Origin of the sequence: Arthrobacter sp. ISL-85 (assembly GCF_018613675.1) — a bacterium.
GTDB lineage: Bacteria > Actinomycetota > Actinomycetes > Actinomycetales > Micrococcaceae > Arthrobacter.
Genome location: NZ_JAGGPQ010000007.1, coordinates 1 through 114161, shown reverse-complemented (window position 1 = coordinate 114161; position 114161 = coordinate 1). Strand labels below are relative to the sequence as shown.

The window sequence follows — 114161 nt, the reverse complement described above, 5'->3', positions numbered from 1 at the left end:
CCCTGATGGTGCGCCGCTCCTCCGACCCCGCCGCTTAGCGGCTAACCAACTCCTCCGCCGTTCCCTGCATCTGGGCCTTTTCGTGCTGTTTGCTCCGCCTGGCGCCTGCCGCGGCGAATGCCATGACGGCAAGGCCGGCAAGGGTGATGGCGGCCCCGGCCCAGATGGGCGAGGTATAGCCGAACCCGGCGGTGATGGTGACGCCGCCCAGCCATGCACCCAGCGCGTTGCCTACGTTGAAGGCACCGATATTGGCACCGGATGCGAGGGTGGGAGCGCCGAAGGCGTACTTCATGACGCGCATCTGAAGGCCCGGTACGGTGGCAAAACCGAAGCCTCCCATCAGGACCAGGGAGATGACCGTCAGCACAGGATTGGCGGCCGTCATTGCGAACGCCACCAGGACCACCGTCAGCGCGGCGAGCACCACCAGGAGCGTCCGATCCACGTTGCGGTCAGCGGCCTTTCCGCCCAGGGCATTACCCGCGAAAAGGCCCACGCCGAAGACGATGAGCAGCCACGGCACGGTGGAGGCCGCGAAGCCGGACACCTCCGTGAGGGTGTAGGCGATGTAGGTGAACGCTCCGAACATGCCGCCGAACCCAAGGATGGTCACCACGATGGACAGCCACACCTGCCCGGAGCGGAAGGCGCGGAGCTCGGAGCGGAGGCTGGCCGATTCTTCAGTTGCCCCAGCCGATTTGGGGACGAGCGCCAGGATACCAACGAGCGCGGCCACGCCAATCACGGTGATGGCCCAGAACGTGGCGCGCCAACCGGCGGCCTGGCCCAGGAGGGTTCCGAACGGTACGCCAAGGACGTTGGCTGCCGTCAGCCCGGTGAACATGAGCGCGATGGCTCCCGCCTTCTTGCTGGCCGGGACCATGCCGGCGGCCACCACGGCCCCGATCCCGAAGAAGGCGCCATGCGAGAGGGCTGCAATGACGCGGCCCAACATCATCGCCCAGTACCCGTCCGCCGTGGCGGAGAGCAGGTTCCCGGCAATGAACAGGACCAGCAAGGCGGCCAGCACCGGTTTGCGCTGAAAGCGGGTGACGGCCGCCGTCAGTCCCAGCGCTCCCACCACCACGGAGAGTGCGTAGCCGGAGATGAACCACCCCGCCGATGCTTCACTCACCGCAAAGTCCGCCGCCACCTGCGGGAGGAGGCCGGCGATCACGAATTCGGTGAGTCCGATGCCAAACCCGCCGAGGGCGAGTGCTATCAGGCCTACAGGCATGCCAATGCTCCTTTGAGCTGTACGTAGTTGTCCCCGGAAGGGGAAGGCGCCTAAGATAGTTGCAGACGCGGTATTTATTGTTGCACATGCAAATATGCCGCGCAAGCAACTACTTTTAGAAGGAGCAGCCATGGGCATCAAGGACGACGCCGTCGAGGTCCGCGCGCAGGGCTGGCGCACCTTGGCGGCCCTGCACGGGTTGATCGAAAACGAACTGGAACGCAGCCTCCAGGCAGAATCACAGCTGTCCGTAGTGGAGTACACGGTGCTGGATGCCCTGAGCCGGCAGGACGGGTGGCACATGCGGATGCAGCAACTGGCGCGCGCCACGGCGCTGAGCCCGAGCGCCACTACCCGCCTGGTAAACCGGCTGGAGGACCGCGGCCTGCTGACCAGGATCTTGTGCGACGACGACCGCCGGGGCATTTACACCGAGTTGACGGCCAGCGGGAGCAGTTTGCTCGCGGAAGCTCGGCCAGTCCACGACGCCACCTTGGAACGTGCCCTCAATGAGGCCATGGTCATCCCGGAGCTGGCACCGCTGGTGGATGCCCTGCCGCGGCTGCAAGCGACCGCGTAGCAGAACACCGCACGCACAAGCAGCAACGCCGCCAGGAGGAATACTCATGGGGGCGTTGCTGCGTTGAAGGGGTGGTTCTGGTACGTCAGGAAACCTTGGCCGCGGCCACCTCGGCTTTGCCGCCGGCCACGTTCTTGAAGTAATGCTCCAGGTCCTCAAGGCTCTTGTCCTTGGTCTCGGGCACATACTTCGCGGCGAAGGCGATGGCACCCACGCCAAGGACGGCGAACACAAAAAACGTGTTGGAGATGCCGATGGCCGCCAGCAGTTGCGGAAATCCGAACCCGATCAGGAAGTTCACGATCCACAGCAGGAACGCCGAAGCGCCCATGCCCAGGCCGCGGATCTTCAACGGGAAGATTTCCGAGAGCATCAGCCAGGTTACCGGCGAGATGGCACCCTGCTGGAACGCCAGGAACGTCACGGTGAGCGCCAGGATGACGAAGCCCCGGGCTGTGCCCTCCGGCAGGATCAGCGAGAAGAGGCCAATCAGCAGCAGCGCCGTCGTCGTGCCTGCCTGGCCGGTGATCAGCATTCGGCGCCGGCCCACCTTGCCCAGCAGCCAGATGCCCACGAACGTGGCCAGGACTGAGATCACGCCGTTGGCGATGTTGGCTGTCAGTGCCGCTTCCCGGCCAAAACCGGACTGCGACAGGATTTGGGTGCCGTAGTACATGATCGAGTTCACGCCGGTGATCTGCTGGATCACCGCCAGGCCCAGGCCCACCACGAAGATCCGGCGGAGCCACGGAATGCCCAGGTCCTTCCATGAACCCATCTTGGATTTGTAGTCCTCCACGGCCATGGCCTTGACTTCTTCAAACTCCCTGCGGGCCTCCTCCTGCGACCGGATCCGCTGCAGCACGCTGAGCGTCTCGCCGAAGCTGCCGATGGAGGCCAGCCAGCGGGGGCTCTCGGGCATGAAGTTCATCCCGATCCATAGTGCAATGGCCGGTAGGGTGGCGATGACCAGCATCCAGCGCCAGATGCCGTGGGATTCCCCGAAGGAGTTGCCCAGGTAGGCGTTGAAGATGAAGGCCAGCAGCTGCCCGGTGACGATCATGAGCTCGTTCTGCGTGACGATCCGGCCGCGCCGGTTGCTGGGTGACACCTCGGCCAGGTACACCGGTACAGTCACTGATGCCCCGCCCACGGCGAGTCCCAGGATGAACCGCGCGGCAATCATCACGCCGGTGGTGGGCGAGAATGTGCAGCCGAGGGTGCCGACCAGGAAGATGACGGCCAGCACCATGATCATCTTGCGCCGGCCGTTGCGGTCTGCCAGGCGACCGCCGAACAGGGCGCCGAAGGCCGCGCCGAACAGCAGGGACGATGTGACCAGGCCTTCTGTCAGCGGGGTAAGGCCCAGATCCTCCTGCATGTAGGGCAGGGCGCCGTTGATCACGCCGGTGTCATAGCCGAACAGGAGGCCACCGAACGTGGAGATGATGGTGACGGTCCGCAGGGCCCGCTTGTGGTTGCGGGGCTGCTTGGCAGTTGCGTTCCCGGAATCCTGTGAACTCATACGCTGACCTTTTGGACGTACTGCTTCATGGTCTCCAGCTGGTAGCGGGAGACGTCCTCAGCATTCTCGTCCTCGGCGAAGACGCTGGACACCATGACAGTGTCGTCGCGGTCCAGAAAGCCGATCTCCTTCAGGCCGCCGAAGAATTCGTCCCAGTTGACGTCGCCGTCGCCGATCTTCAAGTGCTGGTGCACGCGGACCGGGTTGCCCGGCGGGTTGGTGATGTAGCGCAGCCCGTGCGAGGCGTGGTGGTCCATCGTATCGGCCACGTGGACCAGGCGCAGCTTGTCCCCTGCCGCGCGCATGATGTCCAGCGGCGAGTTCTTCATATGGAAGCTGTGCGAGGCCACGTAGACCATGCCCACGTTCTTCGAGTTCACGCCGCGGATAACGCGGATGGCGGCCAGGCCCTCCTCCACGAAATCGTCGGGGTGGGGGTCAATGAGCAGGTCGATGCCTTCCCGCTCAATGATCGGCAGCAGTTCCTCCATGGAACGGTAGAACGCCCGCTCGGACTCCTCCGCCTTCTCCGGCCTGCCGCTGAACTCGGTGTTCATGGTGCTGACGCCCAGGTCCACGGCGATTTGGATGGCGCGCTTCCAGTAGCGTACGGCTGCCTCGCGGGCGTCCTCGTCCGGACCGGACCAACGGAGCACGGGGAGGATGGAGGCGATCTCAATCCCGGCGTCACGGCAGGACTTCTTGAGCAGGCCCACCAGTTCATCATCCGCTTTGGGGTGGTTGAAGAACGGGATGAAGTCCGCGTGCGGGGTCATCTGCATGTACTTGTAGCCAAGGTCCGCCACCACCCGGGGGAACTCCAGCAGGCTGCGCGAGTGGTGGAACGGGGTGGGGTCAAGTGCGATTTTCACGTAAACACTCCATTGTGGATCAGTCCTGGATGGGGAGGCTGGTGGCTACTTGAAGAGGTCGGGCTTCGGAGCCAGCTTCACGGCGACCTTTTCGCCGTTCTTCTGCGCCTCGACGCCTGCCTCGCAGCACGCAGCGGTGGCATACCCATCCCAGGCGGAGGGGCCGCCGATGCCGCCCTTAAGTGCCGCGTCCACCCATGACTGGATTTCGACGTCGTACGCCGCACCAAAACGCTCCTCGAAGCCGGGGGTGACGTTGCCGCCCCAGCGGCCGGAACTGCGGGTGTAGGGTCCCTTGTCGCCGCCGATGCTGACGATGCCGTCCTCGAAGGAGGCCTGGGTGGCCACCTCATAGCCGAACTTGGCGTTGACGTAGATTTCGACGTCGGCCAGGACGCCGGACTCGGTCTCGAGCAGGACGTGCTGGGGGTCGTGCTGGCCGGAGGGCGCGTTACGGGTGGCCTTGCCCAGGCGGACCTGGACGCTGGTGATTTCCTCGCCGGTGAAGTATCGGATGGCATCGAACTCGTGGACCACGGAGTCGTTGATGAGCATCTCGTTGGTGAAGCCCTCGGGGGTGCTCGGGTTGCGGTGCTGGTGGTGCAGCATCAGCAGTTCGCCCAGTTCGTGGTTGCGGATAATCGAGCCCAGCGTGGCGTATTCGGCATCGAAGCGGCGCATGAAGCCCACCTGGATGCGCTTGTGGCCCAGCGCCACCTCAGCTTCGACGATTTTCCAGGAGGATGCAGCGTCCGGCGTGAGGGGCTTTTCGCAGAGGATCGGGATGTCCTTGGCCAGCGCCTTGAGCAGGATGTCCTCGTGCAGAAAGCCGGGGGTGGCAATCAGGACGGCGTTGACGTCGCCGTTGTTGAGGGCCTCCTCTGCGTCGGCCAAGGCCACGGCGCCGGGGATGCCTTCAATGGCAGCCTGGGCGCGGGCGAGGTCGACGTCCACGACGGCGGCCACTTCGGCTCCGTGGATGCGCTTGCTGAGGCGCTGGATGTGGTCGGCACCCATGCGGCCGGCGCCGATGACGGCGACGCGGAGGTTTTCAGTCATTGTTCTGTCCTTTTGGTCTGTGTGCGGGGTTAGCTGACGGCGGTGCGGGAGCCGCAGGACAGCAGGTAGTTGCGGGTGCGCTTGGCAATGGGCATGGGAACGTCGAAGGCCACGGGGTACATGTCCTGTTCCACGATGCCGAAGATGGGACGGTTGAGGCCTTCCACAGCTTCGATGACCGCGCGCAGGTCCGGCAGGCCGTTGGGCGGTTCGGTCATGACGCCAGCCAGGTTGGCGGCTGCCCACGTCATGTTTTCCTCGTTGACCTTCTTGAGGATCTCCGGGTTGATCTGCTTCAGGTGCAGGTAGCCGATCCGGTCCGGGTAGTTCTTGATCAGCTCCAGGCTGGAGGCGCCGCAGTACTCGGCGTGTCCGGTGTCCAGGCAGAGGTTCAGGTACTGGGGGTCCGTGGCGCCCAGCAGCGTCTCGATGTCCGCCTGCGCGCCGACGTGGGAATCGGCGTGGGAGTGGAACTGCTGCTTCAGGCCGAAGTCCTCCAGCAGGGTCTTGCCCAGCCGGTTGTGGCCGGCGAACAGATCGTCCCAGGCCTTCCCGCTCAGGGTGCCGCTCTCCACTGCCTCGCCCGTGACGTCATCGCGCCACATGGCCGGGATGACCACGATGTGCTCGCCGCCCATGGCCGCGGTCAGTTCCGCGACCTTGCGGGCCGGCTCCCAGGCGGTTTCCCACTGGTCCAGGCCGCGGTGGAACGCGGTGAACACGGTGCCGGCGGAGATCTGCAGATCGCGCTGCTTCAGTTCTTCCGCCAGGCGGACCGGGTCGTTGGGCAGGTAGCCATATGGTCCCAGCTCGATCCACTTGTAGCCGGATTCAGCTACCTCGTCGAGGAAGCGTTCCCACGGAGTCTGCTTGGGGTCATCCGCGAACCAGACGCCCCAAGAGTCCGGCGCCGTGCCGATGATCAGCTTGTTCTCAGTCATTTGTCTTTTCCTTTGCATCGATTGCTCCGTAGGTGTCGTTTTGGACGCTCAAAACGGCGTTTACGGAGCAATCGATGGTGGTTGGCCGCTAGTTGGAGGGGAAGTTGTAGGAGGCGCCGGAGGCGTGGTGGGTCTCGGGCCAGCGGGAGGTGACTACCTTGCCGCGGGTGTAGAAGCTTACGCCTTCGGGTCCGTAGATGTGCTTGTCGCCGAAGAGGGAGGCTTTCCAGCCGCCGAAGGAGTGGTAGGCCACCGGGACGGGCAGGGGCACGTTGATGCCGATCATGCCCACGGTGACGGAGCGCTGGAACTTGCGGGCGGCGGCGCCGGAGGAGGTGAAGATGGCGGTGCCGTTGCCGTAGGGGTTGGCGTTGATGAGCTTGATGCCGTCTTCGAGGGTGTCGACGCGGACCACCACGAGGACGGGTCCGAAGATTTCCTCGGTGTAGGCGGTCATTTCGGTTTTGACGTGGTCCAGGACGGTGGGGCCTACCCAGAAGCCGTCTTCGTGGCCGGGGACGACGAGGTCGCGGCCGTCCACCACCATCGCTGCGCCGGCAGCTTCGGCTTCGGTGACGATCCGTACGATGCGTTCCTTGGAGGCGGGGGTGATGACCGGGCCCATTTCGGCGTCGGGTTCGGTGCCGTTGTTGACCTTCACGGCCAGGGCGCGTTCTTCGACCTTCTTGACCAGCAGGTCCGCGGCGTCGCCGACGGCGACGGCAACGGAGATGGCCATGCAGCGTTCACCGGCGGAGCCGAACGCGGCGGCGGCGAGGTGGTCGGCGGCGTTGTCCAGGTCGGCGTCGGGCAGGATGATGGCGTGGTTCTTCGCCCCGCCCAGGGCCTGGACGCGCTTGCCGTGCTTGGTGGCGGTCTCGTGGACATACTGGGCGATCGGGGTGGAACCGACAAAGGAGATCCCGTCCACGTCCGGGTGGGTCAGCAGCCCGTCGACGGTTTCCTTGTCGCCGTGCAGGACCTGGAACACACCGTCCGGCAGGCCGGCTTCCTTCCACAGCTTGGCGAGCAGCAGGGAGGCGGAGGGGTCGCGCTCGGAGGGCTTGAGGATGAAGGCGTTGCCGGTGGCGATGGCCATGGGCGCCATCCACAGCGGCACCATGACGGGGAAGTTGAACGGCGTGATGCCGGCCACCACGCCGAGGGGTTCGCGGAAGTTGAACACGTCGATGCCGGTGGACACCTGGTCCGAGTAGTCGCCCTTGAGCAGGGTGGGGATACCGCAGGCGTATTCGATGACTTCCAGGCCGCGGCCGATCTCTCCCTTGGCGTCGGAAATGACCTTGCCGTGCTCAGCGGTTACCAGCTGCGCGAGTTCCTCGATGTGGGAAGCGACGAGTTCGCGGAACTTGAACAGCACGGCGGTGCGCTTGGCCAGGGAGATATCACCCCAGGTGTCGGCAGCCCTGCGGGCGGCGGCGACGGCGGTGTCCAGGTCGGCGCGGTTGGCCAGGCGCAGTTCGCCGGTCACAGCGCCCGTAGCCGGGTTGTACACGTTCGTGGTGCGGTCGCCCTCACCGGCGGTCTCGGCGCCGTCGATGAAGTGGTTGATGGTGACGGTCTCAGTGGTGGTGGCAGTCATGGGACTCTTCCTTGAGTAGTTTGAAGGGGATGGAAGTACGGGCTCAGCCGAGCAGTTTGCGCTGGCGTGACTTGTGGTCGACGTAGGTCTGGAAGGCCTGCTTCGTGGAGTCCAGTTCGGAGACCTGCGAGACGGGAACGTCCCACCAGGACTCGGAGGACGGCGCGTCCAGGAGTGGATCTGACTCGACGTGGATCAGGATCGGTCCACTGTTTTCCGGGGCGGCCTTCGCGTCGCGGATGGCCTGTTCGAGTTCGGCGATGACCTTCTCCCCCGGTTCGATCCGGATGACCTTCACGCCCAGGGACTCGGCGTTCAGGGCCAGGTCCACGGGCAGCGTCTCGCCCTCATCGAAGCTGTGCGCTTCCTCGTCCAGCGCCCGGTACTTCGTGCCGAACCGCTGCGAGCCCAGGGATTCGGACAGGGAGCCGATGGAGGCGTAGCCGTGGTTCTGGACCAGGACCACGATCAGCTTGATTCGTTCGGCCACGGCGGTGACCAGTTCGGTGTGCATCATCAGGTAGGAGCCGTCCCCCACCATCACGACGACGTCCCGCACCTGATCGCCCGAGGCGCCTGCCGCCGTCGTACTTGCCGCCTCGGCGATCGCTGCACGCTTGACGCCCAGGCCGCCGGGGATCTCGTAACCCATGCAGGAGTAGGCGTATTCGACGTGGTAGCCGAACGGGTCGCGGACCCGCCACATCTTGTGCAGGTCACCGGGCAGTGAGCCGGCGGCGCAGATGACCACGTCGCGGGCGTCCATGGCCCGGTTGGTGGCGCCGATGATCTCGTTCTGGGCCGGCAGCGGGGTGTAGCGGGTATCGAAGGCCTCGTCCACGGTGGCGTCCCAGCGCTTCTTCTCCGCCTCGACCTTCTGCTCCAGGTCCGCGCCGGCCCGGTAGCCGCCCAGGGCTGCGTTGAGCTTGACCAGGGCCTTGCGGGCGTCGGCGACGATCGGCAGCGAGGTGCCGTGCTTGTACGCGTCGATGGGGGCGACGTTGATGTTCACGAACTTTACGTCGGGGTTCTGGAACGCGGTCCGGGACGCGGTGGTGAAGTCCTCGTAGCGGGTGCCGATGCCGATGACCAGGTCCGCCTCGGCGGCGATGGCGTTGGCCGCCGTCGTGCCGGTGGAGCCGATGGCACCCAGCGAGAACTTGTGGTCCCAGGGCAGGACGCCGACGCCCGCCTGCGTGTTGCCCACCGGGATGCCGGTCAGCTCGGCGAACTTCGCCAGTTCATCGTTCGCGTAGGCGTAGAGCACTCCCCCGCCGGCGATGATCAGCGGACGCTTCGCGGCGCGGATGGCTGCGGCGGCGCGGGCAATGTCGTCGTCGTCGGCCTCGGGGCGGCGGATCCGCCATTCCCGCTCGGCCAGGAACTCGTCGGGGACGTCGAAGGCCTCAGCCTGGACGTCCTGCGGCAGCGAGATCGTCACCGCGCCGGTCTCCGCGGGGTCAGTCAGGACGCGCAGGCCGTGGTGGAACGCGGAGAACAGCTGCTCGGGACGGTTCACCCGGTCAAAGAATTTGGACAGCGGCCGGAACGCGTCGTTGACGGTGATGTCGTAGGCGTACGGCTGCTCGAGCTGCTGCAGCACCGGGTCCGCCGCGCGGGTGGCAAACGTGTCCGACGGGAGCAGCAGCACCGGAAGCCGGTTGGTGGTGGCCAGCGCGGCACCGGTCAACAGGTTGGAGGAGCCCGGGCCGATCGACGTGCTGACCGCGAAGGTCTGGCGGCGGCGCGTGTGCCGGGCGAACCCCACGGCCTGGTGGACCTGGGCCTGTTCGTTCCGGCCCTGGTAATACGGCATCAGCGTGGGGTCCTGCTGCTGGTACTGCTTCAACGCCTGGCCCACACCGGCCACGTTGCCGTGCCCGAAGATACCGAACGTGCCCGGAATGAGCCGCTCACGGTAATCCACGCCGCCCACCAAGTCCACGGTGTACTGCTTGGAAAGGTATTCGACGACGGCCTGCGCCACCGTCATTCTGCACGTTCCTGTTGTTGTGCCCATTGCTAGTTCTCCGGAATGTCAGTGGTGTGGTGGAGGAGCGAGGCAGCCGTGGCGACCGCGCCCGCGACGTCCCCGTCGGCAGGGTAGAGCAGGGTGCGGCCAACTGTAAGGCCCCGGACGCCGGGAAGGGCCAGCGCAGCCTGCCAGGTGGCGAAGACCTCGTCCTGGGACCCCGACGGGTCACCGCCCAGCAGGACGGTGGGCATGGTGGTGGCTGCCATAACGCGTTCCATCTCCGCCACCACGGGAAGCTTCATCCACGTGTAGGCGCTGGTGGACCCCAGGCCCTCCGCGATCGCCACGGACTTGATCACGGCGTTGGTGGACAAGTCGTTGCGGACCCTACCGTTTTCGCGGACGGACAGGAACGGCTCCACCATGGCGATCAGCTTCCGCTCCGCCAGGGAATCGATGGCCCGTGCGGTGGCTTCGAGGGTCACCACGGTATCGGGGTCGCCCAGGCAGATCCGGGTCAGCATCTTCCCGCCGTCCGCTCCCAGTGCCTCCAGGGCAGCTGCGGTGTGGCCGGTGAACCGGTCGTCGAGTTCGTTGACCAGCCCTGCCAGGCCGCCACGGTTCATGGAGCCGAACAGCAGTTTGCCCTCCAGTGCGCCGAGCAGGAGCAGGTCGTCCATGATGTCCGGGGAGGCCAGGACACCGTCAACGGCCGGGTTGGCCAGGGCGATCTGCAGCCGGTCCAGCAACTGGCGCCGGTCCGCCATGGCCACCGGATCGCTGCCGACAGCCAGGGCGCCGCGGGCGGGGTGGTCGGCGGCGACGATGAAGTTCTGCCGCCCGGCCTTCACGCCAGGGTGGCGGCGTCGGGACTTCGCCGCGCGGGCCACGGCTTCCGGGTCTTCGAGGCGGATGGTGCTCAGGTGCTCATAGCGGCGCGGATCGTCGTCCACGGCAGTGTCAGGGGTCACAGGAGTGAGGGTCACAGTGCTGCTCCTTCGGTGGCGAGCTGTGCGGCGGCAGCGGTGCCGGGAACCGGACGGCCGCGTTCGGCCAGGAGTGAGGTGACCTCATCCGGCGTCGGCATCGCATCCGCGCAGGACAGGCGGGAGGCGACAATGGCGCCGGCGGCGTTGGCGTAATCCAGGACCTCGGCCAGCGGCCAGCCGGACAGCAGTCCATGGCAGAAGGCGCCACCGAACGAATCGCCGGCGCCCAATCCGTTCAGGGTTTCCACCGGGACGGGGGCGGAAACCACGCGTTCGGTGCGGGTCTTGGCCATCACGCCTTCGGCGCCGAGCTTGACGACGGCGATCTCGACGCCGGCGTCCAGCAGCCGGTCCGCCTGCTCATCAGGCGTTCCTTCACCCACGGCGACGGCGCATTCCTTGTCATTGCCGATCGCCACGGTGACGTGCGGGAGGATCTTGGCCACTTCTGCTCGGGCCTCGTCCTCGGACGCCCAGAACATGGGCCGGTAGTCCAGGTCCAGGACGGTGAACTGTCCCTCGGCCAGGTCGGTACGGGGACGGGCTTCATGGGCGGCGATGTGCGCGGAGCGGGAGGGTTCCTGGCACAGGCCGGTCACCGTAGACCAGAAGATCCCGGCCTCACGGATGGCGTCCAGGTCCAGCTCTTCCGCCTTGATCTGCAGGTCCGGCGCCGTGGGGAAACGGCCGTAGAAGTACAGCGGGAACTCGTCCGTGGCCGGCTTGATCGCGCAGAAGGTCACCGCCGTGGGCCAGTCCTTCACCGGCGTGACGAACGTGTCGTCGACGTTGAACTTGCGCAGCTCGCGGTGCAGGTAAGTGCCGAATGCGTCGTCCCCGGTGCGGGTGATGACACCCGTCCTGCGGCCATGGCGGGCAGCGGCAACAGCGACATTCGACGGTGAACCGCCAAGGTATTTGCCGAAGGAATTAACGTCCTCCAGGCCAACCCCGATGTCGTTCGGGTAGATATCAACGCTGATGCGCCCGATCGTAAGAAGCTCGTGGGTCACGGTGATCGTGGACCTTTCTGGTGTCGAACTCGGGTCCTTTGAGGAGCAGGAGTTCCGGGACTGGCAGGCCGTGGCGTGGGCCACATGCACTACTTTGCCCTAGATCGAATGTCCTGTCAAAGGTTTGTACTGACATGCTTACAACCGAAGTTGGCGGCACCCGTCCCCAATCAACGGGTGCGTTTGCGCTACTTCTTTGGGACCGCCAACTCGCCTGTGACGTACTGCGCCCTGCCGAACCCGAAGGACCAGTCGCCGGCAGTATTTTCGACATAGCCAATGAAGACGTCCTGGCCGGCCACCCCCACCGCGGCGAGCTTTTCGGCCACGGCGGCAAAGAGCCGTTGTTTGGCCTCCTGGGACCGACCGCCCTGGGTAAAGATCTGGATCATCACCACTCCCCCGGTGCGTTCAAAGCCCAGCCCGGCATCTTGGGCGAAGATCTGGCCCTGCGGGTGCTCGGTAAGGATGTGGAAGTAGTCCCGCTCCGGGATGCCATACTCCGCGAGGATGGCGTCGTGGATGCCGCGGCTCAACTGCTGCAGATCCTCGGCGGTGCGTCCTTCATTGACGTCAATGCGAACAAGCGGCATGAATCTTCTCCCTCAAATAGTTTGTACTGACATACTAACAAATTGCATTTCAGGAATACAAGACCTCTTGCGCGACGCGCAGCAGCAGGGCTATCATTAATCAATCGCAAGGTTGATAAATGAAAACGTTGATTACAAGAGAGACGCGAAGGGTGTCTGATGATGACGCGGCCCTGGACGTAGCTTTCCTGGCCCTGGCCGACCCCGTCCGCCGCAACATCATCGCCCGCCTGAGCAGGGGTCCCGCCACGGTCAATGAATTGGCGGAACCCTTCGAGATTTCCAAGCAGGCAGTCTCGAAGCACATCCAGGTACTCGAGCAGGCGCAGCTGGTGACCCGCAGCAGGGATGCCCAGCGCCGTCCCGTGCACCTGAACCCCGCGCGGCTTGAGTCGCTGACTGCGTGGATCGACCAGTACCGGTTGGTCCGCGAAGGGCAGTTCCGCAGCCTTGATGCCGTGCTTGAATCCAGCGCCGGGCAAGCGGCGCCAAAGGCAAAGGACAAGAGATGACCAATTCACTGAAGATCACGGCCCCCGAAGGACTCCCCTATATCGACTTCGAGCGGGAGTTCGACTTTCCGGTGGCAGAGGTGTTCCGGGCGCACAAAGACCCTCAGCTGGTGGCCCAATGGCTGGGCCCGCGGGGCATGAAGATGGAAATGGACCACTACGATTTCCGCACCGGCGGAAGCTACCGGTACATTCACACGGGCCCTGAGGGGGTGCCGTATGAGTTCCGCGGGATCTTCCACACGGTGCGCGAGAACGAGCTAGCCCTGCAGACCTTCGAGTTCGGCGGCTATCCGGACTCGGTCAGCCTGGAGTCCATGACCTTTGAAGAGCTCGACGGCGGCCGCTGCCGGCTGCGGGGCCACGCCATGTACCAGAGCATGGAGGCGCGGGACGGCATGCTGCACTCAGGAATGGAGGGCGGCATGTCCGAGGGCTACGAGCGGCTGGATGAGCTGCTGGCGGGCGCGTCGGTCTGACGCAGGAGGAGGGCTTCGTCCAATACACGGCCCAGGTTCGCTGCGTCGTGGGCGAAGCGGCCAAGGAAGAGTCCGTCCGCGGCGGGCAGCCGGGGAAGCAGTCCGGGCCCCGCGCTGCCACCGTAGATGAGGGGGCAGCCGGGACCCAGCTCGGCCAGGATTTGCGCCAGCACGGCGTTGATGTGCTCAGGCGGGGCGGGTTCCTGCGCGCCGATGGCCCACACCGGCTCGTAGGCAAGAACCAGGCGGCTGAGCAGGGCGGGGTCGCCGTCCGTGGCGGCCTGGACCTGCGCCACGCAGAAGGCGGCGGCAGCCACGGCGTCGAGCCTGTCAGGCTCGCCGATGCAGAGTAGCGGGGTGAGGGAATGGCCGACGGCGGCACGCACCTTGCGTGCCACCACGGAGTCGTCCTCGCCAAAGAGTTTGCGTCGTTCGGCGTGTCCGATCTCGACGAGTGAGACGCCAAGCTCGGCCAGCATGCCGGGGCTGACTTCCCCGGTTAATGCCCCGTCCCCCCAGGCGCAGTTCTGCGCTCCGAGCAGTACGGGTGAGCCGGCCAGGATCCGCGCGGCGGGTTCCAGGACGGGGAAGGATGGGATGACGAAGACCCGGACCGGGGCGTCCTTGACGGAACCCGTACCCAGTCCGGGCCTGTCGTCCACAATGGAGCGCACCTCCGACAGCCAGCGCAGGCTTGCCTGGTAGCCCAGGTACATTTTGGTGCTGACACCGATGTAGAGGACGCCGTTTCCTGCGCTGCTGCCGGAGGTGCTCATGGGTTTCCTTGCGTGGATGGTGACGTGCTCAGTCGAGCAGGTCGTCGGCCTTGTTCTTGAACCGCTTGGTGGCGAACATCATCGCCGCAGCCACGAATGGCAGGACACCCAGGGCGTAAACGCCCATGGAACCGGTTGGCGACTGCGTGGCCTCATTGACCGCGGTCCGGAGGATGGGCGCGACGAAGCCGCCCAGGTTGCCCAAGGAGTTGATCAGTCCGATGCCGGCGGCGGCAGCTGAACCGGCCAGGAACGCGGTGGGATAAGCCCACACCACGGGGCCGACGGCCAGGAAGCTGCAGACTGCCAGGGTTATGAAGATCATGCCCAGGAACGGCTGGTGGTTGGTTCCGGCCCAGGCGGAACCAAAGATGCACAGGCCGGTGGAGATGAACAGGATGGTGCCGAACTTGCGGCGCTTGTTCACGGTATTTGCGGCCTTGCCGATGAAGTAGCAGGAGAAGATGCCGAAGAACCAGGGGACGGCGATCAGCAGGCCGACGGCGAGTCCCACCTTCTGCCCGGTCAGGGAGGACACCTGCTGCGGCAGGAAGAACGTCACACCGTAAACAGCGATCTGCAGGCAGAAGTAGATCAGGGTGAAGTACCAGACGCGGCCGTTGCGCAGGGCGGCAAGGATGCCGCGCGGGCCGGTCTCGTCCTTGATGGTGTCCTCCAGCGCCATGACTTCCTTGAGCGCGTACTTTTCCTCGTTGTTGAGGAACTTGGCCTTCTCCGGGCCGTTGATCAGGAAGAAGAATGCCGCGATGCCCGCCAAGGTGGCCAGGAGGCCTTCGACGAAGAACATGACCTGCCAGCCGTGCAGGCCGGGAACCTGGTCACCGATGTTGATCAGCCAGCCGGAAAGCGGGTTACCGATCATCTGGGAGAACGGCTGGGCCAGGTAGAAGATTGCGAACATCTGCACGCGCACCTTGTTGGGGAACCATTCGGCGAGGTACATGATCACGCCGGGGAACAGGCCGGCTTCGGTCACGCCGAGGAGGAAACGCAGGATCACGAACGACGTCTCGCCCTGCACGAACGCGAAGCACGCGGAGACGATGCCCCAAGTGATGGCGATGCGTGCCAGCCAGATCTTGGCTCCGACCTTCTTGAGCAGCAGGTTGCTGGGGATCTCGAAGATCGCGTAGCCGATGAAGAAGATGCCGGCACCGAGGGCAAAGGCCCCGGCGGACACCCCCTTGTCGGCCCCCAGGGCCGCCTCGGCGAAGCCGACGTTGGTGCGGTCCAGGAATGATACGACGTAGAGGATGACCAGCATCGGCATGAGCCGGCGGGCCGCCTTGGAAATCGCGGACTTCAGGACCGGACGGGCCAGAAGTTCCTTGGATGTTGCGGTTGTTTCTGACACAGCACTCTCCTTCGAGTGGTGACGTTGGTGGTTCCCGCGGGCCGGCGGCCTGCGGGGCTTGTGGCGGCGCCCGGAACTGGAGCCGTCAGTGCATGTACAGGCCGCCGTCGACGTTCAGCGTCTGGCCTGAGATGTAGCCGGCATCCTCGCCAATCAGGAAGGAAATGGCTGCCGCGATGTCGCGTGTGGTGCCCACCCGGTTCACCACCAGGTCCTTCACCAGCTCATCCTTGCGTTCCTCGCTGAGGGTACCGCCCATAATGTCCGTGTCGATCGGACCCGGCGAGATGGCGTTGACGGTGATGTCATACTCGCCCAGTTCGCGGGCGGTGGCCCGGGTCAGGCCGATGACGCCGGCCTTGGCCACCGAATACGGTGTCTTGCTGAACGTGCCGCCGCCGCGCTGTGCGGAGACCGAGGAAATGTTGACGATCCGTCCCAGCCGGTTCTTCACCATCGATTCGGCCGCCCGGCGGGTGGCGTAGTGGACACCGTTCATGTTGATGTTCAGCACGCGGTCCCACTCGGCGCCGTCGAGCTCGAGGTAGGGAACGGGTGAGCTGACGCCGGCGATGTTCGCCAGGGCCACCAGCTGGGGAAGTTCGGCCTCGATCTCGTCGATGGCGGCCCGGACCGAGGCTTCGTCACCAATGTTGGCCCCGGCGCCGTGGGCCCTGACGCCGTGCTTTTCGGCCAGTTCCTTGGCCAGGTTCTTGCTGGCCGCGTCGTCAAGGTCGATTACGCCGATGTTCCAGCCGCGCTCGGCGAGGTAGTCCGCGGTGGCCCGGCCGATGCCGCGTTCAGAGACGGCGCCGGTCACGATCACGGTGCGGTCTGCGGGAAATGGTGTCATGGAATGTTCCTTCCGGTGAGGTAGGTTTCGGTCACGGCAACGGCGCCGCTGGGCGGCGCCGTTGCGGGAGTGGCGCGGCTAGGACAGGGGTGCCGGGCCCAGGTCCTCGATGAGCTTCTGCATGGCGACGTAGGCCTTGTTCCGGTAGGCAACCAGGGCTGCAGTGCGGTCGGCGGGGACGTCGAGGAATCCGGAGCCGGTCTTGGTACCGAGCTGGCCGGCGTCGACCTTTTCCTGCAGGATTTTGGGCGTGGCGAACCGTTCCGGGAAGCCGTTCTGCAGCGACTTGTAGCAGAATGCGTAAACGTCCAGCCCGGCCATGTCCGCGATGGCGAAGGGGCCGAAGAACGGCAGCCGGAAACCGAAGGTGGTCCGCACCAGGGTGTCCACGTCCTCTGCGGTGGCGATGCCTTCCTCCACCACCTGGGCGGCTTCATGGAAGAGGGCGTACTGGAGCCGGTTCAGCACGAAGCCGGTGACGTCCTTGACGGTGGCCGTTTCCTTGCCGGTCTCCCCCACAATGGTGCGGGCCGCCTGGACGGTGGCCTCGGAGGTACCCTCGTGCGGGATGACCTCCACGCCGGGGATGAAGGGGGCCGGGTTGGAGAAGTGGACTCCCAGGAACCGCTCCGGGTTGTCCACCACTTCGGCCAGCTTCGCGATGGAGATGGTGGACGTGTTCGAACCGATGATGGCGTCGGGGCGGGCAGCGGCGCTGATCCGGCCCAGGGTGGCGTGCTTGATCTCGAGGATTTCCGGCACGGCCTCCTCGATGTACTCGGCGTCGGCCACCGCTTCTTCGATGTCCTTGGCTGCCCACAGGTTTTCCTTGAGCAGGTCTGTGGCGTTGGCCGGGAAGAGCCCGGCTGCCACGAACTCATCGGATTCCTTCAAGAGCCGCTCGTAGTTGCTGCGGGCGATTTCGGCGGAGACGTCGGCCAGTGCCACGCGGGCTCCGGCAAGTGCCAGGACCTGGGCGATTCCGCCGCCCATGTAGCCTGAGCCGACGACGGCGATGTTGCGAGTGGTCATTTGTCCTCAAGTCCTTCCGACGCGTCCTCGTAGGAGGAGATGGCGTCTACTTTTGCCGCGGATGCGGAGTTTTCATCGAAGCGGTAGTTCAGCCACTCGCCCACGAGTTTCTTGGCCAGTTCCAGGCCGATGACGCGCTGGCCCATGGTGAGCACCTGGGCGTTGTTGGACAGCACGGAGCGTTCCACAGAGTAGCTGTCGTGGGCGGTGACGGCACGGATGCCGGGGACCTTGTTGGCTGAAATGGCGACGCCAAGGCCGGTTCCGCAGATGAGCAGGGCGCGGTCCGCTTCGCCGGCTGCCACCTTGCGGGCGGCGGCGACGGCCAGGTGCGGGTAGGCGGTGGTGTCGTCAGCGCCTACTCCCACGTCCTCCACAGAGGCAACGCGGGGGTCGGCCTCCAGCAGTTCGCGCAGGGCGTTCTTGTATTCAACGCCGGCTTCGTCATTGCCGACGACGATGCGCCAGCCTGGCTGGGTGTTCTCAGTCATGCGGTTCTCCTTAGGAGCTTTCGATGGAGGCGGCGTACTCGGCCACCCTGCGGGCGATGAGGCCGAAGGACACGGCGCCGGGATCCGGGTGGCCCAGGCTCTTTTCGGCCAACGGCCGGGCCCGGCCCTTCTTCGGGCTCAGTTCGGCAGTCGCGTCAGCTGCCTTGGCTGCAGCCTCGGCTGCTGTCCGGAGGCTGTCGGCGAGGCTGCCGCCGTCGTCAATTGCACGGCTGAAGGTATCAGCGAACGGAAGCAGCGCATCCACCATGGTCTTGTCCCCTGCTTCCGCCTTGCCCAGGGTGACGATTGCGTCGCGAAGGGCGTTGACGGCGGCCGCTGCATCTTTGGCGGTGTAGGTGTCCTTACTGCCCAGGGTCCTGCCGACAGCTGTGACCGCAGCGCCCCAAAGGGCCCCGGAGGTACCGCCGGCGCGCTCCGCCCACTGCTCGCCCGCTGCGGCGAGCAGTTCCTCGAGGCCGGCGCCGGCGTCGTGGGACTTTTCCGCGGCTGCCACGGCAGCGTCAACGCCGCGGCGCATGCCGATGCCGTGGTCGCCGTCTCCGGCGATGGCGTCCAGTTTTCCGAGCGCGTCCTCATGTTCGACGACGACGGCACGGGCTTCCTTCAGCACGCCCAGCGCCGTGGCGGCCAAGGCCGTCGAGGCTGGAGTGGCGGCCAGGGCCGGGGTGGTTGCTGCCTCGGCGAGGGACGTGACGGACCGCGCGCGGCGGGCCGCGAGGTTGCCTTTGCGGAAGGCGGGAGTGTCAGCCGGCGCGGCCCAGAACTTCTCCAGCTCCTCGTCCAGCCAGAATAGCGTCAGTGACAGCCCGGACATGTCCAGGCTGGTGACCAGTTCACCGCACTCAGGCTCGACGATTTCAAGTCCGGCATCGGCCAGCAGGGCCTCGACCTTCCCGAACAGCAGGAAGAGTTCGTCGTACTTTACCGTTCCCAGGCCGTTGAGGATGGGGACCACCCGGCTGCCTGCGGCTTCGGGCTTGTCCTTCAGCAATCCGTCCACCAGCAACTGTGCGAGCTCGCTGGCAGTGGGAAGGGGCTGCTCGGAGATGCCCGGTTCGCCGTGGATGCCAAGCCCCACTGACATCATGCCTTCAGGCACCGTGAACAACGGTTTGTCTGCTCCGGGCAGGGTGCAGCCGGCGAAGGCCACGCCGAGGGAGCGGGTGTGGTGGTTGGCCTTGATCGCAAGCCGCTCAACTTCGTCCAGGTCCAGCCCGGCTTCTGCTGCTGCCCCGGCCACCTTGAACACCGTGAGGTCTCCGGCGATGCCGCGGCGCTTACCGATTTCTTCGAGCGGCGCGCTGGCGATGTCATCGGTGACCAGGACGGTTCGGGTGTCGATACCCTCGGCATTCAGCTTGTCCTGCGCCTGGCCGAAGTGAAGGACGTCGCCGGCGTAGTTGCCGTAGCTGAGGAGGACTCCGCCGCCCGCCTGGGACGCTTTGGCTACGCGGTATACCTGCCCCGCGGAGGGGGATGCGAACATGTTGCCGCAGGCGCTGCCGGCCGCCAGCCCTGCGCCCACCAAGCCGGCAAAGGCCGGGTAGTGGCCGGATCCGCCGCCGATGACCAGTGCAACCTGGCCCGCCGGCGATTCGGTGGAGCGGACAACGCCACCGTCCACGCGGGCCACGTACTGGCGGTTGGCAGCGACGAAACCGTCGAGGGCGTCGTCTGCGAACTGCGCTGGATCGTCAAATATCTTTGTCATGATTCCTCGTTGAACCGGTTGGGTCGGTTGGGATGCCTGCCGGCTTAGCGGGCAGGGACTGCTGCCGGGGTCTGCCGGCCCTGGGCCACCAGGCTGGTGCCCAGGGCGTAGCTGTCGCGCTTGGGCAGGACCTGGCGGCGCAGGTAGTCCTGGTTCGCGGCGGTGACGCTCAGGCCGTCGCCACCGTAGTGTTCGGTGCAGATGATGCCCTGGAAGCCAACCGAGATGGCGAACTGGAAAGCCTCGCGGTAGCTGATGAGGCCGGATTCCATGGGGGCGGGCATGGCGACGTAGTGGTCCCGGGCCTGGTCCTCGTCACGGATGTAGTTCTTGACGTGCCAGTAGTTGGAGTACGGCAGGGTCTTGTGGATCACTTCACGCCAGTCCTCGATGGGCCTGTGCAGCCGGATCAGGTTGCCGAGGTCCGGGTTCAGGCCGACGTTGGGCAGGTCGATGTCCTGGACAAGCTGGACGGAAGAATCCGCGCTGCCCAGGTAGGTGTCCTCGTACATCTCCAGCGAGACCAGCAGCCCGAGTTCGGCTGCATGCTTGCCTACTTCACGAATCCGGCTGACTGCATTGTTCCAGGTTTCCTTGTCCCCCACCGGGTCCTTGTGACCTTCCACGGTCCAGAACCACAGCTGCTTCTGCTGCTCGGGAGTGATGGCTTGGTGCAGGCCAATCGAGACGACCTCGCAACCGAGCTGGGCTGCGGCCTCAAGGGTGCGGTGGGTGTAGGCCAGGTTGGCTTCCCAGTTGCCCTCTTCGATCACGCTGCGGCGGATGGCTGAAATGGAGGGAAGGCCAAGACCGGCGGCGGTGGCGGCGGCCTTCAATTCGTCCAGGCGGGCGCTGGAAAGGTCACCGGGACGAACCCAGCTGTCGGTGAGGTCGGCATTGGTGAAACCGGCGTCGGCAACTTCCTCGAAAACCCTCTGCCAGTCGCTGGCGGGGGCGTCCTGGATGGCTGTCCCGTCCGGCTTGGTTCCCGGGAACTGCAGCAGGGCGGCGGCGATGGGCCAGTTTTCAGCGGTGTACGGCATTGTCACTCCAAGTCTAAAATCGCATTTCCTATAGGATCTACGCTGCTTGTGCTCCCTGTCAAGGGCTTGGATATCTCGCCTGCTCAAAGGGCAGACAGACACGGGTAAGCCGGCATGCGGCAGTCAACGCCCGACGCTGGAACCGCTAGCTGCGCACTTCGCTGTCGTGCTGCGAGCGCTGCTTAACGCCCTCAATGTGTTCAACCATTTTCTCCCGCGCCAGTTCGGGGTCCCCCGACTCAAAGGCCTTGAGGATCTCCGTGTGCTCGGCAATGGCGTAATCGGCATCAGTCACGCCCAAACCGCCGAAAAAGCGGAAGCGCTGCACCTGGCCGCCCAGCGCGTTGTAGGCGGACAACAAAAACTGATTGTGCGCTGACTCGGCAATGAGGCGGTGGAACCGTTCGTCCGCTTCCCAATAGGCCCGGAACTCCGCAAAGGACGGGCCCCGCGGCGCTGCCTTCAAGTCCTCGATGGCCTGCTCCAGCTGCGCGGTCAGTTGCGGGTCCGCGTGCTTGCAGGCCATGAAGGCATTGGCCGGTTCGATCACCAGGCGCGCATCCATCAGGTCTGCCAGCTCCTCCGGAGAGAACAGCGGGGCCACGCGGTACCCCCGCAGGGCCATCCTCCGGACCATCCCGGTGGCTTCCAGCCGGGCAAGGGCCTCGCGCACGGGCGTTGGGGAGACGTCCAGTTCCCTTGCCATCCCGTCGATACTGACCGGGGTGCCCGCTTCGAGCCTGCCGTCCATGAGGGCAACAAGAAGCGCTTCGTAGACGTGGTCGGCGAGCACCTGCCTGCTCACTCCGCCGGAGGCCTGGTTCTTTGTTGCCATGTAGAAATCCTATAGCCGGAAAAGGTGCCAAAGCGCAGGCGTAAAGGGCACGGCCGTCCCCGGTGCCGTGCGGCCGGCCAGCCGCACGGCACCTTTGGCCACTGCTTGTTGGGCGGCGCTGGTCAGGAGACCTGCAGGCCGCCGTTGATGTCATAAGTGGCGGCCGTAATGTAGCCGGCGTCCTCGCTCAGCAGGAACGCGATCAGGGCGCCGACTTCCTCGCGGGTTCCCACGCGTCCCATCATGATCCCCTCGGACATCTGCGCCTTGCGCTCATCGCTTAGCGTCCCACCCATGATGTCGGTGTCGATCGGGCCGGGCGCGATGGCGTTGACCGTGATGTTGTGTTCGCCTACCTCCCGGGCCAGCGCACGGGTAAACCCGAGGATGCCGGCCTTGGAGGCGCTGTAGGCCACCTTGGAGTAGGTGCCGCCGCCGCGCTGGGCGGAGATGGAGGAGATGCTGACGATCCGTCCCAGTTCCCGCTGGATCATCCCCTTCAGGACGCGCTGGGAAACAACGAAGGTACCGCGCATATTGATGGCGAAGACTTTGTCCCACTCCGCCACGGTGGTCTCCATGAAGGGGGTGGGCGAACTGATTCCCGCGAGGTTGACCAGGCCAACGATCGGCGGAAGTGCCTGCTCGATCTCGGTGATGGCGCGGTCCACGGATGCCTCGTCGGAGACGTCGGCGCCCACTCCGATGGCCTTGACGCCACGGCTGGAGCCGATGTCAGCCGCTGCTGCCTTGGCGTCTTCGGCGTTGATGTCGAGGATGGCGATGGACCAGCCCTGGCTGGCCAGCCGGTCGGCGGTTGCGCGGCCGATGCCGCGGGCCGACGCCGCCCCGGTCAGGACTGCGGTGCGTTCTGCGGGGAATGCTTGTTCTGTAGTCATTGCTGCTTCCTAGTGGGTTTTGGCGGCAGGAAGGGTGGCTCCGGGGGCGGAGACACCTTCAGGTCGGTTGCGTGCGTAAAGGTAGGTGGCGACGGCGGTTACGGCGAGGCAGGCGGCCAGGAAGACCAGGCCGGTCTGGCTGTTTCCGGTGGCGTCCTTGAGAATCCCCACGATGTAGGGGGCTACAAAGCCGCCCAGGTTGCCCAGCGAGTTGACCATGGCCAGCCCTGCTGCGGCCGCAGCGCCGGTGAGGGCTGCGGAGGGCATGGCCAGGAAGGGTGCAATCGCAGAGTAGATGCCCATGGCCGCAAGGGTCAGGAAGACCATGGCGAGCACCGCGTTGACGGGGAGCAGGAATCCCGCGCCCAGCAGGCCGACAGCGGCGATGACCATACTGACGCTGGCGTGCCAGACGCGGTTGCCTGTACGGTCCGAGCGCTTGCTCCAGAAGTATACGAACACTGCAGCGATGGCGTATGGGATGAAGACGATGAATCCCACCTGCGTTGAGTCGAAGTTGCCGAGCGCCTTGACGATGGTGGGCAGCCAGAGCCCCAGGCCGTAAATGCCGCAGACCAGTCCGAAGTACAGTGCCGAGTAGGCAATGGTGCGGGGATCCTTTAGACCTGCAAGGAAGTTGTGGTTACCCGTTTTCTGCTTGTCTGCCAGTTCAGCGCTCATGGTGGTGGAGAGCCATTCCCGCTCTTCCGGCTTGAGCCACTTGGCGTGTTCGGGCCGGTCCGTCATGACGAACGGCGTGATGATGCCCAGAATGATTGCCGGGATGCCCTCAAGGATGTAGAGCCACTGCCAGCCGTGCAGGCCGGCCACGCCTTCCAGGTTCAGGAGCATGCCGGACACAGGCGCACCGAGGGCGTTGGAGATGGGCTGGGCGAGGATGAAGATGCCCAACACGGTGACGCGCTGCGCAGCCGGGAACCAGAGAGTCAGGTAGAAGAGGACGGCGGGGAAAAAGCCGGCTTCTGCCGCACCCAGCAGGAAGCGGACCACGTAGAAGGTGGCTTCACCGTTCACCAGGAACATGGCGGTGGCGAAGATGCCCCAGCTGATCAGGATGCGCGCGATCCACTTCCGGGCACCAAAGCGGTACATGCCGCCGTTGCTCGGGATCTCCAGCAGCGCATAGCCCAGGAAGAAGATGCCGGCGCCCAGGCCGTAGGCGGCCTCGGTGAGCCCGATGTCCCCCTGCATGCCGAGCTTGGCGAAACCGACATTGTTCCGGTCCAGGTAGGCAACGAAGTAGAGAACGACGATCAGGGGCATGAGCCTCCGGCGTACTTTGCGGAGGGTGGCCTCGCCCAGCGCACCAAGGGCGGGGGCAGCAGAGCGGGAGGTCATTGCAGGCCTCCGGTTTCAGGGTGGGGACCCTTGAAGAGGGAATGCGCGCGCATGAAGACTCCTTTGGCTGGCGGCATTTCTTGGGGATGCTGATATCAGATGTCTGACGTCTGTAGGAGATTCTAGTCACAGTCCCGAGAGGCCGTCAAACACAGCCTGGGAGATCCGGAAGAAGGCGGCAGCCCATTCCGGGCAACGCCAGGCAGGCCCTAGTTGGCTGCGGTTGCAGAACGGCTGGCCAAGGCCAAGAACTGCTCGTAGTCCTCGAAGGTCTGGGTGATGTGGGCATCCATGGTGGAACGCGCGGTGGCCGGATCACCGGAGGCGATCGCTGCCAGGACCATCTTGTGGTGGTGGATCGCGTGGCGCTGTACGTCGGGGAACGCCGAGGTCTCCCGCCGCATGGCGTACAGCAAGGTGGACAGCTGGCCCAGCAGTGCCGGTACAAACGGATTGCCGGAAGCGCGCAGGACCGTGTCATGGAAGGCGATGTCTGCCACGGTCAGCGCGTCCACGTCACCGGCGTGATGCGCCGCTTCCATCTTGTCCACACTGTCCTGCAGGGCGGCGAGATCGGCCGGCCTGTGGCGGGAGGCTGCGAGTTCCGCCGCCCCGGTCTCCACCATCCGGCGGACCTCCAGCAGCCTCAGCGCCACCTGGTCCGAGGCCACTCCCCTGGACGCTGCCCGCATAATGGCATCCAGCCCCGTCCAGCGCTCGGGTGGATTGACGAACGTGCCCAGGCCACGTTTCACATAGACCACGTCCTGGGCCTTGAGTGCCTTCATCGCTTCCCGTGCAGTGAGGCGGCTGACCCCTGATTCCTTGGCAATATCCGCTTCCGGCGGCAGGGCGTCGTCGGCCTTGATCTGGCCGCTCAGGATGTATTCGAGGACCTTGTCCACGACGGCGTCGACCAGGGTGGGCCGCTTCTCTGCCATCGTCTTTTCCCCTGCCTGCGCGCTCGCGCGCCGCGATTTCCTTCCCTCAACATTACTGGATGCACCTGCGTTACTGGACGCGTCTGTGCACCTGCCGCCGGACCGCCGTCGATCGTTAAACACCAAACGCGGGACCACTCCTGCCGTCCCGCGTGCATGGGACGGGCCGGGAGTGGCCCCGCGTTCTGAAGGACTGCCTAGAGGGCTGCGTAGACCTCGCGCAGGAGCTTGGCGGTCTCGGACGGCGTCTTGCCGACCTTCACGCCTGCGGCTTCGAGGGCTTCCTTCTTGGCCTGGGCGGTCCCTGCGGAACCGGAGACGATGGCACCGGCGTGGCCCATGGTCTTGCCTTCGGGAGCGGTGAAGCCGGCAACGTAGCCGACAACCGGCTTGGTGACGTTGGCCTTGATGAACTCGGCGGCACGCTCTTCAGCGTCGCCACCGATTTCACCGATCATCACGATCGCCTTGGTTTCGGGGTCAGCCTCGAACGCGGCCAGGGCGTCGATGTGCGTGGTGCCGATGACGGGGTCGCCGCCGATGCCGATCGCGGTGGAGAAGCCCAGGTCGCGCAGTTCGTACATCATCTGGTAGGTCAGGGTACCGGACTTGGAAACCAGGCCGATGGGGCCCTTGCCCGTAATGTTGTTCGGCGTAATGCCAACCAGCGCCTCACCGGGGGTGATGATGCCGGGGCAGTTCGGGCCGATGATGCGGGTGATCTGGTTGCCGTCGGCGTCAACCGTGGCCTGGGCAAGGGCCCAGAACTCGGCGGAATCCTGGACCGGCACACCTTCGGTGATGACGACGACCAGGCCGATGCCGGCTTCGATGGCTTCAACAACGGCGTTCTTGGTGAATGCCGGCGGCACGAAGACGATGGAGACGTCGGCGCCGGTTTCAGCCATGGCTTCCTTGACGGTGCCATAAACGTTGATTTCGGAGTCGCCGTGCAGGACGGTGGTACCGGCCTTGCGGGCGTTGACGCCGCCAACAATGTTGGTGCCGGCCTTGAGCATCAGGGCGGTGTGCTTGGTGCCTTCGCCGCCGGTGATGCCCTGGACGATGACCTTGGAGTCCTTGTTCAGATAGATAGACATGGTGCGTCCCTTTACTTCGCTGCGTTGGCGAGCTCGGCGGCCTTGTCGGCGCCCTCGTCCATGGTGGCGGCCAGGGTAACCAGCGGGTGGTTGGCCTCGGCCAGGATGCGGCGGCCTTCCTCAACGTTGTTGCCGTCGAGGCGGACTACCAGCGGCTTGTTCGCGTTGTGGCCCAGCTCGGCCAGCGCACCAACGATGCCCTTGGCGACGGCGTCACACGCGGTGATGCCACCGAAGACGTTCACGAACACGGACTTGACCTGCTCGTCACCCAGGATGACGTCGAGGCCGGCAGCCATGACCTCAGCGGAAGCTCCACCGCCGATGTCCAGGAAGTTGGCGGGCTTGACGTTGCCGTGGTTCTCACCGGCGTAGGCAACCACGTCCAGGGTGGACATGACCAGGCCGGCACCGTTGCCGATGATGCCCACTTCGCCGTCCAGCTTGACGTAGTTCAGGTCCTGCGCCTTGGCCTTGGCCTCGAGCGGATCTGCAGCGTCCTTGTCCTCAAGCTGCGCGTGCTTGGCGTGACGGAACTCGGCGTTCTCGTCCAGGGAGACCTTGCCGTCCAGCGCCACGATGTCGCCTGCGCCGGTCCGGACCAGCGGGTTGACCTCCACCAGGGTGGCGTCTTCCTTCTTGAAGACGTCCCAGAGCTTGAGGATCACGGCGGCCACCTTGCCGCGCAGTTCCTCAGCGAAGCCTGCTTCAGCGACGATCTCGTCAGCCTTGGCCTGGTCGATGCCTACAGCGGGATCGATGGAGACCTTGGCCAGGGCATCGGGACGTTCGACGGCGAGCTGCTCGATTTCCATGCCGCCTTCAACCGAGCACATGGCCAGGTAGTTGCGGTTGGCACGGTCCAGCAGGACGGAGAAGTAGAACTCCTCGGCGATGTCGGCACCCTGGGCAATCATCACCTTTTTGACGGTGTGGCCCTTGATGTCCATGCCCAGGATGTTGGTGGCGTGCTCAAACGCCTCATCAGCGGACTTTGCGACCTTGACGCCGCCGGCCTTGCCGCGGCCGCCTACCTTGACCTGTGCCTTGACAACGGTTACGCCGCCGATCTTCTCGGCAGCTGCCTTTGCTTCTTCTGGGGTGTACGCCACGATGCCGGCAAGCACGGGTACACCGTGCGCCTCGAACATATCGCGCGCCTGGTATTCAAACAGGTCCACGGTTTAGTGTCCTTCTACGTCGAAGTAGTTTCTGTACAGTCGGACACCATCGGCAAAGACGATGACCGGGCTGCGGAATGCACGCACCGGCGGCCTGTCTGGAAACGAGCCACGCGGCGTAATGCTCCATGGGGAACTCTAGTCCTTTGGAGGGACCGGGCCGTCCCAGACTACCTCTTATGTGAGTAAGCACACTATTCTATGTAGCGTAGAAAAACCGCGGAATTACGGGCTTTTTTGGACCTCTGGCGGCTGTGGCTGGTTGCTTTTGGCCGGCCCCGGAATCAGCTCGTAACGTTCCGGGGAAACGAAGAACCCGACGCCGGCCGAGACGTTTCCGCACGCCACTCCACCGTTATAGGCGGAACAGCGCAGCCCGTTGCGTTCGAGGTTCTGCCCGTCCGCAAGCACAGGCAGTTGAGTCAGGGGCCCCGCCTTGTTTCCCTTGGGCCCGTACGCGCCCTCAACGGACGTGACGCCGGAGCGGCACTCCCCGTAGCGGGACGCGTCCGGCGCCAGGAGTGCCACGCCGCCCAGGTAGCCAAGATGGGTTCCCGCGCAGTCGTCCTTGATATCGGCGGGCTGGGGCCCCGGGTACGTGGCGAGTTCGCAGTGGGCTACCGGGACGATGGGCAGCTTGTTGTTGGCGGCGTCGCTGTAGCGGTTCTGCTCATAGGGGAGGTTCAGGTGTTCCCCGCGGGCGGACGTGAGCGAGCAGGCAATGGTTCGGTCAGCAGTGATGAAAGAGAGGACATCCGCGCCGCTGGAGAACGCCTTCGCGTCGGCCAGCGGTGCTTTTTCCAGTTGCTCCATGGGTGGGAGCGGAGCCGGCGGAACGTACGACGGGTCCTTGGTGGTCACCGTGCAGCCCGTAGCGGTTACAAGGAAAAGGGCGGCGAGCATCCCCCATACAGTCCGTCGCATGGCCTCCATTATGCCCGGCGGGCAGAGCTGGGGGCGCTTTAGCTTCCGACGGCGGCGGGCACCGCCGAAAGCAGGTCCCGGTATCGGCGGGCATGTGCCGCCAGCTCCGACGGCGTGGCGCGGGACGCACCATGCAGGACCAGGGGCTCTGCCAGGTCCAGACCGCACAGGCGTGCGGTGGCTTCCAGGGGGCGCAGCAGCTCAGCCATGGTGAAGCGGTTGTACCCGGCAGGCGTGTAGGAGGATGCCGGACCCCAGGTGGAGATGACCAGCTGCAGGCGTTTGCCCTGGAGCGCGTCCCCGCCTGCACCGTAGGCGAACCCATGCGTGAGCACCTGGTCCATCCATTCCTTCAGCACTCCGGGAACGGAGTACCAGTGCCAGGGGAACTGCAGCACCAGGGTGTCGTGCCTGCGGAGGAGTTCCTGCTCCCGGGCGGCGTCCACGCGACGGTCCGGATATGCGGACGCAGGGTCATGGACAGTGACTCCGTCGAGGTCCCCGATGGCGTTGGCGAGGTACGCGGTGACGCGGGATGCCGCCAGGTCGGGGTGCGCGACGACGACGAGGGTGCGGTGTGCGGTCATGGGAGGGCAGCGCTTCTCTCAGTATGTAGTCAGCGGACGATCTTGAAGTTGAATGCGGGAGTTCCGAGTGCGCCCCAGAGGCGGAGCCAGACCGGCAGGAGCATTTCGGTTCCACGGGCTGTGGTGATGTCGCCGAGGTCGACAACATCCTGGTGGCCAAAGTCCTTCAGCAGCCCTGCCACCACGGCTTTCGCCTCGGCATCGTTGCCGGAAACGAAGACCGTACCCGGATCGGACAGCTGTCCCGGGCGCGCCATGAGGTCGGCGTTCATGGTGTTGAGCGACTTCACCACGCGGGCACCGGGGAAGGCGCGCTGGATCTGCTCACCCAGCGAGTCCGTGTCCTTCACGAACAGGGTTGGGGGCATGCCCTTGCTGAAGTCGAGCGGGTTGGCAATGTCAAGGACCACCCTGCCATCCAGATTTCCTGCTCCGACCTGTTCCAGCACCTCAAGCGACGCCCCACCGTTGGTCGCGTTAACGATGAGCTCGGCGCCTGCCGCGGCGTCGGAGAACCGTGCCACCTTGATGGCGGGGTGTTCGGCAGCCCAAGCGGCCAAGGCTGGGGTGCCCATGGCGTCGGCCGTGGTTCGGGACATGGCGGCCTGGGGGTCGCGGGTGCCAATGTCGACCGAATGGCCGAGCTCCGCGAGGCGTGCTGCGATGGTGCGGCCAACCATGCCGGTTCCAAGTACTGCTGTCTTCATGCTGTTCTCCCTGCGGTGACGGGTCTGCAACCCTAATGTGACGGATCGTTCCCAAGTTTGTGACGGATCGTTCCGTCTGTCAAACTGGGTTAGCCGCTATCGGAGCAAACTTGAGGAGTGTCGTGGTGCGCAGGACGGCCGAGGAAAACCGGCGAAATGTTCTTGAGGTGGCAACGCGCCTGTTCTACACGCGGGGAATCAGGGCCGTGGGAATGGATACCGTCATCAAGGAGTGCGCGGTTGGCAACGCCACGGTCTACCGCCAGTTCCCCACCAAGGACGCCCTCGCCACCGCCTATGTGGAGGGACGTGCAGACGCCTGGTTCGAGCGCATGCGTGAGGCTGCCGGCGAACACGTGGATCCGCGGGACATGCTCATCGCCGTCTTCGAAGTGCTGGCCATGGACTGTGCCGGAAGCGGCTACCGGGGATGCCCCATGCTGAATACGAACACGGAGTTTCCCGAAGGGCAGCACCCGGCGCATTTGGCAGCCGTCACCCACAAACAACAGGTCCGCGACTGGTTCTGCTCCCTGGCGGTTGATGCCGGCGCCGAGGATCCCGGCCGGATCGCCGAAGAACTCCTCATCGTCCTGAACGGGGCCTACGCCACGGCAGCCGTCCTCGACGGCGGGACGTATGGAAAACGCGCCGTCGATATGGCCCGTCGGCTCATCGCCGAAGCCTGCCCGGGCACGTAGCCCCTGCGGCCCTCACCGGCTTCGGTGCGGCGCCGGGAGCGGACGTGCCCTACGCGTCGAGCTTGGTGAGCGGGGCGTACCGCAGCAGCAGGCGCTTTTCGCCGATGTCGAACTTCACCTTGGCCACGGTCTTGTCTCCGGCCCCTTCCAGGGCCAGGACTGTTCCGTTGCCAAAACTGGTGTGGTTGACCTTGTCCCCCACGCTGACGGCGATAATTTCCTTCTGCGGCTGCACCCGGTTCTTGGCGATGAACGCCGGGACGTCGGCATTGAAGCCGGCAGAGGAGTCTGCCCCAGCGCCGCGCGCGGTTCCGGCACCCCAGAACGATCCGCTGTAGCGTCCTGAGCCGATCGAGCCGCCGCCTCCCCAGGACTGGCGGCTGGTTCCTTCCCGTTTCCATTCCAGGAGCTCTGCGGGAATTTCCTCCAGGAACTGGCTGGCGGGGTTGTACTGGCTCTGGCCCCACATGCTGCGCACCTCGGACCGGGTCACGTACAGCCGTTTACGCGCGCGGGTGAGGCCCACATAGGCCAGGCGGCGTTCCTCCGCCAGTTCCTTGGGGTCGGTGGCCGAACGCTGGTGCGGGAAGAGCCCGTGCTCCATGCCGGTGAGGAAGACCACCGGGAATTCCAGGCCCTTGGCCGTGTGCAGGGTCATCAGGGTCACCACGCCCAGCCGTTTGGCCTCGGCCACTGCGGCATCAATGTCCGCGCCGGGGGCATCCGGGATCTGGTCGGCGTCTGCCACCAGGGACACCTGTTCCAGGAACGCGCCGAGGCTGCCCTCCGGATTCTCCTGCTCGTATTCGCGCACCACGGCCACCAGTTCGGCCAGGTTCTCCACGCGGGACTCATCCTGCGGATCGGTGCTGGAGCGCAGGGCGGCAAGGTAGCCGGTCTGTTCCAGGACGGCTTCGAGTGCTGCGGCAGCGCCGGATCCGGCGGCCACCTCTGCCAGGTCGTCGAGCATTTTCACGAAGCCCAGGACAGCGTTCACCGAGCGGGTGGCCATGCCGGGTGCCTGGTCCGCGCGGCGTGCGGCTGCCATGAAGGAAGTCCGTTCGCGGCTGGCGAGGGCAGCCACGGCGCCCTCCGCGCGGTCACCGATACCGCGCTTTGGTTCGTTGAGCACCCGGCGGAGGTTGACGTCGTCGTCCGGGTTCACCAGGACGCGCAGGTAGGCCAAGGCGTCCTTGATTTCCTTGCGCTCGTAGAAGCGGGTGCCGCCCACCACCTTGTACGGCAGGCCCACGCGCACCAGCACGTCCTCGATGGAGCGGGACTGGGCATTGGTCCGGTAGAAGATCGCGACGTCGCCCGGCCGAAGGTTCTCCTCGTCCTGGAGCCGGTCGATCTCCTTGGCGATGAACTGGGCTTCGTCATGTTCGTTTTCGCCAACGTAGCCGATGATCTTGTGGCCTTCGCCCTCGGCGGTCCACAGCCGCTTTTCCGGGCGGTTGGGGTTGCGGGAGATGACGGAGTTGGCGGCGCTCAGGATGTTCTGGGTGGACCGGTAGTTCTGCTCCAGCTTGATGGTGCGGGCTTCCGGGTAGTCCTTTTCGAACTCCACTATGTTCCGGATGTCCGCGCCACGGAAGGCGTAGATGGACTGGTCCGAGTCACCCACCACGGTCAGCTCAGACGCGCCCGGGCCCTCGCCCACGATCTCACGGACCAGGGCGTACTGGGCGTGGTTGGTGTCCTGGTACTCGTCCACCAATACGTGGCGGAACCGGCGGCGGTAGGACTCAGCCAGGGCGGGAAAGGCTCGGAACATGTAGACGGTCTCGGCGATGAGGTCGTCGAAGTCCATGGCGTTGGCCTGGCGAAGGCGCTGCGTGTAGCCCTTGTAGACGTCCGCTACCGCATGTTCGAAGGGGTCGTTGTAGTTGGCTGCCGAAGCAAAGGAGTCGGCGTCGATCAACTCGTTCTTCAAGGCGGAAATCTTGTGCTGGATGGCCTTGGGCGCAAATTTCTTGGGGTCCAGGTCAAGTGTTTTGGAAACCTGGGTGACCAGCCGGAGGGAGTCCGCAGAGTCGTAAATGGAGAAGTTGGACTTCAACCCGACGTTCGCCGCTTCCTGCCGCAGGATCCGGACGCAGGACGAGTGGAACGTGGAGATCCACATGATCTTGGCGCGGCCGCCCACCAGGGCCTCAATGCGCTCCCGCATTTCGGCCGCTGCCTTGTTGGTGAAGGTGATGGCCAGGATTTCGCCGTGGTGGGCGCGGCCGGTGGCGATGAGGTACGCGATCCTGTTGCTGAGCACGCGCGTCTTGCCCGATCCGGCGCCGGCGACGATCAGCAGAGCCGATCCGCCGTGCTTGACCGCTTCCTCTTGCTGCGGGTTCAGTCCCTCCAGCAACTGGGCAGCATTGGGGCGTCGGCTCCCATGGTGGCTGCCGTTGTCATTCCGGTTCCCGCCGTCCTGGTTGCCGTGCTGCCAGCCCCCGGACTGGTGCTGCCCGCTGACGTGCGGGTCCGGCATTCCGCCCGGCCCTGCCGTGGCGGCAACGCCTTCCGGCCCCGTCCTGGTGCGGGCGGTGGCGGCAGGAGCGGCCTTGAACGGTCCGTCAGAGTACGGGTCAAACAACATATCCATGGTGCCTACAAGTCTAGGCGTTGGGACCGACAACGCCTTCCAGCCTGTGGATCACCGGCCTTTATCCACATAGGGCAGGCGGGTAAGGGCGCATGTCACAGCACCGTGTCGCTTAGGCCACCGAGCCTGACTGAAGGGCTTCACGCAACTGCCGCACCGCCGTCGTTCCTCCTGCGATAAACCACTCCAGCCCGTTGACCCGGACTGTGTCCACGGCACCGCCGGCCGCGCGGACAATCGCCTTGCCCGGCAGCCAGTCCCATTCCGGGCAGCTGTGCTGGAACCAGCACCCCAGCTGTCCGTCCGCTACGCGGCTCAGGTCGCAGGAGCCGGAGCCCAGCATGCGGAGGGAGGCCGCGGAGGTGGCGGCCGCGTGCCACGGCATGGCGCACATGGGGTCCATCAGCCAGCTGGGGTGAATGTAGGTGGCCGCACCAAGTTCGGCAACATCGGTGGCGTTGCGCTTGCCGTCGCCGCCGGTAAAAGACGTCAGCGTATCGCCGTTGAGCGTGGCCGGCTGGTCATGCCCGCCGAGCCACAGTTTGTCCTCTTCGGGCTGGAAGACGGCCCCCAGGAGTACATCGTTGCGGTCCTTCAACGCGATGGCCGAGCACCAGTAGGTGGAGCCGTGCAGGAAATTGTAGGTCCCGTCCACTGGGTCGATCACCCAGGTGCGGCCGCTGTTTCCCTGGACGGAGGCACCTTCCTCGCCCGCGATGCCGTCGTCCGGGCGGCAGCGCCGCAGTTGCTCCAGCACGTAGGCCTCAGCGGCGTGGTCCGCCGCGGTCACCACGTCGGAGACGGAGGTCTTTTGTTCCGACTCCAGGCCGGCCATGCGCATGAGGAGCGCCAGCTGCCCGGCTTCGCGGACCAGTGCCGCCGCCAGTTCGTAGTCGTCCAACGAGGGGTCAAGAACAGCTGCGCTGTGTCTGCCGGTGGTCATGGGTTCAGTCTATGGGGCGGGATAATGGGGCCATGGCCAAAACTCCTGCCCAGCGGATCAAGAAGCACGGCGCCAACGCGGTTGTGCCGCAGCATCACTTGCCACCGGTGGTCAACCCCACCACGGCGCGCACACCGGAGAAGGCACAGGGCAACAGCAACCTGATTGTGATTGCCGGCGTGGTGGCCAGCCTGTTCCTGTTTTGGTACCTGCACCTGCTGACCCTGACCCAGCTGACTCAGCTTTCGCAGGGCATGGCCATGCCGGATTCGCTGGTGGGCGGTTTCGATGCCGGCTACATCGGCAGGCTGCAGGGGGTCATGAACAGTGAGGCCCTGGGCCAGCTGAACTACGTCCACAAGACCGCCGGCACACTCTTTCCATTGATTTTCGGGTTCACGTGGCTGCTGCTCATTGGGACCAGCGTGGCCCGAAAGGCGGTGCGCTGGGGTCTTTGGGCTTTGCCCATCCTGTTCGTAGTGGTTCGGCTGTGGGGCAACGTAGCCGTTGACGCAATGATGGGCACGCCAGGTCCCAACGCCGGCCAGGTCGCCCTGGCGTCCGGCCTCACCATTGCAGGCTGGGTTCTTCTGGTGCTGAGCCTCCTCGCCGGCGCGGCGGCAGTGTTCCTGAACAGCCGGAAACGGAAAGAGCGCTAAACCGCAGTTGCCCTTGCAGCCGCTGCTGCTGCCCGCCGTTCCTTCCGGTGCCGGTGCACGCGCTGCGCTATCACCAGCCCTGCAGCAGCCATCCCCACGGTCACCGGGTAACCCATGAGCCGCTCCAGCGTGCCGGGCTCGGGAACCATCATGCGGGTAAGCCCACCTGTGGCTGTGGCCGCGAGCGAGACGCCGCCGCATACCAGGAGGAACCAGGCCATTCCCGTCTTCCGGAGCCAGAGGACGCCCAGCACCAGCAGGGCCGTCCCGCCCGAGGCGAAGTACGTGATGGCCCCGAAGTAGTGCCAGGGTGAACCCGCGTCCTCCGGGACCAGCCCCACAACCACGGTTCCCGCCCCGGCGGCTCCGGTGAGGAGCCGGAAGGCGGAGGCCGCGAACCAGGGTTCCCTTCTGGCCCAGTCCACCCGCGTACCGGGCCGGGCCGCCACGCGCAGCAGCCCCGAGGTCAGCAGTACCGCCCCTACCAGCAGCCCCAGGCCCTGGACCACGAACGACGCATTCATCAGCCAGTTCAACGGTGAGCAGACATCCCGCCCGGAATAGATTCCACAGTGCAGCGCACCCAGGTCACTGATGTACCCGGTCCGCAGGTCATAGGGACGTGGTCCCGCCCACGCCATGGCCACGGCTGCCTCAGCGGCAAAGTACTGCAGCACGCTGAGGACGGCCCATGCCCCGATGTATTGCCGGGTGGACGCTGCGTTCGGGGTGAAGGCAGTGGCAGGAGCGGCAGTTGGGGCTGGACTCATGCCTTGAGCGTAGTACGGCCCGGCACCTTGTATGCTTGTAACCGTGTCCGGACGGACGGCCCCGCCGAACCCCCGGACGCCCGCCCTCGTAGCTCAGTGGATAGAGCACGGCTCTCCTAAAGCCGGTGTCGTTGGTTCGATTCCAATCGAGGGCACTTGAACTCCAGCTCCCCGGAGCCCAGCCTCCGCGATTACCTCCTGGGCAGCCGTCCAACCGGCTACGCTGGGCCGCCGGGCCATTGGCAGGTGGAACGGGACATGCTGGACAGGTCGGACGGCACCCGCGGCACCTTTTCCGGCGTCGTGGTTTTCACTCCAACGGACGACGGCGGCCTGGCCCTTCGCGAGGAAGGCACTATGCACTGGCCTGCTTTTACCGGGCCCGCCTCCCGGGATTACGTCCTGAAACCCGCGCCGCGGCCCGACGCGCTGGACGTGTTCTTTCCCGATGGCAGGCCGTTCCACAGGATGAGCTTCACACCGGACACCAGCCAGGACACCCACTGGTGCGACCCGGATACCTACAGCGTGTCCTACACCCGCCAGGGCCCGGATGCGTTCCGCTACAGCTGGGACGTGACCGGTCCCCGCAAGGACCTCCTGCTGGTCTCGCGCCTTGCCAGGGTGGCGGCATGAAGGACCTGATTGTGGTCTCCGCCGTCTGCGTCTTCGATGGTGCCGGTCGGCTCCTGACCGTGCGGAAGCGCGGAACCACCATGTTCATGCATCCCGGAGGCAAACCGGAACCTGGCGAATCGGCGGTGCAGGCCGCGGCGAGGGAGCTCGCGGAAGAGGTAGGGATCGAGGTCCGCCCCCAGGAGCTCGAACTGATGGGGGTGTGGATCGCCGACGCTGCAAATGAGGCCGCCACCGATATCGAAGCCACCGTCTTCCTCGCCCCGGGCACCTGGCAAGCCACTCCCGCAGCCGAAATCGCCGAGATACGGTGGCTGGACATCAGCGGATCCGGGGGCGCGGCCCTCCCGCAGGATCTTGCACCGCTGCTGACGGACCACATTCTGCCCCTGCTGGCGGCACGGGCAGGCCGGGAAGCCGCCCAAGCGTCCAGGCCTGCCCCCTAGAGCTCCGGAACGGCCTCCTGCGCCACAGCGGTGGCTTCGGCGAACTGCGTCCGGTACAGCTCGGCGTAGCGGCCGTCGGCTGCCAGGAGCTCGGTGTGGGTTCCGCGTTCCACGATTTGGCCGCCCTCCACCACCACGATGGCGTCCGCGGCGCGGACGGTGGACAGGCGGTGGGCAATCACGACGGCGGTGCGTCCCTCGAGTGCGGCGCCGAGGGCAGCCTGCACGGCGGCTTCGTTCGTGGAGTCGAGCGCGGCGGTGGCTTCATCGAGGATGACCACCCGGGGCTGGGCGATGAGGAGGCGGGCGATGGTCAACCGCTGGCGTTCACCGCCGGAGAGCCGGTAGCCCCGCTCCCCCACCACGGTTTCCAGTCCGTCCGGGAGCGACCTGATCATCGTCTCCAGGCGCGCCTGGCGCAGGACGTCCCACATGTCCTCATCCGTGGCGTCGGGCCGGGCCAGCCGAAGGTTGGATGCGATGGTTTCGTGGAACAGGTGGCCGTCCTGGGTCACCATTCCCAGGGTGTCCCGCAGGGAATCGAAGGTGGCGTCCCGAACGTCGAGTCCGGTCCCGGGCCTGGTGCCGCCGAGCCGGACGGCACCCGCGTCAACGTCGTACAGCCGCGACAGCAGCTGGGCGATGGTTGACTTGCCGGCGCCGGAGGAACCCACCAGCGCCACCGTCTGGCCCGGCTCCACCCGGAAGCTGACGCCGTGCAGCACTTCCTCGCCACCCCGGGTGTCCAGGGTGGATACCTCCTCGAGCGAGGCCAGCGAGACCTTATCGGCCGAGGGGTAGGCGAAGCGAACGTCGTCGAACTCAACGGACACCGGGCCGGCGGGGACCGCCACAGCGTCCGGCTTCTGCTGGATCAGCGGCTCCAAGTCCAGGATTTCAAACACCCGTTCAAAGCTGACCAGCGCGCTCATGACCTCCACCCGGGCGTTGGACAGCGCCGTGAGCGGGGCGTAGAGCCGGGTCAGGAGCAGCGCCAGGACCACCACGTCGCCTGGCGCGAGCTGGCCGCCCAGGGCGAGCCAGCCGCCAAGTCCGTACACCAGCGCCAGTGCGAGCGCGGATACCAGTGTCAGGGCGGTAACGAACGTGAACTGGAGCATCGCCATGCGGACGCCAATGTCACGGACCCGTCCTGCGCGGGCAGCGAACTCGCGGGATTCCTCATCGGGGCGGCCGAACAGCTTGACCAGCGTGGCCCCCGGCGCGGAGAACCGCTCCGTCATCTGAGTCCCCATGGCGGCGTTGTGCGCAGCGGCTTCGCGGCGCAGGTCCGCCAGCTTGGAGCCCATGCGCCGGGCCGGGATCAGGAAGATGGGCAGCAGCACCATAGCCAGCACCGTCACCAGCCAGGACTTGTTGAGCATCACGGCCAGGGTCAGAATCAACGCCACGGAGTTGCTCACGACGCCGGACAGGGTACCGGCAAAAGCGGACTGCGCCCCGATGACGTCGTTGTTGAGGCGGCTGACCAGCGCTCCCGTCCGGGTGCGGGTGAAGAAGGCGATGGGCATGCGCTGCACGTGGTCGAACACCCTGGTGCGCAGGTCAACGATGACGCCTTCGCCGATGGTCGAGGACAGCCAGCGGGTCAGCAGCCCCACTCCCGCTTCGCCCACGGCCACGATGGCGATCAGCACGGCCAGCCAGATCACCGTGCTGGCGGCGGCCTTGTCGATGATGGCGTCAACCACCTGGCCGGCGAGCACCGGGGTGGCGACGGCCAGGAAGGCTGCTGCGATGGAGGAGATCACGAAAGCGATGAGCTTGCCCTTGTGCGGCGCAGCGAAGGCGAGAACCCGCTTCAGGGTTTCCTTGGAGAACGGCTTGGAGCCGCTCTTTGCGGTGCTGATGTTGTACAGCGAGCTCCAGGCCACGCGGTCCATGCTCATCTTTATTTCTCCTGGCTTGCAGTGTGGTGGAGCTCCTGGACTTTGCCGTCTTCCAGGTGCCACCGGTAGTCGAGTCGGACGTTTTCCAGCAGCCGGCGGTCGTGGGTGACCAGCAGCAGCGCTCCGTCGTAGCTTTCAAGGGCCTCTTCCAGCTGCTCAATGGCCGGCAGGTCGAGGTGGTTGGTGGGTTCGTCCAGCACCAGCAGGTTCACCCCGCGCGCCTGGAGCAGCGCCAGGGCTGCCCGCGTCCGCTCCCCCGGCGACAGCGAATCCACGGCCCGCGACGTGTGGTCCGCCTTGAGGCCGAACTTTGCCAAAAGGGTGCGCACATCGGCACTGTTCCAGTCGGCCAGCAAGGCTTCGACGGCGTCACCCAGAGGCAGGGCGCCGTCGAGCAGCCCGCGGGCCTGGTCGATTTCGCCGACGGCGACGGTGGCACCCATCGAAGCGTCGCCGTCCTCCGGTGCCTGGGTTCCCAGCAGAAGGCGCAGCAGGGTGGACTTTCCGGCACCGTTCGGTCCCGTGATACCAATGCGCTCACCTCCGTTGAGCTGGAGGTTCACCGGTCCCAGCGTAAAGGTGCCCTGGCGTGCCACGGCGTTGCGCAGGGTGGCCACCACTGCACTGGAGCGCGGCGCCTGGCCGATGCTGAACTGGAGCTGCCATTCCTTCCGGGGCTCCTCCACGGCGTCCAGCCTGGCGATGCGCGATTCCATCTGGCGGACCTTCTGCGCCTGCTTCTCTGAGGACTCCGTGCTCGCGGCGCGACGGATCTTGTCGTTGTCAGGGCTCTTCTTCATGGCGTTCCGGACACCCTGCGAACTCCACTCCCGCTGGGTCCGGGCCCGTGACACCAGGTCCGCCTTGGTGGCAGCGAACTCGTCATACTTCTCACGGGCGTGCCGCCGCGCCACCGCGCGTTCCTCCAGGAAGGCGTCGTAGCCGCCGTCGTACACGTCCACGCTGTTCTGGGCCAGGTCCAGCTCAACCACTCTGGTCACGCAGCGGGCCAGGAATTCACGGTCGTGGCTGACCAGGACCACTCCGCCGCGCAGCCCCGTCACAAAGTTTTCAAGGGTGGCCAGGCCGGCGAGATCGAGGTCATTGGTGGGCTCGTCCAGCAGCACCACATCGAAGCGGCTCAGCAGCAGGGCAGCCAGCGCCACCCGGGCCGCCTGGCCGCCGGACAGCCCGGTCATCAGCGATTCGGGGCCGGCGTCCAGCCCCAGCCCGGCAAGCACAGCGGGGATCCTGTCATCCAGATCGGCGGCACCGGAGGCCATCCACCGGTCAAAGGCGCGGGCGTAGGCATCATCAGCCCCGGGGGCACCTGAGCCCAACCCCTCCGCGGTGGATTCCATCTCAAGGGTGGCGGCCGCGCAGCCGGTGCGGCGGGCAATGTAGCTTGCCACTGTTTCACCCTGGACGCGCTCATGTTCCTGCGGCAGCCAGCCAACGAAGGCGTCGGCCGGGGCAAGGCTGACGGAGCCTCCCTGTGGCTGGTCGACACCGGCAAGGAGACGCAGCAGGGTGGATTTTCCGGCGCCGTTTGCGCCCACGACTCCGACCACGTCGCCGGGGGCCACAGTCAGCGAGAGCCCGGAAAAAAGCATGCGGTGCCCATGGCCGCCGGAGACGTCCTTGGCAACAAGGGTTGCAGTCATCGATTCGTCCTTTCGCCGCTGCCCGGACAGCCGTTGACGGCCGGCAGAGGCGGCGAAAAGCGGCCGCGGCGCCGCTGGGGCTGCAGGACATAGAAGAGCCCGCTGGTCCGGACTTGGGGGGTGTACGGACCAGCGGGCTCGACCATCAACTATAGACGAATGTGGGCCATGGGCAAAATCCGTGGCGCCGAGTCCCCGGGCAGGCCCGGCAGGCGGGCACGGTAAAATCGTCATCACCCACCCGTTTCCGCAGAGAGCCCCCCCATGACCCTTTCCGCCAAGGCGTTCCAGCGCTGGCTGCAAAGCATCGCACCGGATGCCAGCACCGCAGACGTCTGCAGGGTTTCGGGGATCAAGCGGACCACCCTGGCCCAGCAGCTGGTTCGGGGAAAGGTCTCCGTGAGCACGGTGGTCAGCATCAGCCGCGCCTACAGCATCAACCCGGTGGCAGCACTTGCCGGGTTCGACGCCTACACCGCACTGGCAGGTCCGCCCCGCCCGCCCAGCAGGAACGAGCTGGTAAGCCAGATTTCGAGCGCAGACCTCCTCCGGGCGCTCCTGGCCCGGCCAGCCATGGACGCCTCCCGCGGCGCGGCCGCACCCGCCCTCAGCCCTGCCCCGCACGCCACCTCTGTGAAGAACTGGGTTGACGCGATCGACGACGGCGAGGTCCGGCACCGCGTATCGGCCTCCACCGGCGTGGCCCCGCAGAACTATTCCGCCCAGTTGACCGCCAACCGGTTGTCCCCCGAACTTGCCATGGCCACGGCGTTGGCCGCCGGGGTGGGACCCGCCGGAGGGCTGGTGGCGACCGGTATCATCACGGAGGAAGAGGCCGGCTGGCCGCCCGGAGCCCGGCAGGAGGCACTTGACAGCCTCTCCGATGGAGAACTCACAGCGCTTGCAGGAGACAGGCTTCAAGCACTGGGCAAAGTATTGCGCAGGCAGGAGCAGGACCAGGCGCAGACAGAAAAGATTTGGGAGAACCTGGGATGATCGAAACCCTTCAATGGACCACGCTGGCGATTTGCGCAGTCATTGCAGCGGCCCGGATTCCCAGCACCCTCCGCGGCGAGAACCGCTCCCTGTTTGGCATCTTCGCCATGATGACCCTGGCGATCCTGTTGAGCATTCAGGAGCCTTACCTCATCATTGACAGCGCCTTGGGCGGAACAAATATCGCCAACCTGCTGCTGCGGTTCGTGATCTTCGGGGCCATCTATTTCCTCGGGGTCCGGGTGTCGCGCGGCTTCGGCGCGGACAAGGCTTACCGGCTGATCACCGGGAAGGCCGGCATCACAGTGTTGCTGGCCATCTCCGCCGTGCTGGTCACCATATTCCTCCTTATGGACACCGCCGGCTCCTCTGCTGGACTCCTGGACATCTCAGCCAAGGACCCGCGGCATTTCGCGCTGGTGGAATACTACGGCGCCGCCGGCCGCGCCTATCCCGCCTTCGTCGCGCTGGCCCTCCTGCCCGCCATGGTTCGGGCCATACGCGACCGGCTGCCGGTCCTGGTGCGCATCGCCGCCGCGCTCCTCGCACTGGGCGGCGTGGCGGTGGCGCTCACAATGTTCTTCCCTGTCCTGCCACCCGGCCTCAAGGCACTCCAGTTCATTATCAACTACACGGCAGTGCTCTGCTACGTCCTCGGACTGGCCCTGATCTGGGCAGCCAAGGTGCTCAGTGGACGTCCTGCGCGCAGCCGGAAGACATCTACCGAAACGTAACCTTCACGGGCTTTCACAAAATCATTAGACTGTGACACAATCATGAATGTGTGAAGGCGGGGCCGGTATGCGTTTTTGAACGGGGATAAATTCTGAAACGCCGCTGCCCCGGGGGCCTTTGCACACATTGGGGGGATGAGTGGTGGCGGATCGTTGGGGACCGCCCCCACTCAGCCTGTTTAAGGGCCCCTTTCAGCGGGACGGAGCCGCCCCACAGCCCGCACACCTACTTCCGGGCAAACCTCAACGTCACCAGCTGGAACGGCCGGAGCGTGAGCACGGCACCGGCGCCGGTGGGCTCAACTCCGGGGGTCTCGATAGTTCGCTCCAGGAGGTCCGTGGGCGCAATGTCCCGGACGCCGAAGTTCGCCGTGATGCTCCCCGTGGAACGCTGCCCCAGAGACTCATAGAGCCGGACCACCACGTCGCCCGAGCCGTCCTGCGCCAGCTTGACCGCTTCAATGACCAGGGCAGGGTTGTTGAGGGAGAAGAGCGGCTCCACCGGGGCAGCCCCACTGACCAGCCGGGGTGCAAGGTTGGTCCGGTACCCTTCCTGGACGGCATCGGCAATATCAGCACCCGGGCGAATGGCCACTGTCAACTCGTGGCGTCCCCGGTCTGCGTCCGGGTCCGGGAACTTGGGGGCCCGCAGCAGGGACAGGCGCACCGTGGTGGTGGTCCCGCCGTCGGCCGCCCTGATGCTCCTGCCAACGTCGTGGCCGTAGGTGGCTGAGTTGGACACGGCCACCCCATAACCGGGTTCACCCACGTGGATCCAGCGGTGGGCGCAGATTTCGAACTTCGCAGCCTCCCACGACGTGTTGGTGTGCGTGGGCCGGAAAACGTGGCCGAACTGCGTTTCGGCAGCGGACCGATCGGCCCGCACGTCGAGGGCAAAGCCAAGCTTCAGCAGTTTTTCGCGCTCCTGCCAGTCCACGGAGGTGGTGATTTCCAGTGACGGGCTGCCGGGGGCGAGCGTGAGGCGCTGGGTCAGCGGCGAGGCCCCTGCCAGCCGTTCCACCACCACGACGGCGCTGCCGCCTTCGTTGGCAAGCCGGACCGATTCCGCGTGGACCAGCTGTGTGACGTTTCGCCGGTAGAACTCATCGATGTCCCAGGCATCCCACTCGTTGGGGGTATCCCGGTGCAGTTCCAGCAGGTTTCCGTGCTGGCCGGGGGCGATCGCTTCCCGGCCGCTTGCGTAGTCCCGCAGGGAGCAGAGAAGTCCATCGGCATCCACCACGGCCCGGATGATGCCATTGTCCAGGATGTAGCCGCCATCATGCGGGGTGGCATGGACCGGTTCCGCGTACAACGCCGGTTCTCCCGCCGCCAGTGCGGGTACCCCGTCCCTGGCATGCGGTGCGGCGTTGAGCAGGAACCGGCGGTCTCCGGAGCCCAGCATGGCCGCGGCGGCGCGGCTGATCAGCGACTCCAGGGCGGCTTCAATGGCCTGGTAGTTCCGTTCGGCGTCCTGATGGACCCAGGCTATGGAGCTGCCGGGAAGGATGTCATGGAACTGCTGCAGCAGCACCAGCTGCCATAGGCGCTTAAGCTCGGCACCAGGGTAGTCGTAGTCACCGCCCGCGCGGACAGCAGCCGTGGCACACCACAATTCCGCCTCGCGCAGCAGGTGCTCGCTGCGCCGGTTTCCTTTCTTGGTGCGCGCCTGGCTGGTGTACGTGCCGCGGTGCAGCTCCAGGTACATCTCACCCACCCAGACCGGCAGGACAGGGTAGTCTTCTTCGGCCTGCCGGAAGAAGCTTTCCGCGGAACCGATGCGGACCTTGGGTGATCCTTCCAGGTCCGCCGTACGGGCGGCGGCGGCGAGCATTTCGCGCGTGGGGCCGCCGCCGCCGTCGCCATAGCCGAAGGGCACCAGCGACACCGTGCCGCGGCCGTGGTCCCGGTAGTTGCGCTCGGCGTGGGCCAGGTCCCTGCCGCTGAGGTCCGAGTTGTAGGTGTCCACCGGCGGGAAGTGGGTGAACAGCCGGGTGCCGTCGATTCCCTCCCAGTTGAAGGTGTGGTGGGGCATCCGGTTGGTCTGGTTCCACGAGATTTTCTGCGTGAGGAACCAGCGGCTGCCCGCGGCCTTCACGATCTGTGGCAGGGCCGCACTGTAGCCGAACGAATCCGGGAGCCATGCCTCCCTGCACTCAATGCCAAACTCCGCGAGGAAGAATCCCTTGCCCTCGACGAACTGCCTGGCCATGGCTTCGCCGCCGGGCATGTTGGTATCCGATTCCACCCACATGCCGCCAACCGGGACGAACTGACCTGCGCGTACCTTTTCCCGGATCCGGCTGAACAAGTCCGGGTACAGCTCCTTGATCCAGGCCAGCTGCTGTGCGGACGAACAGGAGAAGACAAAGCCGGGGTCTTCGTCCATCAGGGCCACCACATTGGAGAACGTCCTGGCGCATTTGCGGATGGTTTCCCTGACCGGCCAGAGCCAGGCGGAGTCTATGTGCGCATGCCCGGTGGCAACCAGCTGGTGCGCGGAAGCATATGCGGGCCTTGCCAGGACGTCGGCGAGCGCCCGCCGCCCGGCCGCCGCAGTCCCGGGGACGTCGTCGGGGTCCATCACGTCCATCATGCGTTCGAGGGCACGGAGGATCTCATGGCGGCGCGGGAGCTCCAGCGGAAGCTGCTCCATGAGGCCGGCAAGGGTCCAGACATCCTGCTGGAGTTCCCACACGCACTGGTTTAGTTCAGCGATGGCAATGGTGCCCAGCCGGTACTGCGGGGCTCCCCCGGCGGTCGCCTTGTCACCCAGCGGCGTGGCAGCGAAGGTCCAGCCCTGCGCCATGTCCGGATTCGCGGCCGCCTCCACGTAGAAGTCCACCGCCATGCCGCTTCCCAACAGCTTGAGCGGGACGTACTGGTTGCGGGGCGAGATTGCCTTGACGATGCTGCCATCGGGTCGCCAGGCGATGCCCTCGCACTGGAACCCGGGAGCCTCGGTGGTAAACCCCAGGTCCACCACCACCTCCACAGTGGTGTCCGGGCCGCCGCCCCAGGATTCGGGCACCTCCCCCTGCAGCCGCAGCCACGTGGTGCCCCACGGCCGTCCCCAGGGAGCACCGTGCTCTTGCGGCCGGAACTCCTGCCTCATCGCCTCGAGGGCGGGGACCGGTTCCCCGGGTACTTCCCAACTGCTCAGGGTCAGCGGGACTGTCCTGGTGTAAACGGCAGGGGCAATGCGCTCGCGCACAAACCGCGCCAGGCGGACTTCCGTGATCCTGCGGTCGTCATGCAATATAGGTCCTCTTTAGGCTGGAGACTGGATCATCGGGTCCATTCGATGGACAAATCTACCCGCTGACGGCACGGCAACCAACCCCCCTGAGCTTATCCAGCGGGTCAGCCCAGGCGTCGGCGGCACTAGGTTCTTGGCACCGCGGGTTCGGGCCGCAGGATCCGGGAGTCCCCGGCATAGATATTGAAACTGGTGCCCCTGCTGAATCCAGCCACGGTCAGCCCGTTTGCCTCTGCCAGTTCCACGGCAAGGCTGGAAGGGGCGCTGACGGCAGCCAGGACCGGGATCCCGGCAAGGGAGGCTTTCTGCACCAGTTCGAAGGACGCCCTGCCGGACACTTGGAGGACTGTCCCGGTCAACGGCAGGAGGCCTTCGCGCAGCGCCCAGCCCACTACTTTGTCCACGGCATTGTGCCGGCCCACGTCCTCGCGCAGGCACAGGAGTCGTGGTTCGCCGTCGTCGTCGATCCTGAACAGGCCCGCCGCGTGCACGCCGCCCGTATCGTCAAAGACGCGCTGGGACTTTCGCAGCAGCCCTGGCAGGGAGGCCAGAACCTTGGCATCGACCGTCAGCGGGTCCGCCTGCGGGCTGTGGTGGGAGGACTTCTGGACCGCTTGGATGGAATCCGTCCCGCAAATGCCGCAGGAACTGGACGTGTAGACCCTGCGGCCGGTGTCGGGGAGTGGAACGTCAGGCCGCAACTGCGCCTCCACCACGTTGAACGTCTGGACGCCGTTCTCGTCCTCACCGGCGCAGAATCGCAGCGACACCAGTTGTTCGGGCGCCCAGATGACCCCCTCTGACACCAAAAAACCGGCCACCAGATCAAAGTCGTCACCCGGCGTCCGCATGGTGACCGAGTAGGAAAGCCCGCCCAGCCGGATTTCCAGCGGCTCCTCCACTGCGAGAATGTCTTCCCGGTGGCGGACGGGGTACTCCAGGGCCCCCGGAGAACCGTCCAGGACATACTTGTGCACCCTGCGGCGCTGGGTCACGCGTCCCATGTTCCACCCTGCCTGTTCATTACTCCATCATGGCACCAACAGAGCCTGCCTTAGCCCAGGAACCCCGGCCGAAAGGCCGAGCCCCAACGTCCTCAGCCCAGGAGTGCGCTCCAGTCCACGGGGCCGCTGGGTTGCTGCTTGGGCTTGGGCTGTCCGGTGCGGGCGTTGCTTCGCGGTTTGGCTTTGGCCTGCCCGTCACCGGGGCGCGGAATGGGCGGTCCCCATGGCAGGGCGAAAGCGGGCACCATCTCACCCAGCTGCACACCGTGCGGCGGCACCACCAGCACCCCGTCAGCGGCTGCCAGGCCGCGCATCATTCCAGGTCCCGTATGCTGCGCCGGGGAAGCCATGCCGTACAGCAGCCGGAACGGCATAAGCCGGGTACGGCCAAGCTCCGGCTCGATCAGTGTCCCGCACGGCACTTCCTGTACCGCCGGCATGCCGCGGTGCCCCAATGCGGCCAGCAGCGGAGCCCCAACGGTGGAGAGCGCCATCATTGCCGCCAGCGGGTTGCCGGGAAGTCCCAGGACAAAGCGGCCGTCCGGCAGTTCGGCGAGAACCGCCGGGTGTCCCGGCCGCATGGCCACCCCGTCGATGATCAGCCGGCCCCCGAGTTCCCCCACTGCCCGCCGGAGATGGTCCGTTCCTGAGCGTCCGGTTCCTCCGGTGGTGATTACGACGTCGGCAGGCAGGTCCGGCGCCCCGGGCACCTCCGGCAGCACGTCTTCAAGCGCCGCCAGCCATTCGGCGTAGGAATCGCCGATCCGCTGACGGCCGCCAGCGATGCCGCCCAGCATGGCCACGACCTCCGGCAGCTGCGGACCGAAAGTGTCGCGCACCTGGCCGGGGACCGGCATGCCCTGTTCCACCACCTCTGACCCCGTCAGCACCAGGCGGACCACCGGCTTCCCCTGGACCTGCACTTCGTCGTAGCCGGCCAGGGCTGCCAGGGCCAGGTGGGCGGGGTTGAGTTCCACTCCAGCCTTGACCAGGGGATCCCCTTCCAGCGCTTCCTCCCCGGCCTTCCGGATGTGTTCCCCCGCGCGGGGCTCGCCGGGACGCGCCTTGCCGCCGGCCATCAGGACGGGGAGCCCCTCATCATCCTTGCCAAGGACGGCATTCTCGGTGCGGAGAACTGCCTTGCCGCCAGGTGGGATAAGGCCGCCGGTGGCAATGGGGCTCGCCTGGTGCGGTGCCAGCCGGATTCCGGGCTCCACCGGGATCCACGGGCCGCTTCCATTGACGGCCCAGCCGTCCATGGCCGACGATGCGTAGTGGGGCATGTCCTGGAGGGCCACGATGTCCTGGTCAAGTTTGCGGCCCAGCGCCATCCCAAGCGCCACGGGGCCGGGGGGAATGGGGGTTGCTGCATCGAACGCAGCCTGCCGGGCCTCTTCCCAGGTGTGGGCCGCATGGTGGTGGGCAGCATGCGCCTGTTCAGTTGTTTCCGCTTTTGCCTCGGCTTCAGTGCTTTGCGGCGCCTCCGGATCGCTGTGGGGTTCTGCCGTCATTCGCCGGGAGTCCCGGCAGCTTCAGCGTCGTAGTCTGCCGCCAGGGAACGGGCAACGGCCAGCGCCGCGTCCATTGAAGCCGCATCCAGCTCCCGGCCGGGAGCGGCAGCAAGGCCGGCGGCGAAGCCGGCAATGAAGGTGGTGAGCGGCGCGGCCGGCCGGACAACCGCGTGGGCGGCGACGCCTGCAAGCGCCAGCACAGCATTGACATCCACCTGGACGTCCTCAAGTTTGTACGCCTGGAGAAGCGCCCTGCACCACTCTTCCAGCGTTTCATCCTGGCTTTTCACGAATTGCCTCCCACGTTAGCTTCGCCCGTGCGCCGGTCCTGCCCTGCACACTGGTTCCCGGCAGCAATCCCCAGCGCGGCAGCATCGTCCCAGGTGTCCACATCGGACGTGGACCCGGCGGGGACTGTGACAAGCTGCACGTCCAGACTAGCAAGGAGCGCCCTGACTGAACCGTTGACCAGGGCGTTGCGGGCCGCCAGGTCACGGCAGGCCTTTGTTAACTCAGCCGTGCTGTAAAAACCCGCCAGTGGCTGGGCCCTCCCGTCCTCGGCACAGGCCATCACACCGCCTGCCCCACCTGCGGCGGCAGCGGACTGCCCGAGTGCATCCTGCAGGACTGTCAGGGCTTGCGAAGCCAGCGGCATGTCGCACGCCAGCACCAGGGAGTACGGGGCACCTCCCCCATTCCTGGCCAGGGTGTCCAGGCCCGCGGCGATTGCAGCCGCGGGCCCAGCGAACGGCGGCTCCTCCCGGCAGGTCAGCAAGGCGGGAGGCCGGGTTGCCGGGGGCAGCTGTGCGGCCCGGGCCTCACCGGGCGGGGATCCAGCATCGCCGACGACCACGGTCTGCCGGGCACCTGCCGCCGCGGCTATGGCGCGGTCAAGGAGGGTCTGGCCGCGGAAGACCAACGACTGCTTTGGTATCCCGCCCAAGCGGGATGACCGTCCCCCGGCCAGGATCACGGCATCGAAGGCCAACCTGTTTTCCTGCATTCCCCCAGCCTAGCGATCAGCACCATCACTGAGCAGTCAGGCAGCCCGCTCCGGAAGCAGGAACGGATCCCAGGCAGGCGTCGGCTTCTCCAGTTCCTTGATCTGCCAGATAGTCCCGTGCGGCGGCGCGGGAACGAACCGCAGGGTCCACCCCATCTCAGCGGGAGTATGGTCGCCCTTGACGTTGTTGCACCGCAGGCAGGCGGCCACCAGGTTCTCCCACGAATCGGCGCCGCCCCGTGACTTCGGGTGTACGTGGTCAATGGTGTGCGCCGCTTTGCCGCAGTAGGCGCACTTGTGCCCGTCGCGACGGAGTACGCCCCTGCGGCTGACTGCCGTTGAGTGGTTGTACCGGGGCCGGATGTAGCGGTTGAGGAGGATCACGGACGGGCGGCCCAGGACGTCGGTGGGGCCTACCACCGGGTCATCCCCTTCGGCCACCACACTTGCCTTGCCCGTCAGCACAAGCACCAGCGCCCGGCGGAAAGTAATGACCGCCAGCGGTTCATATCCAGCATTCAGAACGAGAGTGCGCATGCACTTACCTCTTTACGGCCGCACCCGTCAGGGGCACGAGGGCCGGCTGCCCCCGGCATATCCGGGCTATGGATCGACATCACAAGAGTAAACAAAGAAATGCAGAATCAGGTAATCGCCGCCCCAGGGGCCTGTTCCGGACCCAGATAAGGAAAAGACTCCGTGCCGGCGCGAAACTCCCTTAAAAGATCAAAGGACCCTCACGCCGATGGCGGGGGTCCCTTGGGCTTAGGCGTGGCCAGTGCTGGTACAGGCCGGCACCGGAATGCCTACCTTACGCGGATGGCAACCGGTCCCGAGCCAACATTCGCGCTGAAGACCACGGTGTCATTGCCGTTGAAGCCGCCGTGCACGGCCATGCCGTTTCCGGCGTAAACGGCGATGTGGGCCATGCCGCCGCCGCCGTCAGCGTAGTACAGCAGGTCACCGGGCTGGGCCTGGGACATGGGCACGGTGTCACCCAGTGACAGGTAGCCGGCGGGCCAGTCGTGGAAGTGGATCCCGACGGCGGCCAGTGCGTTGGTTACCAGCATGGTGCAGTCCTGGTGCACGCCAAGCTGGGCGTAAGCGGCGGAGAGGATTGCCGCACCCTTGCCGCTGGCGGAAACCTGGGCCGCGGGAGCGGCAGGAGCAGCGGTGGTAACAACCTTGGCCGTGGCCTTGGGAGCCGCAACGGGCTGGGCGGCAGGGGCAGCGGGAGCAGCTTCCTGCACCTGGACCTGGGGCTCAGGTTCGACTACCGGAGCCGGCGTGGTGGTGACGGCAGGCTTCTCGTAGCTGATGGCGATGGTGGAAGCCGCGGAAATCGGAGCGTCGACCGCGGATTCAACTTCCAGCTGGGATGCCGGAGCGGAATCGCGCTTGATGTTGGCGTCTGCAGCGTTTGCCGCGATGCCGCTGGTCAGGACCAGGCCCGAAGCGGCAGCGATAACTGCGGCCTGGCGGCCCATGCCACCGGCGTTGTCGCTGACAGCTTTGGCAATGACAGCGATCGAGTTGGTTTTGGTGACCTCGGCGCGGTGCCGTGCGGTAGCACGAGTCGTCATCAGTTCTCTCTTTCGTTTTTCCTTCGAACCGCGGGTAGGCAGGCAAAGGGGCGTGGACGCGCCGGCATCTTGGGGGTACGCCGGCACGTCCCGAACGGGGATGTGGTTACTAGTGAAGAAGCTTTGGCAAAGAAATAGCCCTTGGAGCGAGGAGCCCAAGAACTACTTGTTGAGGTGGTAGTACGCCGAGGTACCGGTGGCTGCAGGCGAGTGGAGCAGCGTGCCCTGGGAGGGGTTGAGTGCGCTGATCATCATGCCGTTGCCGACGTAGATGCCCACGTGTGCGCCGCCGTTCTGGACAACGAGGTCGCCCGGCTGCGGGGTGGAGGTGGGAGCCATGATGCTCCACGCGTTGGTGCGGGGGATGCTGATCCCCGCCTGCGCGTAGGCCCACTGAACGAACCCGGAGCAGTCCCAGCCGGTGACCGGGCTGGTGCCGCCCCACACGTAGGAGTGGCCGATGCCGGTGTAGGCGATGGCTGCAATGCCGGAGGTCGCGGCGGATACGGTCTCCGCGGCCTTGGCGGCCGGGGCAGCGTCCTGGCTTCCGCTGGCCGTCGCTGCGCGTTCGGCCGTAGCGGTGGACTGGGGACGCACCGCTTCCACCTTGGGAGCGGCGGTGGTCTTGACGGCAGGACGTTCGAAGGAAACCGTGGCCGTGGGGGCCGCGGTGACGGCGAGGGCCGTCTGGGCCGAACCGGACTCGGTGGAGGCCGAGACGCCAGCGGTGGTGTCTGCTGCGGTGGCCGGCAGGCCCATGCTCAGGATGAGGCCCGATGCAGCTGCCACGACGGCGGCCTGGCGGCCTACGTTCCCGGCGTTTGCACTCACGGCCTTGGACACGGCGTCCAGGGGGTTGGTGCGAACCGTTTGCGCACGGTGGCGCGCAGAATGATGGCGTGAAGACACGAAGGTAGCCTCTCCCAATGCCTGCGAGGTGAGCTGTCGGATTCGGATGGGAGTCACCCGGCCACATTGCTTCCTGGGAAGCTCGTGACTTAACCCCAAGGCCTTCTGAAGTGAAAGGCCAAAATTGGTTCCCCCGCCCCTGCCAGACGATGAAATGCGAACGGACCTTGAGCGGTGGCAGAGTTAGGCAATCCACTCAAGAGCGTCAACTTCGGAAAAGTTGACGCGAGTTAGACGGTACAGCAGTTTTGTTTCAATGTCACATTCAGGTCACGGCGCGTCGCTGGGATCTGAGAGTTGACAATCATTCGGTTACAGCCAGCCCATGGGATCGACCACTTCGCCATTGACCTGCACCTCGAAGTGCAGGTGGCAGCCGGTGGACGCGCCGGTGGTACCGCTCAGTGCCACAACGTCCCCGCGGGAGACAGTCTGGCCCACCTTGACGTTGAAGGACGACAGGTGGTTGTAGGTGGTTTCCAGCCCATTGCCGTGGTCGATGACCACCCGGTTACCGCCGCCGAACTGATGCCAGCCCGCGAAGGTCACGGTGCCCGTCGCGGCGGCCAGGACCGAAGTCCCGCACTGCGCCACGAAATCCTGGCCGCGGTGGAAGTCCCCGGAGCCGCCGGTGATAGGGCTCACCCGGTAGCCAAAAGGCGAGGCGGTGGTGAGCGATGCAAGCGGGGCGGCCAAGGTCCCGGCCGATGCGGCGCGCGTAACGGAGCCCGCGGACTGCGCGCTCAGGAGTTGCTTCAGCTTCCCGTCCGGATCGGCCTGGGTCACCACGGCCGAGCGGCTGAAGTCGATCTGGGCTCCAACATCGGCGGAGATCTGGGGCTGTGGACTGACAGAGGAGGCAGCAAGGGGCGCATTGCCCGACGCATCCATGGCCATGACCGGACCGGTGGCGGGTACTGTGACCGTCAGCACCAGGCCGGTGGCAGCCAGGGCAATTCCGGCCTTCTGGCCAATCCCGCTGGCGGCGGCGAACTCCGTCACCTGCCGGAACGGACCCCTCCGGCGGCGCGCGTCGCGATGCAGATCGCGGGGGCGCTCCGCTGCGGCATCTTCGACAACCCGGGGTGCCGAAGGGGGGCCGGCCGCGCGGCGGCGGCCCCGGGAGGTCTGCATGGTCAAGGGAGGTTCCTCTCTGGAAAAGCCTGCGGAGTTAGCTGTCGGATTCGGGTCAGAGAGATCAAAGACCCGGCCCGTCATGGGCAAGCTTCTGCACAGGGGTATTCCCGGAAGAATCCTTCACTGGAGACGCTTGCTGCTGACGGACTTCACCCCAAGGCAGTCCCCCGGCTGCCGCTTGTGGTTCCCCCGCCTCTGCCAGTAACGACTCTTGCACCCAATCCGCTGGCAGAGCTCGGCTCCGGACGGGGTAACGCTTAAGTATCAACGATTGCTTCCACTATAGGGCCTTAAGACCCTAGGTAACAATTCCGTTATCTTTGCGTGGAAGCCGCCCGCTGGGGTAGGAAGGGCGGCTCAGGGCTGCCGGATGGCGACAAAAACATGCGCGGCGACCTCAGGCGGCAGCTCCAGTGCGCCTTCGATTCCGGATACGCGCACGGAGATGTAATCACCCACGCGTTCCAGCGCCACTGCCGCGCCAGGCCGGATTCCGCCTTCGTCCAGTTGCGCCAGCAGTTCCGGTTCAACCTGGATTGGTTCGGCCAACCGGCTGATGGTCACTGCGGAGGCGGGCGCGTAGCTCCCCATTGCCTCCACCAGGCTGATGGCGCCGTCGGCGAAGGTGGCAGCCTGTCCGCCCAGGGCGGCGAGGCCGGGGATGGGGTTGCCGTACGGCGATTCGGTGGGGTGGTCCAACAACTCGTAGATACGCCGCTCAACGCGCTCGCTCATCACGTGTTCCCAGCGGCAGGCTTCGTCATGCACGTAAGCCCAGTCCAGTCCGATCACGTCGGCCAGCAGGCGTTCGGCCAGCCGGTGCTTGCGCATCACCTCGGTAGCCCGCTTGCGGCCCGTGTCCGTGAGTTCCAGGTGCCTGTCACCGGAGACGACAACCAGCCCGTCGCGTTCCATCCTGCCGATCGTCTGGGACACGGTGGGGCCGGAGTGGCGCAGACGCTCGGCGATACGGGCCCGAAGGGCAACGATGTTTTCTTCCTCAAGCTCCAGGATGGTCCTGAGGTACATCTCCGTAGTGTCGATCAGATCCGTCATCCAGCTCAGCTCCTCGGGCGCAGTACCTTGCGTTGTCCCACCGTATCGCCTCTTCCCGCGAGGTAGTCCGGAGGAAAGCTTAGCCTATTTTGAGTTTGTCCGAATAGCCGGGCTCAGAACAGCCATGCCCGGGAGGGGCGTCTCAGTGTCTGGACTTTGGCCCCTCCGGCTCCCGCTCCCCACTGCCATTCAGGCAGAATGGGGACGGCCTGTTGCGCAGCCACGGCACGCTGCCGGCCACCCACTACCCGCCCGTCCAGACCAAAGCCTTCGTCCCCCGCCGAATTGGAGCACCTGTGAGCGACACCAGCATCACGATCCCCGCCGACCTGCTGCCCACGGATGGGCGGTTCGGCGCCGGCCCGTCAAAGGTCCGGCAGGAACAGATCGATGCGCTGGCAGCAGCGTCCAAAACCATCCTCGGCACCTCGCACCGGCAGGCGCCGGTAAAGAACCTGGTGGGGTCGGTCCGCGAAGGGTTGAGCGAGTTCTTCCGGGCCCCGGAGGGCTATGAGGTAGTCCTCGGCGTCGGCGGATCCACGGCTTTCTGGGATATCGCCAGCTTCGGCCTGGTGGAGAAGAAGGCCCAGCACCTGTCCTTCGGTGAGTTCGGGTCAAAGTTCGCCGCGGCCACCAACAAGGCCCCTTTCCTGGATGCCTCCTCGATGATCAAGTCCGAGCCGGGCACCCGTCCCGCAGCGCAGGCCGAGGCCGGCGTCGACGTCTACGCCTGGCCGCAGAATGAGACTTCCACCGGTGTGGCTGCCCCGGTGACGCGCGTGTCCGGAGCCGACGATGGATCGCTGGTCCTGATCGACGCCACCTCCGCGGCCGGCGGACTGGACGTGGACGTTGCCCAGAGCGATGTCTACTACTTCGCCCCCCAGAAGAACTTTGCCTCCGACGGCGGACTCTGGCTTGGCCTGTTCTCCCCCGCCGCGATCGAGCGCGCCGCGCGGATCAAGGCCAGCGACCGATGGATCCCGGACTTCCTGGACCTCCAGACCGCTATCGACAACTCCCGCCTGAACCAGACGTACAACACGCCCTCGCTGTCCACCCTGGTCACGCTGGACGCCCAGGTCCAGTGGCTGAACTCCAACGGCGGCCTGGACTTTGCCGCCGCGCGCACCGCTGACTCCGCCGGACGCATCTACAGCTGGGCCGAAGCCTCCGATTTCGCCACCCCTTTCGTTGGCAAGGCGGAGGAACGCTCCAACGTCATCGCCACCATCGACTTCGACGAGTCAGTGGACGCCGCGGCAGTGGCCAAGGTCCTGCGCGCCAACGGCATCGTCGACACTGAGCCCTACCGGAAGCTGGGCCGCAACCAGTTGCGCATCGCCACCTTCGTGGCCATTGAGCCCAGCGATGTCTCCGCCCTGCTGGCCAGCATCGACTACGTGGTGGGCGAGCTGCGGAGGTAGGAACGGAAGCAGCAATAGATAACGCACGACGGCGCCGCCCGGGTTCTTCCCGGACGGCGCCGTCGTACGTTACCCCCTCAGGGGGGCCGGTTTCCCGGCGAAAGTGCGGTCAGGCCCCAGCCTGCGTGCCGGCGTCGTCGGTTGAATCCTCCGCCGCGTCCGCTGTTTCCTGGCCGGCCGCTTCAGGGGCGTCTGTTTCCCTGGCGTCCGCTTCGGACTCCTGCTGCTGGTCTTCGGGGCGGACGCGTTCGGCCCACGGCACCCACTCCGGGGCCAGGATGGCATCCCCGGACGGCAGCAGGCCCAGCTCGTTGACGGTGACCACTTTGGAGCGGGAGTTGCGGGTCAGCACCGCGTACCACTGCCATCCGCCGTAGCCGGGCAGCCGGGACTCAAACAGGTGCGTGACCAACCGGTCACCCTCACTCTTGGCGGCCAGATGCGGCCCGATGGTGGCTGCCGGCGTAATGCCCTCCACTGCGGCCCGGGCAGTGTCCACCGCGGCAGCCAGGAAGGCATCAGGCTTGCCCGTACGCCATACCGGCACGCCTGCCTTGCGCTTGGGCGGGGTCTTGGCAGCCTGCTCCTGCACTGGCGTGCCCGGCTGTTCAGATTGGGGATCCATCGGCGCCTAAACGTCCAGCTCGTCGGCGACCTTGCGCAGGGCGGCAGCAATGGCCTTGCCCTTGTTGCCGTCCGGGTACTTGCCCTTGGACAGGGTCCCGGACAGGTTGTCCAGGACTGTCACCAGGTCCTGCACCAGCGGGGCAAGGTCCTTGGCGCTGGGGCGCTTGGCCTTGGCAATGGAAGGGGTCTTGTCCAGCACCCGCAGGCCCAGCGCCTGTGCACCTTTGCGCCCGTCCGCCACGCCGAACTCCACGCGGGTGCCGGCTTTCAGCTCGGTGACACCCTCGGGCAGCGACGACTTGGGCAGGAAGACCTCCTGGCCGTCTTCGCCCGCGAGGAACCCAAAGCCCTTGTCCTTGTCATACCACTTGACCTTGCCGGTAGGCACGTAATCAACCTTCTTCGTTCTGCTGTCATGAGACACGGCCGGATGCCACCGCATCCGCATGGTTGTGCGGGTTCAGGGTATGGCAAACGCAAACCGTGTTGGTCTGTATGCTTCAAGGTTATCCTGCCGCATGGCCTATTGATGCTTTGGGCGGCACTGTTCCGCCGCAGGCACAAGGCGCCGGCTTTTACCCGCACCGGTGCGGGCGCGGTACCGTTGCGTCCATGACTCCCTCGCGTTACCGGCGGCCGTTGATGGTCCTCGCCGCAGTTGTTGCCGTGCTGTCCCTGGTAGCCGTGGCAGCCGTGATGGCCTTTGCCTTTGCCGGCTCGGTAGCTCCCGCCTGGATCACCTACACCGCGCTTTACGGCCTACCGGTGGCCTTCATCCTGATGCTCCTGCTGGTCCTGGACGGCGTTGCCGCCCGGCGTCGGGCGGGAAGGGCGCAGCAGCGGTAACGTTGGACTGATGTCCCTCATTCGCGCGCTCGGCAAGGACCTGGAGGCACGCAGCGATGATTCGCTGCGGGCGTTGTTCGCCGCGCGGCCGGATCTCATTTCCCCGTCCGTCCCGGACTTTGCCGCACTGGCGGCACGTGCCAGCTCCCGCGTCAGCGTCCAGCGCGCCCTTGAGCGGCTCAACCGGCCGCACATGCAGGTCCTGGAGACCCTGCACCTGTGCACCAACACCGACACCGGGCACAGCGCCTCCGCTGAGGGAGTGCACAAACTGATCCACGGCTCGGCCCTGGCCACCGTCAACCAGATCCTGGGCACCCTGCAGGAGCTTGCCCTGGTGCACCCCGCCGCTCCCCCGCACGGCACTCCTTCCCCGGCTGCGGACCAGCCGTTCTATCTCCCGGTGGGCTCCCTCAAGGACGTGGTGGGGATCTATCCGGCCGGCCTGGGCCGCAGCTACACCGAGCTTGTCCGCCTGCAGCCGGCCTTCGGCCAGCGCGCGGTGCAGCTGGTCTCCGAACTGCACCGCAGCGGGTTCGCAGTCCACGACGCCACCACGCCGATGGAGGCTGCCCTGGCCCTTCAGCACTGGACATCTTCCCCGGAGGCACTGCAGGACATCCTCGCCGGTGCCCCGGAACGCACGACGGCGCTGCTCGCCAGGTTCCGGAACTGGGCCATGGGTGCCGTCCCCCAGGCGCAGCGAAAAGCGTCGGTCACTACGGAGGGCGCCGACGTCGGGCCCGTTGACTGGCTCCTTGCCCGCGGGTTGCTGGTGCCGCTGGACGCCGCCCACGTGGAGCTGCCGCACAGCGTGGGGCTGGCCCTGCGCGGCGGCGCCATCATCAACGACTTCACCCTTGCGCCACCGGTACCGGAGCTCGGCAGGACCACGGCTGCGCTCCGCCGCAATGCAGCCCTGAGCGCCATCTCGGAAACCCTGCGGCTGGTCTCCGAGCTGCTGCATGCGGTCCGGGAACATCCGCTGGCCACACTGCGCAGTGGAGGCGTGGGCGTCCGCGAAATCCGCCGCCTGGCCGAACACCTGCGGATTGAACAGGGCGCGGTATGCCTGCTGCTGGAGCTGTGCGGACTGGCGGGCCTGATCCGGCTCGACGTCGACTCTTCGTCGTGGGTGCAGCCGCCGCAACTGGAATGGCTGGTCCTTCCCCGGCAGGAACAATGGCTGTGGCTGGTGAACGCGTGGCTTGCCAGCGAACGCGTGCCGTCCATGGTGGGCCAGCCCGTTAACACTGCCCCGGGCGCACCGGGCGCCCGGTCGGCATCCGGAACCACCATCGCCGCGTTGTCCGCCGGGGCGCAGCGGCCGGACGCGCCCGTGGTCCGCCGGCGGATCCTCGAGATCCTGCACGAGCTCACCCAGGAGGCGTCCGTTGCCGACGGCGGCGCGCCCGTGCTTGACGCCGCGGCCGTCCTGCAGCGCGCTGAGTGGTCACAGCCACGGATGGCCCGGCGGTTCAGCTCGCTGATCCGCGGGGTCCTCGCCGAGGCGGAGATGCTGGGCCTGGTGGGGTCGGGTGCATTGAGCCAGTTAGGGAACGCTTTTGCCGACGACGACCCGGATGCCGCCCTTAACATCCTGGGCGAGCACCTGCCTGCGGCCCTGAACCACGTGCTCCTGCAGGCGGACCTGACCGCTGTCGCCCCGGGCTACCTTGCTCCGGCGCTGACCGAAAAACTCCTGTCAATGGCGGACGCCGAAGGCCAGGGCCCCGCCACCATCTACCGGTTCTCCGCCGAGTCCATCAAGCGGGCACTCGACTCCGGCTACGACTCCGCCGGCCTGTTGGCGTTTCTTCGCGAACACTCGGCCACCGCCGTGCCGCAGCCGCTGGAGTACCTGGTGGAGGACACCGCGTCCCGGCACGGCAGGCTCCGCGTGGGCCAGGCCGCCAGCTTCATCCAAAGCGACGATGAAACAGCCCTGCGGGAGCTGCTGGCAGGACCGAAGGCCGCCCAGCTTGGCCTTGCCCGCCTGTCCCCCACAGTTGTAACTTCATCGTCGCCGCCGCGCGAGCTGGCCGCCGTACTCCGGAGCCTGGGCCTTTCCCCGTCCGTGGACGGGGCCGAACCTGCCGCCCACCTGCGCCGCCCGTCCACGCCGTCGGAAAGCGCGCGCCCCGTCTATACCGCCCCGCGGATGGCGCCCCCGGCGGAGGAGGTTGAGGCCCAGCTGGACGTCCTGCGGCAGGCTGGCTCCGGCGTCGGACACCACCCCGGCCTCGCTGCCGGCAGCGAGGCCGCCACCCAGCTCGGGCTTGAGGCACTGCAGAGGGCCATCCGGCTGAAGCAACGGATCCATATGAACGTGGTGGACAGCCTGGGGAATGCCAGCCTGGAAGTGGTTGTTCCGCTATCTGTGAGCGGAGGCAGGGTCCGCGTCTTCGATCCTGCCAGGGACACGGAGCGGGTCCTGTCCGTGCACCGCATTATCGATATCGAGGCCGCAGAGGAACTGCGCCAGTGAAGGATTCCCCCGCGTGACCGACGGACCCCTGATCGTCCAAAGCGACAAGACCATCCTCCTTGAGGTGGACCACGAACTGGCCACCGAGGCCCGGCACGCCATCGCGCCTTTCGCGGAGCTGGAACGGGCGCCCGAACATATGCACAGCTACCGGCTGACCCCACTGGGGCTGTGGAATGCACGTGCCGCCGGGCTGGACGCCGAAAAGGTGCTCGACGCCCTGCTGAAGTACTCCCGCTTCCCGGTGCCGCATTCCCTGCTGATCGACGTCGAGGAGACCATGTCCCGGTACGGCCGGCTCCGCCTCGAAAAAGACCCCCGCCATGGGCTGGTCATGCGGACGGACGACTACCCCGTGCTGGAGGAAGTGATCCGGGCCAAGAAGATCGCGCCGCTGCTGGGGCCGAGGATCGACGGCGAGACGGTGGTGGTGCACGCCTCCCAGCGGGGCCAGCTCAAGCAACTGTTGCTGAAGATTGGCTGGCCTGCGGAGGACCTGGCCGGCTACGTCGACGGCACCCCGCACCTCATCGCGCTCAACGAGGACGGCTGGGAACTCCGGCCCTACCAGCGCCTGGCCAGTGAGAATTTCTGGGCGGGCGGCAGCGGCGTGGTGGTACTGCCTTGCGGTGCGGGCAAGACCCTGGTGGGAGCCGCGGCCATGGCCACCGGTTCCACCACCACGCTGATCCTGGTCACCAACACGGTGGCAGCACGGCAGTGGAAGGACGAACTGATCCGGCGCACCTCCCTCACTGAGGAAGAAGTGGGTGAATACTCTGGCGCTTTGAAGGAGGTCCGGGCGGTGACCATCGCCACCTACCAGGTGCTCACCACCAAACGCGGCGGCATCTACCCCCACCTCGAACTGGTGGACGGCCACGACTGGGGCCTGATCATCTACGACGAGGTCCACCTCCTGCCGGCGCCGATCTTTCGGATGACCGCAGACCTGCAGGCCCGCCGCCGCCTGGGGCTTACCGCCACCCTGGTCCGCGAGGACGGGCGCGAGGGAGAGGTCTTCAGCCTGATCGGGCCCAAACGGTATGACGCACCGTGGAAGGACATCGAGGCGCAGGGCTACATCGCGCCCGCGGACTGCGTGGAGGTCCGGGTGGACCTGCCCAAGGATGAACGCGTTGCCTATGCCATGGCCGACGACGCGGACAAGTACCGGCTGTGCGCCACCTCTGAGTCAAAAACCCAGGTGGTGGAGCAACTGGTGGCACGGCACGCCGGGGAGCAGCTGCTGGTGATCGGCCAGTACATCGACCAGCTGGATGACCTTGGGGAGCGCCTTCAGGCGCCCGTGATCAAGGGGGACACCTCCGTCAAGGTCCGGCAGAAGCTCTTTGATGCGTTCCGTTCCGGGGAGCTGCAGACCCTGGTGGTGTCCAAGGTGGCCAACTTTTCCATCGACCTGCCGGAGGCCTCCGTGGCCATCCAGGTATCGGGCTCCTTCGGGTCCCGGCAGGAGGAGGCACAGCGGCTGGGCCGGCTGCTGCGGCCCAAGAAGGACGGCCGCGCCGCCCGCTTCTACTCCCTGGTGGCACGGGACACCCTTGACCAGGACTTCGCCGCGAAGCGCCAAAGGTTCCTCGCGGAGCAGGGCTACGCCTACCGGATCATGGACGCCAAGGACGTGCACGCCGCGGACTAGGAATCCGCCGGTGCGCGCGCCACCCCACTGCGCGCACACTGGAAGCATGAGCATACGAATCATTCCGGCCGTGCCCGGGCCCGGACAGGAGTCGGTGTGGGACTATCCCCGCCCGCCGCGGATCGAGCCCAGCACTGAACGGATCCGCATCATGCTGGGCGGAGAGCTGATCCTCGACACCACCGATTCCCTCCGCGTCCTTGAGACCAGCCATCCGCCGGTGTATTACGTCCTCCAGTCAGCATTCGCCACCGGCGCCCTGGAGCACGCCTCGGGCAGCAGCTTCTGTGAGTTCAAGGGCGCGGCGAAGTACCTGACCGTCCGCGGCGGCGGCAAGGAAGCGGACAGCGCCGCCTGGTCCTATCCCGAGCCTGCCTCCGGTTTCGAGGCGCTCGCCAACCGGGTAGCCATCTACCCGGGCCGGATGGATTACTGCGAAGTGGATGGAGAACGGGTCACTGCACAACCGGGCCGCTTTTACGGCGGCTGGATCACAAGCCGGGTGGTGGGCCCGTTCAAAGGTGAGCCGGGGACCATGGACTGGTAACCGCAAGCCCGCCATCATCATGCTCACAACGAATATCCAGACAACTCCCAGAGACTGGGAGCATGATGGGAGCATGAACAAGAACGGTCCAGAAGCCCGGCTGCTCGTCGTCGATGATGAACCCAACATCCGCGAGCTCCTCTCCACGTCGTTGCGGTTCGCCGGCTTTGAGGTTGTTTCCGCCGCAAACGGCCGCGACGCCCTCGCCGCGGCCGATACCCAGGCCCCGGACCTGGCCGTGCTGGATGTCATGCTTCCCGACATGGACGGCTTCACCGTCACCCGCAGGCTCCGTGCCTCCGGCAAGCACTTCCCGGTTCTGTTCCTGACCGCCAAGGATGACACCGAGGACAAGGTCACAGGCCTGACCGTGGGCGGGGACGACTACGTCACCAAGCCGTTCAGCCTCGACGAAGTGGTGGCCAGGATCCGCGCCGTGCTCCGCCGCACGCAGCCCCTCCTGGACGACGACGCCGTCATCCGCGTGGACGACCTGGAACTCGACGACGACGCCCACGAGGTGCGGCGCGGAGGTACGGTCATTGAGCTCTCCCCCACGGAATTCAAGCTGCTGCGCTACCTCATGCTCAACCCCAACCGGGTCCTGTCCAAGTCGCAGATCCTGGACCACGTGTGGGAGTACAACTTCAACGGTGACGCCTCCATCGTGGAGTCCTACATCTCCTACCTGCGCCGGAAAGTGGACATCGACCCCGAGGCGCCGGCCCTGATCCAGACCAAGCGCGGCGTGGGCTACGTCCTGCGGACGGCTGAAAAGCGCTGACCTTGCTGAGGCGGTGGAAGTCGGCCTCGCTCAGGTCGCAGCTGGTGGCCATGATCATGGCCCTGCTGATTGTGGCCCTGACAGTGACCGGAGCGGTCACGCTGACCCTGCTGCACAGCTACCTCCAGGGCCAGGTGGATGACAAGCTGAACGCGGCCGTCGACTCCGCCCGGAAACAACGCTCCTTCACCCAGTTGCAGGCGCCCAGCTCCATCCCCACCGACTATTCACTGATGCTCTTTGCCCCGGGCGAGCAGCCGTACACGTTCGGCGGGGATCCCGACGACCACCCCGACATCAGCGCCATGACGGTGGAGCAGGCGCAGGCCCGCGGGCTCGCCCCCTTCCAGGTCCGCGGGACGGACGGGGAAAACTGGCGTGTGGTGGCGGTCACGGTCCAGAACGGGCCAACCACATCCGTGGTGGTCATTGGGCTGCCTTTGGAGAGCGTGGACGACGTCCTCAAGCATGCCACCCTGGTGGTTACCGGAGTCGGCCTGCTGACGCTGCTGCTGGCCTCGCTGATTGCGAGCTGGACCGTTTCGCGCTCGTTCCGGCCCCTGGCCAGGGTGGAGAAGACGGCCGCCGCCATTGCCGCCGGCGACCTCTCCCGCCGCGTGGAAGTGGAGAACCCCACCACCGAACTGGGCCGGCTGAGCAGCTCCCTTAACGCCATGCTTGCGCATATTGAAACGGCGTTCGCGGCGCGGACGGCCTCGGAAGCAAGGATGCGCCGCTTCGCCGCCGATGCCTCCCACGAGCTGCGCACTCCGCTGGTAACCATCCGCGGGTTCTCGGAGTTGTACCGGCACGGCGCCCTGGCCACGGATGAGGACGTGGCCACGGCCATGGGCCGGATCGAAAGCGAAGCCAAACGCATGGGGTCCATGGTGGAGGACCTGCTCCTGCTGGCCCGGCTCGACGAGCAGCGTCCGCTGCAGCAGAAGCCGGTGGACCTGCAGCTGATTGCACACGATGCCGTGGTGGACACGCAGGCCAGCGACCGTTCGAGGGTGATCTCGCTGACCGGGCTTGACGGCGGACCGGCGGCCCCTGCCCCGGCGCTCGGGGATGAGGCCAAGCTGCGCCAGGTGGTGGGCAACCTTGTGGGCAATGCGTTGCGCTACACCCCCGAGGGCAGCCCCATCGAACTCGCCGTCGGAGTCCGCGGGTCCGACGGCGAAGAGCGGTCCGTCATCGAAGTGCGGGACCATGGGCCCGGTATTTCGGAAGAGGACGCATCCAAGGTCTTTGAACGCTTCTACCGGGCTGACACCTCCCGGACCAGGGAGACAGGCGGCAGCGGCCTTGGGCTGGCCATTGTCGCAGCAATCGTCGGGTCCCACGGCGGCTCGGTGCGGGTGGAAATGACCGACGGCGGCGGCGCCACCCTGGTGGTCAGCCTTCCGCGGCGGGAAGACGCACCACGCGATGGCAGCGAAGACGGGCAGGAAGCAGCGGCCGACAGTGCCGCCGGCGCCAAGGGCAGCGACGGATCGGTTATCCACATATAGCCGGCTGGCCATGGTTCGCGCCTGCCAGTGCTCCGTAGGCTCGTCCCAGCAGCCCGGATACGCCGGGCGCGGGGGCGGTCCGCCGCCGTATCCGAAAGGCACAGCCATGAGCATCATTTCCGTTGACACAGAATTACTGCAGCTGAAGTCTGCCAACGTGCAGGCCACCGTGGACCGGATCAGCGCGGACGTGCAAGCCATGAAGCGCGGACTGGACGAGCTGCAGGGTTCCTGGCGCGGTTCCGCCGCCACCAACTTCCAGGCGCTCGTCACCGAATGGACCATCACGCAGGGCCGGGTGGAGGCTTCACTGGCATCCATCAACGGGGCGCTGGCCTCTGCCGCCGCTACTTACGCCCAGGCGGAGCAGGGAAACGCGCAGCGGTTCAGCTGACGCCGGGCTAAGCCTCCGGAGTTCCCTGGTGGAACCGCAGCCGCCACCGGCCCCCATCGAGGACCCACAGGGAGCTGCGGAGCGTAGTGCCGGAACGCGCAAAGCTTCGGTACGTCAGCAGGACCGCACTGCTGCCGATGCGCTCTGCGCCCAGGATTTCAATGTCGGTCCGTTCACCCGGGTCCTCTTCCAGGGCCATCATCATGGCGTCCCGGGTCCATACCCTTCCCGAACTGCCGATCTCCATGAAGTCCGGGTGGAGCAGGACGGCCGTCCGCCCCATGTCCCCCCGCACCAGGGGACCCAACAGTTCACGTTCGAGCTCTTCCACCAGCGCCTCGGGCGGGATGGAGCCTGCATGCTGGGTTGCCTCGGCCGCCTCAAGGGCCTCGTTGCCCAGTTCACTGAACAGGTCGGGTTCCTCGAAGGCTGAGACCGGGCCGGCCGTTGCCCGTGGGGTGCCCAGTGCAGGCGCGCCGCTGCGGGCTGCAGGAACGTTGCCGGTGGCCGCCGCTGCTTTCCCGGCCGGCGCTGCCGCGCGGCGCGCCGGGACAGCGGCCGGGATATCCAGGGTGGCGGCCGGGAGGCCGACACCGGATGCAGGCTGCCCGTCCGCGGCATGGCCTGGGGCGCCGGGGTGGTGGGCGCCGGGAAAACCGGGGCCTGACCGGGCAGCCACGCCCTGCTGGTAGGCGGTGGCCGCAGCCCTGGCCCGCTCATCGGCTGCCTCATTCAGGTCATGGCCGGCGTGCCCTTTGACCCATTCGAAGGTGTAGGTCCTGCCAGCCAGTTCGCGGTCCAGTTCCTTCAGGAGTTCCACGTTCAGGACGGGCTTTCCATCGGCCTTCCGCCAGCCCTTGCGCTTCCAACCCGGCATCCATTTGGTAATGGAGTTGATCACGTACTGGCTGTCGCAAAGGATGCGCAGGTCTTCCCCGGGCAGGTGGGCTGTAGCGCGCAGGAGGTCAAGGACAGCCATCAGCTCCCCCTGGTTGTTGGTCCCGTGGGGCCAGCCGCCGGCGCGCCAGCAATCGTCATTCACATACCAGGCCCAGCCGGCCGGGCCGGGGTTTCCCAAGGCCGAACCGTCAGCCGCTGCAGTAATCGTCACCGGTCCATCCTGCCAGAAGCAACCGACACACGGTCCGGCCGATGCTGGGAAAGCGTTTGCCGAAACGTCTTGACGGGAAGCCTAAGGCGCGAAAGAATCACAACATTACTCGAGAAAACGGTTTCTGAGCTGCCGAGTGTTCGGGCGAACACCCTGCCCGGCGCCAGGAAGCCAACCCGGAAGGAACATCAATGACCATTCCAGTCGTAAGCCGGCGCAGGTTCCAGCTTGGCGCTGCTGCCGTGGCCCTCTCGATCCTGGCCACGGGCTGCGGTGCCGCCGGCGGCTCCGGCGACAACGGCCAAGTGACCCTGCGGTTCGCATGGTGGGGCAACGAGTACCTGAACGGACAGACGGACAAGGTTATCGCCGCCTTTGAAGCGTCGCACCCGAATATCAAGGTCAAGGCGGAGCCGGGCGAATGGTCCAGCTACTGGGACAAGCTGGCAACAAAGACGGCCGCGAACGATGCCCCCGACGTCATCCAAATGGACCAGAAATACATCGCCGAATACGGCGGCCGCGGCGCCCTTATGGACCTGTCCAAGCAGGACGGGATCGACACGTCGAAGCTGGACAAAGAAGCACTCGCCTCCGGCCAGTACAACGGAGCACAGTACGGCCTGAGCACAGGCCAGAACGCCTACGTCATCATGGCCAACACCAAGGTGTTCCAGTCCGCCGGCATACCCGTCCCGGATGACAAGACGTGGACGTGGAAAGAATTCATGGACACCGCCGCGAAGCTCAGCGCCGCGAGTGATGGCAAGACCTATGGGGCCGCGTATGGCAGCAATGAGGCCGACCTGATCATCTGGCTGCGCCAGCACGGGGAAGACCTCTACTCCGCGGACGGCAAGCTCGGCTTCCAGGCCGCAACGGCGGCGTCCTTCTGGGAACGGCTCAGGGAACAACGCGATTCCAAGGCCAGTCCGCCGGCGAACGTGGCGACGGAAGACGGCGGGGCCAGCCTTGAGCAAAGCCTCTTCGGCACCAACCGGGTGGGTATGGCTTGGTGGTGGACCAACCAGCTTGGCTCGCTCGAGGCCACCACCGGCAGCAGTATCAAAATGCTGCGCGCTCCGAGCGTCGACGGCGCGGCGGCCAGTAACGGCATGTACTACAAACCGACGATGTTCTGGTCCGCCTCGTCCCGTTCAAAACATCCCAAGGAAGCCGCGGAGTTCATCAACTACCTCACCAACAGCCCGGAGGCCGGGGCCATCCTAATGACGGACAGGGGTGTACCCACCAACAGCGACATCGTTTCCGGCATCACGTCCTCGCTCAAGCCGGCAGACACCACCGTGGTGGGGTTCCTGAAGGACATTGCGCCAGATATCAAGGACGCGCCCCCGGTTCCTCCGGTGGGTGCGGGAAGCGTCCAGAACATCATCAAGCGCTACACGGATGAAGTGCTGTATGACCGGCTGACCCCCCAGGCTGCCGCCGAGGCCTTCAAGAAGGAAGTCCAGGGGATGCTGGATTCGGCCCGGAAGTAAGCCCCGCGGGAATGCTCTTCCCGGGACGAAAAATGCGGCCCCCTCCGAAGAGGGGGCCGCATTTCGTAACTGGCGGGGCAGGGCCCGGCCGGAGGGCTTAGAAGCCGCCCATGCCGCCCATGCCACCCATGTCGTCGCCGCCGGCAGGAGCAGCGTTCTTCTCCGGCTTGTCAGCAACAACTGCCTCGGTGGTTAGGAACAGGCCCGCGATGGAGGCCGCGTTCTGCAGGGCAGAGCGGGTCACCTTTACGGGGTCGTTGACGCCGGCAGCCAGCAGGTCGACGTACTCGCCGGTGGCTGCGTTCAGGCCGTGGCCAGCGGGCAGGCCGCGGACCTTGTCGACAACCACGCCGGGCTCGAGGCCGGCGTTGAAGGCGATCTGCTTCAGCGGGGCGTCGATGGCAACGCGGACGATGTTCGCACCGGTTGCCTCGTCGCCGGACAGTTGAAGGTTGGCGAATGCCTTGGCACCGGCCTGGATCAGGGCCACGCCGCCACCGGCGACGATGCCTTCTTCAACTGCAGCCTTGGCGTTGCGCACTGCGTCTTCGATGCGGTGCTTGCGCTCCTTGAGCTCAACCTCGGTTGCGGCTCCGGCCTTGATGACTGCAACGCCGCCGGCCAGCTTGGCCAGGCGCTCCTGCAGCTTCTCGCGGTCGTAGTCGGAGTCGGAGTTCTCGATCTCGGCGCGGATCTGGGACACGCGGCCGGCGATCTGGTCGGCGTCGCCGGCACCTTCGACGATGGTGGTCTCGTCCTTGGTGACGACAACCTTGCGGGCCTGGCCCAGGAGTTCGAGCCCAGCAGTTTCCAGCTTGAGGCCGACTTCCTCGGAGATGACCTGGCCGCCGGTGAGGACGGCGATGTCGGCCAGCTGCGCCTTGCGGCGGTCGCCGAAGCCAGGAGCCTTGACGGCGACGGACTTGAAGGTGCCACGGATCTTGTTGACGATCAGGGTGGCCAAGGCCTCGCCCTCGATGTCCTCGGCGATGATCAGCAGCGGCTTGTTGGACTGCATGACCTTTTCCAGGACAGCAACCAGTTCCTTGACGTTGGAGATCTTGGAGTTGACGATCAGGATGTACGGATCCTCGAGGACCGTTTCCTGGCGCTCAGCGTCGGTGACGAAGTAGGCGGAGATGTAACCCTTGTCGAAGCGCATGCCTTCGGTGAGTTCCAGCTCCAGGCCGAAGGTGTTGGACTCCTCGACCGTGATGACGCCTTCCTTGCCCACCTTGTCCAGGGCTTCGGCGATAAGGGCACCGATCTCATCGTCACCGGCGGAGATGGAGGCGGTAGCCGCGATCTCTTCCTTGGTTTCGATTTCCTTGGCGGAGTTCAGCAGCTCGGCGGTGACGGCCTCAACAGCCTTCTCGATGCCTCGCTTGAGGGACAGCGGGTCGGCGCCGGCGGCAACGTTGCGCAGGCCTTCCTTGACCAGGGCCTGTGCCAGGACGGTTGCCGTGGTGGTGCCGTCACCGGCAACATCGTCGGTCTTCTTGGCAACTTCCTTGACCAGCTCTGCGCCGATCTTCTCGTAGGGATCGTCCAGCTCGATCTCCTTGGCGATGGAAACACCATCGTTGGTGATCGTGGGGGCGCCCCACTTCTTTTCGAGGACGACGTTGCGTCCACGCGGGCCGAGGGTGACCTTAACGGCGTCGGCGAGGGTGTTCAGGCCACGCTCAAGGCCGCGGCGTGCCTCTTCATCAAATGCAATGATCTTGGCCATAACGGCAATAGTCCTTTCGGGACAGTCGTTAAGAATGAACCTTCGCTGCAGTGCCCGCGACGGACGATCCCTTGCCGGCGGCCTCTGTATGCCTCCGGGCGGGGGATCTCACTGAAGTGAGGTGTTTCTTTCGCTCGTCGACCGGTGCCGCGCGCCGCCGGCCGGAACCAGGCTTTGCTTTAGCAGTCGGTGCGTCAGAGTGCTAAGTCAATAATTAGCACTCCCCAGGTGAGAGTGCAAGCGAAAAGACGCCGGATACCCAACGGGGGAGCAGCGGCTTCGCCCAGGGCGATCAGCCGGAGTGTCCGGCTGTCTCCCGGCCGGACAGGGTGGGGAGGTTGTCCGTTCCGTAGGTATACACGGAGAAGACGGCTGCGGTGATGTCTCCGTTGGAATCGAAGGCAACCGGGCCCGATTCGCCGTCGTAATTGATGTCCGGGCCGGCAGCCAGGCCGCCGAGGCACTCCCTGTAGCTCAGGCAGGGCGCGGCGGGCGCCCCGGCTCCGGCGTGCGCCGCCCCTCCGGAGACGGGGATCAGGTTGGCGGCAATGGAGCGTCCGGCGTCATCCTGGGCGCGGGCCGCGGCGAGGGCCGCCAGCGTGACGGCGTCATAGGTTTCGGCAGCGTAGGAGAGGTCCTTCAGGGCCGGGTCCACCGCCAGCAGTCGTCCCTGGAAGGCAGCGGTGGGCAGCTGTCCGGGGACGATTGCGCGGGCGCCCTCGAGGACCCGGGATGGAAGCCCGGACCCGTAGCGGGCGAAGGCGCCGTCGCTGAGGATAAGCCGTGAACCGCTGAGGCCGGCATTGTTCAGCTCGGACAGGGCACCCTGCGCGCCCTCGCGGGCAATCAGGACGACGGCGTCCGGCTTGGCTTTGCCGGCACCGCGGGCGGCGTCCCCGGCGGCGCCTGCCTTGAACCCTCCCCCGGGAAGGACCGTCAGGCCGGACTTCTTCGCAGCGTCGGTCACGGCGGCCGAGAGTTCCTTGCCGTAGGAGCCGTCCTGGTACAGCACGCTGATGGTGCCGGCACCGGCGTCCTTGGCGAGCTTCGCCAGCACTGGGCCCTGCGCGACGTCGGCCGCGGCGGTACGGAAATAGTAGCCTCCGCTGGCCAGCCCGGACAGGCCGCCAGCGGTGTTGGCCGGGGACATGAGTGGTATGCGTGAGTGGGACAGGACCTCCACGGCGCTGGCCGCATGGCTGGAATCGGTGGGTCCGATCACCACGTCCGCTTTGGCAGCCGCCAAGCCATTCGCCTGCCTTGCGGCGTCCTGGTCAGGGTGCACCGGGAGGAGTTCCACCGGCCGGCCTTTGTGCCCGCCGGCGGCGTTGATTTCCTGGATGGCCAGCTTGGCGGCGGCCAGCTGGGGTGCATTAAGGAAGGCGTTGTCGCCGGTGTTGTCCAGGATCAGGCCCACCCGGAGGACGCCGTCGCCGGAGGCCTCCGCCGGCTCAGTCCTGGCGTTGCCACCGGCGCCGGCGCAGGCCGCCATCGAAAGAACCGCCACCAGGGAACCGGCGAGCGCTGCGCAGGCGCGGGCTCTTGAATGAAAAGTCGGCGTCACTGCTCGGGCCGGACGTTTTCTGCCTGTGGGCCCTTTTCGCCCTCGCCGACATCAAGCTGGACTCGCTGGCCCTCGGCGAGGGCGCGGTAGCCCTCGCCCTGGATTGCGGACCAGTGGACAAAAATGTCATCACCGGAGCCGTCAACGGTGATGAAGCCGTAGCCCTTCTCAGCGTTGAACCACTTGACGGTTCCCAGTGACATGGTGAACAACTCTTTCCGTTGGGGGCCAGGCGGACACCGGGCCGGCGTGACTGGACGGCGTGCGGCTACCGGTAACCCGGGCCCAGCACCACTACAAGCGGTACCTGGAACTCGGTGCTGTTCACCACGGTGGGGATGTTCAGCAGCCCTGCAAGCGCCTGGGCGCTGGCCAGTTGCTGGGGCCCGGCGTAGAAGATCACGGAGGATTTTTGTGGGGCCCCGGACCAGTTGCCCACCTGGCCGAGCCGCCAGCCGTCAGCCTGCACCGTTCCGGCTATCCGGCTGGCGAGCCCCGCCGTACCGGCAGCGTTGTAGACGGCAACTGCCTGGGTCCTGTCCGCAGCGGCCGGCTGGGTGGCGGAGGCCGTGGGTGCGGATCCGGGCTCATCGCCCTGGGTGGGCGCGGCAGAGGCGGATGGTGCCGGAGCCTCAGGGCTGGTGGCAGCAGCCTGCGTGGCCGAAGGCGCGGTTCCGGTGCCGGCGAGCGGTGCTGACTCCACGCTTGCGGACGCCTGGCTGGCGGTGGTGTTGAAGCCCAGTTTGGGAAGGATCAGGAAGGACACCAGTCCAATGGCAAGGGCCGCCACTCCCACCGCCAGGATGGGCCACAGCCGGACGCGGGACGGGGCCGAGGCCGTCCGGTGGACACCTTGTCGCGACGCAGCCTCCGGGACCTTGTCGAATTCATCGCGGGCGTATCTGGTCATGGTGGAAGGACATCCTTGTTGATTGCGGCTGTTGTCCCGGCCTGGGGCGTCTTAAGCGTCGGATCCCAGGCGCCGGGCAGTACGTGCACGGTGGCGCGACGTACGTAGTCTACGCAATCTCTTGACCAGCATGGGATCGTGGGCAAGGGCATCCTCGCGGTCGATCAATACGTTCAGGAGCTGGTAGTAGTGGGTTGCAGAGAGGTCAAACAGGTCTCGGATGGCCTGTTCCTTGGCTCCTGCGTACTTCCACCACTGCCGTTCCAGGGCCAGCATCTGCTGTTCGCGCTCCGAAAGGGAGGATTCCCGAAGGACGAAATCCGCCAGGAGGGACTTCCGTGGATCCTGCTCCGGCAGGTGTTCCCGGGCCGGTTCCGCCACGGCGCACTCCTTCGCTGGTTACGGTAAATGTCTCACCCCTATGCTAGCCGCCGAATCACACGGGTGTCATTCGGGCTGGTTCCAAGCAGCCGCCGGGCACCCGTGCCAGCCTCGGTTGAGAGACTGCAACAATGGAACGATGTTTGAGCCGGACGCCCTCTTCGAGCTGCAGCAGGACCCTGTGGACACCTTCCGCTTCGCTGACCTGGCGGAACTGCCGCTGGAAGAGCTGATGGCTTCCGACTGGGCCGAAGCACTGCGGGGCGTGGAAGCCCAACTCCGGAAGGTGCTGGCCTTCCTCGCAGGTGAGGAAGCGGCCGGGCACCAAATCCTGCCGCCGCCGTCGAACGTCCTGCGCGCCTTCCGCCAGCCCCTCGCCGACGTGAAGGTCCTCATCGTGGGGCAGGACCCCTACCCCACGCCGGGACACGCCGTCGGCCTGTCGTTTTCCGTCGATGCCCACACCCGCCCCCTCCCCCGCAGCCTGGTGAACATCTACCGGGAACTGGAATCGGACCTGGGCATCCCCCCGCGCGTCCATGGCGACCTGACGGCATGGACGGAGCAGGGCGTGCTGCTCCTGAACCGGGTGCTCACCGTGCGGGCCGGCGCGGCCGGTTCGCACCGCGGCAAGGGCTGGGAGGAAATTACGACGGCGGCAGTCACCGCACTGGCTGCCCGCAAGTCCCCGGACGGGTCCAGGATGCCGCTGGTGGCCGTGTTGTGGGGCAAGGAGGCTGAGGGCGTCCGGCCGCTCCTGGCCGGCGCCCCCGCTGTCACCAGCCCGCACCCCAGTCCGCTGTCCGCGTCCCGCGGGTTCTTCGGCTCCAGGCCGTTCAGCCGCGTGAACCAGCTGCTCCGGGAACAAGGTGCGCTGGACGTAACCTGGGAGCTCCCGCCGTCGCCCTAGCTACGCTTGCCTTATGAGCACTGTCCCCGCCGCCACCAGCGCAACCAAGAAGAGCCGTCCGCAGGTCAACCTCACCGTGCTGCGGAAGGAACAGCTGTCCCCGCACATGGTCCGGATCGTGGCCGGCGGAGAGGGCTTCGGCGATTTCGTCAACAACGGGTTCGTGGACCGCTACGTGAAAATCGTCTTTCCACAAGCCGGGGTCGAGTACCCCTCCCCGTTGGACCTGTGGACCGTCCGGGAGACCATGCCGCGCGAGCAGTGGCCCTTCACCCGCACCTACACGCTGCGCTGGGTGGATCCGGAGGCCCGGGAGCTGGCCATCGACTTCGTGGTCCACGGCGACGAAGGACTGGCGGGTCCGTGGGCGGCCAACGCCCAGCCCGGCGAGACGCTCACGTTCACCGGCCCCGGCGGCGCCTACAACCCCAATCCCGAAGCGGACTGGTACCTCTTTGCCGGTGACGAAGCGGCCCTGCCCGCCATCGCCGCCTGCATCGAGGCACTGCCGGCAGGGGCCACCGGGCTGGCCTTCCTGGAGGTCAATTCCGAGGCCGACATCCAGCCCATTTCCGCTCCCGCAGGGCTGCACATCACTTGGCTGCCCCGCAACGGAGCTCCAGCGGGTTCCAGCGAGCTGCTGGTCAACGCAGTGGCGGACGCGGAGTGGCCCAGCGGCACCGTGGACGTCTTTGCGCACGGCGAACGCGGCTACATGAAAGCGCTGCGCGAAGTCCTGTTCAAGCAGCGCGGGCTGGAGCGGCGGCAGGTTTCCCTCTCCGGGTACTGGGCGCAGGGCCGGGTGGAGGACGTGTTCCAGGCCGAAAAGAAACTCCCGGTGGGCCAGCTCTAGCCCTCGCCAGGCGCAGTACTCTAGCGGCGCCGGGCCCGGCGCCGCTCGTTGCTCGCCAGGCTGCGGGTCAGGGGGCGGGCCAGCACGTCTCCCAGGACAATCCCGGCGGCCGTACCCAGGACGATGGCGCCGGCGCTGAGCATCCCTCCGGCGCCCGCCAGGACGTCGGCTTCCTCCACGGTGAGCACATACATGGACCGGAAAATCGTGAGGCCCGGCAGCAGGATCAGTGCGGCGGGGACTGCCACCACCAGCTGCGGCGCACCCATCCGCAAGGCCACCACCCGTGCCAGCAGGCCAATGACAACGGCGGCTACGGCAGGTGCAAAACGGTCCCCGATTGCCATCCGGCCACAGCCGAGCAACACCAGGTAGCCTGCCACGCCAACGGCTGCGGTGGGCAGCAGGAGCCTCCAGGTGGTCTGTTCCGTGATGCCGATGGCCATCACCGCGGCGGCTACGAAGATAATGAGGACCCACAGATCGTACGCGGGCGGGAAGGTCTGCGTGACGTCGATGCGCTGCAGCCCGGTCAGTTCCCCCACCACGAAGGCGACAGCGATTCCTGCCACGATCGCGCCGAAGGTCAGCAGCGTGGACAGGAACCTCCCCGCCGCCGTCACGGGGAAGCCGTTGATGGCATCCTGCACGGAGGACACCAGGCGCCCGGTGGGCAGGAGCAGCAGGATGCCGCCCACCACCACGATGGACGGCGACGCGGTGAGCCCCCACTGCCAGAGCAGCAGCGCCAGGATGGTGACCACGAAAGAACAGCTGGCGGTGATGAAGAAGTCCGGTACCCGCCACCGTCCCAGCTGCCGGGCAAGCAGGCTGATCCCGATATTGGCCACGAAGGCAATCGCCGACGACGCGACACCGCCGCCCAACACCCCGACGAACACCGCCGCGAAGACACCGAACGCCGCCGTCACCATCCAGCGCGGGTATGGTTTGGGGCTGGTGATGGCCTCGTTGAGCCTGCGGATTGCTTCATCGCGGCCTACGCCGCCGGCCACGATGTCCGTCACGAGCTGGTGCACCTTCGCCAGGCCTGCATAGTTGTTGGTCCAGGAGCGCACCACGCGCAGGAGCGAAATCGGCGTCTGGTCCTTCGGTGCATAGTTGATGCCCACGGACTGGTTGGTGATGTCCACTTCAATGTTCTTCAGTCCCAACGCGGCAGTGACGGCAATGATGCTGGTCTCCACCTCCAGGGCGCCTGCACCGTAGCGGAACATGGTCTCAGCCAGATGCAGGGCAAAGTCCAGGGTTTTACGGGCGGACGTGTCCACGCCGCCCACCTGGATGGTGGGGTTGGCATACGGGCTGCCGGCCAGCCGGTCCACGATGCTCAGCGGAGCCGTGGGCGGGTTCTCGCCCTGCACCAAGCGGCGCAGCATCCTCTTGGCGGCAGCGTCCTGGCGAAGCTGCGCAGGCGTCAGCGGTTCAGTCTTGGGCAGGCCATCAGTCTTCGGCCTGGACCCTGGCCGTTCGGGCCGGTCGGTCATGCCCGGTTCCTCCCTGTGCGCGGTTATTGGGCGGTCAGGATGCGCGCTTCAGCGGCAGCTTGCCCAGGAGCGTGCGGGCGGCCGCAGCAGCGGACCTGGCGAGCCTGTTGGCGTGGAAGACGGCGGGCCGCACCGGCAGGACAAAGTCTCCCACCAGCTGGACTACCTCCCCGCCGAAGCCCTTCTTGAATTCGTAGCCGCCGTGGCCTTCCTCGTCCTGTCCCGAGATGCCGAACGTGCCGTAGAAGTTGTACCGCGGGTAGCCCTTCTCCAGGGCATGCAGCATCATTCCCCAGTAGAGCGAGGTTGCGCCGTTGAAGTAGATGTAGTCCTGGACGGTTCCGCCGATGACGCACACCACCTCATCGCCGTAGCAGACAAAGTGGATAGCTGCCACGGTTGCAGTTCCCACGGAGTCGGGGAACCGCTCGATGTCCTTCAGGCTCCGCTCGTAGCTGTCCACGAGGTCCTGGACCACCTTGAGCCGGTTGGCTTTCTTCTTGCTGCCGGTCTCCTCGACCTCGCGGCGGAGTTCGGCTGCGGTGGCTGACTCCTCGGCCATGCGTTCGGTGATGGATTTGCGGTAGGCAGGGATGTCGATCTTGGCCATCATCAGCTTGGTGAATTCGGCAGAGGTGGTGCGGAGCAGGTTCTCGTAGTAGGCGCGTTCGCGGTACACGAACCCCTTTTCGTCGCCGGCCCGGCTCAGTGCCCCGTAGAAATCATCCAGCGTTTCCAGGGTGGCCTGTTCAAGGAAGACACCGTTCTTCTCGGCCTTGCGGATGGCTTTCCGCGTCCGGTAGCTGGTGCCCATGATCAGTTCTTCGGCATCCTGGATTCCCACCAGGTTCTTGATGAACATCCAGTTGACGTTGACGAAGTTCATGTCCAGGCCCTGGTGCTGGAATCCGAGCCGTTCCAGGTCCGCCACCAGCGGCCTGTTGTCCTCGGTCTCCGGGTGCTCGGCCCCGTCGGCGTCCCGTGCGATGTACCTGAGGTTCGGCGAGATCCGCAGTTCAGCCGCTTTACGGCCCGCAGCGTGCTTCCGGAGAACCTCGACGACGGCACCCACCAGTTCACGGTCCGTGTAGTCCATGAGCGGGCCTTTGGCGCATTCGCAGACGGTGTATCCCAGCCGGGTGGTGGTGTAGTTAAGCTTTCCTGCGGCCACGAGTTCGCCGTCGCGCCGGACGCCGAAGAGTTCCACCTGCTGGCCCCTGGCACGCTGGAAGCGGGCAAAGTCGATGGATTGCAGGAAACTGTTCTGCGGGTGCTTCAGGGCGAAGGCCTCAAATTCGGCGTCGCTGAGGTTGGCGTACTCAAGCCCGGTAGCGGCGGAAACTGGATTCAAGGGGTGACCTTCTTCTGGACTCGTCGCGGCCTGTGGGCTCGCGCTGGGCGGACGGTTTTCGGTGCGGGCAGCACGGTTGCGTGCAGGCCGGCGGGGGCGCTTAGGCGTTACTGGCCGTGGCCGTGGCTGGAGCAGGTCAGTAGAACTGCTGCCGGGTGCGGGCGGTTTCGATCCGGCGGAACACCTTTTCCCCGCCCTTGACCCAGAGCCGGTGCCGGAGCGGGGACAGGACGGAGTCGTGGCAGCCCACGAAGTCGGTGACCGTCTTGGTGAAGCTGGTCTTGAACATGCCCATTCCGTAGAGGTTGTGGGTCTTGTCCTTGATGCGCGCAGCAGGCGGGGTGCCGCAGAAGTCGTACTCCGTGCAGCCAAGTTCCTGCATCCGCCGGATGGCCGCCCATTGCACCAGGTGCGAGTCCCCGTACTGCTTGCGGTTCTGGGTGGAACCGCCGTCCTTGTACGTGGCCTTTGCACCGTAGTTGATGACGAAGGCACCCACGCTGGGCTTTCCGTCTTCGTAGGCGAAGAAGAAGTTGCCCTGGCCACGGTTGCAGAACTCGTCCCAGAACCGCTCGTAGTAGTCGTAGCTGCGCAGCGGCATTGAACCCTTTGCGTTGACGGTGTTGGCCATCAGGTCGTACAGGGCACGGTACGTCTCCGGCCCCTGCTCCTGCCGGACCACCTGGCAGCCCTCACGCTCTGCGCGCCGGATCGCGTTCCTGGCCCGCGAGGAGATGGCCTTGAAGACTTCCTCTTCGGTGCCGGAGATATCCAGCAGGGCGGTGGAATCGTTGGACTGGATGTTCGGGGCTTTGACCAGGCCGGCGGCAGCGACGTCCCGCCGCGCCTCGTCGGAGTCGATGATGTCCGGTTCCACCTTGATGGTGAAGACATTCAGCTTCCTGCTGCGGACGAACTGCGCACACGCTTCGAGGGCGGGTTCCAGGTCTGCTGCATCCGCCAGGTCAGGGCCCTTGATGAGGTACCAAAGCCGCCCCAGGACGGGAAAATTTCGCTCCAGCACGAGGTTGTAGCTGGCGTTTCCCCCGCTCTCCAGCACCAGGAACCGGACTTTCCAGCCTTTTCCGTTCTTGACCGATGCGTAGGCTGCTGACTGCAGCATGTTGCCGCCGTTCGGGTTGGCCGTGACGTGCTTGTCCCAGTTCTCAATTTCCTCGGCTGTGGCAAAACGTGCGGTGAATTCTCGCAAGGGGGCCGTGTCCAATCGGGTTTGTGCGCGGTTTCGGTACTTCTGGATGTGTGCGGACATGCAGCCTCAAGTCTAAAGCCTCATGCGCTCCCGGCTTTTCTCCAGCACGCCCGCGCCGGCATCGCCCGGTTGTAAGCGCCGCCTTGACGGAGCCCAGGACGTTCAACAAGGGTTGGGGTATGAGGCCGGATGGGGAACAGGGCGCCGCTCCCACGGGAAGCGGCAGCCAGCCGTACAGTGCCGCGGTCCAGGCGGGAGCGCTTGCCGCTTTCCTGGCGGCGTCCCTGCTGGTGGCCGCGCTGGGCGGGCTGGCCTCGGCGGCCAACGTCACCGGATGGTACGCCGCTGCGGACAAGGCGCCCTGGTCCCCGCCCAACGGCGTGTTCGGACCGGTCTGGACCGTTCTCTACGCAGCTATGGCCCTCGCCGCATGGCTGGTGTGGCGTAAACGTACGGACGGAAGGCGGCAGGCCATGGTGGTCTACGCCATCCAACTGGCCCTCAACCTCGCCTGGACCCCGGTGTTTTTCGCACTTTACCCCGCCTTCGGCACGGCAGCCCTATGGCTGGGGCTGGCCATCATCGTGGCCCTGGTTGCTGCCGTCACGGTGACGGTGCTGCATTTCGGTCCCATCAGCCGGACGGCAGGACTGCTCCTGCTGCCCTACGTCTCATGGCTGGTGTTCGCCGCCAGCCTTAACTGGTGGGCCGCACTGCACAACTAAGCCACGGGCATCGGCAGCCAGCCCTGCTGCCGGGTCAGTTGGGTGTCAGCATTCGACGACGTTGACGGCGAGGCCGCCCATGGCGGTTTCCTTGTATTTGGAGGACATGTCCTTGCCGGTTTCGCGCATGGTGATGATGACTTCGTCCAGGGAGACGCGGTGGGTGCCGTCGCCCCAGAGCGCCATTTTCGCGGCGTTGATGGCCTTCGCGGCGGCGATCGCGTTCCGTTCGATGCAGGGGACCTGGACCAGGCCGCCGATCGGGTCACAGGTCAGGCCCAGGTTGTGTTCCATCGCGATCTCCGCGGCGTTCTCCACCTGCGCGGGGGTGCCGCCCATGACCTCGGCCAGGCCCGCGGCGGCCATCGAGGACGCCGACCCGACTTCGCCCTGGCAGCCCACCTCGGCCCCGGAAATCGAGGCCTGTTCCTTATACAGCACCCCCACGGCCCCGGCGGCGAGGAGGAACCTGACCACCACGGCCTCCCGGTCGGCCTGGCTGGCCTGGTCCATGCCCGGGGCGAAGTGCAGGGCGTAGAACAGCACCGCCGGGATGATCCCGGCCGCCCCGTTCGTGGGGGCGGTGACCACCCGCCCGCCGGAGGCGTTCTCCTCGTTCACCGCCAACGCCACCAAGTTAACCCACTCCTGCCAATACCTCGGGTCGAACGGGCCAGCGTCCCAGGGAGCGTCCGGGTCCTCGTCCCGGCCGTCCGCGCACTCCTTCTGCAGCCGCTCGTACCAGTCCGGGGCGCGGCGGCGGACCTTCAACCCACCCGGCAGCACCCCCTCACGCTTGAGCGAGGCGGCCACGCAGTTCTCCATCACGGACCAGATCTGCAGCAAACCCGCCCGGATCTCCTGCTCATCCCGGGAGGCTTTCTCGTTGACCAGCATCACGTCCGCGATGCCCAGCCCGGTCACCGCGCAGTGCTCCAGCAGTTCCGCGGCGGTCCGGAACGGGTGCGGCAGTACCTCTTTGGAGGCGTCCAGTTCCTGCTGCGCCGCGTCCTCCTCACCCTCCCGGACAATGAACCCGCCACCGACCGAGAAGAACGTCGCCGCGTGCAGCACATTCCCGCCGGCGTCGGTGACGGTGAACGTCATCCCGTTCGTGTGCCGCGGCAACACCGTCAAGGGCCGCAGCACCATATCGCCCACCCCATACCGCAGCGGGACAGTACCTGCCAGGTTCAGGGTCCCGGTCTCCGCGATGCTGGCCAGCCGCTCCTCCACCTGCTCCGGGAGGATCAGTTCCGGATGGAACCCCTCCAACCCCAACAGGACCGCAGTCATCGTCCCGTGCCCGTGCCCCGTCGCGGCCAACGACCCATACAAATCCACCCGCAACCCCGCCACAGCACCCAGCGTCCCGGAAGCCGTCAGCTCCTCAGCGAACACAGCAGCAGCCCGCATCGGCCCCACAGTATGCGACGACGAAGGCCCAATACCAATCGAAAAAAGATCAAAAACGCCAACAGCCATGCGAGAGGTTCCTAACTAAAAACAGTTGTTGGGGTTTCGACAGGCTCAACCACGGAAAAACGACGTGCCCGCAAGGGGACGGCGGAGCCGGACTTTTCGAAAGCGTGCGTCAAAGCGACGAAGGAGCAGCACGCGTGAAAATGTCCGGTCCGCCGGTCCCGGGGCCAGCCACGGAGCAGCACGCTGGACTACTTGGCCCGGCGGTAGAACGGGAGGTCGACGACTTCGAACGGCTCTGCCTTGCCGCGAAGATCGATGGCCAGGGCGGTGCCGGGTGCCGAGTGCGCGACGTCGACGTAGGCCATGGCGATGGGGTAGCCAAGGGTGGGTGAGGGCTGGCCGGACGTGACTTTGCCGACGGTGGCGCCGTCCTGGAGCACGGGGTAGTGCGCGCGGCCTGCGCGCCGGCCCTTGCCTTTGAGGCCCACAAGGCGGCGGCCGGAGGTGCTGCCGGCGCCGGCTTCCTTTTTGGCGGCCAACGCAGCTTTGCCAACAAAGTCGCCTTCCTTGGACAGTGCGACGACAGCACCCAGGCCTGCAGCGAACGGATCGTCCTGCAGCGACAGTTCGTTTCCGTACAGCGGCATCCCTGCTTCGAGGCGCAGGGAGTCACGGGAGGCGAGGCCGGCGGGGGTCAATTCCCCTTCGTCGGCGATGGCGATAAGTGCCTGCCACAGCGCGGAGGCGTCGGCGTTGTCCACGAAGATCTCGAATCCGTCCTCGCCCGTATAACCGGTGCGCGCGAGCAGGAGTTCCTTGCCGGCGCCGCCCACCAGGAACGGCACCTCCACGGCGGCGTAGTACTTCAGGTCCGTCACCGAGGAGTGCTGCGCGGCCGGGACCAGGCGCAGCAGGAGTTCCTGGGCTTTGGGTCCCTGCACCGCTATCAGCGATGTCCGGGCTGAGGCATCCTCCACCTGCACGTCGAACCCTGCGGCCCGTTCCTGCAGGGCCGCCGCAACCACGCTCGCATTGCCGGCGTTGGGTACCACCAGGAAGACGTCCGTGCCGTCCGCCGCGGCAGGGCGGCGGTACGTGATGAGGTCATCAATGATCCCGCCGTCCTCGTTGCAGATCAGCGAGTACTTGGCCTTGCCCACGGCCATGGCGGAGATCTTTCCTACCAGGGCGTAGTCCAGGAACGCGCCGGCTTCGGGGCCGTTGACCCAGACTTCGCCCATGTGGGAGAGGTCGAACAGCCCGGCGGCGTTGCGGACGGCGTGGTGTTCGGCCAGTTCGGAGCTGTATTTGAGCGGCATCTGCCAGCCACCGAAGTCGGTGAAGGAGGCGCCAAGCTTTTTGTGCTCGTCGTAAAGGGCGGTGTATTTCTCGGTCACGGTGGCCGGTCCTTTAGCTTTCGAACTCGTCGAGCGGCGGGCAGGAGCAGATCAGGTTCCGGTCCCCGGCAGCGCCGTCGATCCGGCCCACCGGCGGGAAGTACTTGTCCTGCTTGTGGTGGGCAGGGAACGCTGCCTGTTCGCGCGGGTAGGCGCGGTCCCAGTCGGAACTGACGACGGCGGCTGCCGTGTGGGGTGCGCGGCGCAGGGGTGAGTCTGCAACGGCAAAGTCGCCGTTGGCCACCTGGTCGATTTCCTTGCGGATGGTGATCATGGCATCGATGAAGCGGTCCATCTCCGCCAGGTCCTCGGACTCGGTGGGCTCCACCATCAGCGTCCCGGCGACGGGGAAGGACAGGGTGGGGGCGTGGAAGCCGAAGTCGATGAGGCGCTTGGCCACGTCCTCTGCGGTCACACCGGTCCTGGCAGTGAGTTCGCGCAGATCGAGGATGCACTCGTGGGCAACGAGCCCGCCTTCACCGGTGTACAGGACCGGGAAGTATTCGTTCAGCCGGGAGGCCACGTAGTTGGCGGCCAGCAGGGCGGACTTGGTGGCCTCGGTCAGGCCTTCACCGCCCATGAGCTTCACGTAGGCCCAGGAGATGGGCAGCACACCGGCAGATCCAAACCGTGAGGCGGAAATCGGCACATCGGTGGCGCCGGAACCTGGGGTCCATGCGGTGGCGTCGCCGGGCATGAATGGCGCCAGGTGCGCTTTCGCCGCAACCGGTCCCACACCGGGTCCGCCGCCGCCGTGCGGGATGCAGAAGGTCTTGTGCAGGTTCAGGTGGGACACGTCGCCGCCGAACTTGCCCGGCTGGGCCAGGCCGACGAGTGCGTTGAGGTTGGCGCCGTCAATGTAGACCTGGCCACCGGCCGCGTGCACGGCGTCGCAGACCTCGCGGACGTCCCCGTCGTACACGCCGTGGGTGGACGGGTAGGTGATCATGATGCAGGACAGCGCGTCCTTGTGGGCTTCGATCTTGGCCGTCAGGTCATCGTGGTTGATGGTGCCGTCGGACGCCGTGGCGACGACGACGACCTTCATCCCCGCCAGGACGGCGGAGGCGGCGTTCGTGCCGTGGGCCGACGCCGGGATGAGGCAGACGTTGCGCTGCCGGTCGCCGCGGGAGTGGTGGTAGCCGCGGATGGCCAGCAGGCCGGCGAGTTCCCCCTGGGACCCTGCGTTGGGCTGGATGGACACCTGGTCGTACCCGGTGATGGCGGTCAGGTCGGCTTCCAGGCCACTGATCAGTTCACGCCAGCCTTCGGTCTGGGAGTCCGGGGCGAAGGGGTGGATGGAGGCGAACTCCGGCCAGGAGATGGCTTCCATCTCGGCGGTGGCGTTGAGCTTCATGGTGCAGGATCCCAACGGGATCATGGTGCGGTCCAGGGCCAGGTCCCGGTCCGAGAGCTTCCTGATGTAGCGCAGGAGCTGGGTCTCCGATCGGTGCGTGTTGAACACCGGGTGCTGCAGGTAGTCGGAGGAACGTCCGACGGCGGCCTCCAACTCGAAGCCCGCGCCGTCGGCAACGGAGGCGCCGAAGATGGCGGCAACCTGGGCGACGATTGCCGCCGTCGTGGTTTCATCAAGGGAGATGCCCACAGTGTCGCCGTCAATGGGGCGGAGGTTGATGCCGCGCGTCTCAGCTTCGGCGATGACGGCGGCAGCGCGTCCGGGTATCCGGACAGAAAGGGTGTCGAAGAAGCTCTGGTGCAGGACCTCCACGCCGGCAGCTGCAAGCGAGGCCGCCAGGGTACGGGCGTGGCCGTGGGTAGTTTCGGCGATCGCCTTCAGCCCGTCGGGGCCGTGGTAGACGGCGTAGAAGGAGGACACGATGGCAAGGAGCGCCTGCGCGGTGCAGATGTTGGATGTGGCCTTTTCGCGGCGGATGTGCTGCTCGCGGGTCTGCAGCGCCAGGCGGTAGGCGGGAACACCGACGTCGTCCTTGGACACTCCCACCAGGCGGCCGGGCAGCGAACGCTCCAGGCCCTTGCGGACGGCCATGTAGGCGGCGTGCGGACCGCCGAAGAACAGCGGGACGCCGAAGCGCTGGGTGGAACCGACGGCGATGTCCGCGCCCTGCTCACCCGGAGGGGTGATGAGGGTCAGGGCCAGGAGGTCGGCGGCCACGGTGACCAGCGCGCCGCGCTCCTTTGCCGCCTCAACGATTCCGGACTGGTCCCAGACGCGGCCCGAGGCGCCGGGCTGCTGGAGCACGATGCCGTTGATGGCACCCTCGGGCAGGCCTTGGGACAGGTCCGCGACCTCAACCTCGAAGCCCAGCGCCTCGGCGCGGCCCTTGACGATGGCGATGGTCTGCGGCAGCACGTCGACGTCCAGGACCGTCTTGCCGTCTGCACCAGGCTTGGCCTTGTTCGCGCGGCGCATCAGCAGCACGGCCTCGGCCACGGCGGTGGCTTCATCCAGCAGGGAGGCGTTGGCGATGGGCAGGCCCACCAGGTCCTGGACCATGGTCTGGAAGTTCAGCAGCGCTTCGAGCCTGCCCTGGGAGATCTCCGGCTGGTACGGCGTGTACGCGGTGTACCAGGCAGGGGCTTCCAGGATGTTGCGGCGGATCACTGCCGGGGTGATGGTGTCGTAGTACCCCTGCCCTATCAACTGGACAGCTGTCTTGTTCTTGGCGGCCAGGTTCCTCAGCTCGGTGAGGACTTCAACCTCGCTGAGCGCGTCCTGCAGGCGCAGGGCGGTCTCCTGGCGGATGACCTTGGGAACGGCCATGTCCACCATGGAGTCGACAGTGTCGTAGCCCACGGCTTTGAGCATGGTGTCGACGTCGGCCTGGCGGCGGGCGCCGATATGGCGGTCTACGAAGGTGGTGGAGGCTGAACTAACCGTCACGGGAGAACTCCAGATACTCAGGCGGCGCAGGGTACGCCACAGCTACTCGGGTCCCTCCCCGCTCTGTATTGGACCTGAGAGTTTCCGCGGTGCCTGCCGGGGCAGGAACCGCTTGCACCGTCGGTGAACACAACAGTTCTTCCGCTCCCCAGAGGGAGGAAATGAAGCTGCCTGCTGCTTTCCAGAGGTGCCTCGCCGCGGCGGTACAGGGGCCTGCGAGATTCCTGGGGAGGATTTGCTCCTACGGCGCCTGCCTGTACTTCCGGCAGAACTCTCCCGCCGCAGATCAAAGGCTATTCATTTGTTGGATGGTGACGGCCGGTGACAGCCCCCACAACTCTCCATTGTCCTACGCCTCAACCCTTCCCCGCAAATGGCCCGGGCTACCTGCGGAGCCGCTCCAAAGCGGCCAGGAGCTCCTCCACGTCCGCGGCTGCTCCCCCTTCCGGCGCGGGGCCCACGGACAGCATGGCATTGAAGTACAAACCGTCCCCCATGTACAGGACGGCCTTGGCCAGGCCCGGCCCCACGTCCGCGGCGATCTCGTCCAGCCATCGCTGCTGGATGCCCGCGAACCGGCGGCGCGTCTCTTCATGCGCCACCTCGGCAAGCCGCGTGGCGGCCACGATGGCCCGGTCGAGCGGAGTATCCGCCCAGACAGATGAACGGATGAAGTAGGCCGCGGCGCCTTCGCGGGCCGAAGCCATCGCGTCGGCGTCCTCCTTGGCCAGGTCCTCAAGGCGGTCCAGCAGCACGGCGATGAGGGCTTCCTTGTTGGGGAAGTGGTAGAGCAGGCCACCTTTGGACACCCCGGCCTTCCGGGCTACGGCGTCAAGGGTTGCGGCGCGCTCCCCCACCTCGATCAGCAGGGACTCGAAGGCATCAAGGACCGCGTCACGGGCTACAGGCTTTCGGGGCATGCCTTCCATCATGCCCTCCTCCAAGAGGGAAAACGGAACTTGCTGGTTTCAAACTATACCGTCTGGACGGTATAGTTATGGAATGACGACCTTCAGCCCCACACGCAGCCACGGGAACAGCACCCGGACGAGCCGCCCGTGGCACGATTGGCTTGCACTGGGACTTCTGATGTTTCCCGTGCTGCTGGTGGCGGTGGACAACACCGCCCTGACTTTCGCCCTGCCCGCCATTGCCCGCGCCCTGGAACCGACCGGCCTGCAGCTGCTCTGGATCATTGACGCTTATCCGCTGGTCCTGGCCGGACTGCTCGTGTCAATGGGAAGCCTCGGCGACCGGATTGGGCGGCGGCGGCTTCTCGTTATCGGCAGCATGGGCTTCGCCGGGCTGTCCGCCGCCACAGCCTTTGCCCCCACGCCGGAGTGGCTGATCGGCGGCCGCGCGGCCCTGGGGTTCTTCGGCGCCATGCTGATGCCGTCCACCCTGTCGCTGATCCGGAACATCTTTCCGGAGCCGAACCGCCGGCGGTTGGCCGTGGCCATCTGGGCTGCCGGCTTCTCCGGCGGCGCCGCCCTGGGGCCAATCCTGGGCGGCTGGCTGGTGGAGCACTTCTGGTGGGGCGCCGTTTTCCTGGTGGCCGTGCCACTCATGCTCCCCCTGCTGGCTCTGGGGCCGGCCTTCATTCCGGAGTCCAGGGACCCCGCGCCGGGCAAGGTGGATATCCCGAGCGTCCTGCTCTCCATGCTGGTCATGGTGCCCGTGGTTTACGGCATCAAGTCAGTGGCCACCGAAGGTCCGGGCGCCGCGGGGCTGGGCACGATTGCGTTCGGCCTGGCCGTGGGCGTCGTGTTCGTGCGGCGGCAGCTCCGCCTGGTACATCCGCTGCTGGACATGTCGCTGTTCCGCAACCGGGTATTCAGCATGGCCATCAGCGCCAACATCCTTGCCCTGTTTTCCTTCAACGGGTTCATCCTCTTCCTTGCCCAGCACCTCCAACTCCTCGAGGGATTGAGCCCGTCCGCGGCGGGCGTCGCCATGGTCCCGGCCCTGGCGGTCACGGTGGCGGCGGGCCTGGTGGTGGTGCCGCTGGTGCGCAAGGTCCGGCCCGGGTACGTTGTCGCTGCGGGCCTGGCCTTCAGCGCCATCGGCTACAGCATGGTGGCCTTCGGAAACCACGACGGCGGGCCCTCGCAGCTGCTGGCAGCGCTGCTGGTCCTGGCACTGGGAGTAGGCACGGCGGAAACCATCTCCAACGACCTCATCCTCGGCTCGGCCCCGCCGGAGAAATCGGGCGCTGCGGCGGCGATTTCCGAGACAGGTTACGAAGTGGGATCGCTGCTGGGGACTGCGGTACTGGGGTCCATCCTGACGGCGTCCTACCAGCAAAACCTCCGACTGCCGGCGGGGCTTGACGGCATGTTGCCCGGAGCCGCACTGCACAACGCCGGGGAAACGCTGGCCGGCGCCGTGGAGGCAGCCAATCTCCTGCCCGCTTCCCTGTCGCAGGCCGTCATGGCTGCCGCAGCCGCCGCATTCGATTCCGGCGTACACATCACGGCGGCAATTGGGCTGGCACTGATGGCGACGGCGGCAGTCCTCGCCGCCGTCGTACTTCGCAAAGTGCCCCACGCGACGTAAGTGCGCGTCACCGGCGTTGGCCGGTGGGACACGAGGACGCCCGGCGCCGAGGTGGCAATCCCCCGGCGCCGGGCGTTCTCCGGGAAAGGCCCGGCGAAGGGCCTCCGCCCGCGCTACTTGGAGTCGGCCGCCGTGACCTTCGCGGTGGGCTTCATGTTTTCGGCCTGCACCATCCAGGCGAACTGCTCCAGCCGGGCGATGAACTCGTGCAGGAGGTCCGCGGACGTGGGGTCTTCCTCATCGACTTCGTCATGGACTTTCCGCATGGTGCCTACGGCGGCCTCCATGGCAGCGACGATACGCTCGATGGCATCCCCGGTGCTGATGAGACCGTCAGGGAACTGGGCAAGACTTGTGGTTTCGGCAACGGTGGAGCTGCGGCCGTCGGGGAGCGCGTGGAGGGCGCGCATGCGCTCGGCGGTCTCGTCGGCGAACTGGCGGGCGGCGTCGACGATCTCGTCAAGCTGCAGGTGCAGGTCCCGGAAGTTGGTGCCCACGATGTTCCAGTGCGCCTGCTTGCCCTGAACGTGGAGCTCGATCAGGTCCGCCAGGACAGCCTGCAGGTTGTTGGTCAGTGTCGGTGAAGCTTTCATGCATCCTCCTCAATTGGTCCAGTACGGCAGACGCTACCAGCCATGAATGGGGCGGCGGCAGCCCCAAAGACGATTTCTCAGTGAGCTTACTAATTCCGAAAGCCAGTCTTAAACGAATGGGATTCATATTTCCCCTTGCATCACTGGCGAGGCGCCCTCATACTAAATGAACGCCATTCATATAGTGACCTCCGTCTCACGACCTTCCAGAAAGTGGTGCCATGACAGAGACAATCCGCACCAGCACTTCCAAGTCCGCTCCGCACGTGCATGCGCCCGCCGCGGACGGCTTCAGTGCCAAAGGACTTAAGGGCGGGCAGCTCGGGCTCCTCGCCGTCGTCGTCCTGGGCATTTCCACCATCGCCCCCGCCTACACCCTCACCAGCGCACTGGGACCAACCGTCAATGAAGCCGGTCTCCAGCTGCCGGTCATTTTCCTGATCGGGTTCATCCCCATGATCCTGGTTTCGCTCGCCTACCGGGAGCTCAACGCCGACTCCCCGGACAGCGGCACCACCTTCACCTGGGTGACCAAGGCCTTCGGGCCCTGGATCGGCTGGATGGGCGGCTGGGGCCTGCTTGCCGCCAACATCATCGTGCTGTCCAACCTGGCCGGCGTCGCCGTCGACTTCTTCTATCTCTTCCTGTCCCAGCTCACCGGCTCACCGGAACTGGCAGGCCTGGCCGACAATAAAGCGTTGAACGTCATTACCTGCTTCGTGTTCGTGGCGCTTGCTGTTTGGGTCAGCTACCGGGGCATGCACACCACGAAGGTGGTGCAGTACAGCCTGGTGGGCTTCCAACTGCTGGTCCTGGGCCTGTTCGTCGCCATGGCCTTCGCCAACTGGTCCACGTCCGAAACGGCCATCCCGTTCAGCTGGGACTGGTTCGACGTCACCAAGATCGAGACCTTCGGCCAGATTGCCGCGGGGATCTCCCTCTCGATCTTCGTGTACTGGGGCTGGGACGTCTGCCTCACCGTCAACGAGGAAACAGCCAACGGCCAGAAGACTGCCGGACTGGCCGGCACCCTGACCGCCGCCATCGTCCTGGCCATCTACCTCTTGGTCAGCATCGCCACCATGATGTTCGCAGGCGTCGGGGACACCGGAAACGGCCTGAACAACGCGGACAACCAAGAGAACATCTTCACGGCCCTGGCCTCACCCATCATGGGCCCCTTCGCGATCCTGATGTCCCTTGCCGTGCTTTCCAGCTCCGCCGCTTCCCTGCAGTCCACGTTCATGTCGCCGTCCCGGAGCCTGCTGGCCATGGCCCACTACGGTGCCCTGCCGGAACCGTTCAGCCGTATCAGCAGGAAGTTTTCGACGCCGGGCTTCGCCACCATTGCCGCCGGCGTGATGTCCGCAGGGTTCTACGCAGTGATGCACGTGATCAGCGAAAACGTCCTGAATGACACCATCCTGGCCCTGGGCCTGATGATCTGCTTCTACTACGGCCTCACCGCCCTGGCGTGCACCTGGTACTTCCGGCACAGCCTGTTCAACAGCGTGCGCCACTTCGTGCTCCGGCTGGTGTGCCCGGTGGTGGGCGGCGTGGGCCTGTTCGTGGTGTTCGTCCAGACCGCCGTGGACAGCCTGGCGCCCGAGTTCGGCAGCGGTTCCGAGGTGTTCGGTGTGGGCCTGGTGTTCATCCTGGGCATCGGCATCCTGGCCCTGGGCGCCGTCGTCATGCTGGTCGTGTCCCGCACGCACCCAGGCTTCTTCCGCGGGGAAACCCTCAAGCGGGACACGCCCGCGCTGGTGGTTCCGGAGTAAGCCCCGACGCAAAGGTGCCGCGCCCCACTGAGGGGCACGGCACCTTTGTGGTTAACGACGACGGGCTCACCAGTAGTGCGCCACGTCCACCACCAGGCGGGAGCCTGAGCCTGGACCGTCCAGGGCGAATACCCGGAACGGCAGGCGGGCCCTGACGCCCAGGCCGATGGTGGTCTGGCCCTCAAAGCTTCCGGCCCAGACCACCTGGCGGAAGGTCTGGTAACCCAAAACGTTTGAGAGCTCAGCCTTGTCGGCGGGGGTGTAGGTGGACTGCCCGTTAGCGTCATAGGCCGGCGCCTTGACGACGACCTGCAGCCGGGCGCCGCCCCGGGTGGGCACTACTGCCCCCGAGCCGTCCTGGATAACCTGCGGGACGTACCGGACGCTGTAGCCGGGGGCCGGCGTGCCACCCAGGTCAACCACCAGCCGGTCAAAGCAATAGTGCTGCCCGGTCCGGACGTCGGTTACGGGCGCGCCGCTCATGGCGCCGTCCGCCTTCATCAGCGAACCCCACGTGAGTCCGCAGTATGGAGCCGCTGAGGCAGGCCCCTGGACAACGAATCCCAGCACCGCAGCCAACAGGACGGCCGCGAGCCAGACGGAGAACTTTTTCATTGCTGTGCCATCCAAAAATAAGCGCCATTGGATGCTTCCAGCGTAGGAGCGTTCGCGGGCGGAAACGAGGGGTCATTTTGATAACGACGGCGGCGGCAGACAAAGCAGCGCCGGCCACCTCGGGGAGGTGGCCGGCGCCGGGAAAACCAGGATGGAACTTTAGCCTTCGCAGTCGCGGCAGAACTTCATGCCGTCCTTTTCACGGGCCACCTGCGACCGGTGGCGGACCAGGAAGCACGACGAGCAGGTGAACTCGTCAGACTGCTCGGGAACCACAATGACGGTCAGTTCCTCGTTGGACAGGTCGGCGCCGGGGAGGTCGATACCTTCGGCGGTGTCGTTCTCGTCGACATCGATAACCGCGGTCTGCGCGTTGCCGCTCCGCGATGCCTGGAGGGCCTCAAGAGAGTCGGCGGGCGACTCTTCTTCCTGCTTGCGTGGAGCATCGTAATCGGTAGCCATAGCATGTTCACTTTCGTTGCTGCGCAGCGCCATTTCAGGCACCTCAGTGAAGCAGTTTAGGGCATTATCAGGCTACCGGCGCAATAGTGTGCTCAACCAGACATCCCGCCGGTTTCGGGCACCGTTCCCGCATGCTCCGAGCGGGCGTGGCCAGCCCCGAGGGAGACCCCGCTCAATGCCGGGAGCCAACCCCAGCGGGTGGCGTCAGCCATGGCGGCCGCGGCACTTGATTGGGAGTCATACGTAAAGGTCTCCAGCAGCCGGTCGCGGAGCCGGACGAACAAGGCGGGTGTCATGCCTGAAACTTATGCAGCCATTGTTGTGGCCGTGTTTCGCCGCCGTCTCCCCCTGATTAAATCCGGTACTGGCTAAATCCGGTCCTGGCCGCTCCCGCAGGCCGGCGGCGCCGTACTGCTGCGCAGGACGAGTTCGGGTTCCACCACCAGGGTCCGCGGTCCGTCCGCACCGCCCAGTGCCGTGAGCATCATCTCCATGCACCGCCGGCCCAGCTCTTCGAAGTCCTGCCGGACCACCGTCAGCGGCGGGCTGAAATAGCCGGCCTCGGGCTGGTCATCGAAGCCCACCACGGAAACGTCCTGCGGCACCCTGATGCCCGCCTCGTTCAGAGCCCGCAGGACCCCCAGGGCCATCTGGTCGTTGCCGACGAAGAGGGCAGTGGCACGATGGCTGGCTGCCAGCCGCCGGCCAATCCCGTAACCGCTGCCCGCACTCCAGTCGCCCTCTGCGATCAGGTCCGCCTTCAGTCCGGCGGCTGCCAGGGCGGCCCGCCAGCCATCGGCGCGGGCCACGGCGTCTATCCAGTCCTGCGGCCCCGCGACGTGGCCGATCCGGGTGTGTCCCTGCCCGATGAGATGCTCCACCGCGAGTTCGGCTCCGCGGCGCTGGTCCACCTTAACGCCACCTACTGTGTCATTTCCGTTGGGGCCCACGGCCACCACCGGCACTCCGATGGGCAGTTCCGCCAGCGCGGAGAGCGTCTCCAGATGCGGAACGATCACCACGATGCCGTCCACCGCTTGGTCCAGGAAGTGCCGGACGGCATCCAGGATCGTATCCCGGCAGACCTCGCGCAGGGCAGCGACGCTGACGAAGTATCCTGCGTCCCGTGCCGCGCGTTCCACCCCCAGAAGGGTGTTGGCAGGCCCGTACTGCGAGAGTTCGCTGCCCAGGACGCCGATGGTCTGTGAGCGCCTCGTGACCAGGCTTCGGGCGGCAGTGTTGCGGCGGTAGCCGAGTACGGCAATGGCCGCTTCCACCTTCCCGCGGGTCCCGGCGCTGACGTTCGGGTGGTTGTTGACCACCCGTGACACGGTCTGGTGCGAGACCCCGGCCAGCTCCGCCACATCCTCGAGCCGGGGCAGCCGGGGTGGCCTGCCGTCCGTCACGAAGGTCCTGTCCGGGGCAGGTGGCGGGGCCGGGACCTCAGCGGTGCCACTGGGTCAGATCCCGCCGGCCAGTTTGTAGTAGGCGGCGTTCCAGTTCAGGTCCTTTTTGAACTGGCGGATGGTGGTGCCCTCGTCGATGGTGAGGAGCTCCGTTTTGGCGATTTCGGCGAAGTCCTCGAACACGTCCATGCCCACCTGGGTGGAGAGCACGGTGTGGTGCGCGGCGCCGGCGGTGAGCCAGGCGGCCGCGGACGTGGCGAAGTCGGGCTTGGGTTCCCAGAGGGCACGGGCCACGGGCAGGTTGGGCAGCGGCTGGTCCAAGGGAACGACGTCGACGGCGTTGGCCACCAGGCGGAAGCGGTCCCGCATGTCGGACAGGGCCACGACGACGCCCGGGGAGGCATCGGCGTCGAACACCAGCCGGACGGGGTCTTCCTTGCCGCCGATGCCCAGCGGGTGGATTTCCAGCCGGGGCTTGGCAGCGGTGAGCGAGGGGCAGACCTCCAGCATGTGGGCGCCCAGGATCTTCTCGGCGCCGGGCTCCAGGTGGTACGTGTAGTCCTCCATGAGGGACGCGCCGCCGGGCAGGCCTGCGCCCATCACCTTGGCGGCCCGGACCAGGATGGCGGTCTTCCAGTCGCCCTCCGCGCCGAACCCGTACCCGGCGGCCATGAGCCGCTGCACCGCCAGTCCGGGAAGCTGGCGGAGGGCACCCAGGTCCTCAAACGAGGTGGTGAACGCGGCGGAGCCGTTGCCTTCCAGGAAGGACCGCAGGCCCAGCTCGATCCGGGCGCCGTACCGCAGCGAATCGTGCCGGGCCGCGCCTGCGCGGAGCTCCGGCACCACGTCGTAAAGGTCCTCGTACTCAGCCACCAGGGCGTCGACGTCGGACTCTGCAGCACCGTGGACGGCGTCGGCGAGTTCGTTGACGGACCAGGTGTTCACGGCGACGCCGAAGCGCAGCTCGGCTTCGGTCTTGTCACCTTCGGTGACGGCCACGTTGCGCATGTTGTCGCCGAAGCGGGTCAGCTTCAGGGTCCGGACGGCGGCCCAGCCGGCGGCGGCGCGCTGCCAGGAACCTACCTGGCGGGCTACCTCAGGGTTGGAGACGTGCCCGACGACGGTCTTCCGGGCGATGCCCAGGCGGGACTGGATGTATCCGAACTCGCGGTCGCCGTGCGCGGCCTGGTTCAGGTTCATGAAGTCGAAGTCGATGTCCGCCCAGGGCAGGTCCCGGTTGGCCTGGGTGTGCAGGTGCAGCAGGGGCTTCCGCAGCAGGTCCAGGCCCTGGATCCACATCTTGGCCGGGCTGAAGGTGTGCATCCAGGCCGTGACGCCGATGACCGAATCATCCGAGTTTGCCTCCAGCGCGGTGCGGCGGATGGCATCGGAGTCGGTGAGGACCGGCTTCCACACAATCCTGACCGGCACGGCGGATGAGGCGTTGAGCTGGTTGGCGATCTCCTGCGACTGGGCGGCCACCTGCTTGAGGACTTCCTCCCCGTAGAGATGCTGGCTGCCGGTGAGGAACCAGACCTCGTAGCCGTCGAGGGAGGTGTTTGCTGCGGTACTCATGGATTCTCCTAGTAGTTTCGGGGCCTTTTATTGGCCGTAAACGTTTTGGTAGCGGGCGTGGAGGGAGTCGATGTGGCCCTGGTCAATGGGCAGCGGCTCACCCAGCTGCCGGGCGATATGCACGGTCCGTGCCACTTCCTCGCACATGACGGCGGCCTTCACGGCCGACCGTGCATCCTTGCCGATAGTGAACGGGCCATGGTTCTGCATCAGGACCGCCGGGGATTTGGAGTTCTTCAGCGTTTCCACGATCCCGTGGCCGATCGAGTCGTCACCGATCAGCGCGAAAGGGCCCACCGGGATGGAGCCGCCGAACTCGTCGCCCATCATGGTCAGCACACATGGGATAGCCTCGCCCCGGGCAGCCCAGGCAGTGGCGTACGTGGAGTGGGTGTGCACCACCCCGCCCACCTCCGGCATGTGCCGGTACACGTAGGCGTGCGCAGCAGTGTCCGAGGACGGCGACAACGCCGGGTTGCCCCAGTCCACCGTGCCGCCGCCACCAACGTGGGTGCCCCTGACCGGGGTGCCGTACAGGTCCGTCACGATCATTTGTTCCGGGGTCAGGTCCTGGTAGGAAACGCCGGAGGGCTTAATCACCATCAGGTCGGTGCCCGGAACGCGGGCCGAAACGTTGCCGGCGGTCCACACCACCAGTTCGTACCGCGTCAGCTCGGCATGCAGCGCACACACTTCCGCCCGGACCCGGGCAATGGTTTGCAGGATTCCGGTTTCGGCTGCACTTCCGGCGGTCACGCGGACACCTCCATGGTTGTTTTGCCGGCATTTTCGGACAAGGCAGTTTCGGACAGGGAGCCCGCCGCCGGCGGGAGGGCCCGGGCGGCTTTGCGCTGGATTGCCTTGAGCCGGCGCATCACGTCATTACCGCCGCGGCCGAAGTAGTCGTGCAGGGTCTTGTACTCCTGGAACAGTTCGTCATAGGCGGCCGCGTTTTCCGGGACCGGCGTGTAGACCTCCCCGGGTTCGGCGCCCATGGCCGCGGCGGCTTCGCGGATGTCCGCATAGGCACCGGCGGCGACGGCGGCATGGATGGCCGAGCCCAGGGCCGGTCCCTGCTCCGAGCCGATGGTGGACAGCTGCAGGCCGGTGGCGTCCGCGTAGATCTGCATCAGGAGCCGGTTCTTGAGCAGGCCGCCGGCCACGATGAATTCCTTGACCGGGACCCCGGCATCGCGGAACGCGTCCACGATGGTGCGGGTACCGAACGCTGTGGCTTCCAGCAGCGCACGGTAGGTGTCTTCGGGCCTGGTGGCCAGCGTCTGGCCCACCACAATGCCGGAAAGCTCATGGTCCACCAGGACCGAACGGTTTCCCGAGTGCCAGTCCAGCGCGATCAGGCCGTGCTCCCCGATGGCCTGCCGGGAGGCCAGCTCGGTCAGGTACTCGTGGATCCCCAGCCCCGCCTCCTTGGCAGCCTGGTGGTATTCGGGCGGGACACCGTACTTGGTGAACCAGCCGAAGATGTCCCCAACCCCGGACTGCCCGGCCTCGTAGCCCCACAGCCCCGGCACGATTCCACCGTCCACGGCACCGCACATCCCCGGCACCTCGCGCAGTTCACTGCCGTTCATGACGTGGCAGGTGGAGGTACCCATGATCGCCACCAATTGGCCCGACTCCACCGCCTTCGCAGCCGGAGCCGTGACATGCGCGTCAACGTTGCCCACGGCCACCGCAATGCCCTCCGGCAGTCCCGTCCAAGCGGCAGCCTCCGCCGTCAAGGTACCGGCGGCATCCCCCAGACGTCCGATGGTGTGCTCCAGCTTCGTGCTGACGAAGTCCTTGAAATCCGGGTTCAGGGCAGCCAGGAAGTCCTCCGACGGATACCGCCCGTCCTGGTAGATGCCCTTGTAGCCCGCGGTGCAGGCATTGCGGACATACCGGCCGCAAAGCTGCCAGACGATCCAGTCCGCCGCCTCCACCCAGTGGTCCATTTCGGCGTAGGCGGCCGGGTCCTCCTCCAGCAGCTGGAGCCCCTTGGCAAACTCCCATTCCGAGGAGATCAGCCCCCCGTAGCGGGGCAGCCAGTCCTCACCCCGCTCAGCGGCGATCCGGTTGATCCGGTCGGCCTGCCCCTGCGCTGCGTGGTGGCGCCAGAGCTTCACGTACGCATGCGGCCGGTTGGCGAAGCCGGGGAGCTCGTTCAGGGGTGTCCCGTCGGCCTTGACCGGCACCATGGTGCAGGCGGTGAAGTCCGTGGCAATGCCGACGACGGCGGCGGGGTCGATCCCAGCATCAGCCACCGCGGCGGGGACCGCCTTGCGCAGGACATCCCGGTAGTCGTTGGGCACCTGCAGAGCCCATTCCCCCGGAAGCCGCACGCCGTCGTCGCCCGCTGCGTCTTTGGGCAGGAAATCGGTAACCACGGCGTGCGGATATTCGTGGACGGCGCTGCCCAGCTCCTTGCCGTCGCGGACACGCACCACCACTGCACGGCCTGAAAGGGTTCCGTAGTCCACCCCGATGACGAAATGGTCCTGGGTGGGCTCGGAGCTGGAAGTGAACAGCGTATCTGGCATGGGGTTGCCTCCGTCCGGGAGGCATGGGCCTCATTACCGGGTTTGTAGGGGTCAGGGTGGAGCTAGTGCTGCAGCAAGTGTGAACGCTAACAAAGCAGAAGTCAATGAACCGAAATATTTTCGAAAATCGGGCCGGACCGTCTTGTTAGCGTTCACAAATCAGTCTATATTGAACCGACACATCAACAATGTGGCCAGGACCAGGGAGCATCAGTACTGCCCGGTCCAACAACACTTCGCGGCAATGCTGCCGCGGAAGGAGAAAATGGTGAGAATCAAAAAACTGATGGGCGCGGTGGCCCTTGTCCTCGCCCTGACGGTCGGTGCCACCGGTTGCGGCTCCCGGGGCGGGGCCGCAACTGAATCCGGCAGCGCGGCCAAGCCCGCCGATTCACTCGTGGGCATCTCGATGCCCACGCAGACGTCCGAACGGTGGATCGCCGATGGCGCCAACGTGGAAAAATCCCTGAAGGACCTCGGCTACAAGACGGACCTCCAGTTCGCCAACGACGACATCCCCACGCAGGTGTCGCAGATCGAAAACATGCTGACCAAGGGCGCCAAGGCCCTGATCATCGCCGCCATTGACGGCACCACCCTGACCGACGTCCTGGCCAAGGCCAAGGAGCAGAACGTCAAGGTCATTGCATACGACCGCCTCATCAACGGCACGCCCAACGTCGACTACTACACCACGTTCGACAACTACACGGTCGGGGTCCAGCAGGCCACATCGCTGCTGACAGGCCTCGGCCTCGTCGACGCCAGCGGCAAGAAAGTGGACGGCAAGGGCCCCTTCAACATCGAGCTTTTCGCCGGAAGCCCCGACGACAACAACGCGAACTTCTTCTGGACCGGCGCCATGGACACCCTCAAGCCATACCTGGATGCCGGCACCCTGAAGGTCCCCAGCGGCCAGACCAAGTTTGAGCAGGCCGCGATCCTTCGCTGGCAGGCACCGGTGGCCCAGAAGCGCATGGAGGACATCATCACCTCCGCCTACAGCTCCGGCACCAAGCTCAACGGTGTCCTGTCCCCGTACGACGGCCTGTCCATCGGCATCATCTCGGCCCTCACCAGCACCGGCGGCTACGCAAAGGGAAGCCTGCCGGTAGTCACCGGCCAGGACGCCGAAAAGGGTTCGGTCAAGTCCATCGTCGCCGGCGAGCAGTACTCCACCATCTTCAAGGACACCCGCCAGCTCGGCGCGCAGGCCGTCAAGATGGTTGACGCTGTCCTCAAGGGCCAGGAACCGGAAACCAACGACACCAAGACCTACAACAACAAGGTCAAGGTTGTCCCGGCCTTCCTGCTGAAATCCGTGATCATCACCAAGGACAACTACAAGAAGGAACTGATCGACTCGGGTTACTACTCCGACGCCGACGTCAAGTAGTCAGCGTCCGGGGGCTGCGGCCCCGGGACTTCCATCCCGGGCCACAGCCCCTCCCGCCGCCTCCTGCAGCAGCAGGAAGGCCCAGCTTCGACCAGTCAGTGGGAATTGACGATGAACACACCCATTCTCCAAATGCGAGGAATCACCAAGACGTTCCCCGGCGTAAAAGCGCTTCAGGACGTCACGCTGGATGTGAACCGTGGAGAAGTCCACGCCATCTGCGGTGAAAACGGAGCCGGCAAATCAACGCTCATGAAAGTGTTGTCCGGCGTCTATCCACACAACACCTTCGACGGGGAGATCCTCTTCGAAAATGAGCCCTGCAACTTCTCCAGCATCTCGGACAGCGAGAAGCGCGGAATTGTCATCATCCACCAGGAACTGGCGTTGAGCCCGTACCTCTCCATCGCCGAGAACATCTACCTCGGCAACGAACAGGCCACCAATGGATGGGTGGACTGGCGCAAAACCAACCTTGAGGCTGCAAAACTCCTGGCCCGCGTCGGGCTCGACGAAAACCCGGTCACCCCCGTGCAGCACATCAGCGTGGGCAAGCAGCAGCTGGTGGAAATCGCCAAGGCCCTCTCCAAGGAAGTGAAACTGCTGATCCTGGACGAACCCACGGCCGCCCTCAATGACGAGGACTCCGGCCACCTGCTGGACCTGATCCTCCATTTGAAGGGCCAGGGGGTCACCAGCATCATCATCAGCCACAAACTCAACGAAATCCGCAAAGTGGCGGATGCCGTCACCATCATCCGTGACGGCAAAACCATCGAGACCCTGCGGCTCGACGAAGGCCAGATCACGCAGGAACGGATCATCCGCGGCATGGTGGGCCGCGACCTGGAGAGCCTGTACCCGGACCGCGAGCCGAACATCGGCGAGGAAGTCCTGCGGATCGAGGACTGGTCCGTGCGCCACCCCCAGGACCACAGCCGGATGGTGGTCAACAACGCCACCCTGCACGTCAGGAAGGGTGAAGTCGTTGGGCTGGCAGGACTGATGGGCGCCGGGCGCACCGAACTCGCCATGAGTGTCTTCGGCCGCACCTACGGCACCGCCACCTCCGGCAAGGTCTACAAATACGGCAAGGAGATCAACACCGGCACGGTGTCCGATGCCATCAGGCACGGCATTGCCTACGCAACCGAGGACCGAAAGCACTACGGCCTGAACCTCATCGAGGACATCAAGCGGAACATCTCCCTGGCAGCACTGCGCAAGCTCGCCAAACGCGGCTTTGTGGACAAGAACCAGGAAACCGTGGTGGCCAACGGCTACCGCAAGAGCATGAACATCAAAGCGCCTTCCGTGGCCGCCATCACCGGCAAGCTCTCCGGTGGAAACCAGCAAAAGGTGGTGCTGAGCAAATGGATGTTCTCGGACCCGGACGTGCTCATCCTTGATGAACCCACACGCGGAATCGATGTTGGCGCCAAATACGAGATCTACACGATCATCGCCAAACTGGCGGCCGAAGGAAAAGCAGTGATTGTGATTTCCTCCGAACTGCCGGAACTCCTGGGCATCTGCGACCGCATCTACACCCTCGCCGCCGGGCACATTACAGGTGAAGTACCCATCGCCGAGGCCACCCAGGAAACTTTGATGCACTACATGACCAAAGAGAAGGAATAGCGACATGTCCGCCCTCAGAGAATCGCTTGGATTCCTCACAAGCCGCCTGCGCCAGGTGGGCATCTTCGTTGCCCTGATCCTGATCGTCCTGCTGTTCCAGGGACTGACCGGCGGGATCCTGCTGGAGCCGCAGAACGTCACCAACCTGGTGGTCCAGAACAGCTACATCCTTATCCTGGCGATCGGCATGGTGATGGTGATCATCGCCGGGCACATCGACCTTTCCGTCGGGTCGGTGGCCGGGTTCATCGGCGCCGTGGCCGGCGTCATGATCGTGCACTGGGGCTGGCCGTGGTGGGCTGCCATCCCCGCCTGCCTGCTGGTCGGCGCCCTGGTCGGAGCCTGGCAGGGCTACTGGATCGCCTACGTGGGGATCCCGGCCTTCATCGTCACACTGGCGGGCATGCTGATTTTCCGCGGGCTGACGCTCATCACCCTCAAGAACCAGCAGATCACCCCCTTCCCTGCGGAACTGCGGGCCCTGGGCGGCGGCTTCCTTCCCGACCTCACCGGCGGCACCTCCGTCCTGGAGTGGCTCACCGTCATCCTCGGTGTCGGGGCAACAGCAGCCCTGCTGATCCAGGCATTCAAGGAGCGCAGGATCCGCCGGAAGTTCGATCTCGAAAGCGAGCCGCTGGTCTGGTTCATCATCAAGACCGCTTTCACGTCGCTGCTCATGCTCATCATCACGTTCCTGCTGGCGTCCTACCGGGGTACCCCCATTGTCCTGGTGGTCCTGGCCGCCTTGGTGATCGCGTACACCGCCCTCATGAACAACAGCGTCTTCGGGCGCCACACGTACGCCATTGGCGGCAACCTCCACGCAGCCGAGCTGTCAGGCATCAAGACCAAGGCGGTCACGTTCCGGCTCTTCGTGAACATGGGTGTCCTCTCCGCCTTGGCGGGCCTCGTCTTCACCGCCCGGCTCAACTCCGCGCAACCCGCCGGCGGAACCGGCTTCGAGCTGGATTCCATCGCCGCGGCTTTCATTGGCGGCGCCGCGGTCACCGGCGGCATCGGGACCGTGGCGGGAGCCATGATCGGTGGCCTCATCATGGGCGTGCTCAACAACGGCATGTCCATCCTGGGCCTGGGCACTGACTACCAGCAGCTCATCAAGGGCTTGGTGCTCCTTGTCGCCGTCGGCTTCGACATCTTCAACAAGAACCGCAGCGGAGGCGGCGGCGACCTTGGAAAGCGCTTCAAGCTCAAGACCAGCCCCCCGCCGGCACAGGAGAAGCCCGCTCCGGCGGCCAGCGAAACCGTGGATGCAGGCATCAAGTAACCCCCGCAGCCACATGTGCACCTGAGGGCCTCGCCCGGCCTGGATTTCGGTCCAGGCCGGGCGGGGCCCTCACTGCGTCCGGCTCCTGCAGCATTTCCAGGCAACTGCTCAGCTCGCAGCCAGGCCGGTGGCAACGTCTGCCGGCGAGCGCCGCCGCCGGCTCAACAGGATGAAGGGTGCCGCCAGCAGCTGTACGGCGCCGCCCAGGGCCAGCGATGCCGGGTAGCCGTAGAGGTCCGCGGTCCTGCCGAGCAGCGGTTGCACCACCACTCCCCCACTGGACCCCATCAGCGAGGCGAAGCTTAGGACGGTGGCCCGCTGCTTCGAGGCAATCATGTCGTTAAGGTACGCCTGGCGCACCGGGGTGCCGGCGGAGGCAACCACTGCCCAAAGCGCCAGGAGCACCAGGGCGAGCCAAAAGATGTGGGTGGCCAGGAGCGCCACCAGGACCACCGAGCTGGCCACAGTGGAGGCGACCAGCACCGTGGTGCGCCGGCGGACCAGCCGGCGCACCAGCGGAGCCAGCCAGCCGCCCACGATGTCCGCGCCGGCAACGATGGCCGCTGCCAGGCCTGCGATGGCGTAGGCCTTGGGATCACCGAAGAGCTGCAGCAGGTAGGGCTGGAGGGCGTAAAAAACGTAGAATCCCACGCCCTCGGTGAACGGGGCAGCCAGCATCATGAACCGCACGGGCGGGTTCCTCAGCCCGCCGTCCACCGACGCCTGCAGGACTGCCCGCGTGGCCTGCAGTGGGTGGGCCGAACGCTCCGGGGTGAAGCCGACGTCGCGCATGAGCAGGAAGGCCACAGCGAACATTGCCACCAGCACCGCGACGCGCAGCAGGAAAGGCACGCCCAGGTTCGTGGCCTGGGCGATGACACCGCCCGCTACCGATCCGGCCAGCATGGCGATGCCGGAAACCATTTGGCCCCGGCCCAGGACGGCTTCCAGGCCGCCGTCGTAGCCGGAGAAGTGCAGTGCGTCCACCAGCCAGGCTTCCACTGCCCCCGAGAAGAAGGTGAAGCCAAGGCCCAGCAGCGCAGACACCGCTGCCCACCACCAGAACGGTGCCGACACCTGCCACAGCAGGTAGTAGAGGTACGTGGATGCGGCCAGGGTCACGGTGCCAAGCAGGAAGGACGTGCGGCGTCCCCAGCTGTCCGCCACCACCCCGGTGGGCACTTCGAAGAGGACCATCCCGGCCGTGAAGAACGCGTTCGCGGCGAAGGCCTCCAGGTTGGTGAGCCCGGCATCGAGCAGGAAGAGTGTGTTGATTCCCCAGATGAACGACGCCGCAAGGGTGTTTCCCAACGTCAGCGTCAGGTAAATATTTTGGATCTTTCGTGCTGCGGCGTTCACAATGGTGCGCCCTTTATGTCGGTTTCCTGGCAGGAATCAGGACGGGCTGAAATTCGGGGGAACCGGCTCATGGCGCAGGTACTGCCGCCGGAACCGGCCGGTGCCTGCCGTCAAGGCCCGGAGTTCCACTGCATACCGCAGGAGTTCCTGGTCAGGAACCTCCGCGCTGATCTCCGTCAGACCTTCGCCGGAGGAAGTAGTGCCGGTGAGGCGTCCACGCCGGCCGGACAAATCGCTCATCACGGTGCCCACATGTTCGTCGGCAACGGTGATGGACACCGAGGACACCGGTTCCAGGAGCTGGATCTTTCCCGCGGCCGCCGCTTCGCGCAGCGCCAGGGACCCCGCCGCCTGGAAGGCCGCATCGGAGGAATCCACGCTGTGGGCCTTGCCGCCCACCAGGGTCACGCGAAGGTCCACCACGGGAAAACCCGCTGACACCCCCCTCTCCATTTGTGCCCGGACTCCTTTTTCGATGGACGGGATGAACGTTCCCGGAATAACGCCGCCCACCGTCTTGTCCACGAATTCGAACCCGCCGCCGCGCGCCAGCGGTTCGACGTCGATATCGCAGACGGCGTACTGGCCGTGGCCGCCGGACTGTTTGACGTGGCGCCCGTGGCCGGCAGCGGGGCCAACGAAGGTTTCCCGGAGCGGTGTCACCACATCCACGGTATGCAGCTTCACGCCCTGTTCGCGGAGCCGGTCCAGGACCACGTCGGCGTGCGCTTCGCCCATGCACCACAGCACCAGCTGGTGCGTCTCAGCGTTCCGCTCCACCCGCAGGGTGGGATCTCCCGCCGCTGTCCGGCCCAGGCTGCGGGCCAGCGCGTCCTCGTCGCTGCGGGAATCCGCTGCCACCGCAACCGGCAGCAGCGGTTCGGGCATCTCCCACGTGGCCAGCAGCAGCGGGCTTTCCCGGGCGGAAATGGTGTCCCCGGTTTCGGCGCTGCCGATCTTCGCCAGGGTACAAATGTCCCCGGCCACACAGTAGGGAACCGGGCGCAGGCTGGCGCCGAGCGGTGAGTAGATATGGGTGACCCGTTCATCCGTGTCATGGTCCTGGTGCCCGCGGTCAGCCAGGCCGTGGCCGCCCACGTGGACCGGAGAGTCCTCGCGCAGTGTCCCTGAAAAGACCCGCACCAGGCAGATGCGGCCCAGGAAGGGATCGTTGGAGGTGCGCACCACCTCGGCGGCGAGCGGGCCGGTGGGATCGCAGGCAAGGCTTGCGGCCGGTTCCCCGTCGAGGCCGGTCAGGTCCGGCAGGCTGCGCTCCGGCGGTGCCGGGAAGGCGCGCACCAGCACGTCGAGCAGCTCCGCGGTGCCAAGCCCGGTGACGGCGGACGTGGGCAGGACGGGAAAGAACGAGCCCTGGGCGACGGCGGTTTCCAGGTCCGCCGTGAGCACCGCGGTGTCGATGTCTTCTCCTTCCAGGTAGCGGTCCATCAGCGTCTCGTCTTCGCTTTCGGCAATGATGCCCTCGATGAGGGCACCCCTGGCGCCCGCGGCGGCAGCAAGGTCCTCCGGGGCTGCCGGCCGGACTTCGGGTGACGCGTCTCCGGAGGAGTAATCCGTCACCTCCCGGGACAGCAGGCCCAGCAGGCCGGTGGCCGCGCCTTCTGTCCACACCGGGACGCACAACGGCAGGACGCCGTCGCCGAATGCTTTCTGGCAGGCGGCCAGGGCGGCGTCGTAATTTGCCCGCGGATGGTCCATCCGCGTGATCACGACGGCGCGCGGCAGCAACATCTGCGCGCACTCGGCCCACAGCGCGGTGGTGGTCGCGTCGATGCCATCGACGGCGGAGACCACAAAAAGGGCGGCATCCGAGGCCCTCAGCCCCGCCCGCAGCTCCCCAATGAAGTCCGGGTAGCCGGGGGTGTCCAGGAGGTTCACTTTCATGTCGTCAACCATCAGCGGCACCAGGGACAGCGTGACCGAGCGTTGCTGGTGCACCGCTGCCGGATCCGAGTCGCTGACCGTCGACCCGTCCGCGATGGAGCCTTTGCGGGTAATCATGCCGTTGGCTGCGAGCAGCGCCTCGATCAGCATGGTCTTCCCAGCGCCGGAGTGCCCCACCAGGGCCACATTCCGAATCAGGGCCGGGTCCAGCGCTGCGATGCCGGCGGCATGCTCGGCCCGCTTGGCGTCAGGCCCGTTCCTGCCGCCTGCCGCCCGCGCCGACTCCCTGGTGCTCTTCACCGACATTGGAACCTCCTGGCATCATTGCCGACCGGACCGAACGTGTCCTCTGATTCGACACCTTGGACGGCAGGACGGCAAGAGCCGAGGCTATTTGCGGCGGGCTTTGCGGGTGGCGGCGTCGTTGGCCTTTTGGAGAGCGTCCACCAGCTGGTCCTTATCCATCTTCGAACGGCCCTTGACGTCCAGTTCCTTAGCCAGCTTGTAAAGGTGCTCCTTGGAGGCGTTGGCATCGACTCCGCCGGCGGTGGGTTTGGATGAACGGATGCCCTGTTCCGCGCGCTTGTCCGATGGGCCGCGCTTTTCCTTGGGCTCCCAGTGATCGCCCACCTTCTCATAGCTGTGCTTCAGGGAGGCGTAGGCTGCGCGGGCAGCGCGTTGTTCGTCGTCGTCGTAGGACTCAATTGCCGAGTCGTAGGTCTTCGCGAACGTGTCCTGGGCCTTCTGATCAGAACGCTGCAGGGTCGAGGGAAGCTCGTCCTTGCGGGCATGGTCGTTCTTGCCGGTCTTGGGCATGGCACCCATCCTCCTTTAGTCAGCAGGCTGATTATTCGGATGGATCCAGCTTAGACCCGGAGGTTGCGTGGAGCCCCCTGTCGGATTCGAACCGACGACCCCCGCTTTACAAGAGCGGTGCTCTGGCCAACTGAGCTAAGGAGGCGTGCCCCTGGGGGCGTGCGCCCGGAAGGCGCTAGATAAGGGTAGCCCAACTCCTGCCGGGCGTAAAAACGCGCCGGCACCGGTGGCAGACGCGGCAAGGGCCCGCCCCGGAGAGGATCCGGAGCGGGCCCTTGCCTGGGATTGTGGCCTTTAACCCTTGGCCGCGATGGCTGCCTGCAGGAAGTCAGGGAACGGCGTCTGCGCACTGTCCCCCTTGCCCCACTGCTTGCCGTCCACGAACACGGTGGGGGTACCGGTCACGCCGATGGCCGCTGCTTCCTTCGTCGTGTACTTCACGTACGGGCGGTAGGTCTTGTCATCCACGCAGGAACCAATGTTGACGCCCATGTCGGACGCCATCTTCTTCAGGTCATTGTCGGAGAGGCCGGCACTGCCTTCCGCGGGCTGCTGGGCGTACAGGGCGTTGAAGTAGTCGGCGTACTTTTCCGGTGCCGTGTTGGCCACGCAGGCTGCCGCGTTCGCTGCGCGGGACGAGTAGTTGGTGCTTGACCGGCTGTCCAGGAAGCCCAGGGGACGATACTCCACAGTGATCTTGCCGTCGTTGCGCAGCGAGGTGAGCTGGTCGTTGTACTGGCTCTCGAAGTTCTTGCAGACAGGGCAAATGAAGTCGACGTAGAGGACCACCTTCACCGGCTTGCCGGCCTCCGCCTCGGCGCCCGGGGCCACTACCTCGGCGGGCGGAGTCTTCGGGGCGTCTCCCACGGAGGCCGCGTCAACCGTTGCGGGTTCCGTCTTGGCAATGCCCGTATTGGCCAGCAGGGTAACTCCGCCATGCACGTTGGCGTTGGCGGGGACGGGCCCCTGGTCCGCAACCGGCCCGTTCTGCTTGAGGCTGTTGGTGACCACCAGCGCCACCACCACCAGGATGGCCACGACTGCCGCCACGATGCCCCAGCCGATCAGCAGCTTGTTGCGCTTGTCCTTCTTTACCTGCGCTTCCCGGATCAGGCGCGCTTTTTCCCGCGCCTCCGCGGTTCGCTCAGCCTTGGACTTACGTACTTCGTTTGCGGGGCTCATGAGTTCCTTGGGTCGGTCGACGAAGGGGGACCACTTGGTGGCACCCCAACATTTTAGGGGACAAAGCTGAGAGCTTGCGGGTTCAACTATTCCTCCGGGTTGACCAACGGACGAATAGCCCCGATGATTCCGTCCGGCTAGGGTGGCTTAGAGGCACAAGCAACCCCAGGGGGCCGCAATGCAAACACCCGTCCAGGAAAAACCAGCCGGAACAGCTACGGCCGCCGGCTCAGGTTCCGGCCACGCCGGCCATCCCAAGTACGACTTCATGGTGGTCTCCAACAGGCTGCCCGTGGACCGCGTGGCGCCAGGGGACGACAGCGACGACGGATCTGGCTGGCGCCGGTCGCCCGGGGGCCTGGTGACCGCCCTCGCACCGATGATGACCAAGACCGACGGAGCCTGGGTCGGCTGGCACGGGGCCCCGGACGAGACCGTCAAGCCGTTCAGCCACGGCGGCATGGATCTTGTTCCGGTCCAGCTCAGCACCGATGACGTGGAGCTGTATTACGAGGGCTTCTCCAACGCCACCCTCTGGCCGCTGTACCACGACGTCATCGCGCCGCCGGAATTCCACCGGACCTGGTGGGACGCGTACCGCAGGGTCAACCGCAGGTTCGCCGACGCCGTGGTGCGCCACGCGGACCAGGGCGCCACTGTGTGGGTCCAGGACTACCAGCTGCAGCTGGTGCCCCGGATGCTCCGCGAAGCACGGCCGGACCTCCGGATCGGGTTCTTCAACCACATTCCGTTCCCGCCGCCTGAAATCTTCGCCCAGCTCCCCTGGCGCCAGGCCATCATCGACGGCCTGCTGGGCGCGGACCTGGTGGGCTTCCAGCGGCCCAGCGACGCGGGGAACTTCATGCGGTCTGCCCGCCGCTTCCTGGGCGCCAGCGTCAAGCAGCAGCAGGTGCACGTCAAGGACCACACCGGCCAGCTGACCCACATCGCCCGGGCGCAGGCCTTCCCCATCTCCATCGACGTCAAGCAGATCAGCGAGCTCGCTGCCAGGCCGGACATCATCGAACGCGCCCGGCAGATCCGGCAGGACCTGGGCAACCCCAAGACCATCCTGCTCGGGGTGGACCGCCTGGATTACACCAAGGGCATCCGCCACCGGCTGAAGGCCTTCGAGGAGCTCCTGTCGGACGGCCGCCTCACGGTGGGCGATGCAACCCTGATCCAGGTGGCCTCCCCCAGCCGCGAGCGCGTGGAACAGTACCGGCTCCTGCGCGAGGAGGTGGAAGGCACCGTCGGACACATCAACGGCACCTACGACACCCTCGAAAACACGGCCGTCCGCTACCTGCACCACAGCTACCCGGTGGAGGAGATGGTGGCGTTGTACCTGGCGGCTGACGTCATGCTGGTCACCGCCCTGCGCGACGGAATGAATCTCGTAGCCAAGGAATATGTCACCGCCCGCAACAACAACGACGGCGCCCTGGTGCTGAGTGAATTCGCCGGCGCAGCGGACCAGCTCAAGCAGGCCCTGCTGATCAACCCGCACGATATTGCAGGCCTCAAGAACACCATCATGGCCGCCGTCGAACTCAGTCCCCGCGAAGCCTCCCGGCGCATGCGGTCCATGCGCCGCCAGATCCTGGACCACGACGTTGACCACTGGTCCGCCGATTTCCTGAACGCGCTGAACGAAAAGGTGGTCCGTGATGACTCCTGACGGCCGCGGCACCAGGGCGCCGCTGGCGCTCTCGCCCGAGCTCCGCGAAGCCCTCCGCCGGATCGCCGGGACAGAGCACCTGCTCGTGGCCATGGACTTTGATGGCACCATGGCGCCCATTGTGGGGCGGGCACAGGATGCACGGCCGCTTCCGCGCTCGGCCGCGGCGTTCGCGGGCCTCGCTGTCCTGCCACGTACGACGACGGCCCTCATCTCAGGGCGCGCCCTTGCCAGTTTGCGTGAGGTTGCCTCCCCGCCGGTTGACACCCTGCTGATCGGCAGCCACGGCGCGGAGGCCTGGCTGGGGCCAGGCTCGACCGAACTGGCCCTCGATGAGGACCAGAAGGCCCTCCTTGAAGAGGTGCGGGCCGAATTGGCGGACATCGTTGCCCAGGCTCCCGGCACCTCCCTGGAGTACAAGCCGGCCGGCGTCGTCCTGCATACCCGGCTGGCCGCGGACGACGTGGCGGAAGACGCGGTGTTGGCGGCCCGGTCAGTGCTCCAGGACCGCAAGGGCGTCTTCCTCAAAGAGGGCAAGCGCGTCCTGGAGACCTCGGTGGTCAATGCCTCCAAGGGCGAAGGTGTCACCTTCCTTCGGCAGGCCACCGGGGCCACGGCCGTGCTGTTCGTGGGCGACGACGTGACGGACGAGGACGCTTTCGGCCGGCTCGAACCAGGCGATGTAGGGGTCAAGGTGGGCCTGGATTTCACCCAGGCGCAGTACCGGGTGGAGGCCCCTGTCCACGTTGCGGAACTGCTTGAGGCCCTGCTCCAGGAGCGGAGCATCGCCGTTGCCGAAGAGGATCCGCAAGCAGCGTCCGGTTAGAGGCCTCCAGGCACACCTGTGACGTTCGTAACATTTACGCGAAAAAGCGAAACCTCTGGCATACTCTGTGGTGTGATGTGGCGCACAACCAGCGTGCGGCGTCACTTTATGCCCCGGGTCTAGGCGCGGAGCACTTTGCAGGAACAAAACTGAAAAAACATGAACCATTCACAACGGATCGTCCGGCACGTACCTGCCGGTGAAGGGATTGATAACTGTGGCTACAGTTACTTTTGATAACGCTACGCGTCTGTACCCGGGCACAGATAAGCCCGCCGTCGATAAGCTCAACATCGACATCGCCGATGGCGAATTCCTGGTCCTCGTGGGACCCTCCGGTTGCGGTAAGTCCACCTCGCTGCGCATGCTCGCAGGCCTCGAGGACGTCAACGCCGGCCGGATCCTGATCGGTGATCGTGACGTCACCGATGTTCCGCCGAAGGACCGCGACATCGCGATGGTTTTCCAGAACTACGCGCTGTACCCGCACATGACTGTGGCCGACAACATGGGCTTCGCCTTGAAGATCGCCGGTGTTTCCAAGGAAGAGCGCGCCGAGCGTGTCCGGGAAGCCGCAAAGCTCCTCGACCTTGAGCAGTACCTGGACCGCAAGCCGAAGGCACTCTCCGGCGGTCAGCGCCAGCGTGTTGCCATGGGCCGCGCCATCGTGCGTAACCCGCAGGTCTTCCTCATGGATGAGCCGCTGTCCAACCTGGACGCCAAGCTCCGCGTCCAGACCCGCACCCAGATCGCATCCCTCACCCGCCGCCTTGGCGTCACCACCGTTTATGTGACGCACGACCAGGTTGAGGCCATGACCATGGGTGACCGCGTCGCCGTGCTGAAGGACGGCCTGCTGCAGCAGGTTGACACCCCGCGCAACCTTTACGACCGCCCCAAGAACGTCTTCGTGGCCGGCTTCATCGGCTCCCCCGCCATGAACCTGCTGGAACTTCCCGTGGTCGACGGCGGTGTCCAGTTCGGCGGTACCGTCTACCCAGTGCCGCGCGACGTCCTCGAAGAGGCGCACGGCTCCACGGTCACCCTGGGCTCCCGCCCCGAGGACCTGGAAACTGCTCCGCAGGGTGAAGGCCTGAAGGTTGAGGTCGACGTCGTCGAAGAACTCGGCGCCGACGCCTACGTCTACGGCCACACCACCCTCGATGGCAAGGACCACGACATCGTGGCCCGCGTCGACGGCCGCCGTCCTCCGATGAAGGGCGAGGTCATCTACGTCCGTCCGCAGTCGGGCCACGTGCACCTGTTCGACACCAAGACCGGTCTGCGCCTCGGCGACTAATATCTGCCGGCGTGGGTCCTGCCCACGCAACCGACGGCGGCCCGCACCTTTACGCAATGGTGCGGGCCGCCGTCGGCTTTAAACGATGCGTGCAAAGATTTAGCTGCCCTGCCCCGAGTACGGAAGAATTGACCCATGACCGAGGAATACAGCGCCCAGTGGCACGACGAACCCACCGACTACGCGCAGATCGGTAAATTGCCGAGGTTCGTGGCGGCCAGTGCCGATGACAACAAGGCGGCCTCGGTAGCCTCGTCGCTGAACATCACTGCGGCGGCAGCGGATCCCGAACTGCTGGACCTGCCATGGCATATCGCCCTCGAGGAGTGGCCGGCGCAGTACCTGGCGGCACTCCCCCGCGGCATTTCCCGGCACATCGTGCGCTTTGCCCACTTGGGCGGGTCTGTCATCGCCATCAAGGAAACCTCCGAGCATGTGGCCCGCCACGAGTACCACATGCTCCGCAAGCTGGCCCGCTTCGATGTGCCGTGCGTGGAGCCGGTTGCGGTGATCACCGGGCGGAGCACCCCCGACGGGCGTCCGCTCAACCCGGTGCTGGTGACCCGGCACCTGAAGTTCTCCATGCCCTACCGCGCCCTCTTCTCCCAGATGCTGCGCAAGGACACCCTGACGCGCCTCATCGACGCGCAGGCCCTGCTGCTGGTCAGGCTGCACCTGATTGGCTTCTACTGGGGCGACGTCTCCCTTTCCAACACGCTCTTCCGCCGGGACGCCGGCGCATTTGCCGCCTACTTGGTGGACGCCGAAACGGGCGAGCTCTATCCGGACCTCTCCCTGGGGCAGCGCGAATACGACCTGGAAATTGCCCGGGTCAATATCGCAGGCGAGCTCATGGACCTGCTGGACGGCGGCCTCATCGAGGAGAAGGTGGACCCCGTGGCCACCAGCGAGCTGATCATGGACAGCTACCGGCGGCTGTGGACGGAACTGACCGAAAAGGAATCCTTTGAGCTGGGCGAACGCTGGCGGGTGGGCGCCCGAATCCGGCGACTGAACGAACTGGGCTTCGACGTTGAGGAATACGCCATCAAGACCACCCAGAATGGCTCCACCATCCAGCTGCAGCCCAAGGTGGTGGACGCGGGCCACCACCAGCGGCGGCTGCTGCGGCTTACCGGCCTGGATGCCCAGGAGAACCAGGCCCGCCGCCTCCTCAATGACATGGACTCTTTCCGGGCGGACAACAACCCGGAAATGGACGAGGAATACAGCGCCCATCTCTGGGTCAGCCAGATTTTCGAGCCGATCGTGCGCGCCATCCCGCGGGACCTGTCCGGCAAGCTCGAGCACGCCGAAGTTGTGCACGAGGTCCTGGAACACCGGTGGTACATGTCCGAAAAGCAGGAGCGCCATATCCCGCTGGCCGAAGCCGTGCAGTCCTACATCGACTCGATCCTCCGGCACCGGCGGGATGAGGCCGCGATCATGCTCAACCCGGACACCGGGCTGCTGAAGATCCTCGAGGTGGAAAACGAGGAGTCCCGCTACGGTGCTGACGAATCCGACGACGAGTACCCGGACTCGGACGACTGAGTCCTAGATAGCCTTTCCGGGGTTCAGGATTCCGGCCGGATCGAACAGGTCCTTGATCCTGCGCTGGAGTTCGCGGATGGGCTCCGGCTGCTCCTGTCCCAGCCACCGCAGCTTGTACTGGCCCACGCCGTGCTCCCCCGTGATGGTGCCGCCCATTGCCAGGGCCGCGGAGATGGACTCGTCCAGGGCCACCTGGAGCCGCTCCATGGCGCCGGCTTCCACGTCCGGCCCCTTCCGGTCGATCCAGAATGTTGGGTGGAGGTTGCCGTCGCCGGCATGGGCTACCACCTTGAGATGGACACGCTGCGCGGCGGCCATGGCCTCAAGCGCTGCAACATAGTCGACCAGCCGGGAGCGCGGAACGGCGACGTCTTCGCCCACCCGGTACTCGTCATCCACCTCGGTGCCCCTGCTGTGCCGTCGAAGCTCCACCAGCCGCTCGGCCTCCGCGCTTGCCTCGGTGGTGACGGTTGCCCCGCCTGCGCGCAGGACCTGCCGCACCACATCGGCTTCCGCGGCCGCCCCAAAACCGTCCGTCTGGACGAGCAGCAGCGATTTTCCGCGCGCGGTGAGGTCGGACCCATGGAGGTCGTCGAGCTGGATCAGCGTACCTCCGTCGAGCAGCTCCATGATGGCGGGCTGGACGCGGGCCCTCCCCACGGCCAGGACACCTGCGGCGGCACTCTTGAAGTCCGGGTAGAACGCGGCAACGGTGTGCACCTCCCGGGGCAGGTACTTCAGCCGCACGGTGATTCCGACGACGATTCCCAGCGTGCCTTCGGACCCCACGAAGAGGCCGGTGAGGTCGTAGCCCGCCACGCCTTTGAAGGTCTGGTGGCCTGTGTGGATCAGGGAGCCGTCCGCCAGGACGACGTCCAGTGCCAGGACTGAGTCCCGGGTGACCCCATATTTGGCGCACCGAAGGCCGCCGGCGTTAGTGGCAACGTTGCCGCCAACAGTGGAGCTCCGGAAGCTGGCAGGGTCCGGCGCGTACATGAGGCCATGCTCTGCGGCGGCTTCGTTGAGGACGGCATTGACGACGCCGGGCTCCACCGTGGCGGTTTCATCGTCGGGGTTCAGGGCGAGGATCCGGTCCATGCGCTCCAGGGAAAGGATGATGCAGTTGGTGGTGGCATGGGCTCCCCCGGAGACACCCGTACCGGCTCCCCGGGGCACGATCGCCACCCCGCTGCCCGCACAGGCCTTCACCACCGCCTGCACGTCTGCCACTGATTCCGGGAACACCACTGCCAGCGGAAGCTGGAAGTCGATGACCGGTGCCTGGTCTACAGCGTAACGGCGGAGCGTGACCTCGCCCGCGTCCAGCTGACCTGGCGGCAGGATGGCCTCCAGCTCGTCAACGATGCTTCCCACCAAGCCTCCACCCGTCGTCGGACATACCTTCCCAGTTTAGGTGTGCTGCGGGCGGAGCCCCTGGTTTTCCTACGCTTGTAATCGCTTCCACTTTTCTCCAATCCGGGCATTAATCAACGATGCCTTTGCACGCAAACCACTAATGGAAGCGTTTTCAGTTAAACGGGGTCCCGCCGTTATGCTTGCTAGCATGTCTGTCGAAACTGTGATCCAGGACACCTTCGCCCTCACCGGCCCCATGACGCTCGTCCACCCTGCGGACACAGCCCCGGGCTGGTGGCGCTCGGCCGTGATCTACCAGGTGTATCCCCGGTCATTCCGTGACCTGAACGGCGACGGCATAGGCGACCTGGCAGGGATCACCGAGGAACTGCCGCACCTGGCGGACCTGGGCGTCGACGCCGTCTGGCTGTCACCCTTCTTCCGTTCCCCACAGCGCGATGCCGGATACGACGTCAGCGACTACTGCGATGCGGACCCCATTTTCGGCACGCTCGGCGACTTCGACGTCATGATGGCTGAATCGCACCGCCTGGGTCTCCGGGTAATCGTGGACCTGGTACCCAACCACTGTTCGGACCAGCACCCTGCATTCCAGGCAGCCCTGGCAGCGCCGGCCGGAAGCCCGGAGCGGAACATGTTCATCTTCCGCGACGGTACCGGCCCGGAAGGACAGGAACCGCCGAACAACTGGCAGTCCCACTTCGGCGGGCCTGCATGGACCCGCGTGGAAGGCCGGGACGGCCAGCCGGGCCAGTGGTACCTGCACCTCTTCGATTCCTCGCAGCCGGACTTCAACTGGGACAACCCTGCCGTCCATGCGGAATTCGAGCGCGTGCTGCGTTTCTGGCTGGACCGGGGCGTCTCCGGGTTCCGGGTGGATGTAGCCCACGCGCTGGTCAAGGCACCGGGGCTGCCGGCGTGGGGTGGCCGCGCCGATGGCGGCAGCAGCGAGGGTTACCCCGGCCACGAGGCACCTATGTTCGGGCAGCCCGGTGTCCATGACATCTACCGGAAGTGGCGCTTGATCCTGGACGAATACGGGCCGGACCGGATTCTCTGTGCCGAGGCAAGCGTGGACCTGCACAGGCTGGCGGACTGGCTCAGGCCTGATGAGATGCACCAGGCATTCAACTTCCCATATCTCCATGCGGGCCTGGACGTCTACCGGCTGCGCTCGGTCATCACGGACTCCCTGACAGTCCTTGATGGCGTGGGGGCACCGAGCACGTGGGTACTTTCCAACCACGACGTGGTCCGCCACGCCAGCCGGTTTGGCTACAACGGCCTGGGTCCGCGGGACGGGGATGGCATCGGGTCCGCAGATCCCCAGCCGGACCATGATCTCGGCCGCCGCCGCGCAGCTGCGGCTTCGATGTTCATGCTGGGACTCCCCGGCGCCGCCTACCTCTACCAGGGGGAAGAACTGGGGTTGCCGGACGGCATCGATATCCCGGGCCACCTCCGCCAGGACCCCACGTTCGCCCGTACTGGCGGGCAGCGGCTTGGCCGCGACGGCTGCCGGGTGCCGCTGCCCTGGCGGGCCGCGGACCCGCACCTGGGCTTTGGTTCGGGGGAAGACCCGTGGCTGCCCATCCCTGCCTCGTTCGGGGCGCTGGCGCGGGACCTGCAGGCGGAATCAGCGTCGTCGCACCTGTCCCTGTACCGTGACGCATTGGCCTGCCGGCGGGAACTGGACCTGGGCAGGGGATCCTTGTCCTGGGCCGAGGACTGGTGCACCGGGTCCTCCTTGGGATACGTGAACGGCACTACGCTTGTGCTTATGAACCTGAACCACGAGCCGATGGAGTTACCGGCGGGCCACGTCCTTATCCGCAGCCTGCCCGCAGGCGTTGGCCACCGCGCCCTTGCCTCCGGCGAGACCGCGTGGATACAGCTTGGACCGGACGCCGCAGCAGCACTCTGATAATGGCAGGCATCAAAGAAGTTGCCAGCCGGGCCGGCCTGTCGGTGGCCACCGTCTCGCGGGCGCTCAGTGGTAAGTCCAACGTCTCGTCAAAGAGCCGACGCCTGGCCCAGGAGGCTGCAAGGGAACTCGGCTTCGTCCCGTCCTACCATGCGTCAAGCCTTGCGTCAGGTCGGAACCACAACATGGGGCTGGTGGTTCCCAACGTGCAGCGCTGGTACTTCTCCTCGGTAGTGGAGGGCGTTTCCGAAACCCTGCTCGATGCCGGCTACGACCTCACGCTGTACAACGTGGGCGAGCAACCGGAGCGGCGCAACAGCATCCTGACCGACTTCCTGCTGCGGAAACGCCTGGATGCCGTGATCGCGGTGGCGCTGGTGCTCAGCGAGGCCGAGATCGGCCAACTGCTGGCTGTGCACCGTCCCATCGTGGTCATCGGAGGCGCCCTGCCCGGAGCGTCAACCATCAGGATCGACGACGAGGGCCTTGCCATCATGGCCACCCGCCACTTGATTGGGTTGGGTCATACCCGGATTGCACATATCACCGGCGACGCGGCGCTGAACCGGGATTTCAAGCTTCCGAAGCTTCGGCAGAAGGGCTTTACCGCCGCCATGGCGGCAGCGGGGCTGGCGCTTCGGCCGGAGTGGCACGCCACTGCCGACTTCACCATCCAGGGCGCATACTCAGCCGGCCGCCAGCTGCTGGGAGCGGCCGCCGAACGCCCCACCGCAGTCTTTGCTGCTTCCGATGAGATGGCAGTGGGCATCATGCTTGCCGCAAGGGACTTTGGGCTTCGGGTCCCGCAGGATCTCTCCGTGGTGGGAATTGACGGGCACGAGCTGGCAGAGACCTTCGGGCTGACCACAGTGAGCCAGGATCCGCGGGGCCAGGGAAAGCTGGCCGCGGCCACTGCCTTAGCCCAGTTGGAAGGGGCCGGCAGGAATCCCGACGGCGGTCCCGCAGTTGGTGCAGCACAGGACCAGGAATACCCAACGGAGTTCGTTATTCGGAACAGCACCGCCGTGCCGCCGGACATGGCCGGGCGCCCGGCTTAGGAGAAGCCGCCAGGCGACGCTTCGTCCTCTGATTCGCCAGCACCCATGAATCGGGCAAACCTGTCCAGGATCAGCGGCCAGGCTTCCACATACTCCTGGCGGGTGGCCAGGGGGTCCTCAGCCCCTTCCCACCCGTCATGGAACACCCGGACCTCCGTGCCCGACCCGACGGCGCGGAACGCCACCAGGAGCTCGGTAGACCATAGCGCGGTGCTCCCTGGATGCCAGGTGGCGTGGAAGGACAGCGGCGGCTGCCAGTCGTCGAGTGTCCCCCAGATGCTGGTGCGGCCGTCGTCAGCCGTCTCGAGGATGAGATTCTCCTCAAACTCGACGTAAGAGCCGGCCCCGTAAACACCATGCATTTCCAAGGGCCACCACAGGTGGGTGTGGTCGGTAAAACCTGCAAAAGCCCGGGCCACGGGCCCTGGCACCAGGACGGTATTCACAACCGGCTCCAGGGGGTCCGAAGCCTGCCGGCCGTCGTCTTGGGAAGGGTCCGGGGCGTGGCTGAAGATGCTGCTCATGAGGGTCAATCCTACCCGCGGTCATTTAGCGACCGGGGCGGCCTTGGGTTTGTGTGGTTAAAGTCGTAGGGCCCTGACGTTCGTTGTCAGGGCCCTGCGTAATGATGTTCCGGCGGTGACCTACTCTCCCACACCCTCCCGGGTGCAGTACCATCGGCGCTGTGGGTCTTAGCTTCCGGGTTCGGAATGGGACCGGGCGTTTCCCCCACGCTATGACCGCCGTAACCCTTGCCCCGCACCGGCCAGCCCTGGGGGCTGGGGTGGGGAAACTTGTGGTTACAACATTGTGGTGTTGTGTATTTAGTTGTTGGTTCCGTACCAAGGGCCCCGTGTGTTGGGGGTT

103 protein-coding genes, 2 tRNA genes, 1 rRNA gene and 3 riboswitches (1 of these 109 running past the window's edge) are annotated in these 114161 nt (G+C 66.0%); of the genes, 34 read left to right on the top strand and 72 right to left on the bottom strand.

Features of this window, described 5'->3' with window-relative positions; genetic code table 11:
• Positions 1-38, top strand: partial view of a LacI family DNA-binding transcriptional regulator gene (locus J7I84_RS06245; protein WP_214942112.1) — the 3' portion only. 979 nt of this gene lie to the left of the window's left edge; 38 of the gene's 1017 nt are visible here — the last part of the coding sequence; its start codon lies beyond the left edge, outside the window; it ends in the stop codon at positions 36-38.
• On the opposite strand, the gene J7I84_RS06240 is transcribed toward J7I84_RS06245, so the two are convergent.
• Positions 35-1240 carry an MFS transporter gene (locus J7I84_RS06240; RefSeq protein ID WP_214942110.1) on the bottom strand — a complete coding sequence of 402 codons (1206 nt, stop codon included), beginning with the start codon at positions 1238-1240 and terminating at the stop codon, positions 35-37. The two genes, J7I84_RS06245 and J7I84_RS06240, sit on opposite strands and share 4 nt — an antisense overlap.
• 130 nt (positions 1241-1370) lie before the next feature.
• Here J7I84_RS06240 and J7I84_RS06235 point away from each other — a divergent pair, with 130 nt between their 5' ends.
• On the top strand, positions 1371-1820 hold the full coding sequence (locus J7I84_RS06235) for a MarR family winged helix-turn-helix transcriptional regulator (RefSeq protein ID WP_214942108.1): 450 nt from the start codon (positions 1371-1373) through the stop codon (positions 1818-1820).
• Between the two features lie 85 nt (positions 1821-1905).
• Here J7I84_RS06235 and J7I84_RS06230 read toward each other — a convergent pair whose 3' ends face one another.
• The 9 genes from J7I84_RS06230 to J7I84_RS06190 all read right to left on the bottom strand — a co-directional run bounded on the left by J7I84_RS06230 (position 1906) and on the right by J7I84_RS06190 (position 12390).
• Positions 1906-3345 carry a sugar porter family MFS transporter gene (locus tag J7I84_RS06230; RefSeq protein ID WP_214942105.1) on the bottom strand — a complete coding sequence of 480 codons (1440 nt, stop codon included), beginning with the start codon at positions 3343-3345 and terminating at the stop codon, positions 1906-1908.
• Positions 3342-4217: a sugar phosphate isomerase/epimerase family protein gene (locus tag J7I84_RS06225; RefSeq protein ID WP_214942102.1), complete on the bottom strand. Its 876-nt coding sequence runs from the start codon at positions 4215-4217 to the stop codon at positions 3342-3344. Before J7I84_RS06225 ends, J7I84_RS06230 begins: the two co-directional genes overlap by 4 nt.
• 45 nt (positions 4218-4262) lie before the next feature.
• A complete protein-coding gene (locus J7I84_RS06220; protein ID WP_214942099.1) occupies positions 4263-5276 on the bottom strand; it encodes a Gfo/Idh/MocA family protein in 1014 nt (337 codons plus the stop codon).
• 29 nt (positions 5277-5305) lie between these two features.
• On the bottom strand, positions 5306-6217 hold the full coding sequence (locus J7I84_RS06215) for a sugar phosphate isomerase/epimerase (protein WP_214942095.1): 912 nt from the start codon (positions 6215-6217) through the stop codon (positions 5306-5308).
• 88 nt (positions 6218-6305) lie between these two features.
• Positions 6306-7820, bottom strand: a complete 1515-nt coding sequence (locus J7I84_RS06210; protein ID WP_214942093.1) for a CoA-acylating methylmalonate-semialdehyde dehydrogenase — start codon at positions 7818-7820, stop codon at positions 6306-6308.
• Between the two features lie 43 nt (positions 7821-7863).
• Entirely contained in the window at positions 7864-9813 is a 1950-nt protein-coding gene (iolD, locus tag J7I84_RS06205) for a 3D-(3,5/4)-trihydroxycyclohexane-1,2-dione acylhydrolase (decyclizing) (RefSeq protein ID WP_251046194.1), read from the bottom strand.
• 29 nt (positions 9814-9842) lie between these two features.
• A complete protein-coding gene (locus J7I84_RS06200; RefSeq protein ID WP_214942087.1) occupies positions 9843-10781 on the bottom strand; it encodes a deoxyribose-phosphate aldolase in 939 nt (312 codons plus the stop codon).
• On the bottom strand, positions 10778-11797 hold the full coding sequence (iolC, locus tag J7I84_RS06195) for a 5-dehydro-2-deoxygluconokinase (protein ID WP_214942084.1): 1020 nt from the start codon (positions 11795-11797) through the stop codon (positions 10778-10780). Before iolC ends, J7I84_RS06200 begins: the two co-directional genes overlap by 4 nt.
• A 188-nt stretch (positions 11798-11985) precedes the next feature.
• Positions 11986-12390, bottom strand: coding sequence for a tautomerase family protein (locus tag J7I84_RS06190; RefSeq protein WP_214942081.1), 405 nt, complete (start codon positions 12388-12390; stop codon positions 11986-11988).
• A gap of 119 nt (positions 12391-12509) precedes the next feature.
• Between J7I84_RS06190 and J7I84_RS06185 the strand changes: the two genes are divergently transcribed.
• Positions 12510-12902 (top strand): helix-turn-helix transcriptional regulator, encoded by a 393-nt coding sequence (locus tag J7I84_RS06185; RefSeq protein WP_251046193.1) that lies wholly within the window; start codon positions 12510-12512, stop codon positions 12900-12902.
• On the top strand, positions 12899-13381 hold the full coding sequence (locus J7I84_RS06180; RefSeq protein ID WP_214942078.1) for an SRPBCC family protein: 483 nt from the start codon (positions 12899-12901) through the stop codon (positions 13379-13381). Before J7I84_RS06185 ends, J7I84_RS06180 begins: the two co-directional genes overlap by 4 nt.
• Here the strand turns inward: J7I84_RS06180 and J7I84_RS06175 are convergent.
• The 16 genes from J7I84_RS06175 to J7I84_RS06100 form a co-directional block, all read right to left on the bottom strand.
• The gene (locus J7I84_RS06175) at positions 13339-14157 is read right to left on the bottom strand and encodes a triose-phosphate isomerase family protein (protein ID WP_214942075.1); all 819 of its coding nucleotides are present in this window, start codon (positions 14155-14157) and stop codon (positions 13339-13341) included. The two genes, J7I84_RS06180 and J7I84_RS06175, sit on opposite strands and share 43 nt — an antisense overlap.
• Positions 14158-14185: 28 nt before the next feature.
• Positions 14186-15532 (bottom strand): MFS transporter, encoded by a 1347-nt coding sequence (locus J7I84_RS06170; RefSeq protein ID WP_214942072.1) that lies wholly within the window; start codon positions 15530-15532, stop codon positions 14186-14188.
• An 85-nt stretch (positions 15533-15617) separates the two neighbouring features.
• Positions 15618-16385 carry an SDR family NAD(P)-dependent oxidoreductase gene (locus J7I84_RS06165; RefSeq protein ID WP_214942069.1) on the bottom strand — a complete coding sequence of 256 codons (768 nt, stop codon included), beginning with the start codon at positions 16383-16385 and terminating at the stop codon, positions 15618-15620.
• 78 nt (positions 16386-16463) lie between these two features.
• Complete coding sequence (locus J7I84_RS06160) at positions 16464-17417, bottom strand: 3-hydroxyacyl-CoA dehydrogenase family protein (RefSeq protein WP_214942066.1); 954 nt, start codon at positions 17415-17417, stop codon at positions 16464-16466.
• Positions 17414-17908: a ribose-5-phosphate isomerase gene (locus J7I84_RS06155; protein WP_214942064.1), complete on the bottom strand. Its 495-nt coding sequence runs from the start codon at positions 17906-17908 to the stop codon at positions 17414-17416. Before J7I84_RS06155 ends, J7I84_RS06160 begins: the two co-directional genes overlap by 4 nt.
• A 10-nt stretch (positions 17909-17918) precedes the next feature.
• Entirely contained in the window at positions 17919-19640 is a 1722-nt protein-coding gene (gene dhaL, locus J7I84_RS06150; protein WP_214942061.1) for a dihydroxyacetone kinase subunit DhaL, read from the bottom strand.
• 44 nt (positions 19641-19684) lie between these two features.
• Positions 19685-20683: a sugar phosphate isomerase/epimerase gene (locus J7I84_RS06145; RefSeq protein ID WP_214942058.1), complete on the bottom strand. Its 999-nt coding sequence runs from the start codon at positions 20681-20683 to the stop codon at positions 19685-19687.
• Positions 20684-20828: 145 nt separating this feature from the next.
• Positions 20829-21518 carry a GntR family transcriptional regulator gene (locus J7I84_RS06140; RefSeq protein WP_214942055.1) on the bottom strand — a complete coding sequence of 230 codons (690 nt, stop codon included), beginning with the start codon at positions 21516-21518 and terminating at the stop codon, positions 20829-20831.
• Between the two features lie 122 nt (positions 21519-21640).
• Positions 21641-22417, bottom strand: coding sequence for an SDR family NAD(P)-dependent oxidoreductase (locus tag J7I84_RS06135; protein WP_214942052.1), 777 nt, complete (start codon positions 22415-22417; stop codon positions 21641-21643).
• Positions 22418-22426: 9 nt separating this feature from the next.
• Positions 22427-23776 carry an MFS transporter gene (locus J7I84_RS06130; protein ID WP_214942050.1) on the bottom strand — a complete coding sequence of 450 codons (1350 nt, stop codon included), beginning with the start codon at positions 23774-23776 and terminating at the stop codon, positions 22427-22429.
• 209 nt (positions 23777-23985) lie between these two features.
• Complete coding sequence (locus J7I84_RS06125; RefSeq protein WP_214942047.1) at positions 23986-24717, bottom strand: FadR/GntR family transcriptional regulator; 732 nt, start codon at positions 24715-24717, stop codon at positions 23986-23988.
• Between the two features lie 197 nt (positions 24718-24914).
• On the bottom strand, positions 24915-25817 hold the full coding sequence (sucD, locus tag J7I84_RS06120; protein WP_214942044.1) for a succinate--CoA ligase subunit alpha: 903 nt from the start codon (positions 25815-25817) through the stop codon (positions 24915-24917).
• Between the two features lie 11 nt (positions 25818-25828).
• A complete protein-coding gene (gene sucC / locus J7I84_RS06115) occupies positions 25829-26998 on the bottom strand; it encodes an ADP-forming succinate--CoA ligase subunit beta (RefSeq protein ID WP_214942041.1) in 1170 nt (389 codons plus the stop codon).
• A gap of 225 nt (positions 26999-27223) precedes the next feature.
• Positions 27224-27931, bottom strand: coding sequence for a hypothetical protein (locus tag J7I84_RS06110; protein ID WP_396020039.1), 708 nt, complete (start codon positions 27929-27931; stop codon positions 27224-27226).
• Between the two features lie 29 nt (positions 27932-27960).
• Positions 27961-28509, bottom strand: a complete 549-nt coding sequence (locus tag J7I84_RS06105) for an NAD(P)H-dependent oxidoreductase (RefSeq protein WP_214942038.1) — start codon at positions 28507-28509, stop codon at positions 27961-27963.
• A gap of 29 nt (positions 28510-28538) precedes the next feature.
• On the bottom strand, positions 28539-29216 hold the full coding sequence (locus J7I84_RS06100; RefSeq protein ID WP_214942037.1) for an NADPH-dependent F420 reductase: 678 nt from the start codon (positions 29214-29216) through the stop codon (positions 28539-28541).
• Positions 29217-29338: 122 nt separating this feature from the next.
• Here J7I84_RS06100 and J7I84_RS06095 point away from each other — a divergent pair, with 122 nt between their 5' ends.
• Positions 29339-29917, top strand: coding sequence for a TetR family transcriptional regulator (locus J7I84_RS06095; RefSeq protein WP_311381079.1), 579 nt, complete (start codon positions 29339-29341; stop codon positions 29915-29917).
• A 49-nt stretch (positions 29918-29966) separates the two neighbouring features.
• Here J7I84_RS06095 and pcrA read toward each other — a convergent pair whose 3' ends face one another.
• Positions 29967-32519, bottom strand: a complete 2553-nt coding sequence (pcrA, locus tag J7I84_RS06090; RefSeq protein WP_214942034.1) for a DNA helicase PcrA — start codon at positions 32517-32519, stop codon at positions 29967-29969.
• Between the two features lie 112 nt (positions 32520-32631).
• Positions 32632-33462: an inositol monophosphatase family protein gene (locus J7I84_RS06085; RefSeq protein WP_214942031.1), complete on the bottom strand. Its 831-nt coding sequence runs from the start codon at positions 33460-33462 to the stop codon at positions 32632-32634.
• Positions 33463-33494: 32 nt separating this feature from the next.
• Here J7I84_RS06085 and J7I84_RS06080 point away from each other — a divergent pair, with 32 nt between their 5' ends.
• Positions 33495-34121, top strand: a complete 627-nt coding sequence (locus J7I84_RS06080; protein WP_214942029.1) for a hypothetical protein — start codon at positions 33495-33497, stop codon at positions 34119-34121.
• Here J7I84_RS06080 and J7I84_RS06075 read toward each other — a convergent pair.
• On the bottom strand, positions 34118-34891 hold the full coding sequence (locus tag J7I84_RS06075; protein ID WP_214942026.1) for a DUF998 domain-containing protein: 774 nt from the start codon (positions 34889-34891) through the stop codon (positions 34118-34120). The genes J7I84_RS06080 and J7I84_RS06075 overlap by 4 nt on opposite strands.
• Before the next feature lie 82 nt (positions 34892-34973).
• On the opposite strand from J7I84_RS06075, the gene J7I84_RS06070 reads away from it, so the two are divergent.
• From J7I84_RS06070 to J7I84_RS06060, 3 genes are all read left to right on the top strand, one after another.
• A tRNA-Arg gene (locus J7I84_RS06070) sits at positions 34974-35046 on the top strand.
• Position 35047: 1 nt separating this feature from the next.
• Complete coding sequence (locus J7I84_RS06065; RefSeq protein WP_214942022.1) at positions 35048-35527, top strand: DUF6314 family protein; 480 nt, start codon at positions 35048-35050, stop codon at positions 35525-35527.
• Positions 35524-35973 carry an NUDIX domain-containing protein gene (locus tag J7I84_RS06060; protein WP_214942019.1) on the top strand — a complete coding sequence of 150 codons (450 nt, stop codon included), beginning with the start codon at positions 35524-35526 and terminating at the stop codon, positions 35971-35973. Before J7I84_RS06065 ends, J7I84_RS06060 begins: the two co-directional genes overlap by 4 nt.
• Here J7I84_RS06060 and J7I84_RS06055 read toward each other — a convergent pair.
• Both J7I84_RS06055 and J7I84_RS06050 read right to left on the bottom strand, forming a co-directional pair.
• Positions 35970-37883, bottom strand: coding sequence for an ABC transporter ATP-binding protein (locus J7I84_RS06055; protein ID WP_214942016.1), 1914 nt, complete (start codon positions 37881-37883; stop codon positions 35970-35972). The two genes, J7I84_RS06060 and J7I84_RS06055, sit on opposite strands and share 4 nt — an antisense overlap.
• A 2-nt stretch (positions 37884-37885) precedes the next feature.
• The gene (locus tag J7I84_RS06050) at positions 37886-39547 is read right to left on the bottom strand and encodes an ABC-F family ATP-binding cassette domain-containing protein (protein WP_214942013.1); all 1662 of its coding nucleotides are present in this window, start codon (positions 39545-39547) and stop codon (positions 37886-37888) included.
• A gap of 264 nt (positions 39548-39811) precedes the next feature.
• Here J7I84_RS06050 and J7I84_RS06045 point away from each other — a divergent pair, with 264 nt between their 5' ends.
• Positions 39812-40543, top strand: a complete 732-nt coding sequence (locus tag J7I84_RS06045) for a hypothetical protein (protein WP_214942010.1) — start codon at positions 39812-39814, stop codon at positions 40541-40543.
• On the top strand, positions 40540-41277 hold the full coding sequence (locus tag J7I84_RS06040) for a hypothetical protein (RefSeq protein WP_214942007.1): 738 nt from the start codon (positions 40540-40542) through the stop codon (positions 41275-41277). Before J7I84_RS06045 ends, J7I84_RS06040 begins: the two co-directional genes overlap by 4 nt.
• Positions 41278-41503: 226 nt before the next feature.
• Here the strand turns inward: J7I84_RS06040 and J7I84_RS06035 are convergent, their stop codons facing one another.
• The 10 genes from J7I84_RS06035 to J7I84_RS05990 all read right to left on the bottom strand — a co-directional run bounded on the left by J7I84_RS06035 (position 41504) and on the right by J7I84_RS05990 (position 52739).
• Entirely contained in the window at positions 41504-44536 is a 3033-nt protein-coding gene (locus J7I84_RS06035; protein WP_214942004.1) for a glycoside hydrolase family 38 C-terminal domain-containing protein, read from the bottom strand.
• A 125-nt stretch (positions 44537-44661) separates the two neighbouring features.
• A complete protein-coding gene (gene fdhD / locus J7I84_RS06030) occupies positions 44662-45540 on the bottom strand; it encodes a formate dehydrogenase accessory sulfurtransferase FdhD (RefSeq protein WP_214942001.1) in 879 nt (292 codons plus the stop codon).
• A gap of 92 nt (positions 45541-45632) precedes the next feature.
• On the bottom strand, positions 45633-47051 hold the full coding sequence (locus tag J7I84_RS06025) for a molybdopterin molybdotransferase MoeA (RefSeq protein WP_214941998.1): 1419 nt from the start codon (positions 47049-47051) through the stop codon (positions 45633-45635).
• Entirely contained in the window at positions 47048-47341 is a 294-nt protein-coding gene (locus tag J7I84_RS06020; protein ID WP_214941995.1) for a DUF6457 domain-containing protein, read from the bottom strand. Before J7I84_RS06020 ends, J7I84_RS06025 begins: the two co-directional genes overlap by 4 nt.
• Positions 47338-48054, bottom strand: coding sequence for a molybdenum cofactor guanylyltransferase (locus J7I84_RS06015; protein WP_251046192.1), 717 nt, complete (start codon positions 48052-48054; stop codon positions 47338-47340). Before J7I84_RS06015 ends, J7I84_RS06020 begins: the two co-directional genes overlap by 4 nt.
• A gap of 36 nt (positions 48055-48090) precedes the next feature.
• Complete coding sequence (locus J7I84_RS06010) at positions 48091-48591, bottom strand: HNH endonuclease (protein WP_142120031.1); 501 nt, start codon at positions 48589-48591, stop codon at positions 48091-48093.
• Positions 48592-48860: 269 nt separating this feature from the next.
• Positions 48861-49637: an NlpC/P60 family protein gene (locus tag J7I84_RS06005; RefSeq protein WP_214941992.1), complete on the bottom strand. Its 777-nt coding sequence runs from the start codon at positions 49635-49637 to the stop codon at positions 48861-48863.
• Positions 49638-49799: 162 nt separating this feature from the next.
• Positions 49800-50480: a C40 family peptidase gene (locus J7I84_RS06000; protein WP_214942342.1), complete on the bottom strand. Its 681-nt coding sequence runs from the start codon at positions 50478-50480 to the stop codon at positions 49800-49802.
• 70 nt (positions 50481-50550) lie between these two features.
• Positions 50551-50746, bottom strand: a riboswitch (cyclic di-AMP (ydaO/yuaA leader).
• Between the two features lie 112 nt (positions 50747-50858).
• A complete protein-coding gene (locus J7I84_RS05995) occupies positions 50859-51680 on the bottom strand; it encodes a M23 family metallopeptidase (RefSeq protein WP_214942339.1) in 822 nt (273 codons plus the stop codon).
• A gap of 10 nt (positions 51681-51690) precedes the next feature.
• A riboswitch (cyclic di-AMP (ydaO/yuaA leader) is annotated at positions 51691-51934 on the bottom strand.
• A 106-nt stretch (positions 51935-52040) separates the two neighbouring features.
• Entirely contained in the window at positions 52041-52739 is a 699-nt protein-coding gene (locus J7I84_RS05990; protein ID WP_214941989.1) for a metal-dependent transcriptional regulator, read from the bottom strand.
• Between the two features lie 296 nt (positions 52740-53035).
• On the opposite strand from J7I84_RS05990, the gene serC reads away from it, so the two are divergent.
• On the top strand, positions 53036-54166 hold the full coding sequence (gene serC / locus J7I84_RS05985; protein ID WP_214941986.1) for a phosphoserine transaminase: 1131 nt from the start codon (positions 53036-53038) through the stop codon (positions 54164-54166).
• A 109-nt stretch (positions 54167-54275) separates the two neighbouring features.
• Here serC and J7I84_RS05980 read toward each other — a convergent pair whose 3' ends face one another.
• Positions 54276-54791, bottom strand: coding sequence for a DUF3027 domain-containing protein (locus tag J7I84_RS05980; RefSeq protein ID WP_251046191.1), 516 nt, complete (start codon positions 54789-54791; stop codon positions 54276-54278).
• A gap of 6 nt (positions 54792-54797) precedes the next feature.
• On the bottom strand, positions 54798-55181 hold the full coding sequence (locus J7I84_RS05975; protein ID WP_018762148.1) for a cold-shock protein: 384 nt from the start codon (positions 55179-55181) through the stop codon (positions 54798-54800).
• A 224-nt stretch (positions 55182-55405) separates the two neighbouring features.
• Here J7I84_RS05975 and J7I84_RS05970 point away from each other — a divergent pair, with 224 nt between their 5' ends.
• The 7 genes from J7I84_RS05970 to J7I84_RS05940 all read left to right on the top strand — a co-directional run bounded on the left by J7I84_RS05970 (position 55406) and on the right by J7I84_RS05940 (position 63026).
• Positions 55406-55639 (top strand): hypothetical protein, encoded by a 234-nt coding sequence (locus tag J7I84_RS05970; RefSeq protein WP_214941983.1) that lies wholly within the window; start codon positions 55406-55408, stop codon positions 55637-55639.
• A 10-nt stretch (positions 55640-55649) separates the two neighbouring features.
• The gene (locus J7I84_RS05965) at positions 55650-58127 is read left to right on the top strand and encodes a helicase-associated domain-containing protein (protein WP_214941980.1); all 2478 of its coding nucleotides are present in this window, start codon (positions 55650-55652) and stop codon (positions 58125-58127) included.
• Between the two features lie 13 nt (positions 58128-58140).
• The gene (locus J7I84_RS05960) at positions 58141-59787 is read left to right on the top strand and encodes a DNA repair helicase XPB (RefSeq protein ID WP_214941977.1); all 1647 of its coding nucleotides are present in this window, start codon (positions 58141-58143) and stop codon (positions 59785-59787) included.
• 46 nt (positions 59788-59833) lie between these two features.
• Positions 59834-60334, top strand: coding sequence for a DUF427 domain-containing protein (locus tag J7I84_RS05955; protein WP_214941974.1), 501 nt, complete (start codon positions 59834-59836; stop codon positions 60332-60334).
• A gap of 73 nt (positions 60335-60407) precedes the next feature.
• Positions 60408-61118, top strand: a complete 711-nt coding sequence (locus tag J7I84_RS05950; protein ID WP_188573163.1) for a response regulator transcription factor — start codon at positions 60408-60410, stop codon at positions 61116-61118.
• Between the two features lie 2 nt (positions 61119-61120).
• On the top strand, positions 61121-62632 hold the full coding sequence (locus J7I84_RS05945) for a cell wall metabolism sensor histidine kinase WalK (protein WP_214941971.1): 1512 nt from the start codon (positions 61121-61123) through the stop codon (positions 62630-62632).
• 106 nt (positions 62633-62738) lie between these two features.
• Positions 62739-63026 (top strand): WXG100 family type VII secretion target, encoded by a 288-nt coding sequence (locus tag J7I84_RS05940; RefSeq protein ID WP_214941968.1) that lies wholly within the window; start codon positions 62739-62741, stop codon positions 63024-63026.
• Between the two features lie 7 nt (positions 63027-63033).
• On the opposite strand, the gene J7I84_RS05935 is transcribed toward J7I84_RS05940, so the two are convergent.
• Entirely contained in the window at positions 63034-64137 is a 1104-nt protein-coding gene (locus J7I84_RS05935; protein ID WP_214941965.1) for a ribonuclease HI family protein, read from the bottom strand.
• A 191-nt stretch (positions 64138-64328) separates the two neighbouring features.
• Between J7I84_RS05935 and J7I84_RS05930 the strand changes: the two genes are divergently transcribed.
• A complete protein-coding gene (locus J7I84_RS05930; RefSeq protein WP_214941962.1) occupies positions 64329-65639 on the top strand; it encodes an ABC transporter substrate-binding protein in 1311 nt (436 codons plus the stop codon).
• A 97-nt stretch (positions 65640-65736) separates the two neighbouring features.
• On the opposite strand, the gene groL is transcribed toward J7I84_RS05930, so the two are convergent.
• The 5 genes from groL to J7I84_RS05905 form a co-directional block, all read right to left on the bottom strand.
• Positions 65737-67371, bottom strand: a complete 1635-nt coding sequence (gene groL, locus J7I84_RS05925; protein ID WP_214941959.1) for a chaperonin GroEL — start codon at positions 67369-67371, stop codon at positions 65737-65739.
• A 292-nt stretch (positions 67372-67663) separates the two neighbouring features.
• The gene (locus tag J7I84_RS05920) at positions 67664-68863 is read right to left on the bottom strand and encodes an ABC transporter substrate-binding protein (RefSeq protein ID WP_214942333.1); all 1200 of its coding nucleotides are present in this window, start codon (positions 68861-68863) and stop codon (positions 67664-67666) included.
• A 68-nt stretch (positions 68864-68931) separates the two neighbouring features.
• Positions 68932-69138, bottom strand: a complete 207-nt coding sequence (locus J7I84_RS05915) for a cold-shock protein (RefSeq protein ID WP_214941957.1) — start codon at positions 69136-69138, stop codon at positions 68932-68934.
• A 65-nt stretch (positions 69139-69203) separates the two neighbouring features.
• Positions 69204-69845: a LytR C-terminal domain-containing protein gene (locus J7I84_RS05910; protein WP_214941954.1), complete on the bottom strand. Its 642-nt coding sequence runs from the start codon at positions 69843-69845 to the stop codon at positions 69204-69206.
• Positions 69846-69896: 51 nt separating this feature from the next.
• A complete protein-coding gene (locus J7I84_RS05905) occupies positions 69897-70226 on the bottom strand; it encodes a DUF3263 domain-containing protein (protein ID WP_214941951.1) in 330 nt (109 codons plus the stop codon).
• Between the two features lie 139 nt (positions 70227-70365).
• Here J7I84_RS05905 and J7I84_RS05900 point away from each other — a divergent pair, with 139 nt between their 5' ends.
• Entirely contained in the window at positions 70366-71136 is a 771-nt protein-coding gene (locus J7I84_RS05900) for a uracil-DNA glycosylase (RefSeq protein WP_214941948.1), read from the top strand.
• Between the two features lie 13 nt (positions 71137-71149).
• Positions 71150-71989, top strand: a complete 840-nt coding sequence (locus tag J7I84_RS05895; RefSeq protein ID WP_214941945.1) for a siderophore-interacting protein — start codon at positions 71150-71152, stop codon at positions 71987-71989.
• 20 nt (positions 71990-72009) lie between these two features.
• Here the strand turns inward: J7I84_RS05895 and J7I84_RS05890 are convergent, their stop codons facing one another.
• The 3 genes from J7I84_RS05890 to J7I84_RS05880 all read right to left on the bottom strand — a co-directional run bounded on the left by J7I84_RS05890 (position 72010) and on the right by J7I84_RS05880 (position 76118).
• A complete protein-coding gene (locus J7I84_RS05890; RefSeq protein ID WP_214941942.1) occupies positions 72010-73497 on the bottom strand; it encodes a threonine/serine exporter ThrE family protein in 1488 nt (495 codons plus the stop codon).
• Between the two features lie 34 nt (positions 73498-73531).
• Positions 73532-74848 carry a peptidoglycan bridge formation glycyltransferase FemA/FemB family protein gene (locus tag J7I84_RS05885; protein ID WP_214941939.1) on the bottom strand — a complete coding sequence of 439 codons (1317 nt, stop codon included), beginning with the start codon at positions 74846-74848 and terminating at the stop codon, positions 73532-73534.
• Between the two features lie 136 nt (positions 74849-74984).
• Positions 74985-76118: a peptidoglycan bridge formation glycyltransferase FemA/FemB family protein gene (locus tag J7I84_RS05880; RefSeq protein WP_214941936.1), complete on the bottom strand. Its 1134-nt coding sequence runs from the start codon at positions 76116-76118 to the stop codon at positions 74985-74987.
• A 119-nt stretch (positions 76119-76237) separates the two neighbouring features.
• Between J7I84_RS05880 and J7I84_RS05875 the strand changes: the two genes are divergently transcribed.
• Positions 76238-76783 (top strand): TspO/MBR family protein, encoded by a 546-nt coding sequence (locus J7I84_RS05875; RefSeq protein WP_214941933.1) that lies wholly within the window; start codon positions 76238-76240, stop codon positions 76781-76783.
• 45 nt (positions 76784-76828) lie between these two features.
• Here J7I84_RS05875 and J7I84_RS05870 read toward each other — a convergent pair whose 3' ends face one another.
• The 4 genes from J7I84_RS05870 to J7I84_RS05855 form a co-directional block, all read right to left on the bottom strand.
• Entirely contained in the window at positions 76829-78268 is a 1440-nt protein-coding gene (locus J7I84_RS05870) for an L-serine ammonia-lyase (protein ID WP_214941930.1), read from the bottom strand.
• A gap of 188 nt (positions 78269-78456) precedes the next feature.
• Positions 78457-79605 carry a glycine cleavage system aminomethyltransferase GcvT gene (gcvT, locus tag J7I84_RS05865; protein WP_214941927.1) on the bottom strand — a complete coding sequence of 383 codons (1149 nt, stop codon included), beginning with the start codon at positions 79603-79605 and terminating at the stop codon, positions 78457-78459.
• A gap of 13 nt (positions 79606-79618) precedes the next feature.
• A complete protein-coding gene (gene gcvP, locus J7I84_RS05860; RefSeq protein WP_214941924.1) occupies positions 79619-82468 on the bottom strand; it encodes an aminomethyl-transferring glycine dehydrogenase in 2850 nt (949 codons plus the stop codon).
• A 191-nt stretch (positions 82469-82659) separates the two neighbouring features.
• Positions 82660-82757, bottom strand: a riboswitch (glycine riboswitch).
• Between the two features lie 94 nt (positions 82758-82851).
• Positions 82852-83388, bottom strand: coding sequence for a TetR/AcrR family transcriptional regulator (locus J7I84_RS05855; RefSeq protein WP_214941921.1), 537 nt, complete (start codon positions 83386-83388; stop codon positions 82852-82854).
• A gap of 82 nt (positions 83389-83470) precedes the next feature.
• Between J7I84_RS05855 and J7I84_RS05850 the strand changes: the two genes are divergently transcribed.
• Positions 83471-85024 carry an MFS transporter gene (locus tag J7I84_RS05850; protein ID WP_214941918.1) on the top strand — a complete coding sequence of 518 codons (1554 nt, stop codon included), beginning with the start codon at positions 83471-83473 and terminating at the stop codon, positions 85022-85024.
• A gap of 113 nt (positions 85025-85137) precedes the next feature.
• Here the strand turns inward: J7I84_RS05850 and J7I84_RS05845 are convergent, their stop codons facing one another.
• Positions 85138-85617: a Dps family protein gene (locus J7I84_RS05845; protein WP_214941915.1), complete on the bottom strand. Its 480-nt coding sequence runs from the start codon at positions 85615-85617 to the stop codon at positions 85138-85140.
• A gap of 221 nt (positions 85618-85838) precedes the next feature.
• Here J7I84_RS05845 and J7I84_RS05840 point away from each other — a divergent pair, with 221 nt between their 5' ends.
• Positions 85839-87395 carry an APC family permease gene (locus tag J7I84_RS05840; protein ID WP_214941912.1) on the top strand — a complete coding sequence of 519 codons (1557 nt, stop codon included), beginning with the start codon at positions 85839-85841 and terminating at the stop codon, positions 87393-87395.
• Between the two features lie 66 nt (positions 87396-87461).
• Here the strand turns inward: J7I84_RS05840 and J7I84_RS05835 are convergent, their stop codons facing one another.
• From J7I84_RS05835 to araB, 7 genes are all read right to left on the bottom strand, one after another.
• Positions 87462-88010, bottom strand: a complete 549-nt coding sequence (locus J7I84_RS05835; RefSeq protein WP_214941909.1) for a hypothetical protein — start codon at positions 88008-88010, stop codon at positions 87462-87464.
• A 159-nt stretch (positions 88011-88169) separates the two neighbouring features.
• Positions 88170-88472: a DUF4193 domain-containing protein gene (locus J7I84_RS05830; RefSeq protein ID WP_214941906.1), complete on the bottom strand. Its 303-nt coding sequence runs from the start codon at positions 88470-88472 to the stop codon at positions 88170-88172.
• A 92-nt stretch (positions 88473-88564) separates the two neighbouring features.
• On the bottom strand, positions 88565-88768 hold the full coding sequence (locus J7I84_RS05825) for a hypothetical protein (RefSeq protein WP_214941903.1): 204 nt from the start codon (positions 88766-88768) through the stop codon (positions 88565-88567).
• Between the two features lie 72 nt (positions 88769-88840).
• On the bottom strand, positions 88841-89878 hold the full coding sequence (locus J7I84_RS05820) for a LacI family DNA-binding transcriptional regulator (RefSeq protein WP_214941900.1): 1038 nt from the start codon (positions 89876-89878) through the stop codon (positions 88841-88843).
• A 54-nt stretch (positions 89879-89932) separates the two neighbouring features.
• Positions 89933-91453: an L-arabinose isomerase gene (araA, locus tag J7I84_RS05815; RefSeq protein ID WP_214941897.1), complete on the bottom strand. Its 1521-nt coding sequence runs from the start codon at positions 91451-91453 to the stop codon at positions 89933-89935.
• 27 nt (positions 91454-91480) lie between these two features.
• Positions 91481-92209, bottom strand: a complete 729-nt coding sequence (locus J7I84_RS05810; protein WP_311381074.1) for an L-ribulose-5-phosphate 4-epimerase — start codon at positions 92207-92209, stop codon at positions 91481-91483.
• Positions 92206-93993 carry a ribulokinase gene (gene araB, locus J7I84_RS05805; protein ID WP_214941894.1) on the bottom strand — a complete coding sequence of 596 codons (1788 nt, stop codon included), beginning with the start codon at positions 93991-93993 and terminating at the stop codon, positions 92206-92208. The genes J7I84_RS05810 and araB overlap by 4 nt, the downstream gene beginning before the upstream one ends.
• Positions 93994-94258: 265 nt before the next feature.
• On the opposite strand from araB, the gene chvE reads away from it, so the two are divergent.
• The 3 genes from chvE (at position 94259) to mmsB (ending at position 98315) form a co-directional block, all read left to right on the top strand.
• The gene (gene chvE, locus J7I84_RS05800; RefSeq protein ID WP_396020038.1) at positions 94259-95389 is read left to right on the top strand and encodes a multiple monosaccharide ABC transporter substrate-binding protein; all 1131 of its coding nucleotides are present in this window, start codon (positions 94259-94261) and stop codon (positions 95387-95389) included.
• A gap of 111 nt (positions 95390-95500) precedes the next feature.
• The gene (gene mmsA / locus J7I84_RS05795) at positions 95501-97030 is read left to right on the top strand and encodes a multiple monosaccharide ABC transporter ATP-binding protein (RefSeq protein ID WP_214941891.1); all 1530 of its coding nucleotides are present in this window, start codon (positions 95501-95503) and stop codon (positions 97028-97030) included.
• 4 nt (positions 97031-97034) lie between these two features.
• Positions 97035-98315 carry a multiple monosaccharide ABC transporter permease gene (gene mmsB / locus J7I84_RS05790; protein WP_214941888.1) on the top strand — a complete coding sequence of 427 codons (1281 nt, stop codon included), beginning with the start codon at positions 97035-97037 and terminating at the stop codon, positions 98313-98315.
• A 108-nt stretch (positions 98316-98423) separates the two neighbouring features.
• On the opposite strand, the gene J7I84_RS05785 is transcribed toward mmsB, so the two are convergent.
• From J7I84_RS05785 to J7I84_RS05765, 5 genes are all read right to left on the bottom strand, one after another.
• Positions 98424-99674: an MFS transporter gene (locus J7I84_RS05785; protein WP_214941885.1), complete on the bottom strand. Its 1251-nt coding sequence runs from the start codon at positions 99672-99674 to the stop codon at positions 98424-98426.
• A gap of 36 nt (positions 99675-99710) precedes the next feature.
• The gene (locus J7I84_RS05780) at positions 99711-101882 is read right to left on the bottom strand and encodes an elongation factor G-like protein EF-G2 (protein ID WP_214941882.1); all 2172 of its coding nucleotides are present in this window, start codon (positions 101880-101882) and stop codon (positions 99711-99713) included.
• Positions 101883-101966: 84 nt separating this feature from the next.
• Positions 101967-102392: a ChaB family protein gene (locus tag J7I84_RS05775; RefSeq protein WP_214941879.1), complete on the bottom strand. Its 426-nt coding sequence runs from the start codon at positions 102390-102392 to the stop codon at positions 101967-101969.
• Between the two features lie 68 nt (positions 102393-102460).
• A tRNA-Thr gene (locus J7I84_RS05770) sits at positions 102461-102537 on the bottom strand.
• A gap of 149 nt (positions 102538-102686) precedes the next feature.
• A complete protein-coding gene (locus tag J7I84_RS05765; protein WP_214941876.1) occupies positions 102687-103574 on the bottom strand; it encodes a thioredoxin domain-containing protein in 888 nt (295 codons plus the stop codon).
• 178 nt (positions 103575-103752) lie between these two features.
• Between J7I84_RS05765 and J7I84_RS05760 the strand changes: the two genes are divergently transcribed.
• The 4 genes from J7I84_RS05760 to J7I84_RS05745 all read left to right on the top strand — a co-directional run bounded on the left by J7I84_RS05760 (position 103753) and on the right by J7I84_RS05745 (position 108935).
• Positions 103753-105255, top strand: coding sequence for a trehalose-6-phosphate synthase (locus J7I84_RS05760; protein WP_214941874.1), 1503 nt, complete (start codon positions 103753-103755; stop codon positions 105253-105255).
• Complete coding sequence (otsB, locus tag J7I84_RS05755) at positions 105245-106081, top strand: trehalose-phosphatase (protein WP_214941871.1); 837 nt, start codon at positions 105245-105247, stop codon at positions 106079-106081. The genes J7I84_RS05760 and otsB overlap by 11 nt, the downstream gene beginning before the upstream one ends.
• A gap of 217 nt (positions 106082-106298) precedes the next feature.
• Entirely contained in the window at positions 106299-107381 is a 1083-nt protein-coding gene (locus tag J7I84_RS05750) for an ABC transporter ATP-binding protein (RefSeq protein ID WP_018762103.1), read from the top strand.
• A gap of 135 nt (positions 107382-107516) precedes the next feature.
• Complete coding sequence (locus J7I84_RS05745) at positions 107517-108935, top strand: DUF4032 domain-containing protein (protein WP_214941868.1); 1419 nt, start codon at positions 107517-107519, stop codon at positions 108933-108935.
• 3 nt (positions 108936-108938) lie between these two features.
• On the opposite strand, the gene J7I84_RS05740 is transcribed toward J7I84_RS05745, so the two are convergent.
• Positions 108939-110309, bottom strand: coding sequence for an FAD-binding oxidoreductase (locus J7I84_RS05740; RefSeq protein ID WP_214941865.1), 1371 nt, complete (start codon positions 110307-110309; stop codon positions 108939-108941).
• A gap of 190 nt (positions 110310-110499) precedes the next feature.
• Here J7I84_RS05740 and J7I84_RS05735 point away from each other — a divergent pair, with 190 nt between their 5' ends.
• Together J7I84_RS05735 and J7I84_RS05730 are read left to right on the top strand one after the other, a co-directional pair.
• Entirely contained in the window at positions 110500-112236 is a 1737-nt protein-coding gene (locus J7I84_RS05735; protein ID WP_251046186.1) for a glycoside hydrolase family 13 protein, read from the top strand.
• 2 nt (positions 112237-112238) lie between these two features.
• The gene (locus tag J7I84_RS05730) at positions 112239-113294 is read left to right on the top strand and encodes a LacI family DNA-binding transcriptional regulator (RefSeq protein ID WP_214941859.1); all 1056 of its coding nucleotides are present in this window, start codon (positions 112239-112241) and stop codon (positions 113292-113294) included.
• Here the strand turns inward: J7I84_RS05730 and J7I84_RS05725 are convergent.
• A complete protein-coding gene (locus J7I84_RS05725; protein WP_214941856.1) occupies positions 113291-113818 on the bottom strand; it encodes a hypothetical protein in 528 nt (175 codons plus the stop codon). The genes J7I84_RS05730 and J7I84_RS05725 overlap by 4 nt on opposite strands.
• A gap of 107 nt (positions 113819-113925) precedes the next feature.
• Positions 113926-114042 (bottom strand): 5S ribosomal RNA (rrf, locus tag J7I84_RS05720).
• Positions 114043-114161: the final 119 nt, after the last annotated feature.

Coding starts and splice junctions, on each gene's coding strand:
- J7I84_RS06240 (WP_214942110.1), bottom strand. CDS start 1,240: ATGCCTGTAGGCCTGATAGCACTCGCCCTCGGCGGGTTTGGCATCGGA.
- J7I84_RS06235 (WP_214942108.1), top strand. CDS start 1,371: ATGGGCATCAAGGACGACGCCGTCGAGGTCCGCGCGCAGGGCTGGCGC.
- J7I84_RS06230 (WP_214942105.1), bottom strand. CDS start 3,345: ATGAGTTCACAGGATTCCGGGAACGCAACTGCCAAGCAGCCCCGCAAC.
- J7I84_RS06220 (WP_214942099.1), bottom strand. CDS start 5,276: ATGACTGAAAACCTCCGCGTCGCCGTCATCGGCGCCGGCCGCATGGGT.
- J7I84_RS06215 (WP_214942095.1), bottom strand. CDS start 6,217: ATGACTGAGAACAAGCTGATCATCGGCACGGCGCCGGACTCTTGGGGC.
- J7I84_RS06210 (WP_214942093.1), bottom strand. CDS start 7,820: ATGACTGCCACCACCACTGAGACCGTCACCATCAACCACTTCATCGAC.
- iolD (WP_251046194.1), bottom strand. CDS start 9,813: ATGACGGTGGCGCAGGCCGTCGTCGAATACCTTTCCAAGCAGTACACC.
- J7I84_RS06190 (WP_214942081.1), bottom strand. CDS start 12,390: ATGCCGCTTGTTCGCATTGACGTCAATGAAGGACGCACCGCCGAGGAT.
- J7I84_RS06185 (WP_251046193.1), top strand. CDS start 12,510: ATGAAAACGTTGATTACAAGAGAGACGCGAAGGGTGTCTGATGATGAC.
- J7I84_RS06180 (WP_214942078.1), top strand. CDS start 12,899: ATGACCAATTCACTGAAGATCACGGCCCCCGAAGGACTCCCCTATATC.
- J7I84_RS06175 (WP_214942075.1), bottom strand. CDS start 14,157: ATGAGCACCTCCGGCAGCAGCGCAGGAAACGGCGTCCTCTACATCGGT.
- J7I84_RS06165 (WP_214942069.1), bottom strand. CDS start 16,385: ATGACACCATTTCCCGCAGACCGCACCGTGATCGTGACCGGCGCCGTC.
- J7I84_RS06160 (WP_214942066.1), bottom strand. CDS start 17,417: ATGACCACTCGCAACATCGCCGTCGTCGGCTCAGGCTACATGGGCGGC.
- J7I84_RS06155 (WP_214942064.1), bottom strand. CDS start 17,908: ATGACTGAGAACACCCAGCCAGGCTGGCGCATCGTCGTCGGCAATGAC.
- dhaL (WP_214942061.1), bottom strand. CDS start 19,640: ATGACAAAGATATTTGACGATCCAGCGCAGTTCGCAGACGACGCCCTC.
- J7I84_RS06145 (WP_214942058.1), bottom strand. CDS start 20,683: ATGCCGTACACCGCTGAAAACTGGCCCATCGCCGCCGCCCTGCTGCAG.
- J7I84_RS06140 (WP_214942055.1), bottom strand. CDS start 21,518: ATGGCAACAAAGAACCAGGCCTCCGGCGGAGTGAGCAGGCAGGTGCTC.
- J7I84_RS06135 (WP_214942052.1), bottom strand. CDS start 22,417: ATGACTACAGAACAAGCATTCCCCGCAGAACGCACCGCAGTCCTGACC.
- J7I84_RS06130 (WP_214942050.1), bottom strand. CDS start 23,776: ATGACCTCCCGCTCTGCTGCCCCCGCCCTTGGTGCGCTGGGCGAGGCC.
- J7I84_RS06125 (WP_214942047.1), bottom strand. CDS start 24,717: ATGGCAGAGAAGCGGCCCACCCTGGTCGACGCCGTCGTGGACAAGGTC.
- sucD (WP_214942044.1), bottom strand. CDS start 25,817: ATGTCTATCTATCTGAACAAGGACTCCAAGGTCATCGTCCAGGGCATC.
- J7I84_RS06110 (WP_396020039.1), bottom strand. CDS start 27,931: ATGGAGGCCATGCGACGGACTGTATGGGGGATGCTCGCCGCCCTTTTC.
- J7I84_RS06105 (WP_214942038.1), bottom strand. CDS start 28,509: ATGACCGCACACCGCACCCTCGTCGTCGTCGCGCACCCCGACCTGGCG.
- J7I84_RS06100 (WP_214942037.1), bottom strand. CDS start 29,216: ATGAAGACAGCAGTACTTGGAACCGGCATGGTTGGCCGCACCATCGCA.
- pcrA (WP_214942034.1), bottom strand. CDS start 32,519: ATGGATATGTTGTTTGACCCGTACTCTGACGGACCGTTCAAGGCCGCT.
- J7I84_RS06085 (WP_214942031.1), bottom strand. CDS start 33,462: ATGACCACCGGCAGACACAGCGCAGCTGTTCTTGACCCCTCGTTGGAC.
- J7I84_RS06080 (WP_214942029.1), top strand. CDS start 33,495: ATGGCCAAAACTCCTGCCCAGCGGATCAAGAAGCACGGCGCCAACGCG.
- J7I84_RS06075 (WP_214942026.1), bottom strand. CDS start 34,891: ATGAGTCCAGCCCCAACTGCCGCTCCTGCCACTGCCTTCACCCCGAAC.
- J7I84_RS06060 (WP_214942019.1), top strand. CDS start 35,524: ATGAAGGACCTGATTGTGGTCTCCGCCGTCTGCGTCTTCGATGGTGCC.
- J7I84_RS06055 (WP_214942016.1), bottom strand. CDS start 37,883: ATGAGCATGGACCGCGTGGCCTGGAGCTCGCTGTACAACATCAGCACC.
- J7I84_RS06050 (WP_214942013.1), bottom strand. CDS start 39,547: ATGACTGCAACCCTTGTTGCCAAGGACGTCTCCGGCGGCCATGGGCAC.
- J7I84_RS06045 (WP_214942010.1), top strand. CDS start 39,812: ATGACCCTTTCCGCCAAGGCGTTCCAGCGCTGGCTGCAAAGCATCGCA.
- J7I84_RS06040 (WP_214942007.1), top strand. CDS start 40,540: ATGATCGAAACCCTTCAATGGACCACGCTGGCGATTTGCGCAGTCATT.
- fdhD (WP_214942001.1), bottom strand. CDS start 45,540: ATGGGACGCGTGACCCAGCGCCGCAGGGTGCACAAGTATGTCCTGGAC.
- J7I84_RS06025 (WP_214941998.1), bottom strand. CDS start 47,051: ATGACGGCAGAACCCCACAGCGATCCGGAGGCGCCGCAAAGCACTGAA.
- J7I84_RS06015 (WP_251046192.1), bottom strand. CDS start 48,054: ATGCAGGAAAACAGGTTGGCCTTCGATGCCGTGATCCTGGCCGGGGGA.
- J7I84_RS06010 (WP_142120031.1), bottom strand. CDS start 48,591: ATGCGCACTCTCGTTCTGAATGCTGGATATGAACCGCTGGCGGTCATT.
- J7I84_RS06005 (WP_214941992.1), bottom strand. CDS start 49,637: ATGACGACTCGTGCTACCGCACGGCACCGCGCCGAGGTCACCAAAACC.
- J7I84_RS05995 (WP_214942339.1), bottom strand. CDS start 51,680: ATGCAGACCTCCCGGGGCCGCCGCCGCGCGGCCGGCCCCCCTTCGGCA.
- J7I84_RS05990 (WP_214941989.1), bottom strand. CDS start 52,739: ATGACGGATCTGATCGACACTACGGAGATGTACCTCAGGACCATCCTG.
- J7I84_RS05980 (WP_251046191.1), bottom strand. CDS start 54,791: ATGGATCCCCAATCTGAACAGCCGGGCACGCCAGTGCAGGAGCAGGCT.
- J7I84_RS05970 (WP_214941983.1), top strand. CDS start 55,406: ATGACTCCCTCGCGTTACCGGCGGCCGTTGATGGTCCTCGCCGCAGTT.
- J7I84_RS05965 (WP_214941980.1), top strand. CDS start 55,650: ATGTCCCTCATTCGCGCGCTCGGCAAGGACCTGGAGGCACGCAGCGAT.
- J7I84_RS05955 (WP_214941974.1), top strand. CDS start 59,834: ATGAGCATACGAATCATTCCGGCCGTGCCCGGGCCCGGACAGGAGTCG.
- J7I84_RS05950 (WP_188573163.1), top strand. CDS start 60,408: ATGAACAAGAACGGTCCAGAAGCCCGGCTGCTCGTCGTCGATGATGAA.
- J7I84_RS05940 (WP_214941968.1), top strand. CDS start 62,739: ATGAGCATCATTTCCGTTGACACAGAATTACTGCAGCTGAAGTCTGCC.
- J7I84_RS05930 (WP_214941962.1), top strand. CDS start 64,329: ATGACCATTCCAGTCGTAAGCCGGCGCAGGTTCCAGCTTGGCGCTGCT.
- groL (WP_214941959.1), bottom strand. CDS start 67,371: ATGGCCAAGATCATTGCATTTGATGAAGAGGCACGCCGCGGCCTTGAG.
- J7I84_RS05920 (WP_214942333.1), bottom strand. CDS start 68,863: ATGGCGGCCTGCGCCGGCGCCGGTGGCAACGCCAGGACTGAGCCGGCG.
- J7I84_RS05915 (WP_214941957.1), bottom strand. CDS start 69,138: ATGTCACTGGGAACCGTCAAGTGGTTCAACGCTGAGAAGGGCTACGGC.
- J7I84_RS05910 (WP_214941954.1), bottom strand. CDS start 69,845: ATGACCAGATACGCCCGCGATGAATTCGACAAGGTCCCGGAGGCTGCG.
- J7I84_RS05900 (WP_214941948.1), top strand. CDS start 70,366: ATGTTTGAGCCGGACGCCCTCTTCGAGCTGCAGCAGGACCCTGTGGAC.
- J7I84_RS05895 (WP_214941945.1), top strand. CDS start 71,150: ATGAGCACTGTCCCCGCCGCCACCAGCGCAACCAAGAAGAGCCGTCCG.
- J7I84_RS05890 (WP_214941942.1), bottom strand. CDS start 73,497: ATGACCGACCGGCCCGAACGGCCAGGGTCCAGGCCGAAGACTGATGGC.
- J7I84_RS05880 (WP_214941936.1), bottom strand. CDS start 76,118: ATGTCCGCACACATCCAGAAGTACCGAAACCGCGCACAAACCCGATTG.
- J7I84_RS05875 (WP_214941933.1), top strand. CDS start 76,238: ATGAGGCCGGATGGGGAACAGGGCGCCGCTCCCACGGGAAGCGGCAGC.
- J7I84_RS05870 (WP_214941930.1), bottom strand. CDS start 78,268: ATGGCTGTTGGCGTTTTTGATCTTTTTTCGATTGGTATTGGGCCTTCG.
- J7I84_RS05855 (WP_214941921.1), bottom strand. CDS start 83,388: ATGCCCCGAAAGCCTGTAGCCCGTGACGCGGTCCTTGATGCCTTCGAG.
- J7I84_RS05850 (WP_214941918.1), top strand. CDS start 83,471: ATGACGACCTTCAGCCCCACACGCAGCCACGGGAACAGCACCCGGACG.
- J7I84_RS05845 (WP_214941915.1), bottom strand. CDS start 85,617: ATGAAAGCTTCACCGACACTGACCAACAACCTGCAGGCTGTCCTGGCG.
- J7I84_RS05840 (WP_214941912.1), top strand. CDS start 85,839: ATGACAGAGACAATCCGCACCAGCACTTCCAAGTCCGCTCCGCACGTG.
- J7I84_RS05835 (WP_214941909.1), bottom strand. CDS start 88,010: ATGAAAAAGTTCTCCGTCTGGCTCGCGGCCGTCCTGTTGGCTGCGGTG.
- J7I84_RS05830 (WP_214941906.1), bottom strand. CDS start 88,472: ATGGCTACCGATTACGATGCTCCACGCAAGCAGGAAGAAGAGTCGCCC.
- J7I84_RS05825 (WP_214941903.1), bottom strand. CDS start 88,768: ATGACACCCGCCTTGTTCGTCCGGCTCCGCGACCGGCTGCTGGAGACC.
- araA (WP_214941897.1), bottom strand. CDS start 91,453: ATGAGTACCGCAGCAAACACCTCCCTCGACGGCTACGAGGTCTGGTTC.
- araB (WP_214941894.1), bottom strand. CDS start 93,993: ATGCCAGATACGCTGTTCACTTCCAGCTCCGAGCCCACCCAGGACCAT.
- chvE (WP_396020038.1), top strand. CDS start 94,259: ATGGTGAGAATCAAAAAACTGATGGGCGCGGTGGCCCTTGTCCTCGCC.
- mmsA (WP_214941891.1), top strand. CDS start 95,501: ATGAACACACCCATTCTCCAAATGCGAGGAATCACCAAGACGTTCCCC.
- mmsB (WP_214941888.1), top strand. CDS start 97,035: ATGTCCGCCCTCAGAGAATCGCTTGGATTCCTCACAAGCCGCCTGCGC.
- J7I84_RS05780 (WP_214941882.1), bottom strand. CDS start 101,882: ATGTCGGTGAAGAGCACCAGGGAGTCGGCGCGGGCGGCAGGCGGCAGG.
- J7I84_RS05775 (WP_214941879.1), bottom strand. CDS start 102,392: ATGCCCAAGACCGGCAAGAACGACCATGCCCGCAAGGACGAGCTTCCC.
- J7I84_RS05765 (WP_214941876.1), bottom strand. CDS start 103,574: ATGAGCCCCGCAAACGAAGTACGTAAGTCCAAGGCTGAGCGAACCGCG.
- J7I84_RS05760 (WP_214941874.1), top strand. CDS start 103,753: ATGCAAACACCCGTCCAGGAAAAACCAGCCGGAACAGCTACGGCCGCC.
- otsB (WP_214941871.1), top strand. CDS start 105,245: ATGACTCCTGACGGCCGCGGCACCAGGGCGCCGCTGGCGCTCTCGCCC.
- J7I84_RS05745 (WP_214941868.1), top strand. CDS start 107,517: ATGACCGAGGAATACAGCGCCCAGTGGCACGACGAACCCACCGACTAC.
- J7I84_RS05735 (WP_251046186.1), top strand. CDS start 110,500: ATGTCTGTCGAAACTGTGATCCAGGACACCTTCGCCCTCACCGGCCCC.
- J7I84_RS05730 (WP_214941859.1), top strand. CDS start 112,239: ATGGCAGGCATCAAAGAAGTTGCCAGCCGGGCCGGCCTGTCGGTGGCC.
- J7I84_RS05725 (WP_214941856.1), bottom strand. CDS start 113,818: ATGAGCAGCATCTTCAGCCACGCCCCGGACCCTTCCCAAGACGACGGC.